The organism is Streptomyces sp. NPDC050509 (assembly GCF_044457965.1).
In the GTDB taxonomy this organism is placed as follows: domain Bacteria; phylum Actinomycetota; class Actinomycetes; order Streptomycetales; family Streptomycetaceae; genus Streptomyces.
Genome location: NZ_JBITHL010000009.1, coordinates 170,924 through 284,159 on the forward strand (window position 1 = coordinate 170,924; position 113,236 = coordinate 284,159).

General features: G+C 71.0%; 96 protein-coding genes, 3 tRNA genes and 5 pseudogenes. 50 read left to right on the forward strand and 54 right to left on the reverse strand.

Features of this window, described 5'->3' with window-relative positions; translation table 11 throughout:
• Positions 1-176 precede the first annotated feature (176 nt).
• Complete coding sequence (locus tag ACIBJC_RS25770) at positions 177-857, forward strand: ABC transporter substrate-binding protein (protein ID WP_399296297.1); 681 nt, start codon at positions 177-179, stop codon at positions 855-857.
• A 243-nt stretch (positions 858-1,100) separates the two neighbouring features.
• On the opposite strand, the gene ACIBJC_RS25775 is transcribed toward ACIBJC_RS25770, so the two are convergent.
• A complete protein-coding gene (locus ACIBJC_RS25775) occupies positions 1,101-1,643 on the reverse strand; it encodes a DUF4232 domain-containing protein (RefSeq protein WP_399296299.1) in 543 nt (180 codons plus the stop codon).
• A gap of 308 nt (positions 1,644-1,951) precedes the next feature.
• Between ACIBJC_RS25775 and ACIBJC_RS25780 the strand changes: the two genes are divergently transcribed.
• Positions 1,952-3,319, forward strand: coding sequence for a helix-turn-helix domain-containing protein (locus ACIBJC_RS25780; RefSeq protein ID WP_399296301.1), 1,368 nt, complete (start codon positions 1,952-1,954; stop codon positions 3,317-3,319).
• Between the two features lie 80 nt (positions 3,320-3,399).
• On the opposite strand, the pseudogene ACIBJC_RS25785 reads toward ACIBJC_RS25780, so the two are convergent.
• The 7 genes and pseudogenes from ACIBJC_RS25785 to ACIBJC_RS25815 all read right to left on the reverse strand — a co-directional run.
• Positions 3,400-3,739 (reverse strand): annotated as a pseudogene (locus tag ACIBJC_RS25785) (ABC transporter permease); the annotation flags it as partial.
• Positions 3,740-3,911: 172 nt separating this feature from the next.
• Positions 3,912-4,037, reverse strand: a pseudogene (locus ACIBJC_RS25790) (ABC transporter ATP-binding protein); the annotation flags it as partial.
• Between the two features lie 322 nt (positions 4,038-4,359).
• Complete coding sequence (locus ACIBJC_RS25795; protein WP_399296303.1) at positions 4,360-5,241, reverse strand: geranyl diphosphate 2-C-methyltransferase; 882 nt, start codon at positions 5,239-5,241, stop codon at positions 4,360-4,362.
• A gap of 17 nt (positions 5,242-5,258) precedes the next feature.
• Complete coding sequence (locus ACIBJC_RS25800) at positions 5,259-6,533, reverse strand: family 2 encapsulin nanocompartment cargo protein terpene cyclase (protein WP_399296305.1); 1,275 nt, start codon at positions 6,531-6,533, stop codon at positions 5,259-5,261.
• A gap of 121 nt (positions 6,534-6,654) precedes the next feature.
• Positions 6,655-8,067, reverse strand: a complete 1,413-nt coding sequence (locus ACIBJC_RS25805) for a family 2B encapsulin nanocompartment shell protein (RefSeq protein ID WP_399296307.1) — start codon at positions 8,065-8,067, stop codon at positions 6,655-6,657.
• A 353-nt stretch (positions 8,068-8,420) separates the two neighbouring features.
• Positions 8,421-12,221 (reverse strand): hypothetical protein, encoded by a 3,801-nt coding sequence (locus ACIBJC_RS25810; RefSeq protein WP_399296309.1) that lies wholly within the window; start codon positions 12,219-12,221, stop codon positions 8,421-8,423.
• Between the two features lie 20 nt (positions 12,222-12,241).
• A complete protein-coding gene (locus ACIBJC_RS25815; protein ID WP_399296311.1) occupies positions 12,242-13,549 on the reverse strand; it encodes an MFS transporter in 1,308 nt (435 codons plus the stop codon).
• 262 nt (positions 13,550-13,811) lie between these two features.
• On the opposite strand from ACIBJC_RS25815, the gene ACIBJC_RS25820 reads away from it, so the two are divergent.
• Positions 13,812-14,195, forward strand: coding sequence for a DUF6344 domain-containing protein (locus ACIBJC_RS25820; RefSeq protein ID WP_399296313.1), 384 nt, complete (start codon positions 13,812-13,814; stop codon positions 14,193-14,195).
• Positions 14,196-14,286: 91 nt separating this feature from the next.
• On the opposite strand, the gene ACIBJC_RS25825 is transcribed toward ACIBJC_RS25820, so the two are convergent.
• Entirely contained in the window at positions 14,287-15,024 is a 738-nt protein-coding gene (locus tag ACIBJC_RS25825; RefSeq protein ID WP_399296315.1) for a DUF5324 family protein, read from the reverse strand.
• Between the two features lie 212 nt (positions 15,025-15,236).
• On the opposite strand from ACIBJC_RS25825, the gene ACIBJC_RS25830 reads away from it, so the two are divergent.
• Positions 15,237-15,764 (forward strand): peptidylprolyl isomerase, encoded by a 528-nt coding sequence (locus ACIBJC_RS25830; RefSeq protein WP_399296317.1) that lies wholly within the window; start codon positions 15,237-15,239, stop codon positions 15,762-15,764.
• 173 nt (positions 15,765-15,937) lie between these two features.
• Positions 15,938-16,843 carry a rhomboid family intramembrane serine protease gene (locus tag ACIBJC_RS25835; RefSeq protein ID WP_399296318.1) on the forward strand — a complete coding sequence of 302 codons (906 nt, stop codon included), beginning with the start codon at positions 15,938-15,940 and terminating at the stop codon, positions 16,841-16,843.
• Positions 16,844-17,122: 279 nt separating this feature from the next.
• On the opposite strand, the gene crgA is transcribed toward ACIBJC_RS25835, so the two are convergent.
• Positions 17,123-17,380, reverse strand: a complete 258-nt coding sequence (crgA, locus tag ACIBJC_RS25840; protein WP_329828239.1) for a cell division protein CrgA — start codon at positions 17,378-17,380, stop codon at positions 17,123-17,125.
• 138 nt (positions 17,381-17,518) lie between these two features.
• Between crgA and ACIBJC_RS25845 the strand changes: the two genes are divergently transcribed.
• The 5 genes from ACIBJC_RS25845 to ACIBJC_RS25865 all read left to right on the forward strand — a co-directional run bounded on the left by ACIBJC_RS25845 (position 17,519) and on the right by ACIBJC_RS25865 (position 21,515).
• On the forward strand, positions 17,519-18,310 hold the full coding sequence (locus tag ACIBJC_RS25845; protein WP_399296321.1) for a DUF881 domain-containing protein: 792 nt from the start codon (positions 17,519-17,521) through the stop codon (positions 18,308-18,310).
• Positions 18,311-18,423: 113 nt separating this feature from the next.
• Positions 18,424-18,597: a hypothetical protein gene (locus ACIBJC_RS25850; RefSeq protein WP_329828241.1), complete on the forward strand. Its 174-nt coding sequence runs from the start codon at positions 18,424-18,426 to the stop codon at positions 18,595-18,597.
• A complete protein-coding gene (locus ACIBJC_RS25855; protein ID WP_329828242.1) occupies positions 18,594-19,232 on the forward strand; it encodes an aminodeoxychorismate/anthranilate synthase component II in 639 nt (212 codons plus the stop codon). Before ACIBJC_RS25850 ends, ACIBJC_RS25855 begins: the two co-directional genes overlap by 4 nt.
• On the forward strand, positions 19,229-20,686 hold the full coding sequence (locus ACIBJC_RS25860) for a class E sortase (RefSeq protein WP_399296324.1): 1,458 nt from the start codon (positions 19,229-19,231) through the stop codon (positions 20,684-20,686). Before ACIBJC_RS25855 ends, ACIBJC_RS25860 begins: the two co-directional genes overlap by 4 nt.
• A gap of 61 nt (positions 20,687-20,747) precedes the next feature.
• Positions 20,748-21,515: a class E sortase gene (locus ACIBJC_RS25865; protein WP_399296326.1), complete on the forward strand. Its 768-nt coding sequence runs from the start codon at positions 20,748-20,750 to the stop codon at positions 21,513-21,515.
• A 156-nt stretch (positions 21,516-21,671) separates the two neighbouring features.
• Here the strand turns inward: ACIBJC_RS25865 and pknB are convergent, their stop codons facing one another.
• The 6 genes from pknB to ACIBJC_RS25895 all read right to left on the reverse strand — a co-directional run bounded on the left by pknB (position 21,672) and on the right by ACIBJC_RS25895 (position 29,883).
• Entirely contained in the window at positions 21,672-23,747 is a 2,076-nt protein-coding gene (gene pknB, locus ACIBJC_RS25870) for a Stk1 family PASTA domain-containing Ser/Thr kinase (RefSeq protein ID WP_399296327.1), read from the reverse strand.
• Positions 23,748-23,914: 167 nt separating this feature from the next.
• Complete coding sequence (locus ACIBJC_RS25875; RefSeq protein WP_399296329.1) at positions 23,915-25,381, reverse strand: peptidoglycan D,D-transpeptidase FtsI family protein; 1,467 nt, start codon at positions 25,379-25,381, stop codon at positions 23,915-23,917.
• Complete coding sequence (locus ACIBJC_RS25880) at positions 25,378-26,793, reverse strand: FtsW/RodA/SpoVE family cell cycle protein (protein WP_329828250.1); 1,416 nt, start codon at positions 26,791-26,793, stop codon at positions 25,378-25,380. The genes ACIBJC_RS25875 and ACIBJC_RS25880 overlap by 4 nt, the downstream gene beginning before the upstream one ends.
• Positions 26,794-26,819: 26 nt before the next feature.
• A complete protein-coding gene (locus tag ACIBJC_RS25885) occupies positions 26,820-28,346 on the reverse strand; it encodes a PP2C family protein-serine/threonine phosphatase (RefSeq protein ID WP_399296332.1) in 1,527 nt (508 codons plus the stop codon).
• A 141-nt stretch (positions 28,347-28,487) separates the two neighbouring features.
• Entirely contained in the window at positions 28,488-29,006 is a 519-nt protein-coding gene (locus ACIBJC_RS25890) for an FHA domain-containing protein (RefSeq protein WP_329828253.1), read from the reverse strand.
• Positions 29,007-29,016: 10 nt separating this feature from the next.
• Positions 29,017-29,883 (reverse strand): FhaA domain-containing protein, encoded by an 867-nt coding sequence (locus tag ACIBJC_RS25895; RefSeq protein WP_399296334.1) that lies wholly within the window; start codon positions 29,881-29,883, stop codon positions 29,017-29,019.
• A 325-nt stretch (positions 29,884-30,208) separates the two neighbouring features.
• Between ACIBJC_RS25895 and ACIBJC_RS25900 the strand changes: the two genes are divergently transcribed.
• From ACIBJC_RS25900 to ACIBJC_RS25915, 4 genes are all read left to right on the forward strand, one after another.
• Positions 30,209-30,292 (forward strand) — tRNA-Leu (locus ACIBJC_RS25900).
• Between the two features lie 386 nt (positions 30,293-30,678).
• Positions 30,679-32,142, forward strand: a complete 1,464-nt coding sequence (locus tag ACIBJC_RS25905) for a DUF2252 domain-containing protein (protein ID WP_399296336.1) — start codon at positions 30,679-30,681, stop codon at positions 32,140-32,142.
• 69 nt (positions 32,143-32,211) lie between these two features.
• The gene (locus ACIBJC_RS25910; RefSeq protein WP_399296338.1) at positions 32,212-33,075 is read left to right on the forward strand and encodes a J domain-containing protein; all 864 of its coding nucleotides are present in this window, start codon (positions 32,212-32,214) and stop codon (positions 33,073-33,075) included.
• 93 nt (positions 33,076-33,168) lie between these two features.
• Complete coding sequence (locus ACIBJC_RS25915; RefSeq protein ID WP_399296340.1) at positions 33,169-33,513, forward strand: rhodanese-like domain-containing protein; 345 nt, start codon at positions 33,169-33,171, stop codon at positions 33,511-33,513.
• A gap of 19 nt (positions 33,514-33,532) precedes the next feature.
• Here the strand turns inward: ACIBJC_RS25915 and ACIBJC_RS25920 are convergent, their stop codons facing one another.
• The 5 genes from ACIBJC_RS25920 to paaA are packed head-to-tail and all read right to left on the reverse strand — an operon-like array spanning position 33,533 to position 37,222.
• The gene (locus ACIBJC_RS25920) at positions 33,533-34,594 is read right to left on the reverse strand and encodes a 2Fe-2S iron-sulfur cluster-binding protein (RefSeq protein WP_399296342.1); all 1,062 of its coding nucleotides are present in this window, start codon (positions 34,592-34,594) and stop codon (positions 33,533-33,535) included.
• The gene (paaD, locus tag ACIBJC_RS25925; protein ID WP_399296344.1) at positions 34,595-35,137 is read right to left on the reverse strand and encodes a 1,2-phenylacetyl-CoA epoxidase subunit PaaD; all 543 of its coding nucleotides are present in this window, start codon (positions 35,135-35,137) and stop codon (positions 34,595-34,597) included.
• Complete coding sequence (gene paaC / locus ACIBJC_RS25930) at positions 35,131-35,931, reverse strand: 1,2-phenylacetyl-CoA epoxidase subunit PaaC (RefSeq protein WP_399296346.1); 801 nt, start codon at positions 35,929-35,931, stop codon at positions 35,131-35,133. Before paaC ends, paaD begins: the two co-directional genes overlap by 7 nt.
• The gene (gene paaB, locus ACIBJC_RS25935) at positions 35,928-36,218 is read right to left on the reverse strand and encodes a 1,2-phenylacetyl-CoA epoxidase subunit PaaB (protein ID WP_399296348.1); all 291 of its coding nucleotides are present in this window, start codon (positions 36,216-36,218) and stop codon (positions 35,928-35,930) included. The genes paaC and paaB overlap by 4 nt, the downstream gene beginning before the upstream one ends.
• A complete protein-coding gene (gene paaA / locus ACIBJC_RS25940) occupies positions 36,215-37,222 on the reverse strand; it encodes a 1,2-phenylacetyl-CoA epoxidase subunit PaaA (protein WP_399296350.1) in 1,008 nt (335 codons plus the stop codon). The genes paaB and paaA overlap by 4 nt, the downstream gene beginning before the upstream one ends.
• Before the next feature lie 114 nt (positions 37,223-37,336).
• On the opposite strand from paaA, the gene ACIBJC_RS25945 reads away from it, so the two are divergent.
• The 3 genes from ACIBJC_RS25945 (at position 37,337) to ACIBJC_RS25955 (ending at position 40,209) form a co-directional block, all read left to right on the forward strand.
• Positions 37,337-38,044 (forward strand): DUF5819 family protein, encoded by a 708-nt coding sequence (locus ACIBJC_RS25945; protein ID WP_399296352.1) that lies wholly within the window; start codon positions 37,337-37,339, stop codon positions 38,042-38,044.
• 221 nt (positions 38,045-38,265) lie between these two features.
• Positions 38,266-39,531: an HTTM domain-containing protein gene (locus ACIBJC_RS25950; protein WP_399296793.1), complete on the forward strand. Its 1,266-nt coding sequence runs from the start codon at positions 38,266-38,268 to the stop codon at positions 39,529-39,531.
• The gene (locus ACIBJC_RS25955) at positions 39,532-40,209 is read left to right on the forward strand and encodes a TrmH family RNA methyltransferase (RefSeq protein WP_399296354.1); all 678 of its coding nucleotides are present in this window, start codon (positions 39,532-39,534) and stop codon (positions 40,207-40,209) included.
• A 59-nt stretch (positions 40,210-40,268) separates the two neighbouring features.
• Here the strand turns inward: ACIBJC_RS25955 and paaN are convergent, their stop codons facing one another.
• Positions 40,269-41,975, reverse strand: coding sequence for a phenylacetic acid degradation protein PaaN (gene paaN, locus ACIBJC_RS25960; RefSeq protein ID WP_399296356.1), 1,707 nt, complete (start codon positions 41,973-41,975; stop codon positions 40,269-40,271).
• Between the two features lie 275 nt (positions 41,976-42,250).
• On the opposite strand from paaN, the gene ACIBJC_RS25965 reads away from it, so the two are divergent.
• Positions 42,251-43,774, forward strand: a complete 1,524-nt coding sequence (locus ACIBJC_RS25965; RefSeq protein ID WP_399296358.1) for a 3-hydroxyacyl-CoA dehydrogenase — start codon at positions 42,251-42,253, stop codon at positions 43,772-43,774.
• Entirely contained in the window at positions 43,771-44,361 is a 591-nt protein-coding gene (locus ACIBJC_RS25970) for a TetR/AcrR family transcriptional regulator (RefSeq protein ID WP_329828270.1), read from the forward strand. The genes ACIBJC_RS25965 and ACIBJC_RS25970 overlap by 4 nt, the downstream gene beginning before the upstream one ends.
• 76 nt (positions 44,362-44,437) lie before the next feature.
• Here the strand turns inward: ACIBJC_RS25970 and ACIBJC_RS25975 are convergent, their stop codons facing one another.
• Complete coding sequence (locus ACIBJC_RS25975; protein WP_399296360.1) at positions 44,438-44,938, reverse strand: Lrp/AsnC family transcriptional regulator; 501 nt, start codon at positions 44,936-44,938, stop codon at positions 44,438-44,440.
• A 189-nt stretch (positions 44,939-45,127) separates the two neighbouring features.
• Here ACIBJC_RS25975 and pdhA (ACIBJC_RS25980) point away from each other — a divergent pair, with 189 nt between their 5' ends.
• The 7 genes from pdhA (ACIBJC_RS25980) (at position 45,128) to ACIBJC_RS26010 (ending at position 53,372) form a co-directional block, all read left to right on the forward strand.
• A complete protein-coding gene (gene pdhA / locus ACIBJC_RS25980; protein WP_399296362.1) occupies positions 45,128-46,321 on the forward strand; it encodes a pyruvate dehydrogenase (acetyl-transferring) E1 component subunit alpha in 1,194 nt (397 codons plus the stop codon).
• Entirely contained in the window at positions 46,318-47,340 is a 1,023-nt protein-coding gene (locus tag ACIBJC_RS25985) for an alpha-ketoacid dehydrogenase subunit beta (protein ID WP_399296364.1), read from the forward strand. The genes pdhA (ACIBJC_RS25980) and ACIBJC_RS25985 overlap by 4 nt, the downstream gene beginning before the upstream one ends.
• Positions 47,340-48,758: a dihydrolipoamide acetyltransferase family protein gene (locus ACIBJC_RS25990; RefSeq protein WP_399296366.1), complete on the forward strand. Its 1,419-nt coding sequence runs from the start codon at positions 47,340-47,342 to the stop codon at positions 48,756-48,758. The genes ACIBJC_RS25985 and ACIBJC_RS25990 overlap by 1 nt, the downstream gene beginning before the upstream one ends.
• A gap of 69 nt (positions 48,759-48,827) precedes the next feature.
• Positions 48,828-49,703, forward strand: a complete 876-nt coding sequence (locus ACIBJC_RS25995; protein WP_399296368.1) for an NTP transferase domain-containing protein — start codon at positions 48,828-48,830, stop codon at positions 49,701-49,703.
• Entirely contained in the window at positions 49,700-51,184 is a 1,485-nt protein-coding gene (locus ACIBJC_RS26000) for a molybdopterin molybdotransferase MoeA (protein ID WP_399296370.1), read from the forward strand. The genes ACIBJC_RS25995 and ACIBJC_RS26000 overlap by 4 nt, the downstream gene beginning before the upstream one ends.
• A 20-nt stretch (positions 51,185-51,204) precedes the next feature.
• Complete coding sequence (locus tag ACIBJC_RS26005) at positions 51,205-52,260, forward strand: potassium channel family protein (RefSeq protein WP_399296372.1); 1,056 nt, start codon at positions 51,205-51,207, stop codon at positions 52,258-52,260.
• Positions 52,261-52,391: 131 nt separating this feature from the next.
• Positions 52,392-53,372 carry an NAD(P)H-quinone oxidoreductase gene (locus ACIBJC_RS26010; RefSeq protein WP_399296374.1) on the forward strand — a complete coding sequence of 327 codons (981 nt, stop codon included), beginning with the start codon at positions 52,392-52,394 and terminating at the stop codon, positions 53,370-53,372.
• A gap of 171 nt (positions 53,373-53,543) precedes the next feature.
• Here the strand turns inward: ACIBJC_RS26010 and ACIBJC_RS26015 are convergent, their stop codons facing one another.
• The 6 genes from ACIBJC_RS26015 to ACIBJC_RS26040 form a co-directional block, all read right to left on the reverse strand.
• Complete coding sequence (locus tag ACIBJC_RS26015; RefSeq protein ID WP_329828279.1) at positions 53,544-54,086, reverse strand: bacterial proteasome activator family protein; 543 nt, start codon at positions 54,084-54,086, stop codon at positions 53,544-53,546.
• Positions 54,087-54,285: 199 nt separating this feature from the next.
• Positions 54,286-57,144 (reverse strand): ABC transporter permease, encoded by a 2,859-nt coding sequence (locus tag ACIBJC_RS26020; RefSeq protein WP_399296376.1) that lies wholly within the window; start codon positions 57,142-57,144, stop codon positions 54,286-54,288.
• Positions 57,141-57,959: an ABC transporter ATP-binding protein gene (locus ACIBJC_RS26025; protein ID WP_399296378.1), complete on the reverse strand. Its 819-nt coding sequence runs from the start codon at positions 57,957-57,959 to the stop codon at positions 57,141-57,143. The genes ACIBJC_RS26020 and ACIBJC_RS26025 overlap by 4 nt, the downstream gene beginning before the upstream one ends.
• Before the next feature lie 260 nt (positions 57,960-58,219).
• Positions 58,220-58,918 carry a PadR family transcriptional regulator gene (locus ACIBJC_RS26030; RefSeq protein WP_399296380.1) on the reverse strand — a complete coding sequence of 233 codons (699 nt, stop codon included), beginning with the start codon at positions 58,916-58,918 and terminating at the stop codon, positions 58,220-58,222.
• 185 nt (positions 58,919-59,103) lie between these two features.
• Entirely contained in the window at positions 59,104-59,877 is a 774-nt protein-coding gene (locus ACIBJC_RS26035; RefSeq protein WP_399296382.1) for a hypothetical protein, read from the reverse strand.
• Between the two features lie 118 nt (positions 59,878-59,995).
• Positions 59,996-61,663: a protein kinase gene (locus tag ACIBJC_RS26040; protein ID WP_399296384.1), complete on the reverse strand. Its 1,668-nt coding sequence runs from the start codon at positions 61,661-61,663 to the stop codon at positions 59,996-59,998.
• A gap of 433 nt (positions 61,664-62,096) precedes the next feature.
• Here ACIBJC_RS26040 and ACIBJC_RS26045 point away from each other — a divergent pair, with 433 nt between their 5' ends.
• Positions 62,097-63,707 carry a protein kinase gene (locus ACIBJC_RS26045; protein ID WP_399296386.1) on the forward strand — a complete coding sequence of 537 codons (1,611 nt, stop codon included), beginning with the start codon at positions 62,097-62,099 and terminating at the stop codon, positions 63,705-63,707.
• 101 nt (positions 63,708-63,808) lie between these two features.
• On the opposite strand, the gene ACIBJC_RS26050 is transcribed toward ACIBJC_RS26045, so the two are convergent.
• The 3 genes from ACIBJC_RS26050 to ACIBJC_RS26060 form a co-directional block, all read right to left on the reverse strand.
• Complete coding sequence (locus ACIBJC_RS26050) at positions 63,809-64,783, reverse strand: phosphotransferase (protein WP_399296795.1); 975 nt, start codon at positions 64,781-64,783, stop codon at positions 63,809-63,811.
• Between the two features lie 189 nt (positions 64,784-64,972).
• Positions 64,973-65,389, reverse strand: a complete 417-nt coding sequence (locus ACIBJC_RS26055; protein ID WP_399296388.1) for a pyridoxamine 5'-phosphate oxidase family protein — start codon at positions 65,387-65,389, stop codon at positions 64,973-64,975.
• 178 nt (positions 65,390-65,567) lie between these two features.
• Positions 65,568-66,227 carry a response regulator gene (locus tag ACIBJC_RS26060; RefSeq protein WP_399296797.1) on the reverse strand — a complete coding sequence of 220 codons (660 nt, stop codon included), beginning with the start codon at positions 66,225-66,227 and terminating at the stop codon, positions 65,568-65,570.
• A gap of 324 nt (positions 66,228-66,551) precedes the next feature.
• Between ACIBJC_RS26060 and pdhA (ACIBJC_RS26065) the strand changes: the two genes are divergently transcribed.
• The 3 genes from pdhA (ACIBJC_RS26065) to ACIBJC_RS26075 are packed head-to-tail and all read left to right on the forward strand — an operon-like array spanning position 66,552 to position 70,326.
• On the forward strand, positions 66,552-67,787 hold the full coding sequence (pdhA, locus tag ACIBJC_RS26065; protein ID WP_399296390.1) for a pyruvate dehydrogenase (acetyl-transferring) E1 component subunit alpha: 1,236 nt from the start codon (positions 66,552-66,554) through the stop codon (positions 67,785-67,787).
• Between the two features lie 2 nt (positions 67,788-67,789).
• Positions 67,790-68,839, forward strand: a complete 1,050-nt coding sequence (locus ACIBJC_RS26070; protein WP_399296391.1) for an alpha-ketoacid dehydrogenase subunit beta — start codon at positions 67,790-67,792, stop codon at positions 68,837-68,839.
• A 14-nt stretch (positions 68,840-68,853) separates the two neighbouring features.
• Positions 68,854-70,326, forward strand: coding sequence for a dihydrolipoamide acetyltransferase family protein (locus tag ACIBJC_RS26075; protein WP_399296393.1), 1,473 nt, complete (start codon positions 68,854-68,856; stop codon positions 70,324-70,326).
• 75 nt (positions 70,327-70,401) lie between these two features.
• On the opposite strand, the gene ACIBJC_RS26080 is transcribed toward ACIBJC_RS26075, so the two are convergent.
• Together ACIBJC_RS26080 and ACIBJC_RS26085 are read right to left on the reverse strand one after the other, a co-directional pair.
• On the reverse strand, positions 70,402-71,334 hold the full coding sequence (locus tag ACIBJC_RS26080) for a D-alanyl-D-alanine carboxypeptidase family protein (protein WP_399296395.1): 933 nt from the start codon (positions 71,332-71,334) through the stop codon (positions 70,402-70,404).
• A gap of 262 nt (positions 71,335-71,596) precedes the next feature.
• The gene (locus ACIBJC_RS26085) at positions 71,597-72,517 is read right to left on the reverse strand and encodes a bifunctional DNA primase/polymerase (RefSeq protein ID WP_399296397.1); all 921 of its coding nucleotides are present in this window, start codon (positions 72,515-72,517) and stop codon (positions 71,597-71,599) included.
• Between the two features lie 396 nt (positions 72,518-72,913).
• Between ACIBJC_RS26085 and ACIBJC_RS26090 the strand changes: the two genes are divergently transcribed.
• The 3 genes from ACIBJC_RS26090 to ACIBJC_RS26100 all read left to right on the forward strand — a co-directional run bounded on the left by ACIBJC_RS26090 (position 72,914) and on the right by ACIBJC_RS26100 (position 76,101).
• Positions 72,914-73,228 carry a hypothetical protein gene (locus ACIBJC_RS26090; RefSeq protein ID WP_399296399.1) on the forward strand — a complete coding sequence of 105 codons (315 nt, stop codon included), beginning with the start codon at positions 72,914-72,916 and terminating at the stop codon, positions 73,226-73,228.
• 328 nt (positions 73,229-73,556) lie between these two features.
• Positions 73,557-74,150, forward strand: a complete 594-nt coding sequence (locus ACIBJC_RS26095) for a SigE family RNA polymerase sigma factor (RefSeq protein ID WP_399296401.1) — start codon at positions 73,557-73,559, stop codon at positions 74,148-74,150.
• 268 nt (positions 74,151-74,418) lie between these two features.
• Positions 74,419-76,101, forward strand: coding sequence for a long-chain fatty acid--CoA ligase (locus tag ACIBJC_RS26100; protein WP_399296403.1), 1,683 nt, complete (start codon positions 74,419-74,421; stop codon positions 76,099-76,101).
• A gap of 45 nt (positions 76,102-76,146) precedes the next feature.
• Here the strand turns inward: ACIBJC_RS26100 and ACIBJC_RS26105 are convergent, their stop codons facing one another.
• Positions 76,147-80,397, reverse strand: coding sequence for a PAS domain-containing protein (locus tag ACIBJC_RS26105; protein ID WP_399296405.1), 4,251 nt, complete (start codon positions 80,395-80,397; stop codon positions 76,147-76,149).
• A 230-nt stretch (positions 80,398-80,627) separates the two neighbouring features.
• On the reverse strand, positions 80,628-81,101 hold the full coding sequence (locus tag ACIBJC_RS26110; protein WP_399296407.1) for an SSI family serine proteinase inhibitor: 474 nt from the start codon (positions 81,099-81,101) through the stop codon (positions 80,628-80,630).
• A 211-nt stretch (positions 81,102-81,312) separates the two neighbouring features.
• On the opposite strand from ACIBJC_RS26110, the gene ACIBJC_RS26115 reads away from it, so the two are divergent.
• The 3 genes from ACIBJC_RS26115 to ACIBJC_RS26125 all read left to right on the forward strand — a co-directional run bounded on the left by ACIBJC_RS26115 (position 81,313) and on the right by ACIBJC_RS26125 (position 82,406).
• Positions 81,313-81,403: transfer RNA gene (locus ACIBJC_RS26115), tRNA-Ser, on the forward strand.
• A gap of 172 nt (positions 81,404-81,575) precedes the next feature.
• Positions 81,576-81,648: transfer RNA gene (locus tag ACIBJC_RS26120), tRNA-Arg, on the forward strand.
• 134 nt (positions 81,649-81,782) lie between these two features.
• Positions 81,783-82,406 (forward strand): signal protein, encoded by a 624-nt coding sequence (locus ACIBJC_RS26125; RefSeq protein WP_399296409.1) that lies wholly within the window; start codon positions 81,783-81,785, stop codon positions 82,404-82,406.
• A 36-nt stretch (positions 82,407-82,442) separates the two neighbouring features.
• Here the strand turns inward: ACIBJC_RS26125 and ACIBJC_RS26130 are convergent.
• Both ACIBJC_RS26130 and ACIBJC_RS26135 read right to left on the reverse strand, forming a co-directional pair.
• Positions 82,443-82,688: pseudogene (locus ACIBJC_RS26130) on the reverse strand (UTRA domain-containing protein); the annotation flags it as partial.
• Positions 82,689-82,817: 129 nt separating this feature from the next.
• On the reverse strand, positions 82,818-83,153 hold the full coding sequence (locus tag ACIBJC_RS26135) for a hypothetical protein (protein WP_399296411.1): 336 nt from the start codon (positions 83,151-83,153) through the stop codon (positions 82,818-82,820).
• Between the two features lie 333 nt (positions 83,154-83,486).
• On the opposite strand from ACIBJC_RS26135, the gene ACIBJC_RS26140 reads away from it, so the two are divergent.
• Together ACIBJC_RS26140 and ACIBJC_RS26145 are read left to right on the forward strand one after the other, a co-directional pair.
• Positions 83,487-84,293 carry an SDR family oxidoreductase gene (locus ACIBJC_RS26140; protein ID WP_399296413.1) on the forward strand — a complete coding sequence of 269 codons (807 nt, stop codon included), beginning with the start codon at positions 83,487-83,489 and terminating at the stop codon, positions 84,291-84,293.
• A 36-nt stretch (positions 84,294-84,329) separates the two neighbouring features.
• Positions 84,330-85,214 (forward strand): helix-turn-helix transcriptional regulator, encoded by an 885-nt coding sequence (locus ACIBJC_RS26145; RefSeq protein WP_399296415.1) that lies wholly within the window; start codon positions 84,330-84,332, stop codon positions 85,212-85,214.
• Between the two features lie 972 nt (positions 85,215-86,186).
• On the opposite strand, the gene ACIBJC_RS26150 is transcribed toward ACIBJC_RS26145, so the two are convergent.
• From ACIBJC_RS26150 to ACIBJC_RS26175, 6 genes and pseudogenes are all read right to left on the reverse strand, one after another.
• Complete coding sequence (locus ACIBJC_RS26150; protein ID WP_399296417.1) at positions 86,187-87,053, reverse strand: GNAT family N-acetyltransferase; 867 nt, start codon at positions 87,051-87,053, stop codon at positions 86,187-86,189.
• Between the two features lie 266 nt (positions 87,054-87,319).
• Entirely contained in the window at positions 87,320-88,162 is an 843-nt protein-coding gene (locus tag ACIBJC_RS26155) for a protein kinase (protein ID WP_399296419.1), read from the reverse strand.
• A gap of 68 nt (positions 88,163-88,230) precedes the next feature.
• The gene (locus ACIBJC_RS26160; RefSeq protein ID WP_399296421.1) at positions 88,231-88,674 is read right to left on the reverse strand and encodes a glycine-rich domain-containing protein; all 444 of its coding nucleotides are present in this window, start codon (positions 88,672-88,674) and stop codon (positions 88,231-88,233) included.
• Positions 88,675-89,042: 368 nt separating this feature from the next.
• A complete protein-coding gene (locus tag ACIBJC_RS26165) occupies positions 89,043-89,228 on the reverse strand; it encodes a hypothetical protein (protein ID WP_399296423.1) in 186 nt (61 codons plus the stop codon).
• Between the two features lie 310 nt (positions 89,229-89,538).
• Positions 89,539-90,768, reverse strand: a complete 1,230-nt coding sequence (locus ACIBJC_RS26170) for a helix-turn-helix domain-containing protein (RefSeq protein ID WP_399296799.1) — start codon at positions 90,766-90,768, stop codon at positions 89,539-89,541.
• Between the two features lie 230 nt (positions 90,769-90,998).
• A pseudogene (locus ACIBJC_RS26175) lies at positions 90,999-91,124 on the reverse strand (NUDIX hydrolase); the annotation flags it as partial.
• On the opposite strand from ACIBJC_RS26175, the pseudogene ACIBJC_RS26180 reads away from it, so the two are divergent.
• From ACIBJC_RS26180 to ACIBJC_RS26190, 3 genes and pseudogenes are all read left to right on the forward strand, one after another.
• Positions 91,110-91,242, forward strand: a pseudogene (locus ACIBJC_RS26180) (XRE family transcriptional regulator); the annotation flags it as partial. The pseudogenes ACIBJC_RS26175 and ACIBJC_RS26180 sit on opposite strands and share 15 nt — an antisense overlap.
• 2 nt (positions 91,243-91,244) lie before the next feature.
• Positions 91,245-91,715, forward strand: coding sequence for an NUDIX domain-containing protein (locus ACIBJC_RS26185; protein ID WP_399296425.1), 471 nt, complete (start codon positions 91,245-91,247; stop codon positions 91,713-91,715).
• 606 nt (positions 91,716-92,321) lie between these two features.
• Positions 92,322-93,128, forward strand: coding sequence for an aminoglycoside N(3)-acetyltransferase (locus tag ACIBJC_RS26190; protein WP_399296427.1), 807 nt, complete (start codon positions 92,322-92,324; stop codon positions 93,126-93,128).
• Between the two features lie 51 nt (positions 93,129-93,179).
• Here ACIBJC_RS26190 and ACIBJC_RS26195 read toward each other — a convergent pair whose 3' ends face one another.
• Together ACIBJC_RS26195 and ACIBJC_RS26200 are read right to left on the reverse strand one after the other, a co-directional pair.
• The gene (locus ACIBJC_RS26195; protein ID WP_399296429.1) at positions 93,180-93,668 is read right to left on the reverse strand and encodes a hypothetical protein; all 489 of its coding nucleotides are present in this window, start codon (positions 93,666-93,668) and stop codon (positions 93,180-93,182) included.
• 464 nt (positions 93,669-94,132) lie between these two features.
• The gene (locus ACIBJC_RS26200; RefSeq protein ID WP_399296431.1) at positions 94,133-94,582 is read right to left on the reverse strand and encodes a hypothetical protein; all 450 of its coding nucleotides are present in this window, start codon (positions 94,580-94,582) and stop codon (positions 94,133-94,135) included.
• Positions 94,583-94,667: 85 nt separating this feature from the next.
• On the opposite strand from ACIBJC_RS26200, the gene ACIBJC_RS26205 reads away from it, so the two are divergent.
• The 8 genes from ACIBJC_RS26205 (at position 94,668) to ACIBJC_RS26240 (ending at position 105,158) form a co-directional block, all read left to right on the forward strand.
• Entirely contained in the window at positions 94,668-95,582 is a 915-nt protein-coding gene (locus ACIBJC_RS26205) for a DUF2797 domain-containing protein (protein ID WP_399296433.1), read from the forward strand.
• Positions 95,569-96,513, forward strand: coding sequence for an amidohydrolase family protein (locus ACIBJC_RS26210; protein ID WP_399296435.1), 945 nt, complete (start codon positions 95,569-95,571; stop codon positions 96,511-96,513). The genes ACIBJC_RS26205 and ACIBJC_RS26210 overlap by 14 nt, the downstream gene beginning before the upstream one ends.
• Before the next feature lie 70 nt (positions 96,514-96,583).
• The gene (locus ACIBJC_RS26215) at positions 96,584-97,339 is read left to right on the forward strand and encodes a response regulator transcription factor (protein ID WP_329828310.1); all 756 of its coding nucleotides are present in this window, start codon (positions 96,584-96,586) and stop codon (positions 97,337-97,339) included.
• The gene (locus ACIBJC_RS26220; protein WP_399296437.1) at positions 97,336-99,021 is read left to right on the forward strand and encodes a sensor histidine kinase; all 1,686 of its coding nucleotides are present in this window, start codon (positions 97,336-97,338) and stop codon (positions 99,019-99,021) included. Before ACIBJC_RS26215 ends, ACIBJC_RS26220 begins: the two co-directional genes overlap by 4 nt.
• A 25-nt stretch (positions 99,022-99,046) precedes the next feature.
• A complete protein-coding gene (locus ACIBJC_RS26225; RefSeq protein ID WP_399296438.1) occupies positions 99,047-100,414 on the forward strand; it encodes a glycosyltransferase in 1,368 nt (455 codons plus the stop codon).
• Complete coding sequence (locus ACIBJC_RS26230; protein WP_399296440.1) at positions 100,411-102,570, forward strand: ArnT family glycosyltransferase; 2,160 nt, start codon at positions 100,411-100,413, stop codon at positions 102,568-102,570. Before ACIBJC_RS26225 ends, ACIBJC_RS26230 begins: the two co-directional genes overlap by 4 nt.
• A gap of 139 nt (positions 102,571-102,709) precedes the next feature.
• On the forward strand, positions 102,710-104,275 hold the full coding sequence (locus ACIBJC_RS26235) for an MFS transporter (protein WP_399296441.1): 1,566 nt from the start codon (positions 102,710-102,712) through the stop codon (positions 104,273-104,275).
• Between the two features lie 43 nt (positions 104,276-104,318).
• Positions 104,319-105,158 (forward strand): TetR/AcrR family transcriptional regulator, encoded by an 840-nt coding sequence (locus tag ACIBJC_RS26240; RefSeq protein ID WP_399296443.1) that lies wholly within the window; start codon positions 104,319-104,321, stop codon positions 105,156-105,158.
• A gap of 96 nt (positions 105,159-105,254) precedes the next feature.
• Here the strand turns inward: ACIBJC_RS26240 and ACIBJC_RS26245 are convergent, their stop codons facing one another.
• The 4 genes from ACIBJC_RS26245 to ACIBJC_RS26260 all read right to left on the reverse strand — a co-directional run bounded on the left by ACIBJC_RS26245 (position 105,255) and on the right by ACIBJC_RS26260 (position 109,771).
• Positions 105,255-105,719, reverse strand: coding sequence for a PPOX class F420-dependent oxidoreductase (locus ACIBJC_RS26245; RefSeq protein ID WP_114626809.1), 465 nt, complete (start codon positions 105,717-105,719; stop codon positions 105,255-105,257).
• A gap of 67 nt (positions 105,720-105,786) precedes the next feature.
• On the reverse strand, positions 105,787-106,614 hold the full coding sequence (locus tag ACIBJC_RS26250; RefSeq protein ID WP_399296445.1) for a YceI family protein: 828 nt from the start codon (positions 106,612-106,614) through the stop codon (positions 105,787-105,789).
• 108 nt (positions 106,615-106,722) lie between these two features.
• The gene (locus ACIBJC_RS26255) at positions 106,723-109,245 is read right to left on the reverse strand and encodes an MFS transporter (protein WP_399296447.1); all 2,523 of its coding nucleotides are present in this window, start codon (positions 109,243-109,245) and stop codon (positions 106,723-106,725) included.
• 13 nt (positions 109,246-109,258) lie between these two features.
• Entirely contained in the window at positions 109,259-109,771 is a 513-nt protein-coding gene (locus tag ACIBJC_RS26260; protein WP_399296449.1) for a MarR family winged helix-turn-helix transcriptional regulator, read from the reverse strand.
• A 274-nt stretch (positions 109,772-110,045) separates the two neighbouring features.
• Here ACIBJC_RS26260 and ACIBJC_RS26265 point away from each other — a divergent pair, with 274 nt between their 5' ends.
• Positions 110,046-110,255: a hypothetical protein gene (locus ACIBJC_RS26265; protein WP_329828319.1), complete on the forward strand. Its 210-nt coding sequence runs from the start codon at positions 110,046-110,048 to the stop codon at positions 110,253-110,255.
• A gap of 213 nt (positions 110,256-110,468) precedes the next feature.
• On the opposite strand, the gene ACIBJC_RS26270 is transcribed toward ACIBJC_RS26265, so the two are convergent.
• From ACIBJC_RS26270 to ACIBJC_RS26285, 4 genes are all read right to left on the reverse strand, one after another.
• Entirely contained in the window at positions 110,469-111,365 is an 897-nt protein-coding gene (locus ACIBJC_RS26270; protein ID WP_399296452.1) for an RNA polymerase sigma factor SigF, read from the reverse strand.
• A gap of 233 nt (positions 111,366-111,598) precedes the next feature.
• Positions 111,599-112,447 carry an RNA polymerase sigma factor SigF gene (locus ACIBJC_RS26275; RefSeq protein ID WP_384925957.1) on the reverse strand — a complete coding sequence of 283 codons (849 nt, stop codon included), beginning with the start codon at positions 112,445-112,447 and terminating at the stop codon, positions 111,599-111,601.
• A gap of 176 nt (positions 112,448-112,623) precedes the next feature.
• Positions 112,624-112,917 (reverse strand): Dabb family protein, encoded by a 294-nt coding sequence (locus ACIBJC_RS26280; protein ID WP_329828322.1) that lies wholly within the window; start codon positions 112,915-112,917, stop codon positions 112,624-112,626.
• 122 nt (positions 112,918-113,039) lie between these two features.
• Positions 113,040-113,204, reverse strand: coding sequence for a hypothetical protein (locus ACIBJC_RS26285; RefSeq protein ID WP_329828324.1), 165 nt, complete (start codon positions 113,202-113,204; stop codon positions 113,040-113,042).
• Positions 113,205-113,236 lie beyond the last annotated feature (32 nt).

Sequence of the window (113,236 nt, forward strand, 5' to 3'; positions counted from 1 at the left end):
CGAAAAGGGATTCCCGAAGAATTACTGGGCTCCGCCGGCTCCTTTGCGATCCTGTCCCTCAGCTCCATGGCCGACTTCAGGCACGCGCCCGTCCGAAGTCGCCGGGAACCCGACGAGCCTCGCCGACGACTTCTCAGGCAGGGATTGGGCTGTTCGAACTGGGGAGACGGCAACGCGTGGACGCGAAGACGCCCGGTCCTGGGCCGGCTGCCGATGACCACGTCGACACCGCCCTCCTCGGCGGACAGCTCCTCGGCAGCGCCAAGACCGACGAGTGGTACGCCGGATTGGTCAAGGACGTGGGCAACCCGATGTCGATCGGCGAATATACGGACCTCGACCGCGAAGCGCTCCTCGGCCTCCAGACGCAGGCCATCCTCATGTCTGGATTCGGCGAGGGATTTGACGACGTCAGCAACGCTCGCTCCGCTGGGCTGCCGGGGGTGAGCGTGTCGAACCGGATGGAAGAACACGCCCTGGCCTCGGCAGAGTGGATCAAGATGATCGCGGCCTTCTACAACGCCGAAGACGGTGCGAACGCCGAGTTCGGGACCACCAAGTCCAAGTTCGACAAGGTCGTCTCCACAGTCTCCGGCAAGGTCGACGGCCGTGACGCCGGATACCTCTGCGTCTCGGCAGAGCGTGGCTGCGAGTTCATCTACGGACACGGCAAGGACACCCTCGTAGGCCGTCTGCTACCAGCCGCGCGGGCGTTCAGGGCGTCACCTACGGTGGAGCGAGAGCGTCAGCACGGCAGCCTGATCGTACGGGATGAAGCAGGACTCAGCAGGACTCAGAGGGATGAAAACGGGGTTAAATGTCCGATTCTCCGGCGTTCCCGCAGGTCGGAGAGGTAACGGTTTCGGGTTCGACTCCCCTGGGCTCCACCGTATCGAGAGGGCTTCTGACCTGCGGAAACGCGAGTCGGGAGCCCTCTCCGTGTTGATCCGTCCAAGAAGTGCCGCCGGACGGTCGCCATCAGGTCGTCCTGGCTGACGTAGGTACCGCCGCCGACGGAACCGCGCCCCCGGTGAAGGCGGGACGCGGTTCCGTCGGCGCCGGCTGTGTCGTGGGACGCGAGGGCGACTACCAGGCGGCGATTACCAGACGAGGGCGTCCGCCGGGTTGTCCTGCCAGTACGTGACCTGGGCGGAGCTGTTGAAGAAGACACCGCCGTTCGGCAGCGTCAGGGTCTTCTCCTTGCCGGTCGCGTTGCCCTTCTTGTCGGAGAAGAGCACGCCCAGGGTCTTCGCGTTGCCGCCCCCCTCGCCGTCAGGGGAGGACGTCGTGATGCCCGCGTACGCGGACTGGCCGGGCTCAAGCGTCACCACGGCCTGCGGCGTGGTCTCCTCGGCCCACCACAGCGGGGCCTGGGCGTCGGCGCCGGCCCTCAGGTAGGGGGCGGAGTAGGCGTAGCAGGGCTGGGTGCCGGTGTTGGTGGCCTTGAGGAGCAGGTGGTTGATCGGGCGGGACACCTCGCTGACGGTCAACTGGGTGTTCGCCGGGGTGCAGGTGACGACGGCCGCCTTCGTGGCGGCGGAGGCGGTCTGCCCGGCGGCCTGGAGGCCGACGAACGCGAGCGCCGCGGCGACGACCATGGAGGAGGCGGCCGCGCGGGAGGCGGAACGAGTGGCGATACGCATGAATGGACTGCTTTCTCTGAACATCCGGAAGGCGTTTCTTCCGGTGGTGAACTGTGTCGTTCGGTCGGCCCTGTCCTGTCCCGGCCGTGCCGCGTGGCGTGCGGGTGGCACGCCGGAAACGCGGGCCGGGAAAGCGGGGTTGAGCGGGCCGATCACTGTGTCGGCACCGTGCTTAGATGACCCGAGCCTGCGCCGTGGGGCGTCCCATCCGCCATTCCATCGGGAATTTCGGGACGCTGGGATATGCCAACTGGGTCTGACCAGGCCGAACATGACCTTCCTGGGATGTCGAACGGAATGGAGGACCGGTGGGTGCGGCTGAGGAGATCGCTGATTTCGCGGCGCTGCTGCGCGAGTTGAAGCAGCGGTCCGGGCTGAGTTACGAGGCTGTGGCGAAGCGGGCGCACATGAGCACCTCGACGCTGCACCGGTACTGCAAGGGGGAAGGAGTACCGGCCGACAACGCGGCCGTCTCCCGCTTCGCCCGGGTGTGCAGGGCGACCCCGGAGGAACTGGTCGAGTTGCACCGGCGCTGGGTCCTGGCGGACGCGGCACGGGAACGCGCCCGGCGGGCCGCGGCGGACCCGGACCCGGACCCGGAACCGGACTCCGCGGACCGGGCCGGAGCGTCCACTTCCGGAGCGTCCATCCCCGGAGCGTCCACCCCCGGCTCGGACCCGGAACCGCCCTCCGCGCAGGCCCGCACGGACCAACCGTCGCCGGAGGCGGCTGTCCCCGCTCGCCGCATGCCGGCGTTCCTCCGGAGCGCCCGCCGGCGGTGGGCCCTGATCGCGGCGGGCACCGCCGTCGCCGTCGCCGTCTCCACCGCGCTCACGGTCGGCCCGAAGGACCGGGGGACGGACCTGGCGGACACCGGCCGGCCGGCCGACACGGGGGCCTCCTCCGCCCCGCCCCCATCGGCGTCCGTGTCCTCCTCCGTACGCCCCTCCACACGTACGAGCCTCTCCCCGTCCCCCACCTCGCCCCTGGCCCCGGCCCCCGGAACGTCCGAAGCCGAGCCGTCGGCACGCGGCACGGACACCTCGGCGCACAGCCCCGCCCGGGGCGGCGAGGCGGTCCCGTTGACGGTGAGCACCCGCACGTATGCCTGGGACGACCCGCAGTGCGAGGGGGAGTACCTGATCAACCGGCCTCCCGGTGAGGTCTCGCCGCCGGTGATGGGGCAGGACGTGCCGGGCTGGGTGGCGGCGCACAGCGCCATCGCCGCCGACACACAGCGAGTGGCGCTGACCGTCCAGGGCACCGGGGACGCGACCGTCGTCATCGAGTCCCTGCACGTCCGGGTGGTCGACTCGACCGCGCCCCCGGCCTGGAACGCGTACCTGGGGGCGTCGGGCTGCGGCGGAGGCGTGGAGACGAGGTCGTTCGACACGGATCTCGACGCCGCCCACCCCGCCATCGCTCCGAAGGCAGGCCAGCGCGGTGTTCCCTACAAGGTCAGCCAGTCCGATCCCGAGGTGCTGTACATCACCGCCCATGCCCGTGCCCACGATGTGAAGTGGTACGTGGAGTTGCAGTGGTCCAGCGGCGGCCGTCAGGGAACCACGCGGATCGACGACCACGGAAAACCGTTCCGCACCAGCGGCAGTCGGGGCCGTCCCGTCTACGAGTTCCTGCTCGGCGGCACCGAGTGGTTCAGGGTGGCGGAGAACTGATGCTCGCCACGGTTCCTCACGGTGTGGCCAGGGCTTCCGTCGGGGGAGCCGGGCAGCCGGGCAGCACGGAACGCGGGGTAGAGGCCGGCCAGGATCTGGGACTCGGCCAGGAACTGGGTGCGGATGTGGCCCCGGCGGCCGCCCAGTGCGCGGCGCAGGCCGATCTCGGCCCGTCGTTCCAGGACGGAGATGACCATGGTGTTGGCCACGCCGACGCCGCCGACCAGCAGGGCGACCCCGCCCAGGCCGAGCATGAGGCCGGTGAACGCCTGGTCCGTGGCGCCTTTCGCGGCGAGCGCGTCCGAGGGGCGGGAGACCGTGACCTCGGTCGGGGCCTCGGGGGTTGGCGGTGGCGGCGAGAACGTCGCGTACGGCGGGGACGGCGGAGTCCAACTCGGGTGCGAGCGGTACCGGATGGAGGCGAGGGTGTGCCGCAGTTCGGTGTGACCGGAGGTGGAGATACCGACGACACCGATCATGGCGGCGATGCCGATGGCGATGCCGAGCGCGGAGAGGAACACCCGCATCGGGCGGGCGCGCAGGCCACCGGCACCGGTGCGTACGACGTCGCGGGGGCTCAGACGGCCGGTCCTCAGCATGTCTGCGCCACCCTTTCGGCGGCCGTGTCCCGGACGATCCGACCGTCTCGTACCTGCACTTGACGGGGGAGCGACGCGGCGATCTCGCGGTCGTGGGTGATGACGACGACGGTGGTGCCGCAGGCCTTCCGGCGACCGCCGTCCTTCCGGCGACCTCCGTCCTTCCGGCGGCGGGCACGAAGGGCACGGGTGCTGGGCCCCTCGCGAGGGTGGGCACAACCCCCGTGCGCGGACTCCGGGCGGCCGGTCGATCGACGCGGCACCGACGCATGAATACGCCACCGCCACCGCCACCGCCACCGCCACCGCCACCGCCGGGCCCCGGTCGCCCCTGGCGGAGGGGAACCGGGACCCGGCGGAAGGGTTGCCGTGCCGCTGCCGGGTGTCGGCCGAGGGCTCTTCCTGCCTCAGCCCGACCGGAACGGTGGTACCGGACCTGGCCTACACGCGGTCGGCCGCGATCAGGAGGTACTGGAAGGAGCCGTCCTTGTAGGAGTTGATGAAGGCTTCCTCGATACCGGTGACCAGTGAGGAGGTCGCCCGCAGCTCCCAGTAGGGCAGGGTCGCGGGAGTGAGGTCGACGACGGCCTGGGGGACGAGGCGGTTGTCGGCCATGGCGCGGAGGTATTCCCGGCGGGAGTGGATGTTGCACTCGAAGTGCGCGTTGATCTGGGAGACCCACTTCGACGGCTGGCCGTACCGCGGGTTCCAGCAGCCGGTGATGGTCACGTACCGGCCGCCGGTCGCGAGGACGCGGGAGTGCTCGGCGAAGAGGTCGTCCAGGTCGACGTACATGGACGACTCGTTGTTCCACGAGGCCGCGGCCTGCCCGGTCTCGAAGGGGGTGCCGAGCATGTTGCAGACGCGGGCCCGGACGTGGTCGTCGATGCCGAGTTCGCGGGCGCGCCGGTTGGCGAAGTCGGCCTGCTTGGCCGACAGGGTGACGCCCTCGACCGTGCAGCCGAAGCGCTGATGGGCCATCACCATCGAGCCGCCGCGGCCACAGCCTGCGTCCACGAGGGTGGCGTCGCGGTCGACGGTGCCGAGGTGGTCCAGGAGGAGTTCGGCCTGTGCCGACTCCAGGCGGTGGAGTTCGGCGATCAGCTTCTTCTCGTACGCGCTGCTCTCGGGGTCGCCGAGGGCGTCGTGGTCGACGTCCCCGATGCCGTAGTGGTGGTGGTAAAGGCCGTCGACATCGCCGAGCCGCAGGTTGACGGGCCTCGCCTCGCCGTCCCAGTAGCGGGCGATGTCCCCCTGATAGGGCGTCGCCGGGGAGGGGATGAAGACGGAGGAGCCGGCGGTGGTGAGTTCGGTGCTGGTCACAGGTGAATCCATTCTTCTTACCAGAAGTCGGGCAGGCTGTAGCGGTAGGTGTTGGTCTGGTGCCAGTGGTGGTTGCCGTCGACCCACGCGGCCACTCCCCGCAGGAAGCGCTGCACGCTCGGGACGGGGCAGGCGGCGGCGAAGGCCGCGGCGGCGGTCTCGAAGTCGCGCATCAGCTCGTTGTGGACCTCGACGGCCTTGAGGTAGGCCTCGCGGTCGCAGGTGTTCTCGCGTTCGGCGATCACCACCGGCAGGTTCAGGTGGCGGCCGGGGGACGCGAGCTCCTTCGTGTATGAGTACAGGTCGTTCACGATGGTGGTGGCGTTCGAGGCCAGCGCGATGACCCGCTGCATGGCGGGCTGGGCGTGCAGGTCGGCGGGGAGTTCGTAGCCGCCGACGGTGTCCGTGATGGTGGGGCAGGGGCGGAAGTTGTTGAACTGGCGCATCGCCAGGTACTCCCAGACCTCGGGGACGTGGTCCTGCTCGGCCCAGGCGGCCTCGGCGAGGTATCCCATGTGCAGCCGGGCCATGTCGTGCCGGTACCGGTCGGCCTGGGAGGGGCCGGCCTCCTGGAGGAAGTACTCCATGGCGGAGCGGTAGGCGCGTCGCGGCGCGTCCGAATGGAGCGACCTCGCCCACTGCGGCTGGTACTCCGCCGTCGTGTGCAGGGGGTCGAGGGTGGTGTGCGCCAGCAGAAGGCGTCCGCCGAGGCCGACGGGCGAGCCTCCGTGGTCCTCGCAGTAGCAGTCGTCCACCGCGTTCTCGGCGACCATCAGGCGCGTGGCGAGCATCAGATGGTCGACGGTGGGGGCGTCCGGGTGGCAGGCGACCATGTAGCGCCCCACGGAGAAGCCGTCGAACTGGTCCTCCCAGTCCTCGGGGAACAGGTCGACCTCGTCCACGGCCCAGGCCTTGATCCGGCGGCTGACCTCTTCCACCCGTACGGGGTCGGGCGCCGCCACCGGGTGGTGGTAGAGGCCCGGGATCGGGCTGCCTTCCTCCGGTGAGGAGGGGAGTGCGGAGGAGGAGAGTGCGGGTGGAGGCGCCGGTGGCGCCTCGCGCGGGGCGAAGCGCAGGCTCGCCGTACCGAGGCCGCTGGGGCCGCCCAGGATCCGTCGCAGGTCGGCGGCGGGGACGTCCACGGCGGGCGGGGCGGGTAAGGGGGACACCGGGGGCTGGGTGTCGGCCGCGGCCTGGAGGGCGCGGGCGGCGTCGGCGAGGACGTACGCCCCGAAGTGGGAAGCGGCCGTGGGCAGGCTCGATCGCACGGGGGAGAGCTCAGGGTCGGGCATCCATGGCTCCTTGACTGCGGGCGTGTGGGGGGAGGGGGCGGGGCTTTTCGGGCATGCTCGGCCGGCCCGCCCCGGAGGGGGCGGGTGGCGGGGCCGGGGAGGGAGACCCGAACGAGAGGCTCTAGTCGTGCTTGCCGGCGATCTGCACGTTCTCCAGCACGCCGAGCGCGTCGGGTACGAGGACGGCGGCGGAGTAATAGGTGGTGACCAGGTAGGAGATGATCGACTTCTCGTCGATCCCCATGAACCGCACCGACAGGCCCGGCTCGTACTCCTCCTGCAGCCCCGTCTGGCGCAGACCGATGACGCCCTGGTTGTCCTCGCCGGTGCGCATGACGAGGATCGAGGTGGTCTTCTCCTTGGTGATGGGGATCTTGCCGCAGGGCAGGATCGGGACACCTCGCCAGGCCGGGACCTGCTGGCCGCCGAGGTCGACATGGGTCGGGTAGAGGCCGCGGCGGTTGAACTCGCGCCCGATCGCCGCGATCGCCTTGGGGTGGGCGAGGAAGAACTTGGAGCCGCGGCGGCGGCAGAGCAGTTCGTCGAGGTCGTCCGGGCTGGGCCGGCCGGCGTGGGTCTGGATGCGCTGCTTGAAGGCGGCGTTGTGGAGCAGACCGAACTCCCGGTTGTTGATCAGCTCGTACTCCTGGCGCTCGCGCAGCGCCTCGATGGTGAGCCTGAGCTGCTCCTCGGTCTGGTTCATCGGCCCGTTGTAGAGGTCGGCGACCCTCGTGTGGACCCGTAGAACGGTCTGGGCGAGGGAGAGTTCGTACTCGCGCGGCTTCAGTTCGTAGTCGACGAACGCGCCGGGCAGTGCGGGCTCCCCGGTGTGGCCGGCCGACATGGCGATCTCGGCCTCGCCGTGACGATTCTGCCGTTGCAGGGGGAGCGAGCTGAACCGCTCGACATGGGCCTGGAGGCCCGGCGCCGCGGACATCACGGCGGCGAAGTCGGCGCGGGACAGGGTGAGCAGGGTGCCGGCGGTCTCGGCGGTGGCGGTGGACTCCCACCGGGCGTCCGCGTCCAGCAGGGCGTTCTCGCCGAACCGTTCGCCGTCGGCGAGTACGGCGACGGCGACGTCCTCGCCGTACTTGCCGGGGGCGCTCTGGCTGACGCGGCCGTGGGCGATCAGATGGATCCGCTCGGCGGGCGTGCCGTGCTCGGCCAGCGTCTCGCCGGCCCGGAAGTCGCGCTGGACGCACCGTCCGGCGAGCGCGGTCAGTACCTCCAGGTCCCCGTAGCCCCGCAGCAGGGCCAGTTCGCCGAGTTCGCGGGGGATCACCCGGACGACGGCGCCGTCCTGGACGAACTCCACGCGCCCGTCGCCGACGGTGTAGCTCAGCCGGCGGTTCACCCGGTAGGCGCCGCCCTTGGTCTCCACCCACGGGAGCATCCGCAGCAGCCAGCGGGAGGAGATCTCCTGCATCTGCGGGGCGGACTTGGTCGTGGTGGCGAGGTTGCGGGCCGCCGCCGTGCCCAGGCTGGACTGCCGGGGCAGTTCCAGAGGTGCTTCCTGGCCGGTTTCAACAGTCATCGGGCGCGCTCTCCTTCGTGAAGGCGGTGGCCGACGGGGCTGCGCGGCACCGGGAAAGAGGGAAGGGGAAAGGGGTGAACATCCGGGAATCCGTCGAGATGCCAGGGAACAGTAACGGCCGGTGCACCCGGTTGGTCCAGAAAAACCGGTGGCGTTAACTCGATGCGATGATCATTCCGGGGAAAGGTTTAACCCGGATGGTTATCGGTATTCGGGCGTGCGCGGCACGTTGCCGCCGCGCCGCGACCTGCCCCGCGGAGCCCAACGACCACGGGGCCGTCCGCTACTGCCCCCCTGCCCCGGTGAGACCCACCAGCGACAGCGTGAGACCCCTCGCGGCAGCGTGAACCCCGTCATGCGCCGTACCGCACCAGCCGTACCGGTCCGAAGAGGCCCGTACGCACCTGGCCCGCGGTGACGGCCCTCGTCGGGGACGCGTCGTCCAGGTAGCCCGCGAGGGTGGAGCGGACCGTGATCTCCAGGTCGTTCTCGCCGGGGCGCAGGGCGGCGGTGATCTCGGTGCGCCAGGGGCCCCAGACGAGTTGGTCGACCAGCACGCCGTTGACCACCACATCGGCCGTGCCGCGTACCTCGCCCAGGTCGAGCACCACCCGCCCGCCGGGCGGTGCGTGGAAGACCGTACGGTGGCGGACCTCGCCGCCCAGGGCGCGCAGCCCGAGGTCCTCCCAGGCCACCAGCTCCGCCGGGGCCTCGGTGACCTCGGCCTCGATCGCCGCGTCCAGGAGGGCGCCGCCGCTGCGGCCGTCCGTCGCCGTGATCCGCAGCAGGACCTCCGTCCCGGCGGGCAGCGGGGCGGGGAAGCGGACCCGGCCGTCCGCCGCCGGGTGGTAGGTGCCGTCCGCGGCCGTCACCACCACGGCCAGGCCGGTCGGGATGCGCAGCGCTGTCGTCCCCAGCGGCGCGGGGAAGCGGAGCCATTCGGTCCGGGGGCGGTCCGATGCCGTGGAACGGGGCACCAGCGGCAGGACGACACCGTCCTGCGCCGCCCCCGGCTCCAGCCAGCTCGCGCCCGGCAGCGGATGCGGCCTGACCCGGGCGCAGAGGAAGCGCGGGTCGCGCGGGTGGTGCCGGCGTGGCGCGGCCGCGTCCCAGCCCGGTCCGCTGAGCACGTCCAGGCAGCGGGAATCCACCGTCGCCGCCCCGCCCTCGCCCAGCCGCAGCGTCAGCGTGTTCTCCCCCGGGTGCAGCACCGTACGCAGGTCGTAGGGGTGCACCCGGACCTCGCGGTGCCCCGGGTACGGGTTGAAGTCGCCCTGGCGGCCCACCTCGACGCCGTTGACCAGCACCGTGCAGGCGCCCTCGCAGCCGACCAGGATCTCCGCGTCGTCCGGCACCTCCGCCAGCCGGAAGGTACGGGTCGGTTCCGCACCGGTCAGCCACTCCGGCCTGCGGTAGGCGGCGGGGTCGGTGACCACGGCGAAGGAGGCCCGCAGCGGCCCGTCGCGCTCGGCCGTGAACTCGATCTCCAGCTCGACCGTACGCCCCGCCGTGTGCGCGGGCAGGAGGCTGAAGGACTGGTACCCCGCGCCCTCCGCGGGCAGTTCGGCGCCGTCGACCCGTACCCGCCGCGCGGCGCCCGACCCCACGGCGAGATACCGCTCCGCCCCGTCCCCGGCGGGTCCGGGCAGCCCGATCCGGGTGCGTACGGCGACGGTCCCGCCCCTGGGCACCTGGCGCCAGTCGAGGAACTCCTCCGGTACGTACCCCTTGGGGCCCAGCGGGCCCTGGTGCACCGGGTCCTTGTGGATGCCGCGCGAGAGCGACCACCGGGCGGGCCGCCACGTGGAGTCGGGGTCGCGGACCTCGGCGAACGGGCCGTAACCGGCGACCACCGGCTGCCAGCCGGCCGCCACCGCGGCACCGTCCCCGGAGGTGTCCCCGTACGGAGCGCCGTCGGCCCGGTGTTCCAGGCGCCAGACCTCCACGGGCAGGACGCCCGTCCGGTCGGCGGCGGCCAGATCGCCGTACGTGTTGTCCAGCGTCGAGCGGGCCCGCGCCCGCCACGGCCCCTCGACCGTGGTGTGGCCCACGGGCTCGCCCAGCGGCTCCCGGGTGGCGTCGGGCAGCTCCGCGCCGAGCACGAGCAGGGTCACGGGACCGTCCGCGAAGTCCGTGTCCACCGTCCAGAAGGCCCCGTCGCCCTCGTCGGCCACCGTCAGCTCCGTACGCGCCCCCGTCCTCGGGTCCCAGCGCTGCGCCCGCAGCGGCGGCAGGCCCTCGACCGTGATCCGCGCGCGCCGGTCGCCCGGCGGCACGAAGACATAGCCGTCCTCCCGCAACTGGCGCCAGTACTCGTCCCAGGGGAAGCCCGCGTCCGCCCAGTCGTGCCGGTCCAGCCCCTCCAGACGCACCATCGGCGCCTTCGTACCGCTGATCTCGTCGTGCGCGGCGAGTATCACCACCCAGGTGTCCCCGAGCCGCCGCAGCAGATACGGCACATCCGTCCGCACCCGTACGGGCCCCGCCGCCAGCGCGCCCGGCACCTCCTGCGGGGAGCCGACCCGTACCGCGAGACCGGCCAGCGCCGGGCCCACCGGGCTCCGGCCGACGCGGACCACCCGGCCGCCCGCCCGCGCGAACTCCGCGAGGACCGACTCCGTCGCCCCGTCGACGAGCGCGGCGTCCGGGATCACCACGTTGCGGTACGTCTCGTGGCCGATCCGCAGCCCCCCGTCGGCGGTGACCGTGCCGCCCGCGACGGTCGCCTCGTCCAGCGTGTCGTGGTCGGTCCCGGCCCGCTCCAGCACCCCGCGGCGCTCCGCGAACCAGGCGCTCACCCCGTTCAGTTCGTGGTACGCGGCGACCGCGCGCCGCGCGGGCGGCAGCGGTCCCTCCAGCGTCAGATAGGCCTGCGCGGTGCTGGTCGGGGTGAGCAGCACCGTGTCGCACACATGCGTACCGGCCGACAGCACCGAGCAGAGCCGGGTCACCGCCCCGGCGAACTGGTGGTACGAGGGCCAGTACGGCTGACGCCAGCAGGTGGACGGCGGGGCCCACTCCCACCAGCCGCCGGCCGTCGAGTAGTACACGGCGTGCGGATCGTAGAGGTTGGCGCCCCGGCGCAGAAAGGGCGCGAGCCAGTCGTACGTCTCCTCCAGGGTGCCGCCCCAGCCGGAGGAGTGGAACGCCTCGATCCAGGTACGCGGACCGCCGTGCGCGTGCGCCAGCGAGCTGTGCGCCTTCGGGTCGCCCCAGTGGTCGCTGCCGGGCGCCCCGTACCCCTGGTGGGTGCCCAGGTAGTCGCCGTACAGCAGCACCCCGCCCACCGGGTCGCCCTCCCGCGCCGGGGACGCCTGGTCGAAGCCGCAGAGCAGCCCCCGTTCGGCGAACCAGTCGTCCAGCGGGTCGAAGAACGCCCGGCGCGCCAGCGTGGCCCGGTGCGCGTGATAGTCCCGGCGCACCCGTGCCGCGTCCCGGCTCGCGGCCCCGAGATACCGGGCGCCCCCGGCGCTCCGGTCGCCCGCGAACAGCGCGGAGCGCAGCGGCAGCAGGTCGTATCCGTACGCCTTCTCGAATGTGGCCGCGAAGTCCCGCCCCCAGGTCGGCATCGGCGGCAGCTCGTCCTGGAAGAACCCGGGGATGACCGTGCCGAACCAGCGCCCCACCTGGCGCTCCAGCTCGCCGTGCACCTGGTCGAGCAGCGCCGCGCACGCCTCGGCGCCGAAGTAGTCGAAGCCGCTGACCCGCTCCTCGATCACCCCGTCGGCCCCCCGGTGCAGGGCGAGCCCGGCGAACTCGGGGCGTACGGCGGTCAGCCGGCCCTGGAAATTGGCGCCGGAGAAGCCGATCTGGTCGTACATCCACAGGTGGAAGCCCAGCTCCCGCGCGTCCTCGCAGGCGCCGTCCAGCAGCTCGATCCACCGCGGGCTGAGGAAGGGCGGATCGTCGGCGAGCGAGCCGAACATCGGCCCCGTCGGCGCCAGACACATCACCACGGCCTGCCGCACGCCCTGCGAGACCAGCTCCGTCATCTGCCGCCGCAGCCCCTGCCGCGTGACCTTCGCACCGCTCCACCACCAGATCGGCAGCGGGGTGTACTCCGCGCCGGGATCGGTGAACCGGGCCAGGAGCTCGCCCGCACCGGCGCTCACGCCGGTGCCCGCACCCTCGGTCCTGCCCCGTTCCTGGATCATGTCCGCATTCCTGCCCATGCTCATGCCGTGGCACGCTCCGCCTCGATCATCTCCAGCGTCTTGCCGGAGGTATCGGGCATGAAGAAGTACCCGACCACCCCGCTGATCAGCAGGAACACCGAGAGCAGACCACCCACGACGCCGAGCCCGACCTGCGCGAGCGTCGGTACGAAGAAGCTCCAGACGCCGAGGCACATACGCGCCACCCCGAAGGTGAAGCCCTGCGCCGTGCCGCGCAGCATGGTGGGGAACAGCTCCTGGCTGAAGACCTTGTAGAACGCCTCGCCCGCCAGCGCGCCGCCCGCGCTGAACAGCACGATGTTGATGACGATCACCGGGATCGTGAAGGGCAGGAAGAGGAAGAGCGCGTACGCCACGATCTGCGCCACGGAGCCGATCGCCCACATAAGCCTGCGGGTCGCGTGCGTCCCGTCGGCGTGCCGCATGAACACCAGCACCGTCACCGCGATGCTGATCACGAAGCCCCCGCACGACAGCGCCACGCCCGCCGCCTGTCCCCCGGCGTGCAGCGTCTTGACGAAGTACGGCGTGAAGATGCCCGCCGTCCCGGCCGCCAGCCCCCAGAAGACGTAGATGCTCCCCGTCCACACCAGCGCCCGCAGATGGGCGCCGGAGAACAGGTCCCGCAGGCCGTGGCGCGCCGTCGTCCCGGCCGCCGCCGCGGCGGCCGACGCGGCCTGCCAGCGCGGCGACTCCGTGAGCCCCTGGCGCAGGGCCCAGGTGACCAGGGCGACGACGAGCAGATGGAGGAAGACGATCCGGATGCCCAGCAGACCCAGCGGGGCGAGCACCAGGGCGAGCACCAGGACCACCACGGGCCCCACCGACCACGCCACCTGGGTGAAACCGAGCAGCTTGCCGCGCGACTTCGGCGGCGAGAACTCGCCGACCAGCGCCAGCGAGGTGGGCACGTCCGCGCCGACCGCGACGCCGATGACGAAGACCCCGAGGAAGAGCATCACGGAGTCGAAGGACAGTGCGACACAGAGCACGCCCACCGCGTACACCAGCAGGTCGTACTTGTAGATGCGCTTACGGCCCAGACGGTCGCCCAGCCGGCCGCCGATGAATGCCCCGATCGCACAGCCGATCGCGTTCGGACCGATCGCGGCGAGCGCGCCCACCACTGTGCTGTTCAGATGCAGATACGACTGGAACAGGGCGAGTCCGGCGCCGAGAGCCACGATGGATCCCGCGTCCAAGTAGGACGCCATACCAGCAAGGACGGACCATCTCCACTGCTGGGAGCTGATCTCCTCCCGGCCGGTGGCCTCACTCGTGGCGGCGCCGACGGTCCGCTGGGCCATGGCTGGTCCTCCTACACGCCGTTGTGCCGAGGGATTGTGCTGCGCCGGGGGATTTCGGGGCCCGGTTGGACCGTACGAGTGGTGTTCATCCGAAGAACTGCGCAGCGGCGGCGTAGCTCCTCGGAATCTCAGGATGCGTACACATCATGAGGAAGGTATGTAGATCGACCCGACCGAAAGCGCAACTCGAAGCACATCCGAACCCCCATCCGAGTCCCCACCCGAATCCCCATCCGAAGCACTCATCCGAAAGTGAGGGGTCATGGCCGCCTTCAAGGTCAAGAAACTGTGGACCGTCTTCCTCACCGCGTTCTTCGCGGTGCTCGCCTCCCTGGGGCTCACCACCCCGGCCGCCGCCACCACCGTCGCCGGCGCCGCGCAGCCCACCGACCGGGCCGCCGACCGCCCGGCGCCGGCGCCCGCCGCCGCGCACCGCGCCGCCGTGGCCCTACCGGCGCCCAGGGCGACCCTGCCCAGGGCCCTGCCCCGGGCCCGCTCCCTGCCGCCCACGATCAAGCAGCGCATCCGCGCCGAGGCGCACGGCTCGTCACCGTCGGTCCGTCACCTGCCCGCCCTCACCACCACCCTTCCGGGCGATGACGACGACGGCACTCACGCCGCCGACGCGGCCCTCGTCGCGGCGTGAGGCGCCCGCACGCCCCTCGCGGCGCTCACGGTTGCGGCTCCCACGGTTGCGGCGGTCACGATTCCGGCTCCCACGGTTGCGGCGGTCACGTTCAGGGGCGGTCGCCCCGGTTCCGGTCCCGCTCCGCCGCCTCGGCCTCCGTCTCGGCCTGCTTCGCCTGCACCTCGGGATCGAGCGGATCGACCACATGGCTACCGGTCAGAGGACTGCCGTCCACCGACGTCAGCGGAGCACGCTCCGAGACCTCCGTAGCGGCCGGCGGCTCCACCAGCCAGTCCGGATTCGCCTGCTTGTCCCACCACTTCCACGCCACGAAGGCCCCACCGGCCACCACACCGAGGACCGCGAGGCCCTTGGCGACCCGGCCGACCCTGGCCCGCCGCTCGTGCTTGCGCACCAGCTTCTGGATCTCCTTCGCCGTGACCTGTCCGCGCAGGGCGGCCAGCGCCGCCGTCGAACGCGCCGCTGCCTGCTCCGCCACCGGCTGTGCCGTCGCCACCGCCTGCCCGACCCGCGGCACCGTGTAGTCCGCCGCCTGACGGGCGGCCCTGCGGGTGCGTACGGCGGCACGGTGAGCCGCGTCATCGATCTTTGGGGGTACACGAGGCGCCACATGGGCGCCGTACTGAACACGAGCCTGTTCGGCTGCCTTTGACATCGTCGGCGCGAGCCGTACCCGCGCCTCGCGGGCGTAGAGGGCCGCTTGCTCCTTGGCCAGAGTGGCCTGCTCCTTTGCCGTGTCGGCGTAAGGGGCCACCACTTCCGCGGCGTGCTGCACGCTCTCCTTGGCCGAACCAGTAGCGGCGCGCACGCTGTCCATGCGGGTCACAGGATCATCCTCCTCGGTGGCGTTCCGTATTTCGCCTATCCACCCTTTTCGAGATCATGCCTGCCGGTGACGATCCCGGCATGCGTTACGGGCATCCGTGTCATCCCGGACGTCCGTCCTTCCGGCATGTCCGCCGCTCCTTCCTCCGGCCTCACCTCCCCCTGGCCGTGCGAGGATCGGGAGCGTCAGCGACGACTCACGGAAGGCACATCGTGGCCGAGCAGCTTTACGCCACCCTCAGGACCAGCCAGGGCGACATCGAGCTGCGGCTCCTGCCGTACCACGCGCCCAAGACGGTCAAGAACTTCGTCGAACTCGCCCAGGGCGAGCGCGAGTGGACCGATCCCGCGACCGGCAGGAAGAGGACGGACCCGCTGTACGACGGCACCGTCTTCCACCGGGTGATGAAGGGCTTCATGATCCAGGGCGGGGACCCGCTGGGCAACGGCACCGGCGGCCCCGGGTACGAGTTCGCCGACGAGTTCCACCCCGAACTGGCCTTCGACAAGCCGTACCTGCTGGCCATGGCCAACGCGGGACCGGGCACCAACGGCTCGCAGTTCTTCATCACCGTCTCGCCGACCGGCTGGCTGAACCGTAAGCACACCATCTTCGGCGAGGTCGGCAACGCCGCGAGCAAGAAGGTCGTCGACGCGATCATCACCGTTCCGACCAACCCGGGCACCGACCGCCCGCTCCAGGACGTCGTGATCGAGTCGGTCGTCGTCGAGACCCGCTGACCTCGATCCTCGGACACAGCCGTCGCTGACCGGTTCCCGCCATCCGGGAACCTTCCCGCCCCGCCCGTCCGTAGTGGTTACGACCAGGTCATTACCTACCGGACGGGCGGGGCGGCGCGCTGCGTACCGCCCGCCGAAACGAAGCCCGCCGCCACGAAGACCGAGGGGACCCGATGGACCACCCGCCAGGAGGCCACGGAGGCCAGGACCAGCCCGCCGTCACCCAGGGCCCGCCGAGCTGCTACCGCCACCCCGGCCGGGAGACGGGCATAAGCTGCACGCGCTGCGAGCGGCCCATCTGCCCCGAGTGCATGATCAGCGCCTCCGTCGGATTCCAGTGCCCCGACTGCGTCAGACAGGGCTCCGGTACGGGGCACGGCGCCACCGCCAACCAGCCGCGCACCCTCGCGGGCGGCACGATCGCCGCCGACCCCCGGCTGCTCACCAAGATCCTGCTCGGCATCAATGTCGCCGTCTTCGTCGCCGTCCTCGCCGTGGGCGACCACGACCGGCTCGCGATCGACCTCGGGCTCATCGGCACCGCCTTCGACGACGGCCATTTCGTCGGGGTCGCGAACGGCGAGTGGTACCGGCTGGTCACCTCGATGTTCCTGCACGAAGAGGTGTGGCACATCGCCTTCAACATGCTGGGCCTGTGGTGGCTCGGCGGTCCGCTGGAAGCCGCGCTCGGCCGTGGCCGCTATCTGGCGCTCTACCTGCTCTCCGGACTGGCCGGCAGCGCCCTCACGTATCTGATCGCCGCGCCCAACCAGCTCTCGCTGGGTGCGTCCGGCGCCATCTTCGGGCTGCTCGGCGCCACCGCCGTCCTGATGCGCCGGCTCAACTACGACATGCGGCCGGTCCTGGCCCTGCTGGCGCTGAACCTGCTCTTCACCTTCACCTGGAGCGGCATCGCCTGGCAGGCGCATGTCGGCGGCCTGGTGGCGGGCGTCGCGATCGCCATAGGCATGGTCCACGCGCCCCGGGCGCACCGGACGCTGGTGCAGTACGGGACGTGCGGGCTGGTGCTGCTGGCGACGATCGGGATCATCGTGGCCAGGACGCTGCAGCTCACCTGAAGAGCGTCCGGGACGCCTCGTGGGACGGACCTGTGGCCACGTTGTCCACAGAGTGTGCCGGATCTTGTGCATCCTGTGGGGAACATGCGTGCCCCTTGTCGCCGGTATGGGTTTGACCAGCGGAGACAAGGGGCGATCACATCATCGGAGGGACCGTGGCGGTCACACCGGCGTCAACCACCCGTGGAGTTATCCACAGATCTTCTGACCTTTTCCCCTGCCTGTGGATAACAATGTGGACAAGCATGGGGAGAGCTTGACGCGGAGCGGTCGGGGCCGCTACTTCCACTGGGTGGAGACACCGAAGCCGGCGGCGATGAAGCCGAACCCGACCACGATGTTCCAGTTACCGAAGCTCTTCACCGGAAGATCGCCCTCGGTCACATAGAAGACGACGATCCACGCCAGCCCGATCAGGAACAGGGCCAGCATCACCGGAGCCACCCAGCTCCGGTTGGTGAGCCTTATGGCGGTCGCCTGCTTCGCCGCCGGGGGCGGCGTGAAGTCGGCCTTCTTGCGGATACGTGACTTCGGCACGAGGGACTCTCCTGTCGATGCGCTGCGTGACCGCGCAGGGGACTGTAACGGGTCCCGGGGCGGAGAGCAGGGGGAACCACCGCCCCCGGGCGTCCGTTAGCGTAGTGCTTCCGCGGCGCCTAAGGAGATAAGGGTACGTTGAGCAATTCAGCCGACTCTCCCCCAGGGCCGGTCCCTCGGCCAGGACACACGCCGGACCGCGGGCCGGGAAGACGCCCCGTGCGGGTCCTCACGGCCGCCGTTTTCGCCCTCGCCGGGCTGATCTTCGTCACGAGTTTCAACACGGCCAAGGGCACCAACATCCGTACGGACACCTCGCTGCTCAAGCTCTCCGACCTGATCCACGAGCGCGACCGGAAGAACGCCGAGCTGGGCGACACCACCGCCGCGATACGGCGGGAGAACGACCGGCTCGTCAGCCGCGACCACGGCACCAGCGAGGCCGAGAACGCCGAGCTGCGCGCCCTGGAGACCTCGGCGGGCACCCGGCAGGTCACGGGCCCCGGCCTCACCGTCACCCTCGACGACGCCCCGCCCAACGCCACCGCCAACCCCGGCTACCCAGAGCCGCAGCCCAATGACCTCGTCATCCACCAGCAGGACCTCCAGGCGGTGGTGAACGCGCTGTGGCAGGGCGGCGCCGAGGGCATCCGCGTCATGGACCAGCGGCTGATCTCCACCAGCGCCGTCCGGTGCGTGGGGAACACCCTGATCCTCCAGGGCCGCGTCTACTCGCCCCCGTACAAGATCACCGCCGTCGGCGACCGGACCGAACTCCGCAAGGCGCTCGACAACTCACCCGCAATCCAGAACTACGAGCTGTACGTGAAGGCGTACGGCCTCGGCTGGAAAGTCGATGAGCTGCGCAAAGAGACACTCCCCGGCTACTCGGGCACGGTGGACCTCCACTACGCGACCCCCGCCGAGTGACGAAGACCAAGCCCGAACCTGGCCGCAGCTCGCTCATGCACCGCCCACACGCCCCCGTGGCCCTTTAGTCTGGTGCCGTACCGCCTGGTGCGGTACCGAACGGAAGGGACAGCATGTACGGCTGGATCTGGCGGCATCTGCCGGGCAACGCTTTGATTCGGGCGGCGATCTCGCTCGTGTTGGCGCTCGCCGTCGTCTATGTGCTGTTCCAGTACGTCTTCCCGTGGGCGGAGCCGCTGCTGCCGTTCAACGACGTGACGGTCGACGGAGCGGGGGCGGCCCGATGAGCGCGCGCATCCTCGTCGTGGACAACTACGACAGCTTCGTCTTCAACATCGTCCAGTACCTCTACCAGCTCGGCGCCGAGTGCGAGGTCCTGCGCAACGACGAGGTGGCCACCTCGCACGCCGACGACGGCTTCGACGGCGTCCTGCTCTCCCCCGGCCCCGGCACCCCCGAACAGGCCGGTGTCTGCGTCGAGATGGTGCGCCACTGCGCCGCGACCGGCCTGCCCGTCTTCGGCGTCTGCCTCGGCATGCAGTCGATGGCCGTGGCGTACGGAGGGGTCGTCGGCCGGGCCCCCGAGCTGCTGCACGGCAAGACGTCGCTCGTCACGCACGAGGGCAAGGGCGTCTTCGCCGGACTGCCCTCGCCGTTCACGGCGACCCGCTACCACTCGCTCGCGGCCGAGCCGTCCGAGCTGCCGGCCGAGCTGGAGGTCACGGCGCGGACGGAGGACGGGATCATCATGGGCGTACGCCACCGTGAACTGCCCGTCGAGGGCGTGCAGTTCCACCCGGAGTCGGTCCTCACCGAACACGGCCACCTGATGCTGGCCAACTGGCTGGCGCAGTGCGGTGATCCGGGCGCGGTGAACCGCTCGACGGGACTGGCGCCGGTGGTGGGCAAGGCGCTCGCGTGACCGCACTGCGCCCCGAACACGACGCCGGTTACGGGGGCGCGTACGGCCCGGACAGGTATGAACCGGACAGGTATGAACCGGACGGATATGAACCGGACGGGTTCCAGCCGGGCGTGTACGGGGACGCCCACGCGTTCGAGGCGGCGGTGGACGGTCTCGCCGACCCGCTGAACGATCCGCTGCCGGGGCAGGAGTCCCCGTCCCCGGCCCCCTCCCCGTCGTCTCTCCGGCCGGAGAGACAGGAGCCGCCCCGCCCGCCGGCGCAGCGGCAGGGACGGCACCGGGGGCCGCGACGCGACGAACCGGCGGCGCCGGGCCCCGTACCGCCTCCTCCCGGCCCCGTACCGCCTCCTGCGAGCCCCGGGCCCGGCCCCGAGTGGTCCGGGGACTACTACCGGCAGTACGCGGCGGAGCCGCCGCAGGCGGTGCCGGTCCCCGCGGCGGCGCCCATATCCACGGCCGCGGCGGCGGAGTTCGTGACGCAGCCCATGCCGGCGGTGGAACCGGGGCCCGCGCAGGGTCCGGGGCTGCTGCCGCCGGCCGTCACGGGACCGCCGTCGCCCGAGCCCCGTACGGGCGGCCGTGCGGAGCGCCGGAAGGCGGCGGCCAAGGGCGGCGGCAGGGGCCGCAGGCGCGCCGAGGCGCCGGAGGACGAGGACGGCCCCGGAAGCGGCGGGAACGAGGCGGAGCACGCGGCCACGGGCCCCGACGGGGCGGCGCTCTCCCGGCCGCTCTCCGCGCCGCTCTCGCGGGTCGAGGCGCGGCGCGCGGCGCGCGCCCGCAAGGAGAGCCCCGCCGTGATCGCGAGCCGGGCGATCGGTGAGCTGTTCATCAGCTTCGGTGTGCTGATGCTGCTGTTCGTCGGGTACCAGCTCTGGTGGACGAACATCCAGGCCGGCCAGTACGCCGGCAAGGAGGCGGACAAGATCCAGAGCGGCTGGGCGGCCGGGCGGCAGCCCGGGGCCTTCGAGCCGGGGCAGGGCTTCGCCATCATGCACATCCCGAAGCTGGACGTCGTGGTGCCGATCGCGGAGGGCATCAGCAAGCCGAAGGTCCTGGACCGCGGCATGGTCGGTCACTACGCGGAGGGTTCCCTCAAGACGGCGATGCCTTCCGACAAGCAGGGCAACTTCGCGGTGGCGGGGCACCGCAACACCCATGGTGAGCCGTTCCGTTACATCAACCGGCTGCAGCCCGGTGACGAGATCATCGTCGAGACCCAGGACGCGTACTACACGTACGACATGGCCAGCATCCTGCCGCAGACGCCGCCGTCGAACGTCGGCGTGATCACTCCGGTGCCGCCGGGGTCCGGGTTCACGAAGCCCGGCCGCTACATCACCCTGACGACGTGCACCCCCGAGTTCACCAGTACCTACCGCATGATCGTGTGGGGCAAGATGGTGGACGAGCGGCCGCGCAGCAAGGGGAAGCCCGACGCGCTCGTCGGCTGAGGCCGGCGGCGCCCGCGGGGTCCGAGCGGCCGGAATCACGACAGGGACGGGGACGGGCGCCGTGGCAGCGAGTACCGGGCACGAAGAACAGGCCGGCGCACCGTCGTCCCCGGACCCGGGCCAGGCACCCGCCCCGGGGCGAGCGCCCCGGGGCCGTATCGCCGCCGCCGTCAGCGTCTTCGGCGAACTGCTCATCACGGCAGGGGTGGTGCTGGGCCTCTTCGTCGTCTACTCGCTGTGGTGGACGAATGTGCTGGCCGACCGTGCGGCGGGAAAGCAGAGCGACGACGTACGGCACAACTGGGCGCGCGAGGCGACCGGTGGCGGCGGCCCCAAGAGCTTCGACCCGGCGGACGGCATCGGCTTCCTGCATGTCCCGGCGATGGACAGCGGCGAGGTGCTGGTGAAGAAGGGGACGAACACGTCCCTGCTGAACGACGGCGTCGCGGGGTACTACACGGACCCGGTCGAGTCGGCGCTGCCCTGGGACGAGCAGGGGAACTTCACGCTGGCGGCGCACCGGGACGGGCACGGGGCGCGGTTCCACAACATCCACAAGGTCAGGACGGGTGACGCGGTCGTCTTCGAGACGCGGGACACCTGGTACGTCTATAAGGTCTACAAGGAGCTTCCGAAGACCTCGAAGTACAACGTGGAGGTGCTGATGCCGGTACCGAAGGAGTCGGGGAAGATCAAGCCGGGCCGCTACCTGACGCTGACGACCTGCACGCCCGTCTACACGTCGGACTACCGCTACATCGTCTGGGCCGAGCTGGAGCGTACGGAAAAGGTCGACAAGGAGCGCACGCCCCCGCCGGAGCTGCGCTGACGGCCGGAGCCTCGGAGGGCTGCCGCCAGGTCACGGGAATGCCCCGGTACCCACTGCTTGGGTGCCGGGGCATTCCGTTGAGCTGATCCGAGCCGAGCCGAGCTGATCCGAGTCCGGCCGGTGCGGGCCGGGGCTCGGGGGCTGGGGGTTCAGGGGTTACGGGTTCTCGGGCCGGAAGGGGACGTTGGACGGGCTGCCGAAGCCGAAGAACCCTCCGCCGTCCCCGCCGTCGTTGTTGTCGCCGTTGTTGCCGTTGCCGTTCCCGTTGCCATTGCCGTTGTTCTGGCCGCCGAAGGTGGTCAGGGTGACCGTGTCGCCCTTGTTCACTTCCTGGCCGGGGCGCGGGTCGCTGCTGATGACGATGGCGTTGTCGTCCCCGGACGAGCCGTTGGCGAGCGCGACGTTCAGGCCCTGGCCCTGGAGGGTGCCCCTGACCTCGCCGAGCCGCTTGCCGGTGAGGATGTCCGCGGGGATGGTCACCTTCTCCTGCTGCTGCTGCTGCGGTCCCTTGGAGACGTCCAGGGTGACGGTGGCGCCCTGGGCGGCCTTGGTCTCGCCCGCCGGGTTCTGCTTGACGACGGTGCCCGCCGGCTGGTCGGAGTCGACCGGGTTCCGTACGACCACGAATTCGAGCGTCTTGAGCTGCGCCTCCGCCGTGTCCACGGATTGGGTGGTCACGTCGGGGACGGGGATCAGGGTGTTCGTCGCGATCGTCAGGGTGACCGTGGAGTTCTTCTCGGCCTGGGAGTTGCCCGCGGGATCCTGGGAGAGCACGGTGCCGGAGTCCCGGTCGGACTCCTCCTCCTTGTAGTCGACCTTGAAGCCCTTGTTCTCCAGTTGGACGGTCGCCTTGTCCTTCTGCTTGTCGGTGACGTCCGGGACCTCGATCTGCGGCGCGCCCTCGGAGACGACGACCTGGATCGTCTCGCCCTTGTCCATCTGCTGCCCGCTCGCGGGCGTCTGACTGCAGATGGAGCCCTTGGGGTACTCGCAGCGCTCCGCGCCCGACTGGGCGACCTTCACGGAGGTGTTCTCCGCGAGTTTCTCCGCCTCGGCGAGGGGCTTGCCGACGAGTTGCGGGGCCGAAACCTGGCCCTTCGACTCGCCGCCGCTGCCGTCGAAAATGTACTTGCCGATGAGGATCGCGCCGACCAGGACCAGGACGCCCGCGACGGCGAGCAGGATGGTCGACGTGTTCGACTTCTTCGGCTGCTGGCGGCGGCGCGCGGGACGGTCGTCGTATCCGCCGAAGCCGCCGTCGTCCGGGTTGACCGGCGGGAGCATCGAGGTCTGGCCGGCCGGGTCGCCGGCGCGCATCGCCGTGGTCGGCTGGTCGGCGCCGTAACCGCCGCCGTAGCCGACCGCGCCCATGGCGGCCGTGGCGGCGACGGGCTGGCCGTCGAGGCAGGCCTCGATGTCGGCGCGCATCTCGTCGGCGGACTGGTAGCGGTAGTCCGGGTCCTTGACGAGGGCCTTGAGCACGATCGCGTCCATCTCGGGCGTGATCTCGGGGTCGAAGACGCTGGGCGTCTGCGGTTCTTCCCGTACGTGCTGGTAGGCGACCGCGACCGGGGAGTCGCCGATGAACGGCGGCCGGACGGTGAGGAGCTCGTAGAGCAGGCAGCCGGTGGAGTAGAGGTCGGAGCGTGCGTCGACCTGTTCGCCCTTGGCCTGCTCGGGGGAGAGGTACTGGGCGGTGCCGATGACGGCGGAGGTCTGGGTCATCGTCATGCCGGAGTCGCCCATGGCGCGGGCGATGCCGAAGTCCATGACCTTGACCTGGCCGGTGCGCGTCAGCATGACGTTGGCCGGTTTGATGTCGCGGTGGACGATCCCGTTGCGGTGCGAGTACTCCAGCGCCTGGAGGATCCCGACGGTCATCTCCAGCGTGCGCTCGGGCAGCAGCCTGCGCCCGGAGTGCAGCAGCTCGCGGAGGGTGGAGCCGTCGACGTGCTCCATCACGATGTACGGGAGGGAGACGCCGTCGACGTAGTCCTCGCCGGTGTCGTAGACCGCGACGATCGCCGGGTGGTTCAGCGAGGCCGCGGACTGGGCCTCTCTGCGGAACCTGGCCTGGAAGGACGGGTCGCGGGCCAGGTCGGCCCGCAGGGTCTTGACGGCTACGGAACGGCCGAGCCGGGTGTCATGGGCGAGGTAGACCTCTGCCATGCCACCACGACCGAGCACCGAGCCCAGTTCGTACCGGCCGCCGAGGCGACGCGCCTCTTCCATAACGTTCCAGCCCTCTCCGTCAGTCCCGACCGCACCGGCGAGTGGTCCGGCGGTGTGCTGTTCGCGCCTACGCTACCGGGCACGCCGTATGAGGTTGGCCCGTAACGGTGAGCTGATATACGACCGGTATCGCATTGTGCGGGTATGGACGTGCGTCGTGACGGGCGTCACTTCTTGCTGTCGATGACCGCCTTCATCACGTCCTTGGCGATGGGGGCCGCGAGGCCACCACCGGAGATGTCGTCACGGCTGGCGTCGCTGTCGGCGACGACGACCGCGACGGCCACCGGGGAGCCGTCACCCGACTTGGCGTACGAGATGAACCACGCGTACGGGTTCTTGCTGTTGTTCTCGCCGTGCTGCGCGGTGCCGGTCTTCCCGCCCACTGTGACGTTCGGGATCTTGGCATTGGTTCCCGTGCCCTCGTCGACGACGGTCTCCATGATGCTCTGGAGCTTCTGGGCGTTCTCCTGCGAGAGGGGCCGGCTCAGCTCCTCGGGCTCGGTCTTCTCCAGCACGTCGACGCTGGGGGACTCCAGGCGGTCGACCATGTACGGCTTCATCAGCTTGCCGTCGTTGGCGACCGCGGCGGCGATCATGGCCATCTGGAGGGGGGTGGCGCGGGTGTCGAACTGGCCGATGGAGGAGAGCGCCGTCTGCGAGCTGTTCATCTCCTCGGGGAACTGCGAGGCCGCCGCGCGGACCGGGATGAACTGCTCATCGTTGAAGCCGAACTTCTTCGCGGTCTCCAGCATTTTCTCTTTGGTGAGGTCCGAGCCCAGCTTGCCGAAGACGGTGTTGCAGGAGTAGCGCAGCGCGACCCGCAGGGTGGCGTCCTTGCAGGGAATGTTGCCCTCGTTCGGAAGCGGGGTGGTGGTCCCGGGCATGATCCAGGGGAGCGGCGTCTCGGTGGGGGCGTCGACATCGCTGACCTTGCCGTGCTCCAGGGCGGCGGCGGCGGTCAGCACCTTGAAGGTGGAGCCGGGCGGGTAGGTCTCGCGCAGCGCCCGGTTGAGCATCGGGTCGTCGGGGTTCTTCTTCTTGTCGAAGCCGACCCAGGCCTTGGAGTCCTTCTCCGAGTTGCCGGCGAAGGTGGCCGGGTCGTAGCTGGGGGTGGAGGCCAGCGCGAGGATCTTGCCGGTCGCCGGGTCGATCGCGGCGACGGCGCCCTTCTTCTTGCCGAGGCCGTCGTAGGCGGCCTTCTGGGCGGCGCCGTTGAGCGTCGTGACGACGTTGCCGCCCTTCTTCTCGTCGCCGGTGAACATGGACATCGTGCGGTCGAAGAAGAGCCGGTCGTCGTTGCCGGTGAGGACGCCGTCCTCGATGGACTCGATCTGGGTGGCGCCGAAGGCCTGCGAGGCGTAGCCGGTGACGGGCGCCCACATGGGGCCGTCGGTGTAGGTGCGCTTGTACGTGAAATCGGTGTCGTCGGTCTTGGCTGAGCCGGTTATGGGCTTGCCGTCGACGATGATGTTGCCCCGCTCGTTGCTGTACCGCTCGATCTGCACCCGCCGGTTGTAATCGTGGGAGCTGAGTTCGTTCGAGCGTACGAAGCCGAGCCAGTTCTCCCGGATCAGCAGGGCGAGCATGAGGAGCCCGCAGAAGATGGCGATACGGCGCAGGGGCTTGTTCACGGTCGGACCACCTGGGTCATCTCGGCGTCGGGGGACGGGGCGGGGGCCGGTGCGGGGCGGCGCGCGGTGTCGCTGATGCGGATGAGGATGCCGACCAGGGCCCAGTTGGCGAGGACGGAGGAGCCGCCGTAAGCGACGAACGGCATGGTCATACCGGTCAGCGGGATGAGCCCCATGACACCGCCGGCGACGACGAAGACCTGGATGGCGAAGGCGCTGGAGAGCCCGATGGCGAGGAGCTTGCCGAAGGGGTCGCGGGCGGCGAGGGCGGTGCGTACGCCGCGCTCCACGATCAGCGCGTAGATCATCAGGACGGCCATGGTGCCGGCCAGGCCCAGTTCCTCGCCGATGGTGGTGAGGATGAAGTCGGCGTTGGCGGCGAAGCCGATGAGGTCGGAGTTGCCCTGGCCGAGTCCGGTGCCGAGGGTGCCCCCGGAGCCGAAGGAGAGCAGGGCCTGCCCGATCTGCTCGCAGGCGCCACTGGTCTCGTAGCAGGCGAAGGGGTCGAGCCAGGCTTCGACGCGGGACTGGACGTGCGACTCGAAGGTGGCGACGCCGACGGCCCCGCCGACCGACATCAGCAGCCCGAAGACGATCCAGCTCGTCCGCTCGGTGGCGACGTACAGCATCACCACGAAGAGGCCGAAGAAGAGCAGGGAGGTACCGAGGTCGGTCTCGAAGACCAGGATGAGGATCGAGATGGCCCAGATGCCGAGGATCGGCCCGAGGTCGCGGCCCCGGGGCAGGTAGAGGCCCATGAAACGGCGGCTGGCGAGGGCCAGGGCGTCTCTTTTGACCATCAGGTAGCCGGAGAAGAAGACCGCGATGATGATCTTCGCGAACTCGCCGGGCTGGATGCTGCCGAGGCCGGGGAGGGTGATCCAGATCTTGGCGCCGTTGATGGCGGGGAAGAACATCGGCAGGACCAGCAGGAAGAGCGCGAGAGCCATCGAGATGTAGGTGTAGCGCTGCAGGACTCGGTGGTCCTTGAGCAGGACCAGCACGCCGACGAAGAGCGCGACGCCGATCGCGGAGTTGAGGAGCTGACCGGGGGCGTCGGGACTGTAGGCGCCGTAGAGAGTCTCGGCGCGTCGGATCAGCCGGGGCGACTGGTCCAGGCGCCAGATCAGCACCAGTCCGAGGCCGTTGAGCAGCGTCGCCAGCGGCAGGAACAGCGGATCGGCGTACGGCGCGAACTTGCGCACCACGAGGTGCGCGACGCCCGCGAGCAGGCTGAGTCCGGCCCCGTATCCGAGCATCCCCGCGGGAATCTTGCCGTCCATGGCCAGCCCCACGTTCAGATACGCGAACACGGGGATGGCGACGGCGAAGGCGAGCAGGGCGAGCTCGGTGTTGCGGCGGCTCGGTGCTTCGATCGCGCCGATGGTGGTCGTGTTGGTGACAACGCTCATGGTGGTGAAGGGCCCCCTACGGCCGGCTACTGCTGCTTTCCGCAGTTCGAGGCCACTTTCTGCTCCTCTTCCGAGAGGCTGGGGCCTGGAGTGGGAGTCGCGGCTTTCGGGTGGACGGTGGTGGACAAGGCGACGGACGTACCGGTCGTACCGCCGGCCTGCCCCTCACCCGTGGCCACATTGGCCTCTTTGTCGGCCGTACGGCGCTGCTCTTCCTTCTTGCACGCCGAGGCCTGGGTGGCGAGTTCGCTGATCTTCTTCTTGCCGTTGGCGAGGCTGCCTTCGGCGATGGTGTCCTCCACCTGCTTGCGCTGGTACGGAGGGAGGTACTTGAGTTCGATCTCGGGGTGGTCCTTCTCGACCTTCGAGAGCGAGAGCCAGGCGAGGTCCTGGCTGATGCCCCGGTAGAGGGCGACGTGCTGCTCGCTGGCGCCGACGTAGTACTGGGTCTGGGTCCAGCGGTAGCCGCCGTACAGACCGCCGCCGACGACGGCCAGCGCGAGCACGGAGTAGAGCGATCTCTTGATCCACCGGCGGCGCGGGCGCTCCTTGGTGTAGCCGTCCGCACCGTCGTCGTAGGCGCCGAAGCCGTCGGAGCCGTTGCCGGGCGGCACCGCGCCGTACCCGTAGTCGGTGTCGTCGCCGCTGCCGGGCGGGCCGAAGCCGCCCGCGCCCTGCGGGGGTACGGAGCGGCCGAGGCCGGCGGCGCGGCCGGCCGGGGTCTGCATCGCCGCGGCGTTCTCGGCGGAGCTCAGCGGGAGCTGGTTCTCGGCGACGGCGCCGACGACGACCGGGGTGTCGCTGAGCTGGTTCGCCATGGTGTCGGTGGACTCGACGTCCAGGACGTCGGCGACGATGCAGGTGATGTTGTCGGGTCCGCCGCCGCGCAGGGCGAGCTGGATCAGGGCCTGGATGGTCTCCTGAGGGCCCTGGTAGCTGGCGAGGGTCTCTTCCATCGTCTGGTGCGAGACAACGCCGGAGAGGCCGTCCGAGCAGATCAAGTAGCGGTCGCCGGCGCGGACTTCCCGGATGGAGAGATCGGGCTCGACATGGTCGCCGCTGCCCAGCGCGCGCATCAGCAGGGAGCGCTGCGGATGGGTGGTGGCCTCTTCCTCGGTGATCCGGCCCTCGTCGACCAGCCGCTGCACCCAGGTGTGGTCCTGGGTGATCTGGGTCAGTACGCCGTCGCGCAGGAGGTAGGCGCGCGAGTCGCCGACGTGTACGAGGCCGAGCCGCTGGCCGGTCCACAGGAGGGCGGTGAGCGTGGTGCCCATGCCCTCCAGCTGCGGGTCCTCCTCGACCATGACGCGGAGCTGGTCGTTGGCGCGCTGCACCGCCGTACCGAGCGAGGTCAGGAGGTCGGAGCCCGGGACGTCGTCGTCGAGCTGCACGAGCGTGGAGATCACCTCGGACGAGGCGACCTCGCCGGCCGCCTGGCCGCCCATGCCGTCGGCGATGGCCAGCAACCGGGGACCGGCATAACCGGAGTCCTCGTTCCCCTCCCGGATCATTCCTTTGTGCGACCCGGCGGCGAAACGCAGAGACAGACTCATGCGCACCTCGCCCGTCGGCTCGCCGGTCGACTGTCGCGCCAGCCGGTCTCGAGCCACACTGCCCACCCTCCGGTCGGGAGCCTGCTGCGGTCCGCTGTGGGGACCGTCGTGGCTCGCTCGCTCCGCTCGCTCATTGTCGTACTACTTCCGCAGCTCGATGACGGTCTTTCCGATGCGGATCGGAGCGCCCAGTGCGATCGGCTGCGGGGTCGTGAGCCGGGTCCGGTCGAGATACGTGCCGTTGGTGGACCCGAGGTCCTCGACGATCCATTGACCGTCACGGTCCGGGTAGATCCTGGCATGCCTGCTGGACGCGTAGTCGTCGTCCAGCACGATGGTCGAGTCGTGGGCGCGGCCCAGCGTGATCGTCTGTCCCTGGAGGGCCACCGTGGTGCCGGTGAGACTGCCCTCGGAAACGACCAGCTTGGTGGGGGCTCCCCTGCGCTGCCTGCCTCCCTGCTGTTGCTGCTGGCGCTGCTGGGGCGGCGCCGCGGACTGGCGGGCCTGCTGCGGACGGGCGTCTGCGTTGCGGCGTGAGCCGCGCTGCGTGACGCGTGTTCCGAACAGGTCGCTGCGGATGACCTGTACGGCCACGATCACGAACAGCCACAGAACGGCCAGAAAACCTAGCCGCATGACCGTCAGGGTCAGCTCTGACATTGCCCCCGCTTCACCCTTCGGCTTGCCTGAAAACGATGGTGGTATTGCCCACGACGATCCGCGAGCCGTCGCGGAGCGTAGCGCGGGTGGTGTGCTGTCCGTCCACCACGATGCCGTTGGTCGACCCGAGGTCCTGGATCGTGGAGGGCGTTCCGGCCCGGATCTCGCAGTGTCTGCGCGAGACTCCCGGGTCGTCGATCCGTACGTCGGCGTCGGTGCTGCGGCCCATGACGAGGGTGCTGCGGGAGATCTGGTGGCGAGTGCCGTTGATCTCGATCCAGCGGCGCGTCTGGCCCTGCGGCAGCGCTCCGGGGCCGGGGCCCGCGGGCCTGCCACCGTGGCCGCCGGGGCTTCCGGGCGGCGAGGAGGCGGGCATCGGGGGCACGGCGGAGGGCGGGTAGCCGTAACCGCCGGGGGCGCCCCGAGGAGGCGAGGAGGGGGCCGCGGGACCGGGGTGGCCGGCGGGGCCCGCCGGGCCGCGGTCGGGGCCGTCCTGTGACGTACTCGACGCCAGGGTCCGGCTGCGCACCCGGTACAGACCGGTGTCGAGGTCCTCGGCCTTCTCCAGGTGGACCTTGATCGGCCCCATGAACGTGTACCGCTGCTGCTTCGCGTAGTCGCGCACCAGCCCGGACAGTTCGTCGCCGAGCTGGCCGGAGTACGGGCTGAGCCGCTCGTAGTCCGGCGTGCTCAGCTCCACGATGAAGTCGTTGGGGACGACGGTCCGCTCGCGGTTCCAGATCGTCGCGTTGTTGTCGCACTCGCGCTGGAGGGCACCCGCGATCTCGACCGGTTGGACCTCGGACTTGAACACCTTCGCGAAGGTGCCATTGACCAAACCTTCGAGACGCTGTTCGAAACGCTTCATGACTCCCATGGGGCACCTCCTCCGTCGTTGCCGTCCTGGTACTGCTTACTGATCGTATCCACGCGTCGGGAAATCGGCTGGTTCCCCTTGTCTGCCCCGTCGATGAGTGTCACCTCTCACACGGATCGTAGAGGCGGGCTGGGCCCAGTGTCCCGCACCCCGGGTGCACTCAGGAGGAGTGGGTGGCGACCGTCGTCCGTTCCCTGTTCCGGGGTCGGATCGTCGAAACAAACGGATGTGATTCCACCCCCTGCGGCGTGCTAATCTTCTCGATGTCGCCAGGAGCGCACGCCAGCGGAACACAGCAGGTGAGGCACCGGACGGCACACCCAATGCGCGGGTGGCGGAATAGGCAGACGCGCTGGATTCAGGTTCCAGTGCCCGAAAGGGCGTGGGGGTTCAACTCCCCCCTCGCGCACAGCGGGTGGTCAGTGACTACCCACAGCGGATTGGTCGAACCCCCGCTCCGGAGATCTTCCGGAGCGGGGGTTCTTCTGTATGCCCGATGTGTGTCCGGTGCAGGTATGCGCAGGTATGTGCAAGTACCGGACAGGAGCCTTCGGGGTTCGGGGGGCTTCGGATCACTCGGTCGATGTGACGCAGGTTACGGCCGGAGGCCGTGCCGGCGGCCGGTCCGGGGGTGCTGCGAGGGTGCACCGGGGGTTGCTCCGGGGGTGATCCAGAGTTTTCCACAGGGGCGGGCGCCTGTTCGGATCCGGCGGTACGGTCGTGAGCGGTTGATCTCGCACGACGAGTCGCACGACGAGTCATGAATCACGACGAGTACGGGGGAGGCGGCGCGCCATGGGCGATGTCGGGTCGGGGACGGCAGTCGGGGTGGTACGCATTCCGCCGGTGCCGGGGTTCGCGCCACGCGCGGCCTCGGGAGGGGCGGACGGCGCGCGGACGCCGAAGGAGCGGGGGCGCGCGCTGCGGGAGCGGGTGCCGCGGTCCTCGCACGCCGCGTCGGCCCCCGTGGAGGGGCGGCCGGACGCGGTGCGGGCCGTGGAGGAGTCCAGCCGCGGCCGGGTGGCGCGGCTGACTCCGATACGGGTGGGGCGGATGGCCGCGACCCCCTTCGCCTTTCTGCGCGGCTCCGCCGGACTGATGGCCCATGACCTGACGGGCACGCCGGTCACCGGCGTCGGCGCGCAGATCTGCGGCGACGCGCACGCGGCCAACTTCGGCCTGTACGGGGACGCGCGCGGCCGGCTCGTCATCGATCTCAACGACTTCGACGAGACCGTGGTCGGCCCCTGGGAGTGGGACCTCAAGCGGCTCGCCGCCTCGCTGGTGCTGGCCGGGCGGGAGGCCGGCGCGGACGAGGACATCTGCCGCAGCGGGGCGTACGACGCGGTGGGGGCCTACCGGCGCACCATGCGGCTGCTGGCGAAGCTGCCGGTGCTCGACGCGTGGAACGCGATCGCCGACGAGGAACTGGTCTCCCACACGGACGCCCGCGACCTCGCCGGCACGCTGGAGCGCGTGTCGGAGAAGGCGCGCAACAACACGAGCGCGCGGTTCGCGGCCCGGTCGACCGAGGCGGTGGACGGCGAGGGCGGCGAGAGCGGGCAGGGGGCCGCCGGGCGGCGCTTCGTGGACGCGCCGCCCGTGCTGCGCCGCGTGCCCGACGAGGAGGCCGCGGCCGTGGCCTCCTCGCTGGAGGAGTATCTGACCACCCTCTCGGCGGACCGGCTGCCCCTGCTCGCGCGGTACGCGATCCACGACGTGGCGTTCCGGGTCGTCGGCACCGGCAGTGTCGGGACTCGGTCGTACGTGGTGCTCCTCCTGGACCACCGGGGCGAGCCGCTCATACTCCAGGTGAAGGAGGCGCGGCCCTCCGCCCTGCTGCCGCATCTGCCGGCCGTCGGCTTCGAGCGGCCCGAGGTGGCGCACGAGGGGCGGCGCGTGGTGCTCGGCCAGAAGCGGATGCAGGTGGTGAGCGACAACCTGCTGGGCTGGACGACGGTCCTGGGCAGGCCCTACCAGGTGCGACAGTTCAGGAACCGCAAGGGCAGCGTGGACCCGGCGGCGCTCCCCGCCGACCAGGTCGACGACTACGCGCGGATGACCGGAGCGCTGCTCGCCAGGGCCCACGCGCACAGCGTGGACCCGCGTCTGATCGCCGGGTACTGCGGTAAGAACGAGGAGCTGGACGAGGCCGTGGCGGAGTTCGCGGTGGTGTACGCGGACCGTACGGAGGCGGACCACTCGGAGCTGGTCGCGGCGGTGCGCGGCGGGCGGATCTCCGCCGAACTGGGGGTCTGAGCGGCCGGTACGGGCTCCCCGGGGCCCGGAAGGGGCGGGGCCCGCTCGATCCGCCCGTAGGCTGGACGAGTGATGCACGACGCCCCTGGGGAGCCGACGATCCGTAACGACGACGAGCAGGACGTACGAGGCGTGCCCGACGCCACCGAAGCGTCCGACACGCGGCCCGAGGCGCGCCTGGAGCGGGCCGTGCGCGCCGCCGAGCAGGCGCTGATCGAGTTCGAGATCGCCCTGGAGACGTTCCGGATCGAGGTCGACAACTTCTCCCGCCTGCACCATCAGCGGCTCGGCCCGATGTACGCCCGGCTCGACGAGCTGGACGCGCTGATCGCGGAGGCCCGCGCCGCCCGCACGGGTGATCCGGACGATCTGCGCAAGGCGCGGGAGGCCCGGGCGATGGTGCAGCCGATGCCGGGCGTGGAGGAGCTGTTCCACGATTGGCTCGATTCCGACGGTCTGTCGCCGGAGGCGTCGGCGATGCTGACCGATCGGCCCGTACGGCCGCCCAAGCGGGTCCGGCCGAGCGACGAGGCGCGCAAGCTCTACCGCGATCTGGTGCGCAAGTCACACCCGGACCTGGCGCAGGACGACGAGGAGCGCGCGCGCCGTGAGGAATTCCTCACGCGGGTCAACTCCGCCTACGGGCGCGGGGACGAGGCGCTGCTGCTGGAGCTGGCCGCCGAGTGGGCGGCGGGGCCCGCGCCGCGGCCGGTGGAGCTGAGCGAGAGCGAGGAGCTGTACGCCCGGCTGGAGTGGCTGGCGCAGCGCAAGGAGGCGCTGACGCTGGTCGCCCATGAGCTGGAGCAGGGCGCGATCGGCGCGATGCTCAGGATGGCGCCCGACGATCCGGACCGGCTGCTGGAGGAGATCGCGGAGCAGCTTCTCGCGGAGGTCTCGGGGCGTGAGGCGGAGCTCGCCAAACTGGTGGAGTAGATTTCCCGGGCCCGGGTCCGGCTATGACGGCCGGCCACGGCGCCCGGTCCCGTGCCGGTTCACTCCGGTTCCGTACGAGAGAAGGCAATCCCCATGAATTTCGCCCCGCTGCCCTCGGTCGACGCCGCGGCGGTGCCGGCCGACGGTCTGGTGCTGGACGTCCGTGAGGCCGACGAGTGGGCGGCCGGTCATGTCGAGGGCGCGCTGCATGTCCCGATGAGTGACTTCGTGGCCCGCTTCGGCGAGGTCACGGAGGCGGTCGCCGACGGGCGGAAGGCGTATGTGATGTGCCGGGTGGGCGGCCGTTCCGCACAGGTCACCCAGTATCTGGTGCAGCAGGGGATCGACGCGGTGAACGTGGACGGCGGCATGCTCGCCTGGGACGGCGCCGGGCGCCCGATGGTCGCCGACAACGGCACCCCGGCGTTCGTCCTCTGACCGACGCGACGGCCCCGGCTCAGCGGTCGAAGTCCAGCTCCACCTCCGCGGTCGCCGGGTGGGACTGGCAGGCCAGTACGTACCCCGCGTCCGTCTCCTCCGGTTCGAGCGCGAAGTTGCGGTCCATGGTGACCTCGCCCGAGACCAGGAACGCCCGGCAGGTGCCGCAGACCCCGCCCTTGCACGCGTAGGGCGCGTCCGCGCGGCTGTGCAGCACCGTCTCCAGCAGGGATTCGCCCTCCCGTACCGGCCAGGTGCCCGAACGGCCGGCCAGGGTCACGGTCAGGGTGCTGTCGGCGGCGGCCCTGGCGCCGCGCGCGGCCGGTGCCACGGCGGCCGACGGCGCCTCGTCGACGTGGAAGATCTCCTGGTGGATACGGCCGCGCTCCACCCCGAGGCCGCGCAGCGCCCGTTCCGCGCTGGAGACCAGGCCGAGCGGGCCGCAGAGGAACCAGCCGTCGATGTCGGCCACCAGGAGCAGCGCGGGCAGCAGCCCGGTCAGCCGCTCGCGGTCCAGCCGGCCGGACGGCAGCCCCGCCTGCCGCTCCTCCCGCGAGACGACCGTGACGAGCTGGAAGCGGTCGGGAAAGCGGTCCTTGAGGTCGGCGACCTCCTCCAGGAACATCGTGGACGCCACGGTGCGGTCGCTGCGCACCAGACAGAACCGGGCCGTGGGCTCCCGTATCAGCAGGGTGGCCGCGATGGAGAGCACCGGGGTGATGCCGCTGCCCCCGACGATCGCCGCGAAATACCCGGCACGTGGCTCCAGGACGAAGCGGCCGGTCGGCTCCATGACGTCAACCGTGTCGCCCACGGCCAGCTCCTTGAGGGCGTACGTCGAGAACTCTCCGCCCTCGACCAGCCGGATGCCCACCCGCAGGTCGGGGTCGGGGCCGGCGGGGGCGCAGATCGAGTACGTACGTCTGATCTCCTCGCCGCGCTCGGTACGGCGGCGCAGGGCGATGTGCTGGCCCGGGGTGTGCCGGAACGCCTCGCGGAGCTCGGGAGGGACGGCGAGGGTGACGGCCACCGCGTCGTCCGTGAGCGGTTCGACCTCGCTGACCCGGAGCGGATGGAACATCTACAACTCCTTGAAGTGGTCGAACGGTTCGCCGCAGGCCGTGCAGCGGCGCAGCGCCTTGCAGGCGGTGGAGGAGAACCGGCTGAGCAGTTCGGTGTCGGTCGAGCCGCAGTGCGGGCAGCGCAGGGCGAGCGTCAGAGGCACCGGACCGCCGGTACGGCCCGGGGCCCCGCCAGGGCGGGGCGGGGCTATGCCGGACTCGGCGAGTTTGCGGCGGCCCTCGGCGCTGATGTCATCCGTCGACCAGGCCGGGGAGAGGACCGTGACGACCGAGACGTCCGGCACCCCGTGGTCGTGCAGGACGCGCTCGATGTCCGAGGACATCGTCCCGATGGCCGGGCAGCCGGTGTAGGTGGGGGTCAGCTCCACGCGGACCCGTCCGGGGCCCGCGAGGTGGAGGCCGCGCAGTACGCCCAGCTCGGCCAGGGTCAGCACCGGCAGCTCGGGGTCGGGCACGGCGCCGGCGAGGGCGCGCAGCTCCTCCTCCAGCGCCGTCGTGCCCGCCGGTGCCGCCGGTGCCGCCGGTCCTCGCTCCGTCACCATGACGCCCCCGGGTGGCTGCGGTGGAGGTGCTGCATCTCGGCGATCATCCGTCCGAACGGCTCCGTGTGCAGCCCCTGCCGGCCCGCGCCCGCCGTCCAGGCGCCGGACCGGGGGCCGTCCGGTACGGAGAGGGTCGCCCGGTGCAGCACATCGGTGACGGACGCGAGCCAGCTCTCCTCCAGCGCCTGCCAGTCGACGTCGAGCCCCGCGAGGCCGTCGGATCCGTCGAGTCCGTCGGGTCCGTTGGTGGGCGGGAACATCTCGCCGGTGAACCGCCAGAGCGCCTGGCAGCCGCGCTCCATCCGCTCGTGGCTCTGCGGCGTGCCGTCCCCGAGCCGCAGGGTCCAGTGCTCGGCGTGGTCCTGGTGGTAGGCGACCTCCTTGACCGCCTTGGCAGCGAGCGGGGCGAACTCGCTGTCCCCGGCCGCGAGTTGCCGGTACAGGAAGAGCTGGTAGGTGGAGAAGTAGAGCTGGCGGGCGATGGTGTGCGCGAAGTCGCCGTTCGGCTGCTCGACCAGGTGCAGATTGCGGAACGCACGCTCCTCGCGCAGATAGGCGAGCTCGTCCTCGTCCCCGACCAGGGAGAGCAGGAACCGCGCCTGGCCCAGCAGGTCCAGCGCGATGTTGGCGAGCGCGACATCCTCTTCGAGGACGGGGGCGTGGCCCGCCCACTCCCCCAGCCGGTGCGAGAGCACCAGCGCATCGTCGCCGAGTGCGAGGGCCGCCGCCGCGTTCACCGCCCCGGGGGCCCGTCGGGGCGTCGGGGCGCCGGTCGTCGCCGGTAGGCCGGTCACAGGTGCTTCACCCCTTCAGGGATCTCGTAGAAGGTCGGGTGCCGGTAGGGCTTGTCGGCGGACGGGGCGAAGAACGGGTCCTTCTCGTCCGGCGAGGAGGCCGTGACCGCCGCGGACTCCACCACCCAGATCGAGACGCCCTCGCCGCGCCGGGTGTAGAGGTCCCGGGCGTTGCGCAGGGCCATCTCCGCGTCCGGGGCGTGCAGGCTGCCCGCGTGGGTGTGCGAGAGCCCGCGGCGGGAGCGCACGAAGACCTCCCACAGGGGCCAGTCGGCCGTGTCGCTCATGCCGTCGCCTCCATCCGTGCCGCCCCGGGGCGGTGTTTCGCCGCGTACGCCGCGGCGGCCTCCCGTACCCACGCGCCCTCTTCGTGGGCGCGGCGGCGCTGGGTGATCCGCTGCTCGTTGCACGGCCCGTTGCCCTTCAGCACCTCGTGGAACTCCGCCCAGTCGATCGCCCCGAAGTCGTGCCGTCCCCGCTCCTCGTTCCACCGGAGGTCCGGGTCGGGGAGGGTCAGGCCGAGGGCCTCGGCCTGCGGGACGCAGATGTCGACGAAGCGCTGCCGCAGCTCGTCGTTGGAGTGCCGCTTGATCTTCCAGGCCATGGACCGCGCCGAGTGGGCCGACTCGTCGTCCGGCGGGCCGAACATCATCAGCGACGGCCACCACCAGCGGTCCACCGCGTCCTGGGCCATGGCGTGCTGCGCGTCCGTCCCGTTGCTCAGGGCGAGCAGCAGCTCGTACCCCTGCCGCTGGTGGAAGGACTCCTCCTTGCAGATCCGGACCATCGCGCGGGCGTACGGGCCGTACGAGCAGCGGCACAGCGGGACCTGGTTCGTGATCGCCGCTCCGTCCACCAGCCAGCCGATCGCGCCGACGTCCGCCCAGGTCAGCGTGGGGTAGTTGAAGATCGACGAGTACTTCTGGCGGCCGCTGTGGAGCTTGTCGAGCAGCTCGTCACGGCCCGTGCCCAGCGTCTCGGCCGCGCTGTAGAGATACAGGCCGTGTCCCGCCTCGTCCTGGACCTTGGCCATCAGGATCGCCTTGCGGCGCAGCGAGGGCGCACGGGTGATCCAGTTCGCCTCCGGCTGCATTCCGATGATTTCGGAGTGGGCGTGCTGGGCCATCTGGCGGACCAGCGACGCGCGGTACGCCTCGGGCATCCAGTCGCGCGGCTCGATGCGCTCGTCGGCGGCCACGGCCGCGTCGAACGCCGCCTCGAAGGACTCCGCCGTCCTTCCCATCGTCGCCTCCTCGGCTGTCCCCGCGGTCCCCGTGGTCACTGCCGTCATCCGGACCCCCTACCGACCGATCGTTCGGTTCATGGACTTCAATGGTGAGTCGGCGGCCCGTAGGGTGTCAACCCTGTGGATAACTGACCGGAGTACGACGGGGATCGGGGCGGGATGGATTCGTACGACGACCAGGGCGGGAAAGCCGGTCCGCCACCCGGGGCCGGGATATCCGGCCTCTCCTTCCGCTACCAGGTGGTGGCCGCGGTGTCACTCGCGGTCATCGGGCTGCTGGCCTGCGCGCATGTCGCGATGGTGTTCCTCCACGTCGCCCCGTCCAACACGCTCACCAAGCAGTACGGCAAGGCCGTGGACGGCTGGGTCTACCCCGAGTTCGAACAGAACTGGAAGCTCTTCGCGCCCAACCCCCTCCAGCAGAACATCGCCGTCGAGGTGCGCGCCGAAATCGGGTCCGACGGCCCCGCGCGCAGAACCAGCGAATGGATCGATCTCTCCGCGGAGGACGGCGCCGCCATCCACCGGAACGTCCTGCCCAGCCATGTCGACCAGAACGAGCTGCGCCGGGGCTGGGACTTCTTCGTCGGATCGCATGACAATCAGAACCGCCCGAACGGGCTGCGCGGCCAGCTCTCCGAGAGCTACATCCGCCGGATCGTGATGCTGCGGCTGGCCGACCACGATCTGGGCGGGCCGGTGGTACGCATCCAGGTCAGGTCGGCCACCACGGCCGTCCCCTCGCCGCCCTGGGGCACGGAGAAGATCAGCACGCGCCCGTCCTACCGGGTCTATCCCTGGTGGACGGTGAACGCCACCGATCTTCCCGGCGGCGTACGGAACGGCCGTGCGGAGGCGCACCGGTGAGTGAACAGCCCGAACAGCCCGAACAGCCACAGCAGCCGGAGCAGCCCGGACAGTCCCGGCAGCCGGAGCAGCCGGAGCAGTCGCGGCGGTCCGTGGAGCCCGAGCGGCCCGAACAGCCCGAACGGTCCGTGGAGCCCGTACCGCCGCGACAGCCCGTACCGCCGCCGGTTGATCAGCCGTCCGCGCCGCCCCGGGGCGCGCGTCCCGACCCCTGGCCCACCGTGCGTCCCGCCCCGCGCCCCGCCGCGCCCGCGCGCCCTCTCGACCAGCGGGTGGCGGGCGCGCTCCACCGCGTCACGGCCGCCGCGCTCGGCCCCTACCAGAGCGCGGTCATACGGATCGGCTTCGCCGGCACCTGGCTGCTCTTCCTGCTGCGCGAGGTACCGCACCGCCGTGAGCTGTACGGCCCCGACGGGCCGTGGAGCTGGGACATGGCCCAGCAGCTCATCGCGAAGAACAGCGCCTTCTCCGCGCTGATGTGGTCGGACAGCGTGGTGTGGTTCGAGATCGTCTTCGCCGTCGCCGTGCTCTCCAGCGCGCTGCTGATGCTCGGCTGGCGGACCCGCACCATGTCCGTGCTCTTCATGTTCGGGGTGCTGTCGCTCCAGAACCGCAGCATCTTCATGGGGGACGGCGGCGACAACGTCATCCACCTCATGGCGATCTATCTCGTACTGACGCGCTGCGGGCAGGTCTGGTCGCTCGACGCCCGGCGCGCCGCCCGCGTGGCGAGTGCGGCGAAGGCTGCGGGCGCCGCCGCTCCGGCCGTACGGGACCGGGTCGGCCCCGTCCTCTGGACCGTCACCGGTACGGCCCTGCTCATCGGCACGCTCACCGACCGGATCCAGATCGAGAGCTGGCTGCTGGCCCTGTTCTGGGGGGTCTGGGCGGGTCAGGGGCTCTGGTGGGCCGTGAACCACCACGCGCCCCACGGTGAGCCGCGCGCGCTCCTCGACGTGCTCGCCAATCTGCTCCACAACGCCACGCTCGCCGTGATCATGGCCGAGGTCTGTCTCGTCTACGCCACCGCCGGCTGGTACAAGATCCAGGGGTCGCGCTGGCAGGACGGCACCGCGCTGTACTACCCGCTCAAGCTGGACTACTTCGCGCCCTGGCCCGCGCTCTCCGACCTCTTCGCGTCCAGCGCGCTCATCGTGATGGTGCTGACGTACGGCACGGTCATCGTGCAGGTCGCCTTCCCGTTCACGCTCTTCAACCGGCGCGTCAAGAACGTCCTGCTGGTCGCGATGATGCTGGAGCACGCGGGGATCGCCGTACTGCTCGGGCTGCCGTTCTTCTCGCTCGCCATGATCGCCGCCGACGCCGTGTTCCTGCCGACGGTCTTCCTGCTGTGGCTCGGCGGCCGGGTCACCGGAGTGCGCGACCGGCTGCTCGGCCGGCTGCCGGGCCGGACCCGCCCCCGCGCCGAGGCGGCCCCGCCCGGGCAGCGGCGGGAGAGCTCCGAGCAGCCACGTACCCTCGTGTAGGTGATCAGCGAGACATCGGACGAGGGCCTGGAGCCGGTCCAGTACGACGAAGGCTACGGACCCCCGGTCGGTGTCGGACCGCACCGCGAGCCCTGGCCCCAGGGCGAGCGGTACGACCCGGAGCTGCTGGCGGCCGGTGACCGGCGCAACGTGGCCGACCAGTACCGGTACTGGACGCGCGAGGCGATCGTCGCCGACCTCGACACCCGGCGACACGAATTCCACGTGGCGGTGGAGAACTGGAGCCACGACTTCAACATCGGCTCCGTGGTCCGCACCGCCAACGCCTTTCTCGCCAAGGAGATCCACATCGTGGGCCGGCGGCGCTGGAACCGGCGCGGCGCCATGGTCACCGACCGGTACCAGCATGTGCGCCACCATCCCGGTACGGAGGAGCTGACGGCCTGGGCGGCGGCCGAGGGGCTGCCGATCATCGGCATCGACAATCTGCCGGGCGCCGTCGCACTGGAGCGGACGGAGCTGCCGCGCCGCTGCGTGCTGCTCTTCGGCCAGGAGGGTCCCGGCCTGACCGAAGAGGCCCGTGAGCACGCCACGATGGTCTGCTCGATCGCCCAGTTCGGCTCGACGCGCTCGATCAACGCGGGAGCCGCCGCGGCCATCGCCATGCACGCCTGGATCCAGCGGTACGCGGACATCCCGGCGCCGCCCGCGCCCTGACCGGCCCCCTGCCCTGACCGGCCTCGCGCCCTGATCCGGTCCGACCCGAACGGAACGGCTCAGGACGGCCGGCGGACCTCCACCGTGCGGAAGCGGTTCGCCACGAACGCCGCGTCGCACAGCGCCGCGTTCGCCGCCGGATTGCCCCCCGAGCCGTGGAAGTCCGAGAACGCCGCCGTCTGGTTCACGTACACCCCTCCCGTGAGGTTGAGCGAGAGCTGCGCGGACTCCTCCAGGCAGACCTCCTCAAGCGCGCGCTCCGTCCCCGGGGACGTCGTGTACCCGCCGACCGTCATCGCGCCCTGATGGCGCACCGTGCGCCGCAGCAGCTCCAGCGCGTCCTCCGTCGAGTCCACGGCGACCGCGAAGGACACGGGGCCGAAGCACTCGGTGAGGTACGGAACCTCCTCGCCGCCCTCCCACGCCTTCTCCCAGGCCTTGCGGGCGCCGTCGGCCTTCACGATCGCCGGCGTACGGACCACCGCGTCCGGGAAGTCCGGATGGGCGATCTCCCGTGAGGCGAGCGCGATGTCCCCGAGCCCGTCGGCCGCCTCCAGACGGGCCTTCACCCCGGGGTTGACCAGCGCGCCCAGCAGCGCGTTGGCCCGCGCGTCGTCGCCCAGCAGCCCGGCCACCGAGGCCGCCAGGTCGGCCACCACCTCGTCGTACGACTTCTCGCCCGCGTCCGTCGTGATGCCGTCCCGGGGGATCAGCAGATTCTGCGGCGTCGTGCACATCTGGCCGCTGTAGAGCGACAGCGAGAAGGCGAGGTTGGAGAGCATCCCCTTGTAGTCGTCCGTGGAGTCCACGACGACCGTGTTGACGCCCGCCTTCTCCGTGTACACCTGCGCCTGGCGCGCGTGGGTCTCCAGCCAGTCGCCGAAGGCGGTCGACCCCGTGTAGTCGATGATCCGGACCTCCGGGCGGACGGCCAGGGTCTTGGCGATCCCCTCGCCGGGCCGCTCCACCGCCAGCGCCACCAGATTCGGGTCGAAGCCCGTCTCGGCGAGCACCTCCCGGGCCACCCGTACGGTGAGCGCGAGCGGCAGCACCGCGCGCGGATGCGGCTTGACCAGCACCGGGTTGCCGGTGGCCAGGGAGGCGAACAGCCCCGGATAGCCGTTCCACGTGGGGAAGGTGTTGCAGCCGATCAACAGCGCGACCCCGCGCGGCACGGCGGTGAAGGACTTCCGCAGCTCCAGCGGGTCCCGCTTGCCCTGCGGCTTGGACCACTCGGCCGACGCGGGCGTACGCGTCTGCTCCTGGTACGCGTACGCCACGGCCTCCAGACCGCGGTCCTGGGCGTGCGGGCCGCCCGCCTGGAACGCCATCGTGAACGCCTGGCCGCTCGTGTGCATCACCGCGTGCGCGAACTCGTGGGTCCGCGCGCTGATCCGCGCCAGGATCTCCAGACAGACCAGGGCGCGAGTCTCGGGCCCCGCCGCGCGCCACGCGCCCATGCCCGCGCGCAGGGCGGGCAGCAGGACGTCCGGGTCCGCGTGCGGGTACTCGATCTCCAGGGCCGGCCCGTAGGGCGAGACCTCGCCGCCGGTCCAGCCGTCCGTACCCGGCTGGTCCAGCTCGAAGCGGGTCCCGCGCAGCGCCTGGAAGGCGGCGAGCCCGTCGGCGGGCGCGCTCTCGCCGTACGCCTTGGGGTGCTCGGGGTGCGGGGACCAGTAGCCGCGGGACCCGACCGTCTCAAGGGCCCGGTCGAGCGTGGGCCGGTGCTTCTCGGCGAGCTGCTGGGGGCTGAGCTGGGCGGCCATCGTGGACCAACTCCTCATCGAGTTCATCGGACGTGCGGGGACGTGCGGGGACGTGCGGGGACATGCGAGGACGTGCGCGGGCGGAGAACAGAGGCGGCGTACGGGGGCTGAGGACGGGGCGGGGGACATGGACCGGCGGACAGAGTTAGAGTAACCGAACGATCGGTCGGGACAAGGGGATCCGGGCGATCCTGTGGACAACCGACGACGAACCGGGCGGACAGCGGTCGCCTCCCCGGCACCGCGCGCCCCACCGATACGGGAGGATTGCGGCCATGACAGCAATCGAGCCGGGCCGCGTCGTCGCGGTCGCGGGCACCGGCACGATGGGCCAGGGCATAGCCCAGGTGGCGCTGGTCGCCGGCCACCCCGTACGGCTCTACGACGCCGTGCCGGGCCGCGCCGGACAGGCCGCCGCCACCATCGCCGGACGCCTGGACCGGCTGGTCGCCAAGGGCCGGCTCGACACGGCGGCCCGCGACGCCGCGGTGGCCCGGCTGCTCCCGGCCGTGGACCTCGCCGAACTGGCCGACGCCGCGCTCGTGATCGAAGCCGCCCTGGAAGAGCTCTCCGCCAAACGGGAGCTGTTCGCCGCGCTGGAGGACGTCGTCGCCGACGACTGCCTGCTCGCCACCAACACCTCCTCCCTCTCCGTCACGGCCGTCGCGGGCGCGCTGCGCCTGCCGGGACGCCTCATGGGGACGCACTTCTTCAACCCGGCGCCCCTGCTGCCCCTCGTGGAGGTCGTCAGCGGCTTCGCGAGCGCCCCGGACGCCGTGACGCGCGCGTACGAGACCGTGCTGGCGTGGGGGAAGACCCCGGTGCGCTGCGCCGATACGCCGGGCTTCGTCGTCAACCGCGTCGCGCGCCCCTTCTACGCGGAGGCGCTGCGGGTGTACGAGGAGGGCGCCGCCGACCCCGCCACCATCGACGCGGTCCTGCGCGAGTGCGGCGGCTTCCGGATGGGCCCCTTCGAGCTGACCGATCTGATCGGCCAGGACGTCAACGAGGCCGTCACCCGCTCCGTGTGGGAGTCCTTCTTCCACGACCCGAAGTTCACCCCCTCGCTCGCCCAGCGCAGGCTGGTGGAATCGGGCCGGCTCGGCCGTAAGACGGGCCAGGGGTGGTTCCCGTACACAGAGGGCGCCGCCGCGCCCCTACCGCGCACCGAAGGGCCGTGCGAGGCCCCGGACACGGTCGGCGTGCACGCGGATCTCGGGCCCGCCGCGGTCCTGCGCGAGATGATCGAGGAAGCGGGCGTCAAGGTCACCCGCGACCGCACCCCGCATGTCTCCGAGGGCTTCCTCGCCCTGCCCGGTGGTACGGCGCTGCGCCTCACCGACGGATCGAGCGCCACGGGCGACCCCTTCGGGCCGTGCATCCACTTCGACCTCGCGCTGGACTACCGCTCCTGTACGCGCGTCGCCCTCGCGCCCGGAGCCGACGCCGACCCCGGGGACCTGCGGGCGGCCATCGGCCTCTTCCAGCGGCTCGGCAAGCGGGTCAGCGTCGTCGACGACGTCCCCGGCATGATCGTCGGCCGTACCGTCGCCCTGCTGATCGACCTCGCCTGCGACGCCGCCGCCCGCGGGGTGGCGAGCGCGCGGGACATCGACACCGCCATGAAACTCGGCGTGAACTACCCTGGCGGACCCGGCGAGTGGTGCGACCGGCTCACGGCGTGGTGGGCCAGGTCCTTCCTGACGACCCTGGACGGCGCGTATCCCGGCGGCCGTTACGCCCCGTCCACGGCACTGACCCGCCGCGCCGACACCGAAGCGAAGCAGGGGCGTTCATGACCACCGCCAAGCGCGACACCTACACACCCGAGACCCTGCTGGCCGTGGCCGTCCGCGTCTTCAACGAACGCGGCTACGACGGCACCTCCATGGAGCACCTCTCCAAGGCGGCCGGGATCTCCAAGTCCTCCATATACCACCATGTCGTCGGCAAGGAGGAGCTGCTGCGCCGGGCCGTCAGCCGCGCCCTGGACGGCCTCTTCGGCATCCTGGAGGAGGACGGCGCGACACGTGGCCGGGCCGTCGTCCGGGTCGAGTACGTCACCCGGCGCACGGTCGAGGTGCTGATGGCCGAGCTGCCCTATGTGACGCTGCTGCTGCGGGTCAGGGGCAACACGGGGACCGAGCGCTGGGCGATGGAACGGCGCAGGGAGTTCGACCAGCGCGTCGCCGGCCTCCTCAAGGCCGCCGCGGCGGAGGGGGACCTGCGGGCCGACCTGGACACCAAGCTGGCGACCCGGCTGCTCTTCGGCATGGTCAACTCCCTGGTCGAGTGGTACCGGCCGCACGCGGCCGGCGGCTACGACCACGACCAGGTCGCGGACGCCGTCGTACGGCTGGCCTTCGACGGGCTGCGCGCCTCCTGACGGGCGGGCCCCCGCACCTCCTGGCCGCACTTCCCGGCCGCGCACCTCCTGTCCGGCACTGCCTGAGGGGCACGCCTCAGGGAGGCGGCACACTGCCCGGGTCCAGGTCCGTCTCCTCGAACACCAGCAGCGTGCGGGTCGAGAGCACCTCCGGAATCGACTGGAGCCTGGTCAGGACCAGTTCCCGCAGCGTCCTGTTGTCCGGGGTGTGCACCAGCAGCAGGACATCGAAATCACCGCTGACCAGCGCGATGTGGGTGGCACCCGGCAGCTCCTGGAGCTGCTCGCGCACCGTGCGCCAGGAGTTCTGGACGATCTTCAGCGTGATGTACGCGGAAGCCCCCTGACCGGCGCGTTCATGGTCGACCCTGGCGCTGAAACCGCGGATCACCCGGTCGTCGATCAGCCGGTTGATCCGCGCGTACGCGTTGGCCCGCGACACATGGACGCGCTCGGCGACCGACCGTATCGAGGCGCGGCCGTCCGTCTGGAGAATGCGCAGGATGTCCCGGTCGATGGCGTCCAGCGGGCGTGGCGGCTGCTCCTGCGCGGCGGACCGTTCCGTGCCGTCGGCCATTTGTTCAGCTCTCCTGTCTCCCGGACTCCCCGCCATGGACGGCCTGCGTCCATCCCAGGCTGTGGAGAACCGTTTGTCCACAGGCTGGAGGCGTGTGTAGCCAAAATGGCCCGACGACCGAACAATCGGTAGGGAGGCGGCGCCGCGATCCGGTGCTCCGCCCGTTCGCCCCGACGAGGAGGTGCACGCGTGAAGAAGAGCAGCACGCCGGTCCAGGAACTGCCCGCCGCCGCGGCCCGTCCACCCGCCCCGCCCCCGGCCTGGCAGCCGCGGACCGACCCCGCACCGCTGCTCCCCGACCCCGAGCCGTACCGCGTACTGGGTACGGACGCCGCGGCCGGGGCCGACCCCGCGCTGCTGCTGCGGCTCTACGCCGAGCTGGTCCGCGGCCGCAGGTTCAACGCGCAGGCCACGGCCCTGACCAAGCAGGGCAGGCTCGCCGTCTACCCGTCGAGCACCGGCCAGGAGGCGTGCCAGGTCGCCGCCGCGCTCGCCCTGCGCGACCAGGACTGGCTCTTCCCCAGCTACCGCGACACCCTCGCCACCGTGGCGCGCGGGCTCGACCCCGTCCAGGCGCTGACGCTGCTGCGCGGCGACTGGCACACCGGGTACGACCCGCACGAGCACCGGATCGCCCCGCTCTCCACGCCGCTCGCCACCCAGCTTCCGCACGCGGTGGGGCTGGCGCACGCGGCCCGCCTCCGGGGGGACGACGTCGTCGCGCTCGCCCTGGTCGGTGACGGCGGCACCAGCGAGGGCGACTTCCACGAGGCGCTGAACTTCGCCGCCGTATGGCGCGCCCCGGTCGTCTTCCTCGTCCAGAACAACGGCTTCGCGATCTCCGTACCGCTCGCCAAGCAGTCCGCCGCGCCCTCCCTGGCCCACAAGGCCGTCGGGTACGGCATGCCGGGGCGCCTGGTCGACGGGAACGACGCGGTCGCGGTGCACCGGGTGCTCGACGAGGCGCTGGGCCGCGCCCGGCGCGGCGGGGGCCCCACGCTGGTCGAGGCCGTCACGTACCGCATCGACGCCCATACGAACGCCGACGACGCGACGCGCTACCGCGAGGGGGGCGAGGTGGAGACCTGGCGCGCGCACGACCCGGTGCGGCTGCTGGAGCGCGAGCTGACGGCGCGCGGGGTGCTCGACGAGGACGGCATCAGGAAGGCCGCCGCGTCCGCCGAGACGATGGCGGCGCGGCTGCGCGACCGGATGAACGCGGATCCGGTGCTCGACCCCATGGACCTCTTCGCGCACGTCTACGCGGAGCGGACGCCGCAACTGCGTGAGCAGGAGGACCAGCTCAGGGCCGAGCTGGCCGCCTCCGCAGAGTCGACGGCCTCCGCCGAGTCGGCCGTCGAAGGGTCCGGTGATCCGCGATGACCGGCACCATCGTGGAGAAGGCCGTCGCGGCGAAGCCCGCCACGATGGCGCTGGCGCTCCAGCGCGCGCTCCACGACGCGATGGCCGAGGACCCGGCGGTCCATGTCCTCGGGGAGGACGTGGGCACGCTCGGCGGGGTCTTCCGGATCACCGACGGGCTCGCGGCCGAGTTCGGGGACGAGCGCTGCACGGACACCCCGCTCGCCGAGGCGGGCATCCTGGGGACGGCCGTCGGCATGGCGATGTACGGGCTGCGGCCGGTCGTGGAGATGCAGTTCGACGCCTTCGCCTATCCGTCGTTCGAACAGCTCATCAGCCATGTATCGCGGATGCGCAACCGTACGCGCGGCGCGCTGCCCCTGCCGATCACGGTGCGGGTGCCGTACGGCGGCGGGATCGGCGGCGTCGAGCACCACAGCGACTCCTCCGAGGCGTACTACATGGCGACCCCCGGCCTCCATGTCGTCACGCCGGCGACGGTCGAGGACGCCTACGGGCTGCTGCGGGCCGCCATCGCCTCCGACGACCCGGTGGTCTTCCTGGAGCCGAAGCGGCTCTACTGGTCGAAGGCCGCCTGGTCGCCGGACGCGCCGGCCACGGTCGAGCCGATCGGGCGCGCGGTCGTCCGGCGGCGGGGCTCCAGCGCCACGCTTCTCACGTACGGCCCCTCGCTTCCGGTCTGTCTCGACGCGGCGGAGGCGGCCCGCGCCGAGGGCTGGGACCTGGAGGTCGTCGACCTGCGCTCGCTGGTGCCGTTCGACGACGAGACGGTGGCGGAATCCGTGCGCCGTACGGGCAGGGCGGTCGTCGTCCACGAGTCCACGGGCTTCGGCGGGCCGGGCGGGGAGATCGCCGCACGGGTCACCGAGCGCTGCTTCCACCATCTGGAGGCGCCGGTGCTGCGGGTGGCCGGATTCGACATTCCGTATCCGCCGCCCATGCTGGAGAGGCACCATCTTCCGGGAGTGGACCGGGTGCTGGACGCGGTCGCGCGGCTCCAGTGGGAGACGGAGAGCTGATGGCGCAGGTGCTGGAATTCAAACTGCCTGACCTCGGTGAAGGGCTGACCGAGGCGGAGATCGTCCACTGGCTGGTGTCGGTGGGGGATGTCGTCGCCGTCGATCAGCCGGTCGTCGAGGTCGAGACGGCCAAGGCGATGGTCGAGGTGCCCTGCCCCTACGGGGGTGTGGTGACGGCGCGCTACGGCGAGGAGGGCACGGAGCTGCCGGTCGGGGCGCCGCTGCTGACCGTCGCGGTGGGCGCGTCCGCCCCGGCCGACGGGCCGGAGCCCGACTCCGCGGCGACCCCGACCCCTGGCCCCGCTGCGGCTCCGGTGGCCGAGCCCGCACCGTCGTCCCCGCCCTCGGCTCCGGCCCCGTCCAGGGACGGGGCGTCGGGCAATGTGCTCGTCGGATACGGCACGGGCGCGCCGGTGGCCCGCAGACGCCGGGTCCGGCCGCAGCGGAACGGGGACCGTACGGTTCCTCCCGCCGGTACCACCGCGAACGGGACGGCCGGGCCCGTCCCGGTGGTCTCGCCGCTGGTGCGCAGGCTCGCCCGCGAGCACGACCTCGATCTGCGGGCGCTCACGGGCACGGGCCGGGACGGACTGATCCTGCGGTGCGACGTCGAGCGGGCGATACGGGACGGCGTCACGGCGTCCCCGGCCGTGCCGGTCCCGATCGCGCATGCACCGGCCGCGCCGCCGCAGGCGCCCGACCGTGCGCAGGCTTCCCCGCTGCCGTCCGGCGCCACGAGGGTGCCGCTGCGGGGCGTACGGGGCGCGGTCGCGGACAAACTCGTCCGCAGCCGGCACGAGATTCCGGACGCCACCTGCTGGGTCGACGCGGACGCCACGGAGTTGCTGGCCGCCCGTACGGCGATGAACGCGGGGGGAGGGCCCAAGGTCTCGCTGATCGCGCTGTTCGCCCGGATCTGCACGGCGGCCCTCGCCCGGCACCCCGAGCTGAACTCCACCGTGGACACGGCGGCCCGGGAGGTCGTGCGGCTGCCCGCGGTGCATCTCGGTTTCGCCGCGCAGACCGACCGCGGGCTGGTCGTCCCCGTCGTACGGGACGCGCACACCCGCTCCGCGGAGTCGCTGAGCGCCGAGTTCGCCCGGCTCACGGAGGCGGGCCGGGCCGGCACCCTGACGCCGAAGGATCTGTCCGGCGGCACCTTCACGCTCAACAACTACGGGGTGTTCGGCGTCGACGGCTCCACCCCGATCATCAACCACCCCGAGGCCGCGATGCTCGGCATCGGCCGGATCGTGCCCAAACCCTGGGTCCACCAAGGGGAGCTGGCGGTGCGTCAGGTCGTCCAGCTCTCACTCACCTTCGACCACCGGGTCTGCGACGGCGGTACGGCGGGCGGCTTCCTGCGTCATGTGGCGGACTGCGTCGAGCAACCGGCGGTGCTGCTGCGCACGCTGTGACGGGGCCGCGTCCGAAGAAGGGGCGACCTCGCGTGCTGCGAACCGGCGAGCACGGCACATAATGCAGCCATGACCGCGTATGACGCCATCGTGCTCGCCGGAGGCGCCGCCAGACGGCTCGGCGGGGTCGACAAGCCCGGCGTGCTGGTCGGCGGCCGGGCGCTGCTCGACCGGGTGCTCGCCGCCAGCGACGGAGCCGCCGACACGGTGGTCGTGGGCGGTCGGCGGCCCACGGCCCGGCCGGTGCGCTGGGCCCGGGAGGAGCCGCCCGGTGGCGGTCCGCTCGCCGCGCTCGACGCCGGGGTGCGGTCCGTGCGGACCGACACGGAGACCGTGCTCGTCCTCTCCGCGGACCTGCCCTTCCTCTCCCGGCCGACGGTGCGCCGGCTGATCGGGACGCTCGTCGGGAGCGGCGTCGAGGCGGCGCTGCTCACCGACGCCGACGGCCGGGACCAGCCGCTGGTCGCGGCGTACCGGGCCGAGCCGTTGCGCCGTGAGATCGCCCTGCTCCGTACCGAGTACGGCAGCCTCGCCGGGCTGCCCCTGCGGCTGCTGGTGCGGGAACTCGAACTCGCCCGGGTCGACGCGGAGCCCCTCGCCTCCTTCGACTGTGACACCTGGGAAGACATCTCCACGGCGCGGGCCCGGATCAGGGAGCATGGGACCGTGCTGGACGAATGGATCACCGCAGTCAAGGACGAACTCGGCATCGAGCTGGACGTCGACACGTCTGCCCTTCTCGACCTCGCCCGCGACGCCGCGCACGGCGTCGCCCGGCCCGCCGCGCCGCTGACGACCTTCCTGGTCGGGTATGCGGCGGGCAAGGCCGGGGGAGACGGGCCCGAAGCCGTCGCGGAAGCGGCCCGCAAGGCCGAGGCGCTGGCCCTGCGCTGGGCGGCCGAGGCGGAGGCCGAGGCGAAGGCCAAGGGGGCCGACGCAGGATGACCGCCCATGACCGCAAGGCCGACGGGACCACGGCGGGCAACGGAACCGGCACGGCCGGTGGGGGCGGTGGGCGCGGTGGGACGGAAGGGATCGACGGGATCGACGGGATCGACGACGTGCTGGCCCTCGTCGGCCGAAGCCCGGCCGGCCCGGACGCGGGCCACGGCGCCGGCCGGGGCACCGGCACCGGTCCCGCCACGTCCGGCCGGCACGGCGCGACGGCGTGGTCCGACGCCCGCGCGCTCGCGGCCCGCTCCGGGCGCCCGGCACCGGACGGAACACCGTCCACGCGGGCCCGCCGGGTCCCCCTCGACCAGGCCCTCGGCCTGGCACTCGCCGAGCCGCTGGCCGCGCTGACCGACCTGCCGTCCTTCGACACCGCGGCCATGGACGGCTGGGCGGTCTCCGGGCCGGGCCCCTGGTCCGTACGGAGCCGCGGCACCGGCAGCGACGGAGACCGGGACGGAGGCGACGACGGCCCCGGCCCCGGCCTGCTCGCCGGGCACGCCACGGCCGCGCCCCTCCCCGACGGTTCGGCGGTACGGATCGCCACCGGCGCCCGTGTCCCGCCCGACGCGACCGCGGTGATCCGCAGCGAACACGCCCGTACCGACGGCGCCGGACATCTCCACTCCGAGCGCCCGGTGACCCAGGGCCAGGACATCCGGCCGCGCGGCCAGGAGTGCCGCTCCGGCGAGCGTCTGCTGCCGGCCGGCTATGTGATCACCCCCGCCGTGCTGGGGCTCGCGGCGGCGGCCGGGTACGACGAACTGCCCACGATCCCGCGACCGCGCGTCGATGTGCTGGTCCTCGGCGACGAACTGCTCGCCGAAGGGCTCCCCCACGACGGACTGATCCGGGACGCCCTCGGCCCGCTGATCGCACCCTGGCTGCGCGCCCTCGGCGCGGAGGTCACCGCCACCCGCCGGCTCGGTGACGACGCAGAGGCGCTGCACCGCGCCGTCTCCGCGTCCACGGCGGATCTCGTCATCACCACGGGCGGTACGGCGGCGGGACCGGTCGACCATGTCCATACCGTGCTGCGGCGGACGGGCGCCGAACTGCTGGTGGACGGGGTCGCCGTACGCCCCGGTCATCCCATGGTGCTGGCCCGGCGAGCCCCCGGACGGCTGTTCATCGGGCTGCCCGGCAACCCGCTCGCCGCGGTCTCCGGGCTGCTGACGCTCGCCGAGCCCGTGCTCTGCGCGCTGGCGGGGCGGACACCCCGGACGCCGTACCACGTACCCGTACGGGACGCGGTGCACGGACATCCGTCCGACACCCGGCTGGTCCCCTTCGTCCACCGGGACGAGGGGCTCGTACCGTTGCGATTCAACGGTCCGGCCATGCTGCGCGGTATCGCCGTCGCGGACGGGCTCGCGGTGGTGAAGCCCGGTGGTGCGCGGCCGGGCGACGATCTGGAAGTTCTCGACCTGCCGTGGAACGCCATGGCAACGGTCGACGGAGGGTGTTTCACGTGAAACTTCCGGGCCAGGATGCGATGGCCAGACGCGCGGACGAGTATCTGGTCACCGCTCGGGTGAAGCTGCCGCGCCGCAAGACCGTACGGCCGCTGCGGCAGGTCAGCCGACGGCTGCTGATGGCGCTGTTCGTCCTCGCGCTGACGGTCTTTCTCGTCTACGCCGACCACGACGGCTACCACGACAACGCGGACGACTCGGTCGACTTCCTCGACTCCGTCTACTACGCGACCGTCACGCTCTCCACGACCGGGTACGGCGATATCGTCCCGTACAGCGACAGCGCGCGGCTGGTGAACGTTCTGCTCGTGACCCCGCTGCGGGTCTGTTTCCTCATCATCCTGGTCGGAACCACTCTTGAGGTCCTCACGGAGCGCACCCGTGAGGAGTGGCGGCTGAACCGCTGGAGGTCCAACTTGCGTGATCACACCGTCATCGTCGGCTACGGCACCAAGGGGCGTTCGGCGATGCAGACCCTCTGCGCCACGGGTCTGAAGAAGGAACAGATCGTCATCGTCGACCCCTCGAACAAGGTGATCGAGGCGGCCAACGCGGAGGGGTTCGTGGGGGTCGTCGGCGACGCGACCCGCAGCGATGTGCTGCTGCGGGCCGAACTCCAGCGCGCCCGCCAGATCGTCATCGCCACCCAGCGCGACGACACGGCGGTCCTGGTGGCCCTGACCGCACGGCAGCTCAACCGGGGCGCGAAGATCGTCGCCGCGGTGCGCGAGGAGGAGAACGCACCGCTGCTGCGGCAGTCCGGCGCGGATGCCGTGATCACCAGCGCGAGCGCGGCGGGCCGGCTGCTCGGGCTCTCGGTGCTCAGCCCCAGCGCGGGCACGGTGATGGAGGATCTGATCCAGCAGGGCAGCGGCCTCGACCTCATCGAACGCCCGGTGATAAAGGCCGAGGTGGGCCGGAGCGTACGGGAGACGGACGACCTGGTCGTGAGCGTGCTGCGCGGGCACCGGCTGCTCGGTTACGACGACCCCGCAGCGAGCCCGCTCCAGCTCACCGACCGGCTGATCACCATCGTCCGGGCCACGAGCCCCACGGAGTCCGGCCTCGCCAACTGAGCTGGTGCCCGGGCTGACCTGGCCACCAACCGACCCGGCCACCAACCCACCTGGCCCGCAACCGATCTGGCCACCAACTCCACCGGCCGACCTCGCCTCTCCGTCCGGCGCTCAGGAGTAGCCTCGCGGCCATGCATGCGATCACGATTCCGGAACCCGGTGGCCCCGACGCGCTCGTATGGGCCGAGGTGCCCGATCCCGTAGCCGGTGAGGGCGAGGTGCTCGTCGAGGTGGTGGCCAGCGCCGTCAACCGCGCCGATCTGTTGCAGCGCCAGGGCTTCTACGATCCCCCGCCCGGCGCCTCCCCGTACCCGGGCCTGGAGTGCGCGGGCCGGATCACGGCGCTGGGGCCCGGTGTCGCCGGGTGGGCCGTCGGGGACGAGGTGTGCGCGCTGCTGGCCGGCGGCGGCTACGCCGAGCGGGTCGCCGTACCGTCGGGGCAGCTGCTGCCCGTACCGGAAGGGCTGGACCTGGCCACGGCCGCGGCGCTGCCCGAGGTCACCACGACGGTGTGGTCCAACGTGTTCATGATTTCCCACCTGCGGCCGGGCGAGACGCTGTTGGTGCACGGCGGCGCCAGCGGGATCGGCACGATGGCGATCCAGCTCGCCAAGGCGGTGGGCGCGCGGGTCGCGGTCACTGCGGGCGGCCCTGACAAGCTGGCGCGCTGCGCCGAGCTGGGCGCGGACATCCTGATCGACTACCGCGAGCAGGACTTCGTCGAGGAGATCCGCAAGGCCACCGAGGGCGCGGGAGCGGATGTCATCCTCGACATCGTCGGCGCCAAGTACCTGGAGCGGAACGTGAAGGCGCTGGCCGTCAACGGCCGGCTGGCGGTGATCGGTCTCCAGGGCGGGGCGAAGGGCGAACTCAATCTGGGCGCCCTGCTGGGCAAGCGCGCCGCCATCACCGCGACGTCGCTGCGTGCCCGTCCGCTGGCCGAGAAGGCGTCCATCGTCGCGGCCGTACGGGAGCATGTCTGGCCGCTGATCGCGGACGGGCAGGTCCGGCCGATCGTGGATCAGACGCTGCCGATGGAGCAGGCGGCCGACGCGCACCGCGCGCTGGAGAGCGGCACGCACATCGGCAAGGTGCTGCTCCTCGCCTCCTGACAGCAGGCTCCTGACAGCAGGAACTCCTGACAGCAGGAACTCCTGACAACAGACTGACAACAGAGGCTCCTGACACAGAAGCTCCTGGAAACAGGGGCGCGGTCCGGCGCACCCCAGGTGGGCCGGACCGCGCGATCCCTGTCACATGCTTCGCGGAAGCCGTCGACGGCTCTACAGATACGGGCCTGAGCGGATCGCGCCATGGCCCTGGTCGCCCTCGTCCTCCGGGACGGAGCCCGGCGGCAGCGCGCGCCGCATCTGCTCCAACTGGGCCCTGGCCGCCATCTGCTGGGCGAACAGCGCCGTCTGGATCCCGTGGAACAGACCCTCCAGCCACCCCACCAACTGGGCCTGCGCGATCCGCAGTTCCGCCTCCGAGGGGATCGCCTCGTCGGTGAAGGGGAGCGAGAGCCGCTCCAGCTCCTCCACCAGTTCGGGGGCGAGCCCGTCCTCCAGCTCCTTCACCGAGCCGGCGTGGATCTCCTTGAGCCGCACCCGGCTCGCCTCGTCCAGAGGAGCCGCCCGCACCTCCTCCAGAAGCTGCTTGATCATGCTGCCGATGCGCATGACCTTCGCGGGCTGTTCCACCATCTCGGTCACCGGGATCTCACGCGCCTCGGCGTCGGCCCCGCCGCCGCCGAGCGCCATCCCGTCCTGTCCGACCACCAGGACATGGGGGCTCTCCTGCGACCGTTCGTTCCTCGGCATCTCCATGCGGCCCATTGTCTCGCACAAGTGCGTCACCATGAGGCGTGCCCCCGTATGAAGACGATCCGTCTTCGTACGGGGGCACGGTCCTGCGGGGCACGGTTGCGGCCGTCCCGTGGGGCACGCTTCCGGGGCCGGGAGGCCCCACAACCGTGCCCCACGGGTGTTCCCGGCGGGCACCGGGCCGTTACGTGGCTTACGTGGCTTACGTGGCGGCCCTGCGGCCCAGCGTCCGGTGTGAACGGGTGACCAGCGCCGCCAGGAGCGCCGCGCCCAGGGGGACGGCGATCAGCAGGGCGGCCACCGTGGCCCACGGGATGACAATGGGCACGTACGGCGGGGTGGCGAGGCTCGCACCCTGGTCCAGGGCCTCCTGGTACCAGCTCTCCTCGCTGCGCCGCGTGGTCAGCAGCAGCCCGATGGCGGGCAGCACCCCGGCCGCTGAGCCGAGGAGGACCCCCATCACCGCCACCACCCCGCACTGGAAACCGCTGAGTGTCCTGCGGACCCGGGCAGGGGCCCCGACCGCCGCGAGCGTCTTCAGATCGGCCTCGGCGTCGGCCTGGGCGAGCCCGGTGGCGATACCGGCGGCGCCGATGGTGATCAGACCGGCGAAGACGGTCAGTGCCAGCAGCACGATGTCGGTCTGGGCCTCGTATCCCTTCTCGATCCGCAGGTTGACCTCGGTGCCGGTCTTGTCGATCTCACCGTCCAGCTTCTGTTGCTGAGCGGTGGTCGGCAGGGAGGTGGTCGAGTAGTACGCGCCGAACGGGACGGTGCCGAAGCCCGCTGCCTTCGCGGTGGCCGGGGTCATGATCAGGGACATGCCGTACGCGTTGGTGCCTTCGGGGGCCTGGTGCGCCGTGAACGACTTGATGTCGCCCGGCAGCTCCTCGTTCGCCTCCCGTGCCCTGTCCGCGGCCTCGACATCGGTGATCGCACGGATGCCGATCTTGCCGTCCTTGTTGACGTTCCGCTTGTCGAACGAGACGGCCTTGCCCTCGGCGAGCGCCTTCCCGGCCTCCGGGTCCTTGATGCCGAGGACCTTCAGCACCTTGGCGTCGCCGACCAGCACCCCGTAGTCGGCATAGGTGTAGACCTCGCTGTCCTTGCAGCGCCAGTCCTTGCCGAATTTGCGGCGTTCGGCCGTGGTGAGCTCCTCGCCCCTGTCGCCCTCCTTCCACAGCGGGCACTCGTTGGGCTTGGGCACGACGACCTCGTACTGCCCGCAGCCCTCCTCGTCGCTGTACATCGGACAACTGGGTTTGCCGACGTTGATCCGGTCCACGTCGGCCCGGACGTCGACGGGCAGGGACTTCTGGACCGCGTCCCGCACAGCGGGCACGTCCCGGCTGCTGCCCTCGGTGACCGCGACGGAGACCGCGCCGTGCGGGAGCTGGGGCACGTACTCGGCCCTCTGCTGGGCGTCGCTGCTCGCGGTGTACGTGGAGACGGCGACGGTGCCCGCGACGGCCGCCAGTACGGCGGCCACGGCGGGGGCCGTGCGTCCCCGGTTGCGTACGGAGTCGCGCAGCGCCAGCCGCGGCGAGAGCGGCAGCCAGCGGCCGATCCGGCCGAACAGCCCCACCAGGGCCGGGGTCAGCGCGACCACGCCCAGTTCGGCGAGGGCGCTGCCGGCCGCGACGATGGCGAACTGGTCGGTCATCAGTGACCCGTACAGCGCGATCGCCGCGCCGATCGCGACCGCGATCAGCCCCACGATCGGCAGCACCCGGCTGGACCTACGGACCCCGCGGCGGCCGGTGAGCGAGGCCAGGACGGTCTGCCGGGAGGAGGTGACGGCCGGGACGATCGCGGCGAGCAGGCCGGTCAGTACGGCGAGCAGCGCGATACCGCCCAGCTCCAGCGGCCGGATGTCGAAGCTGCCGAACCGCTTGCCCAGGTAGTCCTCAAGGAGGGGTTGCAGGGCGAAGGTCAGGCCGATGGCGAGGACCGTACCGACGACCGCCGAGGCGACACCGATCACCAGGCCGCCGCCGAGGACGATGGCCCTGATGTGGTGCCGGTCGCCGCCGTTGGCGCCGACCAGGCCGAGCTGGCGGCGCGAGCGCCGGGCGCCGACGGCGAAGGCGGGGCCCGCCAGCAGGCAGATCTCCAGCATCGCGAGGCCGACGACGGTGCCGATCGCGGCCAGCTCGGTGGTCTGGGCCCTGGTGCTCTGCTCGTAGTCGCCCCAGCCGCCCTCCTGGTACAGAGCGATATCGGCGCGGTCCGGCGGGTCCAGGGCCACGGCGCGCGAGACCACCACGACACCCTTGGTGTTGATCTCCTGGACCATGTTCCACGTGAAACCACCGGACCCGGACCCGGACCCGGCCAGGTTGACCAGATACGTGCTGCTGCTGCTCGTACCGGGCAGGTCGTCGGCCTTCAGCGCCTTGTCGAGCGGGGCCAGCAGTGCACCGGGAAGCGCGTTGACCTGGTCCGCGTCGAGCTCGCTCGGCAGCTCGTACGAGCCGACGATCCGGTACTCGGCGTCGAACCCACGGGCGGTGAGCTTCGACCCGATCCGCAGACCGCTCGCCTCCAGGAAGTGGGTGGTCGCCGCGACCTCGCCGCTCTTCTCCGGGAACCGGCCCTCGCCGAGGCGCATGATGCCCCGCGCCATCGGGTCCGCGGCCTTCAGCTCACGGATCTCGGTGTGCAGCAGCCCGTGGGTGGTGCGGAGCTTCCCGGAGCCGACGGCGTCCTCCAGGACGGTGGCGCCCGCCGGGATGACCTTCTTGACGTCGGTAAGGCCGTCGGGCCACGGCTTGCCGTCGAAGTTCTCCTTCGGCTGGTAGCCGTCGCCCTCGGGGCTCTGCATGATGGGCACGCCGCCGTACTCGGGGTCGGAGAACCGGGCGTCGGCGCCGCCCAGGTCCCGTTCCACGGTCTCCGAGGCGGAGAGTTCCGAGCTGCGGATGGTCAGGTCCAGGGCGCTCACGCCGAGGATGGGCAGCGCGATCATGGCCAGGACGAGGAAGCTGCGTCCCTTGTAGCGCCAGGCGTCGCGGCGGGCGATACGCAGTGCGGCCCGCCAGGAGTGGTACCAGGTCTTCACAGCTCGGCCGCCTGGCCGGAGAGGAGTGACTCCGCGTCGCTGCGCAGGGTCTGGTCGACGACGCCGCCGTCCCGCAGGAAGACCACGCGGTCCGCCCAGGCGGCGAAGCGCGGCTCGTGGGTGACCAGGATGCCGGCGGCGCCCGCGTCGCAGCGGGCGCGGAGCAGGCCGAGCACGGCTTCGCCGGTCTCGGAGTCGAGTGCGCCGGTCGGCTCGTCCGCGAGGACGAGGCGCCGGTCGCCGACGAGCGCGCGACCGAGGGCGACGCGCTGCTGCTGGCCGCCGGACATCTCGTCGGGGAAGCGGTCGGCGAGCTGTTCGAGGCCCATCTCCGCGAGGGCGGCGAGCGCCTCGACGCGTGCCTTGCGGGCGGAGACGCCGTCCAGCTCGCGCGGCAGGGCGATGTTCTCGGCGGCCGTGAGGGCGGGGATGAGGTTGTAGTCCTGGAAGACATAGCCGACGCTGCGGCGGCGCAGGGCCGCGAGCTTCTTGCGGTCGACGGTGGTGATGTCGGTGCCCTCGACGATCACGCGGCCGGAGGTGGGTATGTCGAGGCCGCCCGCGATCGTCAGCAGGGTGGACTTGCCGGAGCCCGACGGGCCCATGACGGCGACGAGTTCGCCGGGGAAGACATCGAGGTTGATCCCGCGCAGGGCGTGCACCTCGGTGGCGCCGCTGCCGTGGACGCGGGTCAGCTCCTGGAGCTGCAGAACGGGGCTCTGGGCGGAGCCGGACCGGGACGGGGGCGCCGGGGGTGTACCGACTTTCTGCTGTGGCTTCTGTGACTGCTGATGCTCATGTGACTTGCGGGCCATGAGGGTCCCCCCTATGGGATGTACGTGGATGGAGGAGTGGTTCCGTGCGATGCGGGGGCGCGGTGAGCGCGCGCATGCGCTGGGCGCGGTACGTACGCGCGGGACGGGCGTGGTGCGGCGCCGCCGGGACCATGAGTGATCGTTCGGTCCGGCCCGGCTGTATCCGGCGGGACGCGGGCGGGGGTGCGTCCCGCCGGATACGGCCGGGAAGCGGAGTCGGCGGTCTGCCGCCGGGATCGGCGGCCGGGAGGCGGTGGGTGTCAGCGACCGCCGGACCGGTGGGGCTCCTTCACGGGCGTCCGGCCGGAGGTCGCACCGGACACGGCACCGGACACGGCACCGGACACCGCGCCGGACGTGCCGTTCGGGGGATCGTCCGTGGGTGTGCCCGTGGCTCCCTCCACCGGCAGGGCCTCGCGCGCCGGCACCATCGAGAGCCGGATCAGCCGGGACTCGCAGTGGTCGAGCCAGCGCGCCTCGGCCTCCGTCTGGAAGATGAGCTGTTCCAGGACGAGCAGCCAGGCCACCTCGTCCCGGTCCGTCGGTACGGCGTCCAGCGCCTGCGCCTTGAGCCGGGTGTAGTCCTGCATCGCCTTGATGGTGTGGCGGCGCTGCGACTGGATGACCTCCCGGATGTCGACGCCCGGCGCGCCCACCGCCATGGCGAGCTTGATCGCCAGCTCGTCGCGGGGCGGGCTGGCCCGGTCGACGGGCGTACGGAACCAGGACTTCAGCTCCGTACGGCCGGCGTGCGTGATCACGTAGAGCGCGTGCCCCGCCTGGTCCTCGCCGTCCTGGGAGACCATGCCGTCACGTTCCAGACGGCTGAGGGTGGTGTAGACCTGCCCGACGTTGAGCGGCCAGGTGGAACCCGTGCGTGACTCGAACTCCGTGCGGAGCTGAGAGCCGTAGCGCGGGCCACGTTCCAGGAGGGCGAGAAGCCCATGGCGAATCGACATACTCAGTATGTATACCGAGTATGTCGTGGCCCGCAAGCGACCTGAGGGGGACGTCGTAAGTACGCCGTAAGGACTACCCGGGCATCGGGGAAGCGCCGGAGAAGCGCCAGGAAAGCGCCAGGAAAGTCGCCGGGGAAGTGCCCGGGAAGAAGGAACGCGCAGGTGGCGCGGGGGTTCAACGGGGCTCAGCGGCGGCGGAGCCGCAGGCCGAGAAAGCCGAGACCCAGCCCGATCAGCGTGATCCCGGTGCCCAGGGTCAGTACGGAGACGGGCCGCCGTGACGCGTTCGTGACAAAGGTTGTGCCCCGCTCGCGGGCCGCGTCGGGTGCCGGGGGCCGGGGCGCCGGGGGCGACTCGGGGATCGGCGCGAACGCCTCGGGGAGCGCCTCGTCGTCCCCCGCCGCCTCTTCCGCGCCGTCCTCCCGGGGGGTCCGCGCGGGCCGGTCGGGACGCGCGCGTGAGGGCGATGCGGAGGCGGAGGCGGACGCCGCCGGCGCCTTGCCGGAGGGGCGGGCGGAGTCGGCGGACGGCGTCGCGGAGGTGGCGGGGGCGGGCGTGGCCGGTGGCTCCTTGCCGGGGCGGGTGGCCGCCGCGCTCGCACCGGTCTCCGGATCGCGTCCCGTACCGCCCGTACCGCTTCCCGCGTCGTTCTCGTGGTCGTTCGTGTGGTCGCTCCCGGAGTCCGTGCCCCAGTCGCTCTCGGCGTCGACCGCCGGCCCCGCCTCCTCGGGCCGTACGACCTGGCCTCCCGTCGGCCTGCCCGGCCGGGGGCGCCCCTCGCCCGCGGGGTGCCCCGCCGACGGTGCGGCGGGCTCCGGCTCCACCATGGACGTCCCGGGCGCCGCGGACGGCCCGGACTCCTCGGCGTATGCGACGGGCGCGACGGGTGCGACCATCAGCAGCGCCGCGACGGCGACCGCGGCCACGCCCGGGAGGTGGAACGGGGGAGTCGAACTCACCGACTCAGCGTCACATGGGACACCGAAACCGGCATCTCGGACATTTCGCACAGCCCGTTCGTACAGTCCGTCGCGGAGCGAAGGGCTCGGACCTGCGGCGCTACGTGTCGGACAGGGTCTAGCCCGCGTCCCCCGTGGAGATCGTCAGCTCGAACTGCTGCTCCTTGGGCAGGACCGCCGAGCCCGGTTCGGGGTACTGGGTGATCACGATGTCCTCGGCCTGCGCGCCGTCGTCCTTCTTCTTCGGCTCCGACCAGGTCCAGCCCGCCTTACGCAGGCAGTCCTTCACCGAGATGATGTCCTTGTACCGCAGGTCGGGGGCGAGCACCTTCGACGGGTCCAGGCTGTCCTCGGACGCGTCCGTGCACTTGTCGGAGTCGATCGTCCGGTTCCGCTCCGGGTCCCGGTGATTCGCCGGCGCCGGTGCGCTGCTGGTACCGGCGACCGGGTCGGTCTTCTCGTCGTCCGAGTCGCCGTTCATCGAGAGGGCGGTGATCAGGCCGCCTATCGCCAGGATCGCGACCGCGATCGAGCCCACGATCACCGGGGTGCTCCGCTTGCCGCCGCCGCTGCCGCCACTGCCCGCACCGGAGCCGGAGGAGCCGTGCGGGGAGACGCTGTACGCCTGCGGCGCGGTCGGCGCGGGGGTCGAGTAGGCCGGGGACGCCTGCGGATAGCCGTAGCCCGCGCTCTGCGCGTGGACCGGCGGCGGGGTCTGCACGGGGCCGTACGGCGAGGCGGGGGAGGGCGTCGGTTGGCCGTACGGGTTCGGCTGGTACGGCGTCTGTACGCCGCCCTGCGCGGCTACCTGGCCCGACTGGTCCACCGGCGGGAAGACCGCCGCGCCCACGCCCGAGCCGCTGGTGTGCTGCGGGGCGCCCGGCACGATCACCGGGGCGCCCGGCTGCCCGGCCGTCAGGACGCGCGCGCACTCGTCGCGCATCGCGTCAGCGCTCGGGAAGCGCTCGTTGGGGTTCTTCTTCAGCGCACGCGCGACCAGCGCGTCCATCGCCGGCGTGACCGACCGGTTGATGCTGGAGGGAGCGACCGGCTCCTCCTGGACGTGTGCGTACGCGATCGCCAGCGGTGAGTCCGCGTCGAACGGCAGCCGGCCCGTCAGGAGCTGGAAGAGCATGATCCCGACCGAGTACAGGTCGGAGCGGGCGTCGACGCCGCGCCCCAGCGCCTGCTCGGGCGAGAGGTACTGCGGCGTACCGACGACCATGCCGGTCTGCGTCATCGACGTGACGCCCGACTGCATGGCGCGCGCGATGCCGAAGTCCATCACCTTCACGACACCGCGCTTGGTGATCATCACATTGCCGGGCTTGATGTCCCGGTGGACCAGACCCATCTCGTGGCTGGTCTCCAGCGCGGCCAGCACATCGGCCGTCACCTTGAGCGCCTTGTCGGCCGGCATCGCGCCGTGCTGCCCGATGTCCTGCTGGAGCACGGAGCCGAGCGGATGCCCCTCGACGTACTCCATGACGATGTACGGCATCACGGCGCCGTCGAGCGTGTCCTCGCCGGTGTCGAAGACGGAGACGATGTTGGTGTGTGACAGCTTGGCCACGGCCTGGGCCTCGCGGCGGAAGCGCTCGCGGAAGGACTGTTCGCGCCCCAGCTCGGTGTGGAGTGTCTTGATCGCGACCTGACGGTCGAGCGCCGCGTCGTACGCGAGATATACGGACGCCATCCCGCCCTCGCCGAGCAGATCGCGGAGCTGGTACCGGCCGCCCGCGACCGAACCGCCCGCATAGCGGCCCCGTGCGCCGTCGTGGCTCATGACTGTGCTCCCCCTCGGCGCGCGTGGACGCGGTCGTGCTCGCGCGGCGTTCTCGCGGCGATACCGGCAGTACCCGCGATAACGGCGATACTGGCGCGGTGATCCCTTATTACTGGCCAAGTTTGCCGTAGGGCACTGACACGTCAAGCCGGGTGCCCGTTCCGTGACCGTAGACACAGCAAGCGTCTCGGAAGCGTTACAGGAACCGCACGTAATGTGCATGGCCAGCGCGGCATCGGGTTTCACGGCCGGTCCATCCTGGACCGGCGTGTCACCGGGAGGCTGTAGCGTGAGGTGCCATAGCCACCCCTGAGCAACGCTCCCAAGTCCCCAACACGCAGACACACAAGCTTCACAGAGCTCCTGAGACCCACAGACCACCCGCGGACCGCGCGCGCGGCCACCACGCGGACAGACACGACGGCGAGGACTGATGGCACCCGAACCCGAAGCAGGCGGCGGAGTGCCGGATGCGGCGGACTCCTGGGGCGACAACGGATTGGTCGGCGGGATGGTCGGCGACGGCCGCTACCGCATGACCCATCGTCTCGGCCGCGGCGGCATGGCCGAGGTGTTCGCGGCCGAGGACGTACGGCTCGGGCGCATCGTCGCCGTGAAGCTGCTCCGCGCCGATCTCGCCGAGGACCCGGTCTCCAAGGCCCGCTTCACGCGTGAGGCGCAGTCGGTCGCCGGCCTCAACCACCACGCGGTGGTGGCGGTGTACGACTCGGGCGAGGACACCGTCAACGGGCAGACCGTGCCGTACATCGTGATGGAGCTGGTCGAGGGCCGCACCATCCGCGATCTGCTCGTCAGCGCGGAGGCCCCGCCGCCCGAGCAGGCGCTGATCATCGTCTCCGGTGTGCTGGAGGCGCTCGCCTACTCGCACCAGCACGGCATCGTCCACCGCGACATCAAGCCGGCGAACGTGATCATCACGGACGCGGGCGCGGTCAAGGTGATGGACTTCGGCATCGCGCGCGCCCTGCACGGCGCGCAGTCGACGATGACCCAGACCGGCATGGTCATGGGCACGCCGCAGTACCTCTCGCCCGAGCAGGCCCTCGGCAAGGCGGTCGACCACCGCAGCGACCTGTACGCCACGGGCTGCCTGCTCTACGAACTGCTCGCCCTGCGGCCCCCGTTCACCGGTGAGACCCCGCTCTCCGTGGTCTACCAGCACGTCCAGGACATCCCCGTGCCGCCCTCCGAGGTCGCGGACGTGGCGCCGCCGGAGCTGGACGGCCTGGTCATGCGCTCGCTCGCGAAGGAGCCGGACGACCGGTTCCAGAGCGCCGAGGAGATGCGCGGGCTCGTCCAGTACGGCCTGCAGATGATCCAGCAGCAGGGCAGCCACACCGGAACGTGGAACACCGGCCCGGTCGACGCCCACATGATGGGCGGCAACACCCCGGCGATGGGGATGGCCGCGACGACGGCGATGGGCCATCCGCCGCACAGCGAGACCGCGCAGGGTCCGATCCTGCCGCCGATGAACCCGAACGACGGCGGTTACGACGGCGGCCACCACGGCAACGGCGGCGGTCGCGGCAAGCTCTGGCTCTTCGTCGCGCTCGCGGTGATCGCGGTCATCGCGGGGGTCGCGTTCGCGGTGAACAACATGGGCGACACGGACACCGGCAAGGACACCAAGAACCCGACCACGAACTCCCCGAGCCAGGAGGAGACGAGCCAGAGCCCGAGTCCCTCGGAGTCGCAGTCCTCGCAGAACAGCGACACGGAGACGTCCACGGGCGGCAACGACTACCCGAGCTACGAGCAGACCCGGAAGCCGTCCTGGTCGCCGAGCCCGTCGCTGGAGCCGTCGGAAGACACGCCGACCTCCTCCGACCCGGGCACGGGGGACGCCGGGACGACCGAGGGCGGGGGCGGCACCGACCCGTCGAGCGACCCGTCCAGCGGGCCGACCGGCGACGACTCCGAGCTGCCCGGCGGTCCCGGGTCGGTCACGACCGGGGTGACCGGCGATACGGGCACCTCCACCGGCGCGGACGCGGGCGCCGACGCGGGCGGCCAGGGCTGAGACGGCGCGACGGGCCGGCCGCCTCGGCGGCCGGCCCGTCGGCGGTCTGTCCCGGCGGCTGGTCCACGGGCCGGCCCGCGCGGCCGGCCCCGGCGGCGCGGTCAGTCCGTGAACGCGTCGCGGACCGCCTCGTACTCCCGCGTCCACCAGACCGCGAGGGCCGACACCGCGGCGAACAGCGGGTCGGCCCTCGGGTCGTCCAGCATGTAGCGCCACCGCAGTATCCAGAAGTCGTTGAGCCGCTCCCACCAGACCCGGTGGACCGCCGCGGCCAGCTCGGAGGCGCCCGCCCCGGCCGCCCGGCGGTAGGCCCGCGCGTACGCCCGTACCTTGGCCAGCTCCAGCTCCCCCGTCGGCCGGACGAAGAAGATCGCCGCCGCCCTTACGGCCTCCTCGGCGCGCGGCTGGACGCCGAGCCGGTCCCAGTCGACGATCGCGGCCGGCTCCGCCCCCCGGTAGAGCAGGTTCAGCGGATGGAAGTCGCCGTGCACCCACCCCGTCGCGGGCTCGGTGCCGGGCGGCGGGCGGCGGTGGGCGTGGCGCTCCAGCAGCTCCCTGCGCTCCACGAGCCGGTGCTCGGCCAGCGAGTCGAAGACGTCGCGGCGGGACCGGCCGCGTGCCAGGACGAGGAGTTCGCCGATGAGCGCGAAGGTGTCGGAGGGGTCTGGGCTGAGATACGCGAGCGCCGCCGGGTCCGGCTCCATCACCCGCTCCAGGCAGGTGTGCACCAGCCCGAGCAGCCCGCCGAGGCGCCGCGAAGCGCGGGCGGTGAGCTGCGCGCCGTCGCGGTGGCTGCCCTCGACCCAGGGGTGCAGCGCGTAGCAGCGCCCGCCGATGACGGCGACGGTGTCCCCGTCCGTGGACTCGACGGGCGGCGCGACGGGCACGCCGAGCGTCTGGAGCCGCTGCGTGGCGCGGTGCTGGTGGGCGATGGCCTCGTGGTCGCCGTCGAGGTGGTGCTTGAGGAAGTACGCGCCGCGGGTGGTGCGGAGCCGGTAGCCGCGGTTGAGGAGCCCTTGGGCGACGGGTTCGCACGACAACGGGTCGCCGGTGTTCCGGTAGCGGCGGAGCAGCAGCCGGACGGGCGGGGCCGGGAGGTGGGGGGTGGTACGAGGGGCGGGAACAGGGGTGGTGCGGGGGGCGGAAACGAGGGCGGTAACGGGCGGAGCTGTGTGGCTGGCACGAGCGGCGGCGGGCCGGGGGATGACGGCGGTCGCGGCAGGCGCAGCGAGTTCATATGAGCGCGGCACTTGTCAGATGTTAGATCACGCAGCGTGTTGACTCCGTCGCTCGTCGGTGCAGTCGAGCGTGTGTACGGTTATGAACTGGGGTGTAAGCCGCATATAGACCGGATCGAACGGTTCACCGTCCACATGGTGAGGTCCGGCGCCAAACATTTCGATTTCCGAGGGGGTCGGCTCGATGAGCTCGGCCGTCCCGGTGAACTGGACCGACCAGAGGTCGTCCCCGCCGCTGCCGTAGTTGTCCGCCCCGTACGCCACCACCCCGCCGCCGCACGCCTGGTGGTATCCGTGCCCCGCGTGCATCCTCAGGAGGACCGAGCCCTCCGTCACCACGTGGCGGGCGGGAGCCACCAACGGCATGGCCCGCATGCTCGTCGCCACGCGTCCGTACGGCACGCGGCTGAGCAGGTCGATGGCGCGGAGTTCCTCGGTGGACATACCGTCCACTCTCCGTCGCCGAGGCCGCCCCCACCAGGGGAGACGGCCCCTGAATCATGGGACGTTGGTCCCGATTGGGACCCGGCGTGCCGCGGTACGGAGGGGCGGTGGCGCCACGGTACGGAGATACGGTGGCGCCACGGTACGGCGGCCGGTGCCCCGGTACGGCGGCCCCGGGTCAGCGCTTCTCGGCCTGGAGCCGGGCCACGTACGCCGCCGCCTGCGAGCGCCGCTCCATCCCCAGCTTGGAGAGCAGGCTGGAGACATAGTTCTTGATCGTCTTCTCGGCGAGATGGAGCCGCTCGCCGATCGCCCGGTTGGTCATCCCCTCGCCGATCAGATCCAGGATCCTGCGCTCCTGGTCGGTGAGGCCGGACAGCTTGTCGTCCGCCTTCGGGCCGTTCCCCGTACGCAGCCGCTCCAGCACCCGCGCCGTCGCCACCGGGTCGAGCAGCGACCGTCCCGCCGCCACGTCCCGTACGGCCGTCAGCAGTTCGTTCCCCCGGATCGCCTTCAGTACGTAACCCGAGGCGCCGGCCATGATCGCGTCGAAGAGCGCCTCGTCGTCCGCGAACGACGTGAGCATCAGGCACTTTACGGACTCGTCCCTGGATCTGACCTCCCGGCAGACCTCGACGCCGCTGCCGTCGGGGAGCCGTACGTCCAGCACCGCCACGTCCGGGCGCGTCGCCGGAATGCGGGCCATCGCGTCGGCCGCCGTGCCCGCCTCGCCGACCACCTCGATGTCGTCCTCGACCGAGAGGAGTTCGAAGACTCCCCGGCGGACCACTTCATGGTCATCAAGCAGGAATACCCTGATTTTTCCTTCTTCGTGCACAGAATTCAGTCTCACACACTCACCCCTTCCCTGCCGCAGATCAGCGGGATAACGTGCCGTTGTTCCGGCGGCCTGCGAGGCTGTGACCAGTGGTTGTTCCAAACTTTGCCGATTTACTTGGAAATCCAATCAAAATTGCAGGTCAGATGGGGTTTCGCAGTAATGGTGCCCACTGGGTAACGTGCCTGTGACAGGGCGCTCGCCGGGGCACCTGTCACGTCTGTCCCGACTTGGTCGCACCCACCCGCGTGCGCCTGGTGGTACAGGCGAGCCGCACTGGTTCCCGGCGGATCCCGGGGGCCGGACAGACGGAGGAGCACGCACGTGACCGTGGAAAGCACTGCCGCTCGCAAACCGCGACGGAGCAGCGGTACCGGTACCAAGCGCGCGAGCGCGAAGAAGACGGCCAAACCGCAGCCTTCCGGGCCGGATTCCCCGCCGCACGCCGGGCCGGGTTCCGAGCCGCAGCTCGTCCAGTTGCTCAGCCCCGAGGGCGAGCGTCTGGACCACCCCGAATACTCGGCCCTCATTGCCGACATCACCCCCGAATCCCTGCGCGGGCTCTACCGGGACATGGTCCTGACCCGCCGCTTCGACGCCGAGGCCACCGCCCTCCAGCGCCAGGGCGAGCTGGGACTCTGGGCGTCGCTGCTGGGCCAGGAGGCCGCGCAGATCGGCTCGGCTCGCGCGCTGCGCGACGACGACTACGTCTTCCCGACCTACCGCGAGCACGGCGTCGCCTGGTGCCGCGGGGTCGACCCGACCAAGCTGCTGGGCATGTTCCGCGGGGTGAACCACGGCGGCTGGGACCCCAGCACGAACAACTTCCACCTCTACACGATCGTCATCGGCTCGCAGACCCTGCACGCCACCGGCTACGCCATGGGCGTCGCCAAGGACGGCGCGGACTCCGCCGTGATCGCGTACTTCGGGGACGGCGCCTCCAGTCAGGGCGACGTGGCCGAGTCGTTCACCTTCTCCGCCGTCTACAACGCGCCGGTCGTCTTCTTCTGCCAGAACAACCAGTGGGCGATCTCCGAGCCCACCGAGAAGCAGACCCGGGTGCCGCTCTACCAGCGTGCGCAGGGGTACGGCTTCCCCGGCGTCCGCGTCGACGGCAACGACGTCCTGGCGTGCCTGGCCGTGACCCGGTCCGCGCTGGAGCGGGCGCGCCGGGGCGAGGGGCCGACGCTGGTCGAGGCGTTCACGTACCGGATGGGCGCGCACACCACCTCCGACGACCCGACGAAGTACCGCGCGGACGAGGAGACGGAGGCCTGGGAGGCCAAGGACCCGATCCTGCGGCTGCGCCGGTACCTGGAGCGCGAGGGCCAGGCGGACGAGGCGTTCTTCGCGGAGCTGGACGAGGAGAGCGAGACACTCGGAAAGCGGGTACGTGACGTGGTACGGGCGATGCCGCAGCCGGACTCCATGGCGATCTTCGACCATGTCTACGCCGACGGGAACGCGCTCGTGGACGAGGAGCGGGCGCAGTTCGCGGCGTACCAGGCGTCGTTCGCGGATTCCGGGTCCGCAGGTTCCGCCGAGGGGGACAACTGATCATGTCGGCATCCGTATCCGCTTCCGCATCCGCATCCGTACAGACCACAGCGCCGAACGGCGCGCAGCAGCTCCCGGTCAAGAAGCTCCCGATCGCGAAGGCGATCAACGAGTCGCTGCGCACGGCGCTCGAAACCGACCCCAAGGTCCTGATCATGGGCGAGGACGTCGGCAAGCTCGGCGGCGTCTTCCGCGTCACGGACGGCCTCCAGAAGGACTTCGGCGAGGGCCGGGTCATCGACACCCCGCTCGCCGAGTCGGGCATCGTCGGCACGGCCATCGGACTGGCGCTGCGCGGCTACCGCCCGGTGGTGGAGATCCAGTTCGACGGGTTCGTCTTCCCGGCGTACGACCAGATCGTCACGCAGCTCGCGAAGTTGCACGCCCGCTCGCTCGGCAAGATCAAGCTGCCCGTCGTGATCCGTATCCCGTACGGCGGCGGCATCGGCGCGGTCGAGCACCACAGCGAGTCGCCGGAGGCGCTGTTCGCGCATGTGGCGGGGCTGAAGATCGTCTCGCCGTCCACGGCGTCGGACGCGTACTGGATGATGCAGCAGGCCATCCAGAGCGACGACCCGGTGATCTTCTTCGAGCCGAAGCGCCGCTACTGGGACAAGGGCGAGGTCAACACGGAGGCCATCCCCGGCCCCCTCCACGGGGCAACGGTCGCCCGGGACGGCACGGACCTCACCCTGGTGGCGTACGGCCCGATGGTGAAGGTCTGCCTGGAGGCCGCGTCGGCCGCGGCCGAGGAGGGCAAGTCGCTGGAGGTCGTCGATCTCCGGTCGATGTCGCCGATCGACTTCGACACGGTCCAGACGTCGGTGGAGAAGACACGCCGGCTGGTCGTCGTGCACGAGGCGCCCGTCTTCTTCGGTTCCGGCGCGGAGATCGCCGCCCGCATCACGGAGCGGTGCTTCTACCACCTGGAGGCGCCCGTCCTGCGGGTCGGCGGCTACCACGCGCCGTATCCGCCGGCCCGGCTGGAGGACGAGTACCTCCCGGGCCTGGACCGGGTGCTCGACGCCGTCGACCGCTCGCTCGCGTACTGAGGAGTGCCGTGACCATGACTGCTGAAACCTCCGCCCGGTACCGGGAGTTCAAGATGCCCGACGTGGGCGAGGGGCTCACGGAGGCGGAGATCCTCAAGTGGTACGTACAGCCGGGCGACTCCGTGACGGACGGCCAGGTCGTGTGCGAGGTGGAGACGGCGAAGGCGGCCGTCGAGCTGCCCATCCCGTACGACGGGGTGGTGCGCGAGCTGCGCTTCGAGGAGGGCACCACGGTGGACGTGGGCGCGTCCATCATCACGGTGGACGTGGCGCCCGGGAGCGGCGAGGAACCGCCCGCGCCGGCTCCGTCGGCTTCTTCGGCTCCTGAGAAGGCCCAGAAGGCGCCTGAGGCCCCGGACGCGGCCCCCGCGGGCAGCGGCCGTACGCCGGTCCTCGTCGGCTACGGGGTGGCCGAGGCGTCGACGAAGCGCCGCCCGCGCAAGGGCGGCACTCCGACGGCCGCCCAGCCCGCTCCGGTGCCTCCTGTGACCTCGGTGCCTCCTGTGCCTTCGGTACCGGAGCAGGTGAACGGCCACGCGAGCACGGCGGCGGCCTCCGCCCGCCCGCTGGCCAAGCCGCCCGTACGGAAGCTCGCCAAGGACCTCGGCGTGGACCTGGCGACGGTGACACCGTCGGGCCCGGACGGGATCATCACCCGCGAGGACGTCCACGCGGCCACGGCCCCGGTACGGGAACGCCCCGAGGCCCCGGCTCCGTCCGCGCCGGTCTCCGCCCCGGCCCCGGTCCTCACCCGGGCCCCCGCGCCCGCGCAGCCCTCCGGCACCGCCCGGGAGACCCGTATCCCCGTCAAGGGCGTACGGAAGGCCACGGCCGCCGCGATGGTGGGCAGCGCCTTCACCGCGCCGCATGTCACGGAGTTCCTTACCGTCGACGTGACGCGCACGATGAAGCTGGTCGAGGAGCTGAAGTCCGACAAGGACATGGGGGGTGTGCGGGTCAGCCCGCTGCTCCTTGTCGCCAAGGCGCTTCTGGTCGCCCTCAAGCGCAACCCTGACGTCAACGCGGCGTGGGACGAGGCCCGTCAGGAGATCGTGCTCAAGCACTACGTCAACCTGGGCATCGCGGCGGCTACCCCGCGCGGTCTGATCGTCCCGAACATCAAGGACGCGCACGACAAGACGCTGCCGCAACTGGCCGAGTCACTGGGCGAGCTGATCACCACGGCCCGCGAGGGCCGGACGACCCCGGTGGCGATGCAGGGCGGCACGGTGACCATCACCAACGTCGGCGTCTTCGGGGTCGACACCGGTACGCCGATCCTGAACCCGGGCGAGTCCGCCATCCTCGCGGTCGGCTCGATCAAGCCCCAGCCCTGGGTCCACAAGGGAAAGGTCAAGCCACGCCAGGTCACGACCCTGGCGCTCTCCTTCGACCACCGGCTGATCGACGGGGCGCTCGGCTCGATGTTCCTCGCCGACGTGGGTGCGGTCCTGGAGCAGCCGAAGCGCCTGATCACCTGGGCGTAGCGAGACGAGGAGAGGACGGCCGGACCACCAGGTCCGACCGTCCTCTCCTCGTTCGTGCCGCGTTACCGCGTCGCTTTAGTCGCGCTGTGCGTTCGACGGGAGCGTACGGAGCTTCATCGTCTTCGCGGTCGAGGCGCCGAAGCCGTGGTCGAGCATCTTCGCCGCGTCCTTGTAGCGGTCGGTGCCGTTCAGGACGACGCCGACGAGCGTCTTGCTGCCGCGCGTCGCGGCGAACACCAGGCAGGGCCCGGCGGCGGTGCCCGTACCGGTCTTGATGCCGATGGCGCCGCTGTAGGAGCCGAGGAGCTGGTTGGTGTTGTACCAGGTGTACGTGCGCGTGCCGCCGTTCGCGGCCGGGGCCGCGGCCTTGTACGACGTGGCCTTGACGACCGCGCGGAAGTTCGCGTTCTTCATGGCGTACTGCGCGATCTTCGCCAGGTCGCGCGGCGTCGTGTAGTTGTTGCCGCCGCCGGAGATCCCGTCGAAGGAGTCGAACTTGGTGTTGGTGAGCTTCAGTTCCTTGGCCTTCGCGTTCATCTTCGCGATGAACGACTTCGTACGGGCCGCGTTGGTGGAGCCGGTGCCGTAGGTGTCCGCGAGGGCGTACGCCGCGTCGCAGCCGGAGGGCAGCATCGTCCCGTACAGCAACTGACGGACGGTCATCTTGTCCCCGGTACGCAGGTCGGCGGTGCTCGCGCCTTCCTTGGCGACGTAGTCGCGGTACGCCTGCTTGACGGTCACCTTGCGGTTGAGGTCCACGCCCTTGGTGCTGAGCACCACGGCGGCCGTCATGATCTTCGTCGTGCTCGCCATCTGGCGCCGCGTGTCGGCGGCCTTGCTGAAGACCGTGGCGCTGGACGCGTTGTTCAGGACGAACGCGCCCTTGGCGGAGACGGTCGGGGCCGCGGCGGCGGCCGGGGCGGTGGTCGCCGCCTGGGCGGGCGCCGACAGGGCGGAGACGGAGAGCAGGGCGCCGGCGCTGAGGGCGATCACGGCGGATCTGCGCACGCCCGGGTGGGTGGATATCAAGGAAACACTCCGAGTTCGCGGATGCGGTGAAATGCAGTGAAATGCAGTGAAATGCGGTCAAGTGCATCTGGAGGGCGGCGAAATGGGGCCGCCCTGGGCTCCGATCAAGGAAGGGGTCCCCAGAGGAGACCTGTGAAGGCGCCGGAGAGATGCACGGATCCAGGTAATCATTTCGGAAAAGGTGATCGGCGCCCGCGTCCCGTCGTGATCGCCTCGCTGTGATCGCTCCGCGGCGATCGCCTCAGGGGCGGGACGTGAGGCGGGCCGCCGAGGCGATCGTGGCGCGCGCCTCGTGCTCGGTCAGGCCCGTGCGGACGGCCGCGTCGACCAGCGCCTCCGCGAGCGCGTCGCCGAAGCCGTGCTCGTACGCCCGGCAAGCGGCCCAGAACAGCCGGGTGTTGCGCTGCCCCTCGTGCGCGGCGAGCACGAACTGCACCAGGCCGTGGCCACGCTCGGGCCGGTCCTGCGCGTGGCGGGGCCCGGCCGGGGGTGTGAGAAGCCGCAGGAGGGCGCGCGGGCAGGGCGCGGGCGCGAGCCCCGCCGTCCCCGGGGCGAGCCGGTAGGCGCCGCGCGCGGTGACCGAGCCGGGGCCCACGAGGTAGCCGCCCGCGCCGCGCACGTCGATACCGGGCGCGAGCCGGCCGGCGGAGTTGGGCACGACGACGTTCGGCGGGCCGGTCAGCCAGATGTGCCGGCCGCCGCTGGGCGTCAGGACGACCACCGTCTCCGGCAGCGTGAAGAGGTGCTGGAAGGCGAGGTGCTGGAGCGCGGCCACGGAGTCCGGCGCGGGGCCGCGCAGCGGATCCCGTACGGGGCCCCGTAGGGGATCGGAGGCGGCGGCCCCATGCGCCGGGCCGATGTCGAGGTCGATGCCGATGAGCTGGTGCGGCGGTCGGCCGCAGGCGATGCCGTACCCCGTGGCCCAGGGCGCGGCGGCGAACAGCGCGCGCACCTCCGCCGGGTCGGTGGTGGCGTCGTGCACGCCGTGGCCGGGACGCCCGCACTCACCGCGGCAGAGGCTCGGCTCGGGCCCGCCCCGGTGCGGTGAGCGCAGGGCGGGGAGCTTGGTGGGGGACAGGGGGATGACGGGGAGCCCGCGCTCGGCAGCGGACAGAGCGTGCGCGAGGGCCAGGGTGGCGGTGTGCCGGACGGTGGTGGCCATGAATCCATGTTCGTACAAGCGTTCGAAGAAAGGAAGGGGGGAGGGTGGGAGGGCGGTCAGGGGAGGGGGCGTAACGGTTGATTTCGATGCTGAGGCGAAGAGCCTCCGGGAGGTCTGCTGAAAACGCTTCACCCCTTGCGGCGGACGGCGCGCGGGTCCGGGCTCTCCCGGATCGGCCCTGCGTGCGCGGGGTGGGACGAGGCTTTGGGGGCGCATTGGGGGTTTATCGACTTGTCCTCACGCTTGCGGGGGAATCGATTCCTCCGGGGTGGTTCCGGGGGGATCCGGTGGGCAACTCTGAGGTCGCGACGTCGCCAGCACCACCGGGTCGGTCGGCCAACTGCCCGGGTTCGAAATGCACTTCCCGCCGTACTTCTGGTTCCTGGAGGAAATGACATGGCAAGCTTCCGTACCGCTCGTGCCTTCGCCGCTGTCGCCGCGCTGCCCCTGGCCGCCGCGCTCTTCACCGGGGTGGCAAGCGCCGACAACGGCGCCCTCGCCAACGACGGATCGAACGCCGGCGCGGCGTCGATCAGCGGCAGCGGGGTGGGCGGTCACAACTTCGGCAACTCGACGACCACACAGCAGGTGGCGTCGGGTGCCGGGGCGTCCAACCAGAACAACACCGCGAGTGTGGTGGGCTCGGGCTTCACCTCGATCGATCAGTCGAACGAGAACATCTCGGTAAATTTCACCCACCTCTGGTGGTGAACGCGGCCCGACGGGGGGCGTGACTGAGGGGTGAACGACGTCCTGCGCGGCGGTGCTTCGGCACCGTCGCGCAGCCGTATGTCCGGCGTCATGTCCGGCGTCGTGTCCGGGCCGCGCGAGGCGTCATGCCCGGCGTCATGTCCAGCCCCGTACCCGACCCCGAACCCGGGCCGCGCGAGGCGGTGCGCGGGGGCAGCCCCTACAGTCCGCGCGCGCTGTTCTCCACCTTCAGGAGGTGGAGTGCCCCCCACCCCTACACCCTGAGGCGGACATGGCTTCGGGACCTGGGGCCGATCCCCCGGGCAGGCCCCGCTCCTAGCGTGGAGCCATGACCACGTCTGTCTGCCCGAGCGCTTCCACAGCCGCCAAGCCGGCCGCCAAGTCGGCCGCGCAGTACTCGCCGTACGTCACCCACTCGCCGTATCCGCCCTACACGTCGTTCTCGTCGTACGTACGGGCGCGGGGGCCCGTGCTGCTGCGTACGGCGCGCTCGCTCACCGCCAACCACTCCGACGCGGAGGACCTGCTCCAGACGGCGCTCACCAAGACCTATGTCGCCTGGGACCGGATCGAGGACCACCGGGCCCTGGACGGCTACGTCCGCCGGGCCCTGCTGAACACCCGCACCTCGCAGTGGCGCAAGCGCAAGGTCGACGAGTTCGCCTGCGAGGAGCTGCCCGAACTCGCGGGCGTGCCGGAGCCCGACCCCGCCGAGCGCCAGGTGCTGCACGACGCGATGTGGCGCGCGGTGATGAGACTCCCCGACCGCCAGCGGGCCATGGTGGTCCTGCGGTACTACGAGGACCTCAGCGAGGCCCAGACCGCCGAGGTCCTCGGTGTCTCGGTCGGCACGGTCAAGAGCGCCGTTTCCCGCGCGCTCGGCAAACTCCGTGAGGACCCGGAGCTCTCCCCCGCACGCTGACGCCCCGGACGGCTCCCCGTACGGGGATGGTCCGGGAAGGTCGGGGGTGGGCCCGGGGTAGGTCCGGGGAAGGTCAGGGGCGATCCGCCGGTAGTCCGGGCGGTCCGGGGTAGTGACATACCGAGCGGTACGCGCGCAGAATCTCGGCAGCGAAACATCACCGCACATCGCAGCGACGAGACATGACGAGACGTAATGCGACGAGACACGGTGCGTCGCGTCGCGACGAGCCACGCGCCGCGACGCCAACGCCCACCGGGAGGACGCCGTGCTGAGCACCATGCAGGACGTACCGCTGACTGTGACCCGCATCCTGCACCACGGGATGACCATCCACGGAGCGTCACAGGTCATCACCTGGACCGGTGGGAGTGAACCGCAGCGCCGCAGCTTCGCCGAGGTCGGCGGGCGCGCGACCCAGCTCGCCGGCGCCCTGCGCGACGCACTCGGCGTCACCGGCGACGAACGGGTCGCGACCCTCCTGTGGAACAACTCGGAGCACGTCGAGGCGTACTTCGCGATCCCCGCCATGGGCGCGGTCCTCCACACGCTCAATCTCCGCCTCCCGCCCCAGCAGCTCGTCTGGATCGTCAACCACGCCGCCGACCGCGTGGTGATAGTCAACGGCTCGCTCCTCCCGCTGCTCGCCCCGCTCCTCCCGCACCTGCCCACCGTCGAACACGTCGTCGTCGCGGGACCCGGCGACCGCACCGCGCTGGACGAGGCCGTGACGGCGCGCACGGCGACCGGGGCGCCCGTACAGGTGCACGCGTACGAGGAGCTGATCGCCGGCCGTCCCACCGCCTTCGAGGCGTTCGACTGGCCCGAGTTGGACGAACGGTGCGCTGCGGCCATGTGCTACACCTCGGGCACCACCGGCGACCCCAAGGGCGTCGCCTTCTCCCACCGCTCCATCTACCTGCACTCGATGCAGGTCAACATGGCCGAGTCGATGGGGCTGACGGACAAGGACACCACGCTGATCGTCGTGCCCCAGTTTCATGTCAACGCCTGGGGACTGCCGCACGCGACGTTCATGACCGGCGTCAACATGCTGATGCCCGACCGTTTCCTCCAGCCCGCCCCGCTCGCCGAGATGATCGAGCGCGAACGGCCCACCCACGCCGCCGCCGTCCCCACCATCTGGCAGGGACTGCTCGCCGAGGTCACCGACCGCCCCCGCGACCTGACCTCCATGGCCCGGGTCACCATCGGCGGCTCCGCCTGCCCGCCGGCCCTGATGGAGGCGTACGACAAGCTCGGCGTACGGCTCTGCCAGGCCTGGGGCATGACGGAGACCTCACCCCTCGGCACGATGTCCAACCCGCCCGCGGGCCTCACCGCCGAGGAGGAGTGGCCGTACCGCATCACGCAGGGCCGCTTCCCGGCCGGTGTGGAGGCACGGATCGCCGGGCCCGGCGGCGGCTTCCTGCCCTGGGACGGTGAGTCGGCCGGCGAGTTGGAGGTACGCGGACCGTGGGTCGCGGGGGCGTACTACGGGGGCGCGGGCGCCGAGCCGGTCACGCCGGCGGACAAGTTCAGCGAGGACGGCTGGCTGCGGACCGGCGACGTCGGCGTCATCAGCCCCGACGGCTATCTCACCCTCACCGACCGCGCGAAGGACGTCATCAAGTCGGGCGGCGAGTGGATCTCCAGCGTGGAGCTGGAGAACGCGCTGATGGCGCACCCGGACGTGGCGGAGGCGGCGGTCGTCGCCGTACCGGACGACAAGTGGGGCGAGCGGCCGCTCGCGACGGTCGTCCTCAAGGAGGGCGCGAGCGCGGACTACGCGGAGCTGAAGGAGTTCCTCGCCGGGAGGATCGCGAAGTGGCAGGTGCCGGAGCGGTGGTCGGTGGTGGCCGCGGTGCCGAAGACGAGCGTCGGGAAGTTCGACAAGAAGGTGATCCGCAAGCAGTACGCGGACGGCGAGCTGGACGTGACGAGGCTGTAGGCGGCTGTACGTACGCCGCCCACAGCTCTGACGGCAGGGCGAAGGTCAGTTGGTGCCGATCTTGGCGAGGAGGTCGACGATCCGGTCCTGCACCTCGGCGCTCGTGGAGCGCTCGGCGAGGAACAGCACGGTCTCGCCGGAGCTGAGCCGCGGCAGCTCCGCCTCGTCGATGCCGGCCGAGGTGTATATGACCAGCGGCGTCCGGTTCAACTGGCCGTTCGCGCGCAGCCAGTCGATGATCCCCGCGCGCCGGCGCCGTACCTGCATCAGGTCCATGACCACCAGGTTCGGCCGTGTCTGGGCGGCGAGATTCACGGCGTCGTTGTCGTTCGCGGCCCGCGCGACCTGGAGGCCACGCCGTTCCAGCGTCTCCGTCAGCGCGAGCGCGATCTCCTCGTGCTCCTCGATCACCAGCACGCGCGAGGGGTGCTGCTCGCTGTCGCGCGGCGCCAGCGCCTTGAGGAGCACGGCGGGGTCGGCACCGTACGCCGCCTCCCTGGTCGCCTGGCCGAGGCCCGCCGTCACCAGTACGGGGACCTCGGCGGCGACCGCGGCCTGGCGCAGCGACTGGAGCGCCGTACGGGTGATGGGGCCGGTCAGCGGGTCGACGAACAGGGCGGCGGGGAACGCGGCGATCTGGGCGGCGACCTCCTCGCGCGAGTGCACGACGACGGGCCGGTAGCCGCGGTCGCTCAGCGCCTGCTGCGTCAGGACGTCCGGCGCGGGCCAGACCAGCAGCCGGCGCGGGTTGTCGAGGGGCTCCGGGGGGAGTTCGTCGTCGACGGGCTGCGGCTGGGGGCGGTTGGCGACCTCGACCGCGCCACCGGGTCCGTCCAGCGGCTCGGGGCCCTCGGCGCCCTCGTCGGGCGCCCCTATGGCGTACGAGCGGCCCGCGGACGGGGCGGTCGGGAGGCGCAGTCCGCCACCCTGGGTGTGGTTCTGCGCCTGGGGGGAGCCGGCTGTCGTCAGGTCGGGGTGCTCGGTACCGGCGGGCGGGGTGCCCAGCTTGCGGCGCCGCCCGGAGGGCGAGGACGCCGCCGGCTGCCCCTGCGTTTGCTGCCCCTGCTGTTGTTGCCCCTGCTGGGAAGGTTGCTGGGGGAGTTGCTGGGTGAAGGGCACGCCCTGGCCGAGCGTGCGCACGCTGAACGCCCGGCCCTGGGTGGAGTCCGGCGGCACCGGCGCCTCCTCCGGCAAGGGCTGCGCGGGTGGCAGCGGCTGATGCGCGCCGCGCCGGGGGTGCGGTACGGAGGACTCGACGGACGGCTCCGAGGCGGCGACCGACGCGGTGGGCGAGGTCGCGGGCGCCATCGGGGGCGCGGGAGCGGGCGCCGGGGCGGGCTGGGCTGCGACGGGCGCCGGTTCGGGGGCTTCCTGCACGGCTTCCTGCACGGCTTCCTGCACGGCTTCGGGCGCGGGCTCCTCGGGCCAGCCCGGCGGCGGGGACATGAACCCGAAGCCGGAAGTCGTCGGCATCCCCTGCCCGTTGGTCGCCCCGCCTGCCGTACGCCCCACGCTCTGCCGGGGGAAGGCGCTGACCGGAGCGGCCGGTACGGGGCTGCCCCAGCCGTTCGGGTCCGGCGCCACGGCCGCCTCGGCGGGGGCGGGGGCGGGCATGGCGGCAGGGGCGGGGCCAGGCTGGGCGCGGCGCCGTCCCGCGGCGGGCAGGGGGTGTGGCTGGGGCGGGGTGTGGTCCTCGTCCGGAACCGTACGTACGGTGTCGTGGCGGCCCGGCGCCGCGGCGTCAGGGGCGGGCGACGGAACCCTGCGGTCCGCTTCGGCGGGCGGCAGCGCGAACGCGCTGCGGGGGCTCTCCGCCTCGGCGGGAGGCGGGACACGGCGGTCCTGCGCGGGCGCGAGCGCCCGGCGCGCACGGCGCCCGGCGGGCTGCTGCGGCGCGGGATCGGCGACGACGGGAGAAGCGGCCCGGGGCGTGGCCGGAGGCACGGCCTGAACGGCAGCTTCGGGAGCAGCAGGAGCCGCGGGAGCCGATGGCCCGGACGGCAGCGCGGGAAGCGCCCGCTGCCCGGTGTTCCGCGCGCGGCGCCCGGTGCCCGGCTCGACCGGTACGCCCTGCGGCGGCACGGCCTGGCCGAGCGCCGCACGCCCGGTCGGATGCGCCCCCTCGGAAGCGGTCACGACCGCCCCCTCCGAGGGCGCGGGCGCGCCGCTCGTCAGCGCGACGGCGGAACCGGGCCCGGTTCCGGTCGCGTGAGCCGCGTCCTCGGCAGGGCTGGGCCGCCCGCGCCGCCGCCCCGTACCGCCTCCGGCAGAGGCACCCGCAGGGACCCCGACCCCGACCTCGCCCGTACCCTCGACGCCACCCCCACTCGTGCCACCCATGCCACCCGTGCCACCCGTACCGCCGACCCCAGGGGTCCCCTCGGTCCCATCGGTCCCGGACGCGATCGCGCGGGCCCTGCGCCGTCCCGTGGGCTCCTGCTCGCCCGTGTCCTCCGTCGCCGGGGAGTCCAGGAACGCGTCCGTCGACGCCCGGCGCGCGCGCCGCCTGCCGCCGCCCGAGGTCCCAGGGCCCTGTCCGGGCTCCGGGTGCGGCGAAGGCGCCTGGTGCTGCGGCTCTTCCCCACCGGGGTTCGCGGTGGGCGGCGGAACCGCCCCCGAGCCCTCCCCCAGCGGCAGCTCCAGCACGAACGCGCTGCCGTTCATCCCGGGCACCTCGTGGGTCTGCAGGACGCCGCTGTGCGCCCGTACGATCCCGCGCACGATCGGCTCGTGCACCGGGTCGCCCCCGGCGAACGGCCCGCGCACCTCGATCCGTACGACATCACCGCGCTGCGCGGCGGCCACCACGATGGTCGAGTCGACGTAACCGCCGCCCGGCATCGGCTTCGTACGGCCCGTCGAGTCGACCCCGGCCACATCCGCGACGAGATGCGCCAGCGCCGTCGCCAGCCGGACGCCGTCCACCTCGGCCTCGATCGGCGGGGCGTGCACCGCGAACTGCGCCCGGCCAGGACCGATCAGCTCCACCGCGCCCTCGACACCGGCCGCCACGACCCCGTCGAGCAGGGTCTTCGTCTTGGTGAGCTGTTCCGTACCGGCGTCGAGCCGCTGATAGCCGAGGACGTTGTCGACGAGCGTCGTCATCCGGGCGTACCCGGCGGCGAGGTGGTGCAGGATCTGGTTGGCCTCGGGCCAGAGGTGGCCCGCCGGGTCGGCGGCGAGGGTGGTCAGCTCGCCGCGCAGCTCCACCAGCGGCCCGCGCAGCGCCTCGCCGAGCACGGCGGTGAGCTGGGTGTGCCGGCCCGCGACATCGCCGTACCGCTCCGTCAGCCCCTCGATCTCGGCCGCGTACCGGTCACTGCGGTCGGCCAGCTCTGCCGCGTGCCGCTCCTCGGCGGCGGCCAGTTCGGCGGTGAGCCGGTCGGTCGTCTCCGTCAGCTCGGCGGTGAGCCGCTCGTCGGTCTCGGCCACCTCCGCGGTACGCCGCTGCTCGGCGGCGGCCAGCTCGGCGGAGTGCTGCTCGATGAGTTCGTCGTACGGGCGCCGGTCGGTGAAGGTCATCACGGCGCCGACGAGCTGATCGCCGTCCCGCACCGGAGCGGTCGTCAGGTCGACCGGCACCTTCTTGCCGCCCTTGGCCCACAGCACCTGCCCGCGCACCCGGTGCTTGCGACCGGAACGGAGCGTGTCGGCGAGCGGGGACTCCTCGTACGGGAACGGCTCGCCGTCCGCGCGCGAGTGCAGGATCAGCGGGTGCAGGTCCTGGCCGCCGAGATCGCTGGCGCGGTGGCCGAGGATCTGCGCGGCGGCGGGGTTGACGAGCACGACCCGCCCGTCGGTGTCCGTACCGACGACGCCCTCGGAGGCGGCCCGCAGGATCATCTCCGTCTGCCGCTGCGAGCGCGCCAGCTCGGCCTCGGTGTCCATCGTCCCCGACAGGTCCCGTACGACGATCATGAGCAGCTCGTCGCCGGTGTAGCTGTGCGAGTCGTTGTACGCGTCCCGGCCGTCCTCCAGGCTCGCGCTGGTCACCTCGGCCGGGAACTCGCCGCCGTCCGTACGCCGCGCCATCATCCGCGTGGGCTTCGTACGGCCGCGGGCGTCGGCCGAGGCGGGGCGCCGCATCGAACCGGGGATCAGCTTCGAGTCGAACTCGGGCAGCAGATCGAGCAGCCCGCGGCCGACCAGCGCGGTGCCCGGGGTCTCGAACATCTCCAGGGCGATGGTGTTGGCGTTGACGACCGTGCCGTTGGCGTTGACGAGCACCAGGCCGTCGGGGAGTGCGTCGAGTATCGCCGCGAGGCGAGCAGCGCCTCGGGATGGCCTGCTGCTCACGACGACGCTTCCTCCCTGAACCACTGCACCTTGCGGACGGCCGCACCCATCTTGCCTCTCGGCTCCCGGCCTGTCACTGATGGGAGTCTAAGGGCTGGGACGGGGACAGCGGCGGCGGATGAGGGGTACCTCTCGCCGAGACCATGGCCGGGGCGTGTGCGCGCGGCCCATGCCACGGTCACGCCCCGCCCCTGTAGGGCCACCCTGGGCCGGGTGTCCCTCCCCCCGTTCTACGCGCCGTTCCCGGGAAGAACAGGCTCCAGCGCCCGCCAGCGGGAGATCTCGCAGCCGTTCTTCTTGTTGAAGGAGGCGTTGACGGAGCGGCCCTGCCAGGTCCCGGTGACCCGGGCGGTGGCGTCGCCGCCGTACAGCATGGTGCACGCGGCATCCCGGCCCACCGGCGCGAACGGGTCCTGGCTCCCCCCGGCCAGCTCCGCCAGCCGGTCACAGGCGGCCCGCGCCCGCTGATGCGTCCCGCCGACGGGCCGGCAGGTCAGCCGGTACGTACCGTCCGACCCGGCGACCCCGGACTTCGCGACGGTCACGGTGAGCTGATCACCGGGCGCCGCCGCGCTCTGCGGCCACGCCTCCTCGGAGAGGGGCAGCGGTACGGGGGCGAGCGGGGCGCCGGTGGCGGCGACGGGCGTACCGGCAAAGGCGGCGGACGCGGCGACACCGAGAACAAGGAGACGCAGACGCGGCATGGGGGCTCCTGACAGTGACCAGACCTGACGGACAACACCGGGTCCGACGCCCGGCCCCCTGCTTAACGCGCGCCGGCCCCCGGCGTTGCGCACGGGTATGTGCTTTGCCCTGCGGCCCACCTGCCTAGTACCGTGAGGAGCGATTGGTGACACCCCACCTGGCTGTGTCATCATCTGCACGCACCGTTTCGCGCCCGCGCGATCCGGAGCTGGAGGCGTCGCCTAGTCCGGTCTATGGCGCCGCACTGCTAATGCGGTTTGGGTCTTAAAGCCCATCGAGGGTTCAAATCCCTCCGCCTCCGCGTGTCGATCACCGAAGCCCCGGCCCCACGGCCGGGGCTTCGGTCGTTCCCCCAGGATTTTCGGCATCTGCGCAGCTCAGAGGGGGTGCGGGGAATGGATTTCACGTGACGCCGCAGGTCATGTAATGTTGTTCCCGCAACGCCGACCGGGAAGAAAAGCCCGGAACGCCAAGCACTCGTAGCTTAACGGATAGAGCATCTGACTACGGATCAGAAGGTTGCAGGTTCGAATCCTGCCGAGTGCACAGCAGTGCAGAGGCCCCCGGAGAAATCCGGGGGCCTTTTGCGTAGGGCCGGGTCCGGTTCACGGCTAGGGTGACCGCTCGTATCGCACGACGACTGGGGAGTCGAAGCATTCGTGCGAGGGGGAGGGGCACTCATGAAGATCCGTACGGTCGGGGCGGGACTCACCGCTGTGATGCTGGCCGCGCTGGTGGGCTGCGGGACGAGGCCGGCCCAAGAAGCCGGGGGAGCCTCGGAGACCGGGGGAGCCCCAGAAGCCCGCCTCTCGTCCGAGACGCTGCAGAGCCGATGGTGGACATGGGCGTCCACGGAGCCCGAACCGACGAACCCGGTCGCCGACCAGAACGGCAGCGCGTGCGAGCGGAACCAGCCGCAGGACGTGTGGTTCCTGGCCGGCACCTTCGGCACGCACACCGCGCGCACGTGCACAATTCCCGACGGGGTGCCCCTCGCCTTCCCCCTCCTGAACCGGTTCGGCGAACCGGCCGACTGCGCGGGCTTCATGCGCACAGCCGAGGGATCCGCCGTACTGGACGGCAAGAAGGTCGCCCCGGACACATACCAAGGGGAGCCGATCGAAGTACGAAGCACCGCCGGCAACCCGGTCACGGGCACGGCCGGCCGCTTCACCACGATCGGCTGCGGACTCTGGGTCCAACTGCCCCCGCTGACCCCCGGCCAGCACACGTTGACGATCCGCGGTCGGTCCGGCGACTTCTCGACGGGCGTGGACTACGCGCTGACGGTGGACGCGGCGTAGGCGCGGGGGCCGGCGCATCCGATGCCCTCCCGCTTGTCAGGTCGCGGGCAGGCGGTAGTTGAGGACGTAGGCGTCGGCGGCCATGACGGTGTCGCACACCTCCACGGCGCGGCCCTTGGTGTCGAACGCGGTGCGGATCAGATGGATCACCGGCACACCCGAGGCGAGCCGTAGCGTCTTGACTTCCTGCGGCGAGGGCATCCGGGCGCGGATCTCTTCCTCGAAGTGGTCGAGGTGGTGGCCGAGTTCTTCGAGCCGGGCGTAGATGCCGCCGGGGCCGGGGCCGGGGCCGGGGCCGGGGTTGGGCTGGGCGATCGATGTCCACGTATGCGGCCTGGTCCGCGCCGGGCAGCAGCGGGGTGTGACGGGCCAGTTCGTGCAGGAACCGGCGGGCCACGGCGTGCAGTTGCTTCACATGCCCGTGGGTGAAGGAGCGCAGGAACGACCCCAGCGTGGACGGGGCCCGCACTCCGGAGAACAGGCGGCCCCTCGCACCGTGCGCAGCCGGTCCATGTCGTCGATGCTGTCGGCGCCCGCGGCCATGCCGCCCACCAGCGACATCAGTTTCGCCGCAGGGAAGGCGCCGGTGCCGTCCTTCGAGTCGGGCAGCCGGACGTGCTCCCTGGCCAGCGCGGGCAGACCGCACCGCTCGGCCAGCCGCACCACCGGCTCCAGCCCGCCGTACGCGATCAGGTTCGGATCATCGAACGCGGATGAGACCGCCGCCGCGGCATGGGAAGACTGCATCTCGGAAGTGCCTTGTCGATCGTGCCTGATGTGGTCCTAGAAAAACCCCATCATCGCAGGTCACAAGGCACTTCCTCGTTTCTGGGTGAACCATCCACCGGCATCAAGCCGGGGTGATCCGGACTCAGCGCACCAGGCAAGGGGGGATCTGACAGTACCTGTATCACCAGGGTCTCCCCGACGTCCCAAACGCCTGTCAACCTGGTTGAGTCGAAAGCGCCGACAACACTCCATGGAAACGCGCTGCAGCTTTACCCCCATCAGTTCAATTCAGCTTCCCCGAATACGCGACCGTGTCGGCGCATTCTTTTACGACAGAAGGGACGGAGACCAATGGCGGACAACCAGTTCACCACTCACACAGAACTTTTCGATCTGAGGGGAAAGTACGCCCTTGTCACTGGCGGCACCAGAGGCATTGGGATGATGATAGCGCGCGGCCTTCTCCAGGCGGGCGCCCGCGTCGTCATCAGCTCACGCAACGCAGACACGTGCGCGGACGCACAGCGTCTACTGTCCGAATTCGGCGACGTTCGAGCAATCCCCGCCGACCTGTCCAGGCACGACGAGTGTCAGCGCCTCGCTGATCTTGTCCAGGCCGACTCGGAACGCCTGGACATCCTTGTCAACAACGCGGGAGCGATGCGGCGCGAGCCGCTGGAGACGTTCCCGGACGAGGCCTGGGATGCAGTGCTCGACCTCAACCTCAAGTCGCCGTTCTGGCTGGTGCAGGCACTGCTCCCGGCACTTCGTAAGGCGGGCACCGCCGATGATCCCGCACGGATCATCAACATCGGCAGCATCGCCGCCATCCACGTCGCCCCGTCGCCCAACTACTCGTACGCCAGCAGCAAAGCGGCACTCCACCAACTCACCAGGGTACTCGCCAGAGAGCTGGGCCCACAGCACATCACGGTGAACGTGGTAGCACCGGGAGTGTTCCCGTCGCAGATGATGGCGACCACTCTCGATGCCATCGGCGACACGCTCGCGGCGGCGGCCCCTCTGCGCCGGCTCGGCCGCGACGACGACATGGCGGGTGCCGCCGTGTTTCTCGCCAGCCGGGCTGGGTCCTACCTCACGGGCGCCATCATTCCGGTGGACGGCGGCACCGCAACGACCGCAACGGGTATCCATTAGACTGTGGGACGGGTTTACGGTGAGGAGATAACCGCGATGGATCTACGCACCGAGATCCGGGAGTTTCTCAGCTCACGTCGCGCCCGCATTCCACCCGAGCAGGCGGGCCTGCCCGCCTACGGCGGCAACCGCCGGGTCAAAGGTCTGCGCCGCGAGGAGGTAGCGCTCCTGGCGGGGGTATCCGTCGACTACTACGTGCGCATGGAGCGCGGCAGCCTCGCCGGTGCCTCCGACGGCGTGCTCGACGCGTTGGCCTCTGCCTTGCAACTCGACGAAGCCGAGCGCGACCACCTGTTCCACCTCGCGCGCCAATCCAGGGCGCCCCGCAGCCCACGCCGGCGCAGGCCTGCCGTGACGGTGCGCTCGACACTGCAGCAGGTGCTCGACGCCATCTCCGATGCGCCGGCCTGGATCGGTAACGGCCGTTATGACGTGCTCGCCATGAATCAACTCGCTCGCGCGCTGTATTCACCGGTGCTGGCCGACCCGCGACGGCCCGCGAACACAGCGCGGTTCGTCTATCTGAACCCCGAGGCGGCCAGAGATCTCTTTGTCGACTACGACCAGGTTGCCGGTGACGCGGCCGCGAAGCTGCGCATGGCAGCCGGCCGCAATCCGCACGACGAGGAACTGATCGCCCTGGTCGGCGAACTGTCAACGTGCAGTGAACTATTCCGGCAGCGGTGGGCATCTCAGGACGTGCGGCTGCACCGGTCCGGCCGCAAGCGTATGCACCATCCGATCGTGGGCCAGCTCGACTTGGACGTCGAGTCCATGGAACTGCCCGCCGAACCAGGCCTGCACCTCAACGTCTACACCGCACCCGCGGGCACACCGACCGCCGACAATTTGGCGCTCCTGGCGTCATGGGCGGCCACCCAACAGGCACTGGCGACCGAGCTCGAACCACACAACGAATAGTCCAACCCCTTCAGCCGTACCAGGGTCCGTCTCCCCGACCAGCGCGGGCAGACCGCACCGCTCGGCCAGCCGCACCACCGGCTCCAGCCCGCCGTACGGGATCAGGTTCGGATCATCGAACGACGACACTGGCAGCGTGGTGGAGGCCGGTGGGGGTGCAGCGAGACACACGCGTGCCTGGTCGGTCGGCGCACCCGCCATCGTGGCTGACTGTCGTCGGCTGAGGTTCGTGCCACACTCGTGCCAGATGCAGGGGCCAGGCACGGTCAACACCGTTTCTCTGCGGTCGAGTAGCCGCTCGGGTCCTCGGTCACCGATGTCGCAGCTCAGGTGCTAGATCACCCACCCTCTCTCTAAAGCGGTGTTCAACATCGACCCTTCGGGCCGATCCGGCAGTGCCGCGCCAGGTTGGGGACCGCACCATGACGCCGCCGTGGTCAACTGCGTCGCCGTCCCCGCGCAACAGCAGCATCCTTTGGCGCTTCACGCCGCGCGGGGGCAAGGCGGGGGCTCCTCCGGACCCCGCCCCCGCCTACGCGCAGCCTGGGTGCCGACCGTCGTTGCGGTACAGCAGCGTAGTACCGCAACCACAGCGACCCGCTGTGTCCAGTGGTGGCCCTCAGAAGCTCTGCAGGGGCCTGCATGACCGTCGTTGACCGATCCGGCTAAAGCTACGGATCAGAAGGTTGCAGGTTCGAATCCTGCCGAGTGCACAGCAGCCCAGAGGCCCGATCGAGAAATCGATCGAGCCTCTGGCGTATGTCGTGACGGTAGTGGTTGACGGCAACTCCTTTCCTTGCGAGGTCGAAGGCGGACCGCTGGGGCCAGCCGTACGAATGCGTAGATGTCCGTGGTCATGTGGATGCGGACGGCCACAGTGTGGACGGTAGTTGGCGTACGGGGCCCTGGCATTCAGGGCGGGTGCCGAGGGGATGGGAAGGGCTGGGCGGAGATCTCGGTGGGGTCAGCCGGTTACGCCCGTGTGGTGTGGCTGAAGCCGAGCGAGGTCAGTCCTTCGGACTGGCACAGTCGGTCGGAGGGGCCGCCGACCTCGGTCTGGAGGAGCTGGTAGGCGGCGCTGTGGGACTGGCCCCAGTGCATTGCGGCCCGCCACAGGACGCGGCCCAGGCCCTGCCCTCGGGCTTCGGGCAGGACGGCGAAGTACTGGGGGAGGAGTTGGGGGCATCCCATCGCGTCGGGGCGTACCTCCATGGGGCCGATGGCGCCCACGACGCGGTTCTCGACGGCGGCGGTGAGGACCGGGCCGCACCGGCCGGCCTGCATCTGGGTGTGGAGGAAGGCCAGACCATCGGCGGCCATGGCTGTGGCGAATGGAGCGAAGATCTCCTGTACGGCGGCCGGCCAGTCGGTGACGGGGCGGACCGGGCCGCCGGGGTCGGGGCAGGGGCGGTCGGCGAAGTCCTTCAGATGGATGCGGGTGCCGCGTGGGGAACTGGTCTCGGGGCCGAGCGGGGGTACGACGCGGGCGTTGGCCGCGTCGTGTGCGGCGGCGAGCTTCGCGGCCAGTTCGGCTGCTTCCTGGACGATGCTGCCGCGGTGGCCGTAGGCGAAGACCTTGACAGTGCCGCGTCCGCGCCGGGTCAGCGTGGGGATGAGAGTCTGCTCGGGCTGGTGCACCACGTCGCCGCGGAGGACCGTCTCGCCTTTCTCCCCACCCCAGCGCCGGTCCTTGTCGTAGGGCAGGAAGTCCCCGGTGACGGCCGCTCGCAGGGTGTCCTCGAAGACGTCGACGGTCAGGGCGTCGGGGTGGACGGGGCCGAGGGTCGGCACGACCGGCGCGGTCAGTACGGGCCGGAGCCAGTCCCAGCGGAAGAACATGCGCGGCACCCTAACGGCCGGACGGCCAGGGCTCGGGCCCCGACGCGAACGCGCCAGGGCCTGAACGGGACCGACCGGATCTGTCGGTCTGGGGGTTGTCGTCACCGGCGTCGCAGGAGCACTCCGCGTTCTCCACGACGTCGTCCAAGTCCGGGACGGCGGTCACCGAGAGGGCGGCGGCGCCGCGCGGTGCGCCGAGGGCGGCGGGCCGGGCAGAAGGGGCACCGGTACGGGCGCTGCACTAACGGCCTTTGAGGAGGGGAGCTTCAGGATTGACTCAGCGCTTTGCGAACCTCGTAGATGGTCGGCCTGTCCTCGGGCGCGTGGCTGAGCATTGCTTCGATCAGCTCACCCAGTTCTCCAGGCGCCTTCACGTCACGTCGCTTCCCGTTCGCCACGGCCTCTCGTTGCACGGGGCGCGGGGCATCGTCGGGGTACTCGACCGCCCGCCAGCCAGTGGCGGAGATCAGCAGAGATGCACCGAGTGCGTAGACGTCCGCTTCCTGGGTCGGCTCGGCCTCTCCGGTGGCGAGCACGCTGCGGGAGATCTCCGGCGCTTCGTAGTGGACGAGGCAGCCGCGGAACGGGAAGTCGTACTCGTCCGGCACGTGGCCACCTCGGGCGAGGGCGAGATCGATGAGCTGAGTCCGCTCCGGCCCGATGATGAAGTGAGCGGGCTGCACATCACCATGCGCCCAGCCCTTCAGGTGGAGTTCGGCCAGCGCTTCGACGCACCCGAGGACCACGCTGGTTTGCGGGGCGATGGAAGAGCCTTTGCTTCGGCATGGCTCCCACAGCCGGTACAGGTCCGGCCCCTCATGCCAGGGCTGGATGTTCCACGTCCCCGCCTGCCACTCGCCGTACGCGATCTCTTCCAGGCCGAGGCGTTGCAACACGGCACCCTCGCGGGCTGGTGCGAGCGCGGTCCAGGGCTGGGCGGGCCAGTCGGCCGTTGCCTCGATCGGATATCCGAGCTTCACGGCGTGGCGGCCCCGATGGCTCTCCACTTCCCAGACCGTGGAGCCACGCCGATTGATGACCAGCCGTTGAGCCGTGGGCATGAGCGCATCGAGCACCACGATCGGCAGTTCAGGGGGTGAGCCGGTCAACGTCTCTTCTCCTTCCTGGCGAACGCGGCCAACCCCGCACGGGGCCGGCCGCATCGCTGGTGTCCTTGCTACACCTGACCGTACGGGCGGCCACAGTCCGCGTCGCACTGCGCGAGGTTCGTGCCGTTCACGGTCCAGAGGTCGTCGAAGACCATGAACCCGGCAGCCTTCATGGCGCGCGCCGAGGCGCCGACCCTCTCAGGGGCACGGCCCCCGCCACCCGGCTTCGGGTTGTGGTGCAGGAAGCGCCCCGCGTACGTCTCGCACAGCTCGGCGTACTCCTTCGTGTGGAGGATGAGGGCGTGAAGTCCGAGGTCCACGTCGTCCGACGGAACCATGGGGACGGTGGCGGTGGCTGCCGTCACCAGGAAGGCGACCGCCTGATCCGCGATCCGCTCAGCCCGCTCAGGCGACTGCCCGTTGTGGCTGACCACGAAGTGGGCGAGGCTCTCGATCAGCTCCTCCCCAGCTACCGCGCGACCGGACTTCTGATCGTTCGCTGTTGCCGTCATTTCTGCTCCTCTTGCGATGTGTGACGCGGCACTTACTTCCCGACCTGGTCGCCGAGCTCGGCTCATGGACGACCAGGTAGCGGGCTCGGAAGACCGCCCCGAACGAGTCGGGGAGCCATGGAGTTGGCACCTGTCCAGGGCGGCAGGTCTCTTTGCCTTTGACGCTGGTCCTGCGCAGAGACCGCTTTCGGTACGCCGGACTTGTCCCCGAGGTGGACCACGGCGGCGAGCGTGAGCGATGGGAACAGACGTGAACCACGAAGGACGCGGCGGCGCGAGTCATCGGGCCGGGTGACGTCGGCGCGGGCGCCGGTGTCGGCCTGCACTGCGTGCAGAGTTCGGAACCGAGAGCGTCAGCACGGCCCTGCTCATCGCCGCGGTTCCCTCGTGGAATCACGCGCCTCGATGAGCCGTAGAAACTGGAGGCTGTACAACTCGACCTGCGCGGGCGTGAGGACGAGCAAGGTTTCGCAGGTGCCGCCGTCCTCGTAGTGGACGGTCACCGGGAGCGCGGCCTGTGAGGCACGCTGGTCGTAGACGGCATCGCGTCGCATCGGCGTGCAGTGCGTGACCGGCACCGGGACGGGGCGCAAGGTCGACCCGTCCGACCTGGCGCGCCAGTCGTCTCCCCCGCCCGGCGGACGCAGTTGATACGAAGCCGAGGCCTCGCTCGGGAGAGCGACCACGACACCGATCCTTGCGTCCTGGGCGAGATCGAGAGCCAGATCACCAAGGCGAGGATGGAACGGAGTTCCGGCGCCTAACTCGGCACGTCGGGCGGGTAGTTGCTTCGCATCTCGTTCGGCCATGCAACGAAGCTAAGGAGGTCCCCAGGGGCCAATATGAACCGCGGGAATACGACCCTTATCCGTCGAGGTGAAAGCGGTCTGACATGCGCCGCAACGTCTCGCGTGTGGTCGCCCTCTCGGCGTACACGATGCTGCGCAGCGTTGACCGGGCAATGGGATGGTTGCGTACAAGCTGAGGGGCGATGTTCTCGGCCCGCTCCAGTTGCTTCAACGCCTTGTCACGATTCCCGTCCCAGAGCCAAGCCCGCGCCAGGTCCATGTAGTGGTGACCTTGTCGAGAGTTGGGAAGCGAATCGATCACATCCGCGCTGGTACGACGGTTTATCGACAGGGCCTCCCGTTGTTCATGCATCTCCAGGGCGACGCTGATCGCGTGGATCTGCACGTTGCCGGGCGAGAACGTCAGGCTGTGGCGGTCATAGACCGGTGCGCTGGCATCTGCTGCGATCCGATTGGCCGCGGTCCGCGCGTACTTGATCCGGTCCTTGGCCTCTGCGTTGCGGCCACCCCGGGCAGCGGAGACAGCCGCGCGCAGTTGCAGTGTGCCCCAGGCCCGCACGGCAAGAGGCTCGCCCTGGTCGTACTCCTGCTGCACGCTGCGGATCGCCCGGTCCGAGAGGGCGATGGCGTCATCCCAGTCCGCCGTGGTCCACATGTCCCACACGCGCATCCAGTCGGCGACAGCGGGCATCACGGGATCGCCTGATTGCCGCGCGGCCCAGGCGGCACGCTCGCACGCCATGCCGACCAGCTCCGGATGTCCCAGCGCGTGGGCGGAGGTGTGGGCGAACTTGCAGCACACGGCGTAGATCGCGAACGCCTCTTCCCGCTCGTGCCCGGTAGCTACCTCAGCCAGCGCACGCGTCTCCCGGAACAGGTCAGGGAGCACCTGCATGATGGCCATGTTGGCGGCAGAGTCGCGCAACCTGTGCAAACGGGTGGTCTCCTGCCACAGCTGACGAGCAGGCCGGGGCGTTCCGGCGAAGACGGGCGCGAGATCGTAACGCCGCATCTCACGCATGATCGCTGCGGCAGAGACCTGCCACTGATTCTCGGCCGGGGAGCTGTTGTACGGCCGCCCGATCAAGTCATTCGGGTGTACGTGCAGCTCCGAGGCCAGGAGGTTGAGCAGGCCGACGCGATCGAGTTCGATGTGTCCGCGCTCCATCTTGGACACCCAGCCCTGAGTCTTGCCCAGTGCGGCAGCGAGGTCGGCCTGTGTCATGCCGAGGCGGAGCCTGGCCCGGCGTGCGCGACGGCCGATCATTTCGGCTTCTTCCAGCATCAGCGCGTCCCCCTGCAGGTGAGGCGCCGGAGGTCCGGCAGGCGGCGAGGCATAGTGCTCCATCCGTCGGGGCTACTACCGTTGACGGTACCGAGGCCGCGTGCCGCGTGTGGAGTGCTACAGGTCAGGAAGCACCCCGAGACGCAGCCAGTGGCAGTTGGAGCCCTCCCGCCGGGAACCGGCAGCGGTGGCATTCGAGTCCCGGCTCCGGGAAGTGCTGCCCCGACAGATCAGCGGATCACCTCGTCCATGAGCACGTACAGCAGCCCGACGAGGGAGCCACTGCTGACGATCTCGCGCCGGTCGATCAGGCCCCGCACGTCGGCCAGCGGGATCCACTCGATCCGGTCCGAATGGTCCACACCCATGTCTGGGGCGTGAACGCCTACGGCGCTCCAGTGTGGCATGTTCGACACCTACGCCAGCAGCTTCGACGCGGTGTGGGAGACCGCGACGTCGGCACAGGAAGGGTGACCATGGCACGGACCGAGTACTACAACGACCCGGCGGTGCCTGAGCCGAACAGCTTGGTGGTCGCCGCGTCCGCCGTGGTTACCGACGACGAAGGGCGCGTGCTCCTTCAGCGCCGACGGGACAATGATCTCTGGGCGCTCCCTGGTGGCGGCATGGAGATGGCCGACTCGCTCCCGGGAACGGCCGTCCGTGAGGTGAAGGAGGAAACGGGCCTGGGCGTGGAGATCACCGGGCTTGTGGGCACGTACACCGACCCTCACCACATCACCTCCTACTCGGAGGGTGAGGTGCGCAGACAGTTCAACGTCTGCTTCACCGCCCGCGTGGTCGGCGGCCGGCTCGCGATCTCGGACGAGTCAACGGGGCTGCGGTTCGTCTCGCCGGAGGAGATCGATCAACTGCCGATGCACCACACGCAGCGGCTGCGGATCCGCCACTTCCTGGAGCACCGTGATCGGCCCTATCTCGGCTGACCTCCGTAGGTCGCGGCGAAGGCGCCCCTGATCGCCATGACAGTACACAGACCCGACATTGGGCACCGGCGTCTGTTGGGCGGCCCAGCGGCGGCCCGTAAAGAAGTTGGCGCTCGCCGAGCGAACCTGGACGGGAGCGTGGGACCATGTACGGCATGACGACGAACCGAAAGGTCCATGCCGCGTAGACGGCCGCGACACATCCGGGCCGGTACCCGCCGCCGGACTCCCGCTGCGAAGTCAGTCATCGACGGATTGTCTTCGCGGACTCTGTCCGAGATCTTCTCCCTTGAGTGCAGCCGCAATTACCTGCGGCCCGGAGACGTCAGCGCGGCCGTGCGTCTGTGGAAAGAGTACGTTCGCCGTCCCGAGCGCCAACTGTGGCGTGACTACGAGTGGGGCAACGTGCACTGGTACTGCTGCGGCGATCCTTTTGAGGCTCGCGCCCTTCTCGACACGGTGATGCGGGCCCTTTCGCCTCGGAGCGGCCGGGAACTCCTCCTGGTCATCAGTCGGTTCGATGCCGGCTGAGTCGATCGTCGTTCGACGGTGGGGCGTTGGAAACTCGGTGGAGCCGGGTTCCGGGGTCCTCCATACTCGCGGGTTATGTCGATGACGTCTCCGGCCGGCCCGATGTGTACGCGTGGTTCGCTTGCCGCCGATCTGCGTGAGGTGGGTCTTCGCTCCGGTGAGACCGTTCTCGTGCACTCTTCCCTCAGCTCGCTCGGATGGGTCTGCGGCGGTCCGATCGCTGTCGTCCAGGCGCTGCTGGATGTGCTGGGCGACGACGGGACGCTGGTGGTTCCGACGCAGTCGGGTGACAACTCGGATCCGGCGGGCTGGGTGAATCCGCCGGTGCCCGAGGCCTGGTGGGCGGACATCCGTGCGTCGATGCCGGCCTACGACGCGCGCACCACACCCACCCGCGGTGTCGGGGTCATCCCGGAGACCGTTCGCAACTGGCCCGGTGCCGTGCGCAGTGCTCACCCGCAGACGTCCTTCGCCGCCGTGGGACCGCGTGCCGCCGCGATCGTGGACGGGCACGCGCTGGACTGCCGGCTCGGTGAGCGCAGCCCGCTCGCCCGGTTGGAGGAAGCCGGGGCGCGGATCCTGATGCTGGTCGCGGGGTACGAGGCTTGTACGGCGTTTCATCTGGCCGAGTACCGGATCGCCGCGCCGCAGGTCGACAACTCCTTCGCGGTCATGACCCCGCAGGGCCGGCGATGGGTCACCGTGCCCGACACCGCGATCACCGACAGCGGTTTCGATGAACTGGGCTCGTCCTTCGAGGAGGAGTGCCCGGTGGTACGGGGCAACGTAGGCGCTGCCGAGGCCCGGCTCTTCTCGCTGACCGACGCCGTCGCGTACGCCGAGACCTGGCTGGCCGAGCGGCGCGCGCGCGTGGCGCGCTGAACTGCGGTGACGATCTGGGTTGCCTTCGGCATGGGCGGGCTGGCGGACACTTCAGAATTCGGGTGGCGTGACGCTGAAGTTCTCGCCGCCATAAAGAGATTCGTAACGAATCTCGATCACCAGGCGCCGGGTGATGAGTTCCCAGAACCAGCCATGCTGGTCATTACTGAACTCGTCCAGAGACAACAGGACAACGGTCTGCCCGGCCAACACCACGGCGCCCGGGCGCAACGAGTATGCCTTGGGGCGCGTCGGGAATGAGCTCAATACGCGTTGCTGCGTGTTGTAGTCCCACTGTCCAATGGGCTCCCCGTCCAACCGCACCACCGAGCTCGTCACGATGGCCGGCCCAAGACCGGCATTGATGACCCTTAGTTCTGCTTCAGTGCTTTCGTACTCCTTCACACGGCGTATCTGGAGCAGAGGCTTCACCGACTGGCGGCTGTGTCGTCTGCTGTCCCTGGTCTGTGTGTAGCTGATCCAAAGAGAGCCGAGCGCTATGACCGTCGCTGCAACAGCGGTGACCGTGTCCGCGTTCATATGGCTCCCCCTTGCAACGCGGTGGATGGTGTTTGAATCTTCCCCCGGCGACCACCGTTCCAGTCCGCAACCGGAGAGCAAGCTGGGCGGGGAGGCGCCAGTGTCCCTGTCGCGCCCGACCGTTCGAGAACCAACAGGGGAGGACTCTCAGGGGCGTTCACCCGAGGTGAGGGGCGAGGGTGTAGCGCACGGAAATATCGCTGCCATGACAGTTTTCAGAGGGTTCCGGGCCGGGTTCCGAATGCGCACCCGAGCTGTTGTTTCGCCTGCCCGCGCGGAATTGGACGCTGTGGTCGCATCAACTGCGGCCGGAACGTCTCGTGGTTACTCCGCCCGACGGGACCCACTCCCGTACCGTGCCCGTGACGATTAACGTTCCCGCCGCCGGCGACTCGGGCCCGGCCATCAGCATGGACCCCGTCGGCGCGGGGAAGTAGTCGCCGTTCCGGGAGCGGGACGTCGGGTCACCCCGGCGGGCACTCCTGGATGGGGATCGGGCCGTACGGGACGACGACCACCTGGTACGCGTCCTCGTAGATCACCCGGCCCGGGTCCGTCGAGCGCAGTTCGTGCCAGGCGACGCCGTGTGCGGTGAGGAGTTCCAGGTAGCCGTCCACGCGGGCGATCAACTCCTCTGCCTCGGCGGACGACTTGAACCAGGCGACCGCCCCCGGGTGCAGTTCGGCGTCGTAGACCAGCGGGTCGACGGTCGACGGGTCGGGGTAGTTCGCGTCGTACCAGTCGTTGCCCGCCCGCCAGAAGCGCCACTGCTCGTCGGTGAGGGCGCCGCTTCTGGCGAGGCCGTTGGCCAGGGCGAAGATGCCGGGGAAGTGGCCGCGCGGGCTGCGGGTCGTGCTCTGGAAGCGGATGAATGTGCCCGGCGGGCCGGTCTTGGTTCCGGCTGTTCTGGTCATGCGTTCGCCTTCGCTGTCGGGCTGCGGCAGTGCCGATCCGGGAACCGGCATCCTGTCAGTCGGAGTGATGCGAGGAGGTGTGCGGATGGCGTGGGAGTGCGACGGGCTCCGGTGGGTCGGCGGGGCGCCCGTGCTGCGGTGGCGGCGGGGTGGGGAGCGGCGTGAGAGTGGTCTGGTGTACGGGCGTGACCTGGGGTTTCGTGCTGTCGGGGCGCGTCGGTGCGCCGGAGCGCGGGGGAATGTGTGTCCCCTGGGGGCGCTGATCCCCGGGCGCGGTACGGGTGGCCGGTGCGCCGAGTGCGCGCGGCTGGAGCGGGCGCACTCCGTGGCCGCCGACACGCTGGCCGACGATCCGCGTACGTACCGCGTCTATCTGGCGTGGTTCGGGCCCGGCATGGTGAAGGTCGGGATCACCGCCGAGCAGCGCGGGGCCGCGCGGCTGCTGGAGCAGGGCGCCGTGGCGTTCTCCTGGCTGGGGCGGGGGCCGCTGATGGCCGCGCGGCGGACGGAGGAGCTGGTGCGCAGGGGGCTCGGGGTGCCGGACCGGGTCCCGTACGCGGCGAAGCGGGCCGTACGGTACGCGCTGCCGGGGCCGGCCGAGCGGGCGGCCGAGGTCGGGCGGCTGTATGCGCGGACGGTGGCGCTGGAGGGGTGGCCGCAGTCGCTGGAACGGGTGGAGTGCGCCGTTGTCGATCATGCGGGTGTGTTCGGGCTGGGGGATACGGAAGCGGGTACGTCGGTCGTTGTAGGGGTAGTTGGCGAACTGGTCGACGGCGGGCGCGTCGCGGGCCGGCTGGTCGCCGCCGCCGGGCCCGATCTGCATCTGGCACTCGCCGGCGATGAGACGGAGGTGACGGAGGTGACGGAGGTGACGGAGGTGGTCGTGCTGGATACGCGGCTCATGAGTGGCTGGGAGCTGGTGGCGAGCGCGGGTGCTGTCACTGTGCCCGTCGTGGACATCCGTGGTGAAGGTGGTGATGTGCAGGATGGGCTCTTCTGACGTGGGCCACGAGGGGGACGCCGCCGGAATTCTGGCTGTACGGCGGTTCCGGGAGCGGGTCGGTGTGCCCGCCCTGGTCGATGTCCACACCCACTTCATGCCCGAACGCGTCCTCACGAAGGTGTGGGCCTACTTCGACTCCGCCGGGCCCCTCATCGGCCGGGAGTGGCCCATCACCTACCGTCGCGACGAAGCCGAACGCCTCGCCCTGCTCCGCGCGTTCGGCGTGCGCGCGTTCACCTCGATGGTCTACCCGCACAAACCGGGCATGGCCCGCTGGCTGAACACCTGGGCCGCCGACTTCGCCGACCGTACGCCCGACTGTCTGCGGACCGCCACGCTCTTCCCGGAGGAGGGTGTGGAGGCGTACGTACGGGAAGCGGTCGAGGGCGGCGCGCGGATCTTCAAGGCGCACGTCCAGGTGGGGGCGTACGACCCGAACGACCCGCTCCTCGGCCCCGCCTGGGGGCTGCTCGCCGAGGCCGGTGTCCCGGTGGTGATGCACTGCGGGTCCGGTCCCGTGCCCGGGAAGCACACCGGGCCCGAGCCGGTGGGGCGGCTGCTGGCGGCGCATCCGCGGCTGCGGCTGGTCGTCGCGCATCTGGGGATGCCGGAGTACACCGACTTCCTGGATCTCGCGGAGCGGTACGGTGAGGTACGGCTCGACACCACGATGGCCTGCACGGACTTCAGCGAGCGGTTCGCACCCCTCCCCGGTGAGGCGCGGGCACGGCTGGCCGGTCTCGGCGACCGGATCCTGCTGGGGACGGACTTCCCGAACCTGCCCTACCCGTACGTCCATCAGCTCGAAGCCCTGGAGCGGCTCGGTCTCGGCGACGACTGGCTGCGCGCGGTCTGTCACGGGAACGGGGTGCGGCTTTTCGGGCTGGAGGGGTTGCAGGGGCCCGACGTCGCGGGCACGGACGCCTGAGCGCGCATTCTCAGGGAATTCACAGGAAGCGGAAAGGCCTCTCTCAGAGCGTCTCCCCAAGGTGAGCACCATGACCCTCACCTCGCCCCGCGGGCGTACCGAAATGCTCAGGCCGGACGGGAGTCCCGTCCGTGTGCTCGTCGTCGACGACGAGACGTCGCTCACCGAGCTGCTCTCCATGGCCCTGCGGTACGAGGGCTGGGAGGTGCGCAGCGCCGGGGACGGGGCGGGCGCCGTGCGCGGCGCGCGGGAGTTCCGGCCCGACGCCGTGGTGCTGGACGTGATGCTGCCGGACATGGACGGTCTCGCCGTCCTCGGCCGGCTGCGCCGCGAGCTGCCGCAGGTGCCGGTGCTCTTCCTCACGGCGAAGGACTCCGTCGAGGACCGTATCGCCGGGCTGACCGCGGGCGGCGACGACTACGTGACCAAGCCGTTCAGCCTGGAGGAGGTCGTGGCCCGGCTGCGCGGGCTGATCCGGCGCTCCGGGGCGGCGGCGATACGCAGCGAGTCGCTGCTGGTCGTCGGGGATCTGACGCTCGACGAGGACAGCCACGACGTCACCCGCGACGGTCATTCCATCCACCTCACGGCGACCGAGTTCGAGCTGCTGCGCTACCTGATGCGCAACCCGCGCCGGGTGCTGAGCAAGGCCCAGATCCTCGACCGGGTGTGGTCGTACGACTTCGGCGGCCAGGCCAACGTCGTCGAGCTGTACATCTCCTACCTGCGCCGGAAGATCGACGCAGGGCGCCCGCCGATGATCCACACCCGGCGCGGCGCCGGGTATCTGATCAAGCCCGGCGAACCGGGTGACGCCCCCCGATGAGCGGCCCGCACAAGGCGAAGGGCGCGCGAGGCATGAAGGGGCGGCGCTGGTCGCTGCGGACCCGGCTCGTGGTGTCGGCGGTCGCGCTGATCGCCGTGGTCGCCTCGGTGATAGGGGCGGTCACGACGATCGCCTTCCGCTCCTATCTGTACGGCCAGTTGGACCAGCAGGTGCAGGCGGTCGCGGGACGCGCGGCGGGGGTCAAGCCCGGGTCCGCCATCGACAAGCCGCCGCCCGGCGTGATGCCAGGGGGCGACAAGGATCCGCTGGAGGTGGTCACCGGCGGTGGCGCGCCGCTCGGGACGGTCGGTGCGGTGGTGTCGGCCGACGGTACGGTCGGCCGCGGGCTGGTCAGCGACGAGCAGAAGAGCGCGACCTCGTGGCCTTCTGTCGCGAACAAGGACCTTACCTCGGCGCAGAGCGCCGGCCTCGCCACCGTCGCGCGGGACAGCAATCCGCACACGGTCGCGCTGCCCGGACTCGGCGACTACCGGGTCACGTACATCGAGGGCCCCATGGGCGACTTCCTCGTCGGTGTCCCCCTCAAGGACGTCCAGGACAACCTCAACATCCTGGTCCTCGTGGAGGTCTGTGTCACCCTGGCGGGTCTCGTCGCGGCCGGGATCGCCGGTGGCGCTCTCGTCGGGGTCGCCCTGCGCCCGCTGCGGCGCGTCGCCACCACCGCCACCCAGGTCTCCGAACTGCCGCTGCACAGCGGTGAGGTGGCCCCGCTCGTACGGGTCCCCGCCGCCGAGGCCGATCCCCGTACCGAGGTCGGGCAGGTCGGCGCCGCGCTCAACCGGATGCTGGGGCACGTCGGTTCGGCGCTCGCCGCCCGGCAGGAGAGCGAGACGCGTGTACGGCAGTTCGTCGCCGACGCGGGCCACGAGCTGCGTACGCCGCTGGCCTCCATCCGCGGCTACGCCGAACTGACGCGGCGCGGCCGGGAGGAGATCGGGCCCGACACCCGGTACGCGCTCGGCCGGATCGAGGCCGAGGCGGAACGGATGACCGGGCTGGTCGAGGACCTGCTGCTGCTCGCGCGGCTCGACGCGGGACGCCCGCTCTCGTACGAGACCACCGACCTCTCCCCGCTGGTCGTGGACGCGCTGAGCGATGCGCACGCCGCCGGGCAGGACCACCACTGGCGCCTGGAGCTGCCGGGGCCGGAGGAGCCGCCCGCCACCGTGCACGGCGACGGCTCCCGGCTCCACCAGGTCCTCGTCAACCTCCTCGCCAACGCCCGTACGCACACCCCGCCCGGCACCACCGTCGTCGCTCGCGTACGCAGACATGGCGATGGCCAGCCGGGACGGCCCGGGCAGGGCTCCTTCGTCGTTCTCGAAGTGCGGGACGACGGGCCCGGGATCCCCGCCACGCTGCTTCCCCATGTCTTCGAACGCTTCGCGCGCGGCGACGCCTCACGCTCCCGCGCGGCCGGGTCCACCGGGCTGGGTCTCGCCATCGTCCAGGCGGTCGTCACCGCGCACGGCGGGACCGTGACGGTCGACAGCGTGCCCGGCAGGACCGTCTTCTCCGTACGGCTGCCTCATGTGCCGGCCCAGGGGTCGCCGTACGCCCAGCCGTACCCGCAGCCGTTAGCGCACGACTCCGCGCACGACTCCGCGAGCGACCCCGTGTATGACTCACAGACAGGGCACAGGCTCACCACACGGCCGTGACAGCCCGTCTCGCGAGTGTCTGTGTATGCGAACCGACACTTCATGGGGCACCCTCCCGGCCCGGGAGCATCTCCCGGTCGAGGTGACCGAGGCCCCCGTACTCGACGTGACCATTCCCGTCTACAACGAGGAGCAGGACCTCGAACCATGTGTGCGGCGCCTGCACGACCATCTCGCCCGTACCTTCCCGTACAGCTTCCGCATCACGATCGCGGACAACGCGAGCACCGACCGGACCCCCGAGGTCTCGGCCCGGCTGGACGCGGAACTGCCGGAGGTACGGGCGTACCGCCTGGAGCAGAAGGGGCGCGGGAGGGCGCTCCGTACCGTCTGGTCGCACTCCGACTCGCCCGTCCTCGCCTACATGGACGTGGACCTCTCCACCGACCTCAACGCGCTGCTGCCGCTGGTCGCCCCCCTGATCTCCGGGCACTCCGATCTGGCGATCGGGTCCCGGCTCTCCCGGTCCTCGCGGGTCGTGCGCGGGCCCAAGCGCGAGTTCATCTCGCGGGCCTACAACCTCATCCTCAAGTCCTCGCTGTCGGCCCGGTTCAGTGACGCCCAGTGCGGGTTCAAGGCGATACGGCGCGATGTCGCCCAGCGGCTGCTGCCGATGGTCGAGGACACCGGCTGGTTCTTCGACACGGAGATGCTCGTACTCGCCGAGCGCGCCGGGCTGCGGATCCATGAGGTGCCGGTCGACTGGATCGACGACCCCGACAGCACGGTGAACATCATCGGCACCGCGACCGAGGACCTGAAGGGCGTCTGGCGCGTGGGGAGGGCGCTCGCGGTGGGCGCGCTGCCCCTGGACCGGCTTGTACGGCCCTTCGGGGACGACCCGAGGGACCGCCGGCTCCCCGGGGTGCCCGGCGGTCTCGCCAGGCAACTGGTCGGCTTCTGTGTCGTGGGCGCCCTGTCCACGCTCTTCTACCTCCTCCTCTACTCCCTCTTCCGCGCCATGGCGGGTCCGCAACTCGCCAACGCCGCCGCGCTGCTGGTCTCGGCGATCGCCAACACCGCCGCCAACCGGAGGCTCACCTTCGGGGTACGCGGCCGGGACGGCGCCGTCCGTCACCAGGCGCAGGGCCTGGTCGTCTTCGCCATCGGTCTCGCGCTGACCAGCGGTTCGCTGGCGGCCCTGGACGCGGCCTCCGGCAACCCCGCGCACTCCACCGAACTGGCCGTGCTGATCGCCGCCAACCTCGCCGCGACGGTGCTGCGCTTCCTGCTCCTGCGCGCCTGGGTCTTCCCGGACCGGCGCGCCGACGACCAGCTCCGTACCGACGATCACCTTCGTGCCGACGGCCCTACTGACGGATTCACCGACGGCCCCACCGACATCGACAGTCACGCCGACTCCGCCGCCCTCTACTCAAGGAACGCCCGATGACCACGACCCTTCAGCCCGACGGGCTCGCGCCGGCGGCGGACGGCCCTGTCCACGGCGCCGGCGCCGGCCGCGCCGCCCGCTTCTGGCGGGGCAGGCAGGAGGACCCGGCCTGGGTGCGCCCGGCCCTGTTCGCCCTCCTGCTGGCCACCGCGCTCCTCCAGCTCTGGAACCTGAGCGCCTCCGGGTACGCCAACTCCTTCTACTCCGCGGCGGTCCAGGCGGGCAGCGAGAGCTGGAAGGCGTTCTTCTTCGGCTCCTCCGACGCCGCGAACTCGATCACCGTCGACAAGCCGCCGGCCGCGCTCTGGCCGATGGCCCTGTCCGTACGGCTCTTCGGTCTCGGGTCGTGGCAGATCCTGGTGCCCGAGGTGCTGATGGGCGTCGGGACGATCGCGGTGCTGTACGCCGCCGTACGCCGCCGCTTCAGCCCGGTCGCCGGGCTCACCGCGGGTGTCGTGCTGGCGCTGACACCGGTCGGCGCGCTGATGTTCCGCTTCAACAACCCGGACGCGCTGCTCGCGCTGCTGATGACCGTCACCGTCTACTGCGTGCTGCGCGCGCTGGAGGCCGGCCGGACGAAGTGGCTGGTGTGGGCGGGGGTCGCGGTCGGCTTCGCCTTCCTGACGAAGACGCTCCAGGCGTTCCTGATCCTGCCGCCGCTGGCGCTGGTGTACGCGGTCTGCGCGCCCACGTCCGTACGGCGCAGGCTCGGCCAACTCGTCCTGGCGGCGGGCGCGATGGTGGTGGCCGGCGGTTGGTGGGTCGCGATCGTGGAGCTGTGGCCCGCGTCCTCCCGCCCGTACATCGGCGGCTCGCAGAACAACTCTTTCCTTGAGCTGACCTTCGGCTACAACGGCCTCGGCCGCATCAGCGGCAACGAGACCGGCAGCGTCGGAGGCGGCGGCGGTGGAGGAGGCGGCGGTGGTGGCGCCGGTGGCGGCATGTGGGGCGAGACCGGCCTCGGCCGGATGTTCAACTCCGAGGTCGGCGGCCAGATCTCCTGGCTGCTGCCCGCCGCGCTGGTCCTGCTCGTCGCCGGACTCGTCATCACCCGCAGGAGCCCGCGTACGGACACGGCGCGCTCGGCGTTCCTCGTGTGGGGCAGCGCGCTGCTGATGACCATGGGCGTCTTCAGCTTCATGGCCGGCATCTTCCACCAGTACTACACGGTCGCCCTGGCCCCGTACATCGCCGCCGTCATCGGCATGGGCGTCTCGGTGCTGTGGGAGGAGCGGACTCACATCCTGGCGTCGGTGACGCCGGCGGTGACGGCCGCGGGGACCGCGGTCTGGGCGTTCGTCCTGCTCGGCCGGGCCTCGGAGTACCTGCCGTGGCTGCGCTGGGCGGTGCTGGTCGGCGGTCTGGTGGCCGCGGTGGGGCTGCTGTGCGCGGCGAAGCCGGGACGGCGGTTCGCGCTCGCCGCGGCCGGTCTCGCCGTCGCGGCCTCGCTGGCGGGACCGTTCGCGTACACCCTGAACACGGTCAACAGCGCGCACACCGGCTCGATCGTCACGGCGGGCCCGGCCTCGATGGGCGGCTTCGGCGGGGGCGGCGGTCGTGGCGGCCCCGGGGGCGGTCCCGGCGGTGGCGACGGCGGTGGCATGGGGATGCCCCCGACCGGTGGCGGCGGCCAGGGGATGGGCCAGCCCCCCACCCAGAACGGCCGGACGGGCCAGAACAACCAGAACAACCAGATGGGCCAGAACGGCGGGCAGCAGGCCGGTGGCATGCCCGGCGGCGGCATGCCCGGCGGCGGCGCCATGGGCGGCGAGCGCGGCGGCATGGGAGGCGGCGCCATGGGCGGTCTCCTCAACGGCCAGAACGTCTCCACCAAGGTCGAGGCGGCCCTCAAGAAGGACGCCTCCGACTACACCTGGGTCGCCGCGGCCATCGGCTCCCAGAACGCCGCCAGCTACCAGCTCGCCACGGAGAAGCCCGTCATGGCGATCGGCGGCTTCAACGGCAGCGACCCGTCCCCGACCCCCGCCCAGTTCAAGAAGTACGTGGCCGACGGGAAGATCCACTACTTCCTCTCGGGCAGCGGTGGCGGCCCCGGCGGCAACGGCAGCTCCTCCATCACCACGTGGGTGGAGGACACCTTCAAGAAGGTCACCGTGGACGGCACGACGCTCTACGACCTGACACAGAAGGCGTGACCCCCGGGGCCCCCGGGGCCCCCGGGATCACCTGTCGGAGGGACGGCCGAAGAACTCTCTGTACAGCGTAAGGGAGTCTCTTGTACGGTGTATGGCGACCCGAGTCCCATGCACCGTACAAGGCGTTCTAGGAGTCCCCATGCCGACGACGGCCGCCGAGAACCGGACCACCCCCGCCCGTCATCCCCAGCGCTGGCTGATCCTCGGTGTCATCTGCCTCGCCCAGATCACCGTGCTGCTGGACAACACCATCCTCAGCGTCGCGATCCCCTCCCTCACCCGCGAGCTGGGCGCCTCCACCTCCGACATCCAGTGGATGGTCAACGCCTACTCCCTCGTCCAGTCGGGCCTGCTGCTCACCGCGGGCAACGCCGCCGACCGCTACGGCCGCAAGAAGCTCCTGATCGCGGGCCTCGCGCTGTTCGGGATCGGCTCCCTGGCGGCCGGACTCTCGCAGACCAGCGCGCAGTTGATCGCCGCCCGCGCCGGAATGGGCGTCGGCGGCGCGCTGCTGATCACCACCACGCTCGCCGTCGTCGTCCAGATCTTCGACGACACCGAGCGCGTCAAGGCGATCGGCCTCTGGTCGACCGTCAACTCCCTCGGGTTCGCGGCCGGTCCGCTGCTCGGCGGGGTCATGCTCGAACACTTCTGGTGGGGCGCGATCTTCCTGATCAACATCCCCGTCGCCGTACTCGGCCTGGTCGCGGTCGTCGCGCTCGTACCCGAGTCGAGGACGAAGGAGGGCGACCGCCCCGACCTCCTCGGCGCGCTGCTCTCCACCATCGGGATGACCGCCGTCGTGTACGCGATCATCTCGGGCCCCGACCACGGCTGGGCGTCCGGACAGGTGCTGCTCGCCGCCGCCGTCGGGGTGGTCGTCCTCGGCGCGTTCGTCCTCTGGGAGCTGCGCGTCCCGTATCCGATGCTGGACATGCGCTTCTTCCGCAACCAGCGTTTCATCGGCGCGGTCGGCGGCGCCGTCCTGGTCGCCTTCGGGATGACCGGCTCGCTCTTCCTGCTGACCCAGCACCTCCAGTTCGTCCTGGGATACGGGCCGCTCGACGCCGGTCTGCGCACGGCGCCGCTCGCGCTCACCGTCATCGTCCTCAACCTCCTCGGCGTCGCGGCGCGCCTGCTGCCGAGGATCGGCACCCCGGGGCTCATCGCCACCGGAATGTCGCTGGTGGCCGCCGGACTCGCCTCGATCGCGCTGCTCGGCGCCCACGGGTACGGCGGGATGCTGCTCGGCCTGGTCGTGATGGGCGCGGGCGTGGCGCTCTCCATGCCGGCCATGGCCAACGCCATCATGAGCGCGATCCCGCCGGAGAAGGCCGGGGTCGGCGCGGGCATCAACGGCACGCTGGCCGAGTTCGGCAACGGCCTCGGCGTCGCCGTCCTGGGCGCGGTCCTCAACGCCCGCTTCGCCGCCCTCGTACCGGCGGCCGTGGGCGCGGCGTCGCTGCCGGCGGCGCTCGCGGCGGCGGACGGCGCGGCGGAGCGGCTGCGGATCTCGGACGCGTTCGCCAGGGGCCTGGAGACCAGCCAGCTCGTCGGCGCCGTGGCCGTCCTGGCGGGCGGGCTGCTGGCGGCGCTGCTGCTGCGCAGGGCGGAGCGCATGGACCGGGGCGGGGACGGGCGTACGGAGGCTCCGTCGGGTGCTCCGTCAGGGGCTCCGTCGGGCGCCCCGCCCGAGGCGGCCTAGGCCTGGTCACCGCACTAGCATGAGGAAACGAGGAGGCTCACCCATGGTGTCGGAAGCCGACAGCGCCCAGCGCCCCGTCCGTACCAGCGTGTGGCTGGAGGGCAAGCCGGCGGGCCGTGGCCGCAGGAACGCGAGTACGGGCACGAGCACCGGCGCGAGTACGGGCACGGACCACCCCCACGGGCTCGACCGCGACCACATCACCGTCGTCTCCGTGCGGCTGCTCGACGCGGAGGGCCCGGCGAAGTTCTCCATGCGCCGGCTCGCCGCCGAGCTGGGGGTGACCGCGATGTCCCTCTACTGGTACGTGGACACCAAGGACGACCTCCTCGAACTCGCCCTGGACGCGGTCTTCGGCGACGTCCGCGTCCCCGACCTGACGGACGAGGACGCCGACTGGCGCGACCAGCTCCGCGAACTCGCCGCCAGCTACCGGGCGGTGCTCGTCCGCCACCACTGGGTCTCGCCGCTCGTCGGCAAGTTCCTGAACATCGGCCCGCGTTCGATGGAGTTCTCCGCGGCGGTCCAGGCGGTCCTGGGCCGTACGGGACTGGCGCGCCAGGACCAGATGGGCGGGCTGGCCGCGGTCTTCCAGTTCGTGTACGGATTCGGCACCATCGAGGGCCACTTCGTCCAGCGCTGCGCGGACGCCGGGCTGTCGCAGGACGCGTACTTCCGGCAGGCGATGGGGGCCGTCGAGGAACAGCCGGGGTACGAGGGGACGTTCGACAACGCGGGCGAGATGATGGCGGCGCGCGGCGGCGACACGGTCGAGGAGATGCGCCAGCGGGACTTCACCTTCGCGCTGGATCTCCTGGTGGCGGGCATCGAGGCGATGCGGGACCGCGCCGCCGCCCGGGACCGGGACGGGCGCGGGGACTGACGTACGACTGACGTACGGCCCCGGACCCCGGAAACGTACCGACCCGGACCCGGAAACGTACGGACCCGACCCCGGAAACGTGCCGACCCGGCGGCCCTACGGCGCCAGGTGCGCCGGAAAGCCGCCCGTCGCGAGCGGGCTCCAGCGCTCCGGGGTGACGCGGATGATCGACTTGCCCTGCTTCACCATCGCCGCGCGGTACTCGTCCCAGTCCGGGTGCTCCCCCGCGATGTTCCGGTAGTACTCCACCAGCGGCTCGACCGACTCGGGGGAGTCGATGACCTCGGCCGTACCGTCGACCTGCACCCACGGGCCGTTCCAGTCGTCCGACAGGACGATCACGCTCACGCGCTCGTCACGCTTGGCGTTGCGCGTCTTCGCGCGCTCGGGGTACGTGGAGACGACGATCCGCCCCGAGTCGTCCACCCCGCAGGAGAGCGGGGAGCCCTGGGGGCGGCCGTCGGCGCGGGTGGTCAGCAGGATCGCGCGGTGCCGGGGCCGTACGAACTCCAGCAGTCCGGCGAGGTCCACGGTCGTGTTCGTTGCGATGTTCGGTGCCATGGTCCGCACCCTATGACGCCGACGGCCCCGGAGGCGGACCTCCGGGGCCGTCGGCGTTCCCGCGTCCCTATCCCTCGGGGAGGTTCTCCCCCCGCACCGCCTGGATCTCCAGCTCGATGCGGAGCGTGGTCCCGATCGCGGCGATCCCCGCCTGGACGACCTGGTTGTAGTTCATGGCGAAGTCCGCGCGGTGCAGCTCCGTCGTCGCGTGGAACGCCGCCCGTACGCCGCCCCACGGGTCGGGGCCGGTACCCAGGTAGCTCAGGTCCAGGTCCAGGTCGCGTACGACGCCGTGCAGCGCCAGCCGGCCGTGCACCTTCCAGCGGTCCGGGCCCGCCGGGGTCAGTCCCGTACCGCTGTACGTGATCTGCGGGAAGCGCTCCACGTCGAGGAAGTCCGGCGACTTGAGGTGCTTGTCGCGCAGCCCGTTGCCCGTGTCGATGGTCGCCGCGTTGATGACCGCCTCGACGCGCGCCTGCTCGGGCCCGCCGCCGGTGTCGAGGATCTCGATCCGGCCGCCGAAGTCGGTGAACCGCCCGCGCACGCTGGAGATCCCGAGGTGCTGGGCCACCGCGCCCACCGACGAGTGCGCCGGGTCGATGCTCCATGTCCCGGGCGGCGGCAGCTCGACGCCGCCCTGCCTGGCCAGTGTCACCGTGCCGAGGTCCGCCCGCCCGGTCCTGGTGACCAGCGCGGTGGAGGCGACCGGCGCGTAGCCGACGGCCGTGACGACCACGGTGTACGGGCCCGGCACGAGCGGCGAGTCGTCCCGTACGGCCCCTTCCTCGTCCGCCCCGGCCCGCAGCACCTGCGTGCCCGTCATGTCGGTCATGGTCACGATCGCGTGCTGGACCGCCCAGCCGTCGCGCGTCCGTACCTGTCCCCGAAGTCCCATCCCTGTTCTCTCCTCGATCATGCGGATCCCGATGCCACCCTCAACGGGGCCCCGGCGTACGGGTGTCGGGCAGGGTACGGCCCGACACCCGTACGCCGGGGGGAGTAACTACGCTCCGGGGTGCGCGAGTTCGATGTCGTGGCCGTCGATCCCACGCCCCGCGACCGTCAGCGCACCGGCCACCGGAGGGTATCCGGTCGCGATCACCGTGTACTCGCCCGAGTCCAGGTCGGCGAAGGCGTACGCCCCGTCGTCCCCGGTCGTCGCCGTGGCGACCACGTTCCCGGCCGCGTCGACCAGCGTCACCCGCGCGTCCTGCGCGGGCCGCCGGTCGGCGCCCGCCCGGACCGTGCCCTGGACCAGGGCGCCGGCCCGGAGCGCGACGTCGATACGGGTGACGCCCTGGCCGCCGATCTCCACGGGCAGCGCCTGCGGACGGAAGCCCGCCGCGTTCACCGCGACCGTCACCGCGCCGGGGATCAGCTCGCCGAACGCGAACTCGCCCCGCTCGGTGGACTTCCCCGTGGCCAGCACATCGCCGCGCACATCGGTGACGATGACCATCGCGCCCTCGACGGCCGCGCCGCCGTCCGCGGCGCGCACGGACCCGGTGAGGCCGCTCGTACCGGAGAGCAGGATGTCGTACGCGAGCGGCTCGTCCCCGACGACCACCGTGGACGCCTGCGGCTGGAAGCCGTCGGCGGAGGCGATCAGGACGTACGAGCCGGCGCCCGGCGCGTCCAGGGAGTAGCCGCCGTCGGCCTGCGCGACCGCGCGGGCCAACTGGCGCCCGGCCAGGGAGATCAGGGTGACGGCGGCGCGGGGCACCGGGTCGCCCTCGGAGCCGAGTACCGCACCGCGGACGGCGGAACCGGGGATTCCGGCCGACGCGGTGATCAGCGCCGTCGTGGCCGCCGCTGTGGCCGCTGTCGTGGCCGGCGGCACGGGTATCGCCGCCGCCGCGGTCGCTCCGGCGCTCGCCGCGACCGGCTCGGGCGCGATCCCGGCGGTGGCCGTCACGCTCTCGGCGCTCTCGGCGCCATCGTCACCAGCTCGGGTCTTCAAAGCGACCTCCTTGATGAACAGCGTCAGGATGAACGCGACCAGCGCCGCCGGAGCCGCGTACAGGAAGACGTTCGCGACACCGTGGCCGTACGCCGCCTCGATGACCGGACGCATCGGCGCGGGCAGCGCGGCGAGGTCCGGGATGCCACCGCCGCCCGTACCGGCGTGGCCCAGGGCCGCGCCCTGCGGGCCGAGGTCGGCCAGGCCTTCCTTCACGTAGTGCGTGATCCGGTTGCCGAGCACCGCGCCCAGCACCGAGACGCCGACCGCGCCGCCCAGCGAGCGGAAGAAGGTGACGGTGGAGCTGGCGGAGCCGAGGTCCTGCGGGGCGACCTGGTTCTGGGTGGCGAGGACCAGGTTCTGCATCATCATGCCGACGCCGAGCCCCATGACCGCCATGTAGACGGCCACGTGCCAGTACGCGGTGTCGTACCGGATCGTGCCGAGCAGCGCCAGCCCCGCCGTGGTGAGCGCACCACCGCTGACCAGCCAGATCTTCCAGCGGCCCGTCTTGGTGATGACCTGGCCGGAGATCGTGGACGAGAGGAAGAGCCCGGCGATCATCGGGATGGTCATGACGCCGGACATCGTCGGCGACTTGCCCCGGGCGAGCTGGAAGTACTGGCTGAAGAAGATGGTGCCCGCGAACATCGCGACCCCGACGAAGAGCGAGGCCAGCGAGGCGAGCGTGATGGTGCGGTTACGGAACAGCCGCAGCGGGATGATCGGTTCCTTGGCCTTCGACTCGACGAGCACGAAGAGCAGGCCGAGTACCACCGAGCCGCCGACCATCGCGTACGTCTGCCACGAGATCCAGTCGTACTTGTCGCCCGCGAAGGTCACCCAGAGGAGCAGCAGGGAGACGGCCGCGCTGATGAAGAAGGCGCCGCCCCAGTCGACCTTGACCTCGCGCTTGACGACGGGGAGCTTCAGGGTCTTCTGCAGGACGATCAGCGCGATGACCGCGAACGGCACGCCGACGTAGAAGCACCAGCGCCAGCCCAGCCACGAGGTGTCGGTGATGACACCGCCGAGGAGCGGGCCGCCGACGGTCGCGACGGCGAAGGTCGCGCCGAGGTAGCCGCTGTACCGGCCGCGCTCGCGCGGGGCGATCATCGCGGCCATGACGATCTGGGCGAGGGCGGAGAGCCCGCCGACCCCGATGCCCTGGAAGACCCGGCAGGTGATCAGCATCGCGGCGTTCTGCGAGAGGCCCGCCACGGCCGAGGCCAGGACGAAGATGACCAGGGCTATCTGGACCAGCAGCTTCTTGCTGAAGATGTCGGAGAGCTTGCCCCAGATGGGGGTGGACGCCGTCATCGCCAGCAGCGACGCGGTCACCACCCACGTGTAGGCGCTCTGGCCGCCGCCGAGGTCGGAGATGATCTCCGGGAGGGCGTTGGAGACGATCGTCGACGAGAGGATCGCGACGAACATCCCCAGCAGCAGCCCGGAGAGCGCCTCCATGATCTGACGGTGTGTCATCGGCGTACCGCTCGCGGGAGCGGGGTCGCCGCCGCGCTTGGCGTGGCCGCCCCGCACACCCGTTGGTGTGGTCGTAGCCATGTGATTCCTTGTCTTACGTCTCTTGCCGCATGGGTGTACGGGCGTGTGTGTCTTCTGTGTCGTACCGGCTGTCGTACCGGCCTTCGTGGCGGTCGCGGCAGTCGCCGAAGCTGCTGCGCAACCTGCCGAGCAGCGCGTTGAGCTGTCCGACCTCGTCGTCCGTCCAGTCGTCGAGCGTCCGGGCGAACATCTCGGTCACCCGCCGGTCCAGCTCGCCGAGCAGTTCCCGCCCCAGGGGCGTGAGCCGCAGGATCCGCGAGCGCTTGTCGGCGGGGTCGGGCAACCGCTCGATCCAGCCACGTTCCGCGGCGTGCGCGACATGTCTGCTGGTCACCGACATGTCGACGGCCAGCAGCTCGGCGAGCCTGCTCATGCGCATCTCGCCGTGCCGTTCCAGCAGGGTCAGTACGGCGGCGGAGCCACCCGGGCACTCGGCGGGCAGGATCCGCGCGAGGCTGCGTTTGACGGCTCCGACGGCACTGATCTGCCGGGAAAGTTCCGCGTACTGACTGTGTGCGGCCGCCATGGCCCCTCCCGACATCTTGTTGCTTAGGGCAACCATAAGACCATAGGATCAGTTGGTTGCTGAAGGCAAACTAAATCGGGCTCATGGCGGTAAAGGAACCCAAAAGGCTTCGCATGGGGAAGGTCATGGGCGCGGTCGCGGGGGCGGCGCGGAGATGATCCGGGGAGATCGTGGGGGATCCGGAGGGATCCGGGGATACGGAACGGCCTCGGTCGGTCATCCGTCCCGGGCCCGGGGTTGGGCGGGGCCCACGGGTTCGCTAGGGTCCTGCCGTATGGCACACAACCCCCAAGCCCCGCAGGGACCCGAGGGAACTCCTGACCCGGCGGGCAGCACCCAGATGTTCCGCGCGTTTGTCGACGACGGGGAGCCGCAGCGCCGGCAGGCTCCTCCGCAGCAGAGCGGGCCGAAGGCCGGAGTGATCATCGGTGTGGTCGCGGCCGTCGTGGTCCTGGCCGTGGTGGCCTGGCTGGCCTTCGCCTGATACCGGGGCCTCTCCTTGATACCGAGGCCCTTCCTGACACCGAGGCCTCTCCCGATACCGAGGCCTCTGACGCCGGGGGTCGTGCGGGATTCCGCGGACCCGGCGGGCTCGTCATGTCGGAACCCCGCCCGCGTCGTCGTCCGGCGTCTTCTCCGGAAAGCTCGGCTCTCCCGAATTTCCCGAAGACCGGACGGTGGGCGGGGTCCGCGTGCCTCAGTCCGAGATCAGACCTTCCCGCAACTGCGCGAGCGTACGGGTCAGCAGCCGCGAGACATGCATCTGCGAGATGCCGACCTCCTCGCCGATCTGCGACTGGGTCATGTTCGCGAAGAACCGCAGCATGATGATCTGCCGCTCACGGGGCGGGAGTTTGGCGAGCAGCGGCTTCAGCGACTCGCGGTACTCGACGCCTTCCAGCGCCATGTCCTCGTAACCGAGCCGGTCGGCGAGCGAGCCCTCCCCGCCGTCGTCCTCCGGAGAGGGCGAGTCCAGCGAGGACGCCGTGTACGCGTTGCCGACCGCCAGGCCGTCGACCACGTCCTCCTCGGACACGCCCAGTACGGCGGCGAGTTCGGGCACGGTCGGGGAGCGGTCCAGCTTCTGCGCCAGCTCGTCGCTGGCCTTGGTCAGGGCGAGACGCAGCTCCTGGAGCCGCCGCGGCACCCGTACCGACCAGGACGTGTCCCGGAAGAACCGCTTGATCTCGCCGACGACGGTCGGCATCGCGAACGTCGGGAATTCCACGCCCCGTTCGCAGTCGAACCGGTCGATCGCCTTGATCAGGCCGATCGTGCCGACCTGGACGATGTCCTCCATCGGCTCGTTGCGGCTGCGGAAGCGGGCCGCCGCGTACCGCACCAGCGGCAGGTTCAGTTCGATGAGGGTGTCGCGTACGTAGGTGCGCTCCGGGCTGTCCTGGTCGAGCACGGCGAGCCGCAGGAACAGGGAGCGGGACAGAGTACGGGTGTCGATGGCTTCCGGCTGGGACACCCGTGGCTGGACCACGTGGTTCTGGACCGCATGGTTCTGGTCCACCTGGTCGAGAGCATCGGGCGCGGGAGCGCTCTTCGTGAGCGTGAGCACCTTCGAGCTGCCCTGTTCTACGGACATGCCACCCCCTTGAGGTCGCGGACGGTCGCGTCGGCCGCTCCCGTCGGAGGAACGCAGCCTCCACCTGAATACCGGTGAGGAGGCCGCGGCAAACGCGGTTCCAGCAGAATGTCACATGTCGGCAACACGCTGTAGTGACATGTCGACATGAAGGTGCTGGATACGTCCAAAAAGAAGGCGGTATGGGGCATTTCGCCCCAGGCGAGGAACGTCCGAGGTTCTACCCCTGGGGGTTACGCCTCGATCCGATTTGCGGATCGCAACCTGGCGAAGCTGCGCGCGAGAAGCCGTGACACATGCATCTGGGATACGCCCAGCTCCTGGCTGATCTGTGACTGCGTCAGGTTGTTGTAGTACCGGAGCATCAGGATCCGCTGCTCGCGTTCGGGCAGTTGCACCAGCAGATGCCGGACCAGGTCGCGGTGCTCCACACCGGCCAGCGCGGGGTCCTCGTAGCCGAGCCGGTCCAGCAGCCCGGGGAGCCCGTCGCCCTCCTGCGCGGCCTCCAGGGAGGTCGCGTGGTACGACCGGCCGGCCTCGATGCAGGCGAGCACCTCCTCCTCGGAGATCTTCAGCCGCTCGGCGATCTCGGCGGTCGTGGGGGAGCGGCCGTGGGCGGTCGTCAGGTCCTCGGTGGCGCCGGTGACCTGGACCCACAGCTCGTGGAGCCGGCGCGGGACATGGACCGTCCGAACATTGTCCCGAAAGTAGCGTTTGATCTCGCCGACGACGGTCGGCATCGCGAACGTGGGGAACTGGACGCCACGTTCCGGATCGAACCGGTCGATGGCGTTGATCAGCCCGATCGTGCCGACCTGGACGACGTCCTCCATCGGCTCGTTACGGCTGCGGAAGCGGGCGGCGGCGTAGCGCACGAGCGGCAGGTTCGCCTCGATGAGGGCCCCGCGCACCCGGGCGTGCTCCCTGGTGCCCGGCTCCAGTCCTTTCAGCTCGCCGAAGAGGACCTGGGTGAGCGCCCGGGTGTCCGCGCCGCGGCTCTGCGCCGTGGTCCGCTGCTCGGGCTCGGTCCGGCGTTCGGTTTCGATCTGGGGCGGCACTTGAGGCGTAGTACTGGCCGGCACGGTGACGCCACCCCTTTGCGGTCGACTACGTCAACTCATCCGTCAAAAGCGGTCATAGCATCACAAGACATGTCCACTGTGTGCAAGCACCCGAAAAAACCGTGTTGACGGTGAGATGGGGTAATAAACCCAAAAACCCCACACCGGGGAGGTGTGGGGTGAGGGGAGCGAACGGCTCAGAACTCGTAGTCGGCGATCACCCAGGTGGCGAATTCGCGCCACTGTGCGACGACCGCCTGGTGGGCCGGGTGGTCGAGGTAGCGCTGGAGCGCATCACGGTCGGGGACCGCCGAGTTGACGGCGAAGTCGTAGGCGATCGGACGGTCGGTGATGTTCCAGGCACACTCCCAGAACTCCACCTCCGGGACCTGCCCGCCCAGCTCCGTGAGGGCCTGGGCGGCGGCGGTCACCCGCGGCTCGTCGCGTGAGACGCCCTCGTCGAGCTTGAAGAGGACCAGGTGGCGGATCAAGGGGCACTCCTTGGGGGCGAAAAAAGGCGCTACGTCCGGGGCGGCGCCAGGTCCGGGGTGGGCGTCCGGGAAGGCGCTGCCTCCGGGCGGCGTCCGGAAAGGGCGCCACGTCCGGGACTCGTCTAGTTGATGAGCGCCGACATGAAGTCCCCGACGCCCTGCGCGGCGCTCGAAATGCCCTCGAACCCTACCTGGACGAGGTCCGCGGCCCGGTCGGGGGAGGTGATGATCGTGTACAGCACGAACACGGTGAGTCCGTACAGCACGATCTTCTTCGCTTGCCCCATCGGCCGCTTCCTTCCCGGTCTCCCCACGTGCG

Bases quoted from the DNA above. Each gene is read 5' to 3' on its own strand.
- ACIBJC_RS25965 (WP_399296358.1), top strand. From the start codon at position 42,251: ATGACAGCAATCGAGCCGGGCCGCGTCGTCGCGGTCGCGGGCACCGGC.
- ACIBJC_RS25850 (WP_329828241.1), top strand. From the start codon at position 18,424: ATGTACGGCTGGATCTGGCGGCATCTGCCGGGCAACGCTTTGATTCGG.
- ACIBJC_RS25970 (WP_329828270.1), top strand. From the start codon at position 43,771: ATGACCACCGCCAAGCGCGACACCTACACACCCGAGACCCTGCTGGCC.
- ACIBJC_RS25885 (WP_399296332.1), bottom strand. From the start codon at position 28,346: ATGAGTCTGTCTCTGCGTTTCGCCGCCGGGTCGCACAAAGGAATGATC.
- ACIBJC_RS26140 (WP_399296413.1), top strand. From the start codon at position 83,487: ATGGCGGACAACCAGTTCACCACTCACACAGAACTTTTCGATCTGAGG.
- ACIBJC_RS25805 (WP_399296307.1), bottom strand. From the start codon at position 8,067: ATGACTGTTGAAACCGGCCAGGAAGCACCTCTGGAACTGCCCCGGCAG.
- ACIBJC_RS26270 (WP_399296452.1), bottom strand. From the start codon at position 111,365: ATGTCCGTAGAACAGGGCAGCTCGAAGGTGCTCACGCTCACGAAGAGC.
- ACIBJC_RS26075 (WP_399296393.1), top strand. From the start codon at position 68,854: ATGACTGCTGAAACCTCCGCCCGGTACCGGGAGTTCAAGATGCCCGAC.
- ACIBJC_RS25800 (WP_399296305.1), bottom strand. From the start codon at position 6,533: ATGCCCGACCCTGAGCTCTCCCCCGTGCGATCGAGCCTGCCCACGGCC.
- ACIBJC_RS26230 (WP_399296440.1), top strand. From the start codon at position 100,411: ATGACCACGACCCTTCAGCCCGACGGGCTCGCGCCGGCGGCGGACGGC.
- ACIBJC_RS26000 (WP_399296370.1), top strand. From the start codon at position 49,700: ATGACCGCCCATGACCGCAAGGCCGACGGGACCACGGCGGGCAACGGA.
- ACIBJC_RS26095 (WP_399296401.1), top strand. From the start codon at position 73,557: ATGACCACGTCTGTCTGCCCGAGCGCTTCCACAGCCGCCAAGCCGGCC.
- ACIBJC_RS26015 (WP_329828279.1), bottom strand. From the start codon at position 54,086: ATGGAGATGCCGAGGAACGAACGGTCGCAGGAGAGCCCCCATGTCCTG.
- ACIBJC_RS26265 (WP_329828319.1), top strand. From the start codon at position 110,046: ATGGCACACAACCCCCAAGCCCCGCAGGGACCCGAGGGAACTCCTGAC.
- ACIBJC_RS25975 (WP_399296360.1), bottom strand. From the start codon at position 44,938: ATGGCCGACGGCACGGAACGGTCCGCCGCGCAGGAGCAGCCGCCACGC.
- ACIBJC_RS26240 (WP_399296443.1), top strand. From the start codon at position 104,319: ATGGTGTCGGAAGCCGACAGCGCCCAGCGCCCCGTCCGTACCAGCGTG.
- ACIBJC_RS26090 (WP_399296399.1), top strand. From the start codon at position 72,914: ATGGCAAGCTTCCGTACCGCTCGTGCCTTCGCCGCTGTCGCCGCGCTG.
- ACIBJC_RS26010 (WP_399296374.1), top strand. From the start codon at position 52,392: ATGCATGCGATCACGATTCCGGAACCCGGTGGCCCCGACGCGCTCGTA.
- ACIBJC_RS25915 (WP_399296340.1), top strand. From the start codon at position 33,169: ATGAATTTCGCCCCGCTGCCCTCGGTCGACGCCGCGGCGGTGCCGGCC.
- ACIBJC_RS25815 (WP_399296311.1), bottom strand. From the start codon at position 13,549: ATGGCCCAGCGGACCGTCGGCGCCGCCACGAGTGAGGCCACCGGCCGG.
- ACIBJC_RS26170 (WP_399296799.1), bottom strand. From the start codon at position 90,768: ATGCTGGAAGAAGCCGAAATGATCGGCCGTCGCGCACGCCGGGCCAGG.
- ACIBJC_RS25995 (WP_399296368.1), top strand. From the start codon at position 48,828: ATGACCGCGTATGACGCCATCGTGCTCGCCGGAGGCGCCGCCAGACGG.
- ACIBJC_RS25835 (WP_399296318.1), top strand. From the start codon at position 15,938: ATGGACCACCCGCCAGGAGGCCACGGAGGCCAGGACCAGCCCGCCGTC.
- paaD (WP_399296344.1), bottom strand. From the start codon at position 35,137: ATGGTGACGGAGCGAGGACCGGCGGCACCGGCGGCACCGGCGGGCACG.
- ACIBJC_RS25810 (WP_399296309.1), bottom strand. From the start codon at position 12,221: ATGATCCAGGAACGGGGCAGGACCGAGGGTGCGGGCACCGGCGTGAGC.
- ACIBJC_RS26260 (WP_399296449.1), bottom strand. From the start codon at position 109,771: ATGGCGGCCGCACACAGTCAGTACGCGGAACTTTCCCGGCAGATCAGT.
- ACIBJC_RS25855 (WP_329828242.1), top strand. From the start codon at position 18,594: ATGAGCGCGCGCATCCTCGTCGTGGACAACTACGACAGCTTCGTCTTC.
- ACIBJC_RS25820 (WP_399296313.1), top strand. From the start codon at position 13,812: ATGGCCGCCTTCAAGGTCAAGAAACTGTGGACCGTCTTCCTCACCGCG.
- ACIBJC_RS26040 (WP_399296384.1), bottom strand. From the start codon at position 61,663: ATGAGCCACGACGGCGCACGGGGCCGCTATGCGGGCGGTTCGGTCGCG.
- ACIBJC_RS25775 (WP_399296299.1), bottom strand. From the start codon at position 1,643: ATGCGTATCGCCACTCGTTCCGCCTCCCGCGCGGCCGCCTCCTCCATG.
- ACIBJC_RS26200 (WP_399296431.1), bottom strand. From the start codon at position 94,582: ATGACCAGAACAGCCGGAACCAAGACCGGCCCGCCGGGCACATTCATC.
- ACIBJC_RS26210 (WP_399296435.1), top strand. From the start codon at position 95,569: ATGGGCTCTTCTGACGTGGGCCACGAGGGGGACGCCGCCGGAATTCTG.
- pknB (WP_399296327.1), bottom strand. From the start codon at position 23,747: ATGGAAGAGGCGCGTCGCCTCGGCGGCCGGTACGAACTGGGCTCGGTG.
- ACIBJC_RS25945 (WP_399296352.1), top strand. From the start codon at position 37,337: ATGGATTCGTACGACGACCAGGGCGGGAAAGCCGGTCCGCCACCCGGG.
- ACIBJC_RS25890 (WP_329828253.1), bottom strand. From the start codon at position 29,006: ATGTCAGAGCTGACCCTGACGGTCATGCGGCTAGGTTTTCTGGCCGTT.
- ACIBJC_RS26245 (WP_114626809.1), bottom strand. From the start codon at position 105,719: ATGGCACCGAACATCGCAACGAACACGACCGTGGACCTCGCCGGACTG.
- ACIBJC_RS26160 (WP_399296421.1), bottom strand. From the start codon at position 88,674: ATGACGGCAACAGCGAACGATCAGAAGTCCGGTCGCGCGGTAGCTGGG.
- ACIBJC_RS26285 (WP_329828324.1), bottom strand. From the start codon at position 113,204: ATGGGGCAAGCGAAGAAGATCGTGCTGTACGGACTCACCGTGTTCGTG.
- ACIBJC_RS25895 (WP_399296334.1), bottom strand. From the start codon at position 29,883: ATGGGAGTCATGAAGCGTTTCGAACAGCGTCTCGAAGGTTTGGTCAAT.
- ACIBJC_RS26235 (WP_399296441.1), top strand. From the start codon at position 102,710: ATGCCGACGACGGCCGCCGAGAACCGGACCACCCCCGCCCGTCATCCC.
- ACIBJC_RS26070 (WP_399296391.1), top strand. From the start codon at position 67,790: ATGTCGGCATCCGTATCCGCTTCCGCATCCGCATCCGTACAGACCACA.
- paaN (WP_399296356.1), bottom strand. From the start codon at position 41,975: ATGGCCGCCCAGCTCAGCCCCCAGCAGCTCGCCGAGAAGCACCGGCCC.
- ACIBJC_RS26030 (WP_399296380.1), bottom strand. From the start codon at position 58,918: ATGTCGATTCGCCATGGGCTTCTCGCCCTCCTGGAACGTGGCCCGCGC.
- ACIBJC_RS26110 (WP_399296407.1), bottom strand. From the start codon at position 81,101: ATGCCGCGTCTGCGTCTCCTTGTTCTCGGTGTCGCCGCGTCCGCCGCC.
- paaA (WP_399296350.1), bottom strand. From the start codon at position 37,222: ATGACGGCAGTGACCACGGGGACCGCGGGGACAGCCGAGGAGGCGACG.
- ACIBJC_RS26145 (WP_399296415.1), top strand. From the start codon at position 84,330: ATGGATCTACGCACCGAGATCCGGGAGTTTCTCAGCTCACGTCGCGCC.
- ACIBJC_RS26085 (WP_399296397.1), bottom strand. From the start codon at position 72,517: ATGGCCACCACCGTCCGGCACACCGCCACCCTGGCCCTCGCGCACGCT.
- ACIBJC_RS26220 (WP_399296437.1), top strand. From the start codon at position 97,336: ATGAGCGGCCCGCACAAGGCGAAGGGCGCGCGAGGCATGAAGGGGCGG.
- ACIBJC_RS26005 (WP_399296372.1), top strand. From the start codon at position 51,205: ATGGCCAGACGCGCGGACGAGTATCTGGTCACCGCTCGGGTGAAGCTG.
- ACIBJC_RS26135 (WP_399296411.1), bottom strand. From the start codon at position 83,153: ATGCAGTCTTCCCATGCCGCGGCGGCGGTCTCATCCGCGTTCGATGAT.
- ACIBJC_RS26025 (WP_399296378.1), bottom strand. From the start codon at position 57,959: ATGGCCCGCAAGTCACATGAGCATCAGCAGTCACAGAAGCCACAGCAG.
- ACIBJC_RS25880 (WP_329828250.1), bottom strand. From the start codon at position 26,793: ATGAGCGTTGTCACCAACACGACCACCATCGGCGCGATCGAAGCACCG.
- ACIBJC_RS26165 (WP_399296423.1), bottom strand. From the start codon at position 89,228: ATGCGACGCGATGCCGTCTACGACCAGCGTGCCTCACAGGCCGCGCTC.
- ACIBJC_RS26125 (WP_399296409.1), top strand. From the start codon at position 81,783: ATGAAGATCCGTACGGTCGGGGCGGGACTCACCGCTGTGATGCTGGCC.
- ACIBJC_RS26205 (WP_399296433.1), top strand. From the start codon at position 94,668: ATGGCGTGGGAGTGCGACGGGCTCCGGTGGGTCGGCGGGGCGCCCGTG.
- ACIBJC_RS25920 (WP_399296342.1), bottom strand. From the start codon at position 34,594: ATGTTCCATCCGCTCCGGGTCAGCGAGGTCGAACCGCTCACGGACGAC.
- ACIBJC_RS25905 (WP_399296336.1), top strand. From the start codon at position 30,679: ATGGGCGATGTCGGGTCGGGGACGGCAGTCGGGGTGGTACGCATTCCG.
- ACIBJC_RS25990 (WP_399296366.1), top strand. From the start codon at position 47,340: ATGGCGCAGGTGCTGGAATTCAAACTGCCTGACCTCGGTGAAGGGCTG.
- ACIBJC_RS26255 (WP_399296447.1), bottom strand. From the start codon at position 109,245: ATGGCTACGACCACACCAACGGGTGTGCGGGGCGGCCACGCCAAGCGC.
- ACIBJC_RS26250 (WP_399296445.1), bottom strand. From the start codon at position 106,614: ATGGGACTTCGGGGACAGGTACGGACGCGCGACGGCTGGGCGGTCCAG.
- ACIBJC_RS26225 (WP_399296438.1), top strand. From the start codon at position 99,047: ATGCGAACCGACACTTCATGGGGCACCCTCCCGGCCCGGGAGCATCTC.
- ACIBJC_RS26190 (WP_399296427.1), top strand. From the start codon at position 92,322: ATGTCGATGACGTCTCCGGCCGGCCCGATGTGTACGCGTGGTTCGCTT.
- ACIBJC_RS26150 (WP_399296417.1), bottom strand. From the start codon at position 87,053: ATGTTCTTCCGCTGGGACTGGCTCCGGCCCGTACTGACCGCGCCGGTC.
- ACIBJC_RS26045 (WP_399296386.1), top strand. From the start codon at position 62,097: ATGGCACCCGAACCCGAAGCAGGCGGCGGAGTGCCGGATGCGGCGGAC.
- ACIBJC_RS25985 (WP_399296364.1), top strand. From the start codon at position 46,318: ATGACCGGCACCATCGTGGAGAAGGCCGTCGCGGCGAAGCCCGCCACG.
- paaB (WP_399296348.1), bottom strand. From the start codon at position 36,218: ATGAGCGACACGGCCGACTGGCCCCTGTGGGAGGTCTTCGTGCGCTCC.
- ACIBJC_RS26185 (WP_399296425.1), top strand. From the start codon at position 91,245: ATGGCACGGACCGAGTACTACAACGACCCGGCGGTGCCTGAGCCGAAC.
- ACIBJC_RS26195 (WP_399296429.1), bottom strand. From the start codon at position 93,668: ATGAACGCGGACACGGTCACCGCTGTTGCAGCGACGGTCATAGCGCTC.
- ACIBJC_RS26055 (WP_399296388.1), bottom strand. From the start codon at position 65,389: ATGTCCACCGAGGAACTCCGCGCCATCGACCTGCTCAGCCGCGTGCCG.
- ACIBJC_RS26215 (WP_329828310.1), top strand. From the start codon at position 96,584: ATGACCCTCACCTCGCCCCGCGGGCGTACCGAAATGCTCAGGCCGGAC.